This is a genomic window from Serratia sp. ID 25-353 (assembly GCF_054792795.1).
Genome location: NZ_CM139236.1, coordinates 4,315,605 through 4,427,457 on the forward strand (window position 1 = coordinate 4,315,605; position 111,853 = coordinate 4,427,457).

General features: G+C 59.4%; 113 protein-coding genes, 1 tRNA gene and 1 riboswitch (2 of these 115 only partly in view). Of the genes, 39 read left to right on the forward strand and 75 right to left on the reverse strand.

From position 1 onward, the window contains the following. The 7 genes from ACYF6X_RS20710 to ACYF6X_RS20740 form a co-directional block, all read left to right on the forward strand. On the forward strand, positions 1–873 hold the 3' portion of the coding sequence (locus ACYF6X_RS20710) for a M20 family metallopeptidase (RefSeq protein ID WP_130017293.1). It extends 579 nt beyond the left edge of the window; the window shows 873 of its 1,452 coding nt (coding positions 580–1,452); the start codon falls outside the window, past its left edge; the stop codon is at positions 871–873. Positions 874–973: 100 nt separating this feature from the next. Then, on the forward strand, positions 974–2,500 hold the full coding sequence (abgT, locus tag ACYF6X_RS20715) for a p-aminobenzoyl-glutamate transporter (RefSeq protein WP_063988687.1): 1,527 nt from the start codon (positions 974–976) through the stop codon (positions 2,498–2,500). A 180-nt stretch (positions 2,501–2,680) separates the two neighbouring features. After that, entirely contained in the window at positions 2,681–3,607 is a 927-nt protein-coding gene (locus tag ACYF6X_RS20720) for an aminoimidazole riboside kinase (RefSeq protein ID WP_063988686.1), read from the forward strand. Between the two features lie 196 nt (positions 3,608–3,803). Next, on the forward strand, positions 3,804–5,213 hold the full coding sequence (locus ACYF6X_RS20725; RefSeq protein ID WP_063988759.1) for a carbohydrate porin: 1,410 nt from the start codon (positions 3,804–3,806) through the stop codon (positions 5,211–5,213). Between the two features lie 63 nt (positions 5,214–5,276). Continuing rightward, on the forward strand, positions 5,277–6,647 hold the full coding sequence (locus ACYF6X_RS20730; protein WP_060443844.1) for a sucrose-specific PTS transporter subunit IIBC: 1,371 nt from the start codon (positions 5,277–5,279) through the stop codon (positions 6,645–6,647). Beyond that, positions 6,647–8,056 (forward strand): sucrose-6-phosphate hydrolase, encoded by a 1,410-nt coding sequence (locus ACYF6X_RS20735; RefSeq protein ID WP_130017301.1) that lies wholly within the window; start codon positions 6,647–6,649, stop codon positions 8,054–8,056. Before ACYF6X_RS20730 ends, ACYF6X_RS20735 begins: the two co-directional genes overlap by 1 nt. A gap of 21 nt (positions 8,057–8,077) precedes the next feature. Then, on the forward strand, positions 8,078–9,121 hold the full coding sequence (locus tag ACYF6X_RS20740; RefSeq protein ID WP_033654839.1) for a LacI family DNA-binding transcriptional regulator: 1,044 nt from the start codon (positions 8,078–8,080) through the stop codon (positions 9,119–9,121). Positions 9,122–9,176: 55 nt separating this feature from the next. Here the strand turns inward: ACYF6X_RS20740 and exbD are convergent, their stop codons facing one another. Both exbD and exbB read right to left on the reverse strand, forming a co-directional pair. Then, complete coding sequence (gene exbD, locus ACYF6X_RS20745; protein WP_004937307.1) at positions 9,177–9,599, reverse strand: TonB system transport protein ExbD; 423 nt, start codon at positions 9,597–9,599, stop codon at positions 9,177–9,179. A gap of 3 nt (positions 9,600–9,602) precedes the next feature. Then, entirely contained in the window at positions 9,603–10,583 is a 981-nt protein-coding gene (gene exbB, locus ACYF6X_RS20750; protein ID WP_074181144.1) for a tol-pal system-associated acyl-CoA thioesterase, read from the reverse strand. A 431-nt stretch (positions 10,584–11,014) separates the two neighbouring features. Here exbB and metC point away from each other — a divergent pair, with 431 nt between their 5' ends. Continuing rightward, positions 11,015–12,211, forward strand: a complete 1,197-nt coding sequence (metC, locus tag ACYF6X_RS20755; protein ID WP_130017292.1) for a cystathionine beta-lyase — start codon at positions 11,015–11,017, stop codon at positions 12,209–12,211. A gap of 145 nt (positions 12,212–12,356) precedes the next feature. Beyond that, the gene (locus tag ACYF6X_RS20760) at positions 12,357–13,019 is read left to right on the forward strand and encodes a DedA family protein (RefSeq protein ID WP_063988684.1); all 663 of its coding nucleotides are present in this window, start codon (positions 12,357–12,359) and stop codon (positions 13,017–13,019) included. A 10-nt stretch (positions 13,020–13,029) separates the two neighbouring features. Here ACYF6X_RS20760 and ACYF6X_RS20765 read toward each other — a convergent pair whose 3' ends face one another. Further along, entirely contained in the window at positions 13,030–13,950 is a 921-nt protein-coding gene (locus ACYF6X_RS20765; protein ID WP_063988683.1) for a LysR family transcriptional regulator, read from the reverse strand. Between the two features lie 107 nt (positions 13,951–14,057). Between ACYF6X_RS20765 and ACYF6X_RS20770 the strand changes: the two genes are divergently transcribed. Beyond that, positions 14,058–15,086 (forward strand): zinc-dependent alcohol dehydrogenase family protein, encoded by a 1,029-nt coding sequence (locus ACYF6X_RS20770; protein WP_130017290.1) that lies wholly within the window; start codon positions 14,058–14,060, stop codon positions 15,084–15,086. A 7-nt stretch (positions 15,087–15,093) separates the two neighbouring features. Here the strand turns inward: ACYF6X_RS20770 and ACYF6X_RS20775 are convergent, their stop codons facing one another. Beyond that, positions 15,094–15,981: an AraC family transcriptional regulator gene (locus tag ACYF6X_RS20775; RefSeq protein WP_369919428.1), complete on the reverse strand. Its 888-nt coding sequence runs from the start codon at positions 15,979–15,981 to the stop codon at positions 15,094–15,096. A 226-nt stretch (positions 15,982–16,207) separates the two neighbouring features. On the opposite strand from ACYF6X_RS20775, the gene yqhD reads away from it, so the two are divergent. From yqhD to ACYF6X_RS20790, 3 genes are all read left to right on the forward strand, one after another. Next, complete coding sequence (gene yqhD / locus ACYF6X_RS20780) at positions 16,208–17,371, forward strand: alcohol dehydrogenase (RefSeq protein ID WP_063988680.1); 1,164 nt, start codon at positions 16,208–16,210, stop codon at positions 17,369–17,371. Between the two features lie 287 nt (positions 17,372–17,658). After that, positions 17,659–18,483, forward strand: coding sequence for a 2,5-didehydrogluconate reductase DkgA (dkgA, locus tag ACYF6X_RS20785; protein ID WP_060457211.1), 825 nt, complete (start codon positions 17,659–17,661; stop codon positions 18,481–18,483). A gap of 143 nt (positions 18,484–18,626) precedes the next feature. Further along, a complete protein-coding gene (locus tag ACYF6X_RS20790) occupies positions 18,627–19,232 on the forward strand; it encodes a transglycosylase SLT domain-containing protein (RefSeq protein ID WP_130017289.1) in 606 nt (201 codons plus the stop codon). A 63-nt stretch (positions 19,233–19,295) separates the two neighbouring features. On the opposite strand, the gene ACYF6X_RS20795 is transcribed toward ACYF6X_RS20790, so the two are convergent. Further along, complete coding sequence (locus ACYF6X_RS20795) at positions 19,296–21,464, reverse strand: YgiQ family radical SAM protein (RefSeq protein WP_130017288.1); 2,169 nt, start codon at positions 21,462–21,464, stop codon at positions 19,296–19,298. 80 nt (positions 21,465–21,544) lie between these two features. Beyond that, positions 21,545–22,279: a GntR family transcriptional regulator gene (locus ACYF6X_RS20800; protein ID WP_038879436.1), complete on the reverse strand. Its 735-nt coding sequence runs from the start codon at positions 22,277–22,279 to the stop codon at positions 21,545–21,547. 658 nt (positions 22,280–22,937) lie between these two features. Here ACYF6X_RS20800 and ACYF6X_RS20805 point away from each other — a divergent pair. Both ACYF6X_RS20805 and ACYF6X_RS20810 read left to right on the forward strand, forming a co-directional pair. After that, positions 22,938–24,335, forward strand: coding sequence for a purine-cytosine permease family protein (locus ACYF6X_RS20805; protein WP_130017287.1), 1,398 nt, complete (start codon positions 22,938–22,940; stop codon positions 24,333–24,335). Then, positions 24,332–25,264 (forward strand): PfkB family carbohydrate kinase, encoded by a 933-nt coding sequence (locus ACYF6X_RS20810; protein WP_130017286.1) that lies wholly within the window; start codon positions 24,332–24,334, stop codon positions 25,262–25,264. Before ACYF6X_RS20805 ends, ACYF6X_RS20810 begins: the two co-directional genes overlap by 4 nt. Positions 25,265–25,298: 34 nt before the next feature. Here the strand turns inward: ACYF6X_RS20810 and ACYF6X_RS20815 are convergent, their stop codons facing one another. Both ACYF6X_RS20815 and xapA read right to left on the reverse strand, forming a co-directional pair. Beyond that, positions 25,299–26,549 carry a nucleoside permease gene (locus tag ACYF6X_RS20815; protein ID WP_130017285.1) on the reverse strand — a complete coding sequence of 417 codons (1,251 nt, stop codon included), beginning with the start codon at positions 26,547–26,549 and terminating at the stop codon, positions 25,299–25,301. 81 nt (positions 26,550–26,630) lie between these two features. Further along, positions 26,631–27,452: a xanthosine phosphorylase gene (xapA, locus tag ACYF6X_RS20820; RefSeq protein ID WP_047729825.1), complete on the reverse strand. Its 822-nt coding sequence runs from the start codon at positions 27,450–27,452 to the stop codon at positions 26,631–26,633. A gap of 137 nt (positions 27,453–27,589) precedes the next feature. On the opposite strand from xapA, the gene ACYF6X_RS20825 reads away from it, so the two are divergent. Next, complete coding sequence (locus ACYF6X_RS20825) at positions 27,590–28,501, forward strand: LysR family transcriptional regulator (protein WP_130017284.1); 912 nt, start codon at positions 27,590–27,592, stop codon at positions 28,499–28,501. Between the two features lie 17 nt (positions 28,502–28,518). Here the strand turns inward: ACYF6X_RS20825 and ftsP are convergent, their stop codons facing one another. From ftsP to parC, 3 genes are all read right to left on the reverse strand, one after another. Further along, positions 28,519–29,934 (reverse strand): cell division protein FtsP, encoded by a 1,416-nt coding sequence (gene ftsP, locus ACYF6X_RS20830; RefSeq protein ID WP_130017283.1) that lies wholly within the window; start codon positions 29,932–29,934, stop codon positions 28,519–28,521. 132 nt (positions 29,935–30,066) lie between these two features. Beyond that, positions 30,067–30,801: a 1-acylglycerol-3-phosphate O-acyltransferase gene (locus ACYF6X_RS20835; protein WP_063988672.1), complete on the reverse strand. Its 735-nt coding sequence runs from the start codon at positions 30,799–30,801 to the stop codon at positions 30,067–30,069. A gap of 246 nt (positions 30,802–31,047) precedes the next feature. Beyond that, positions 31,048–33,321, reverse strand: a complete 2,274-nt coding sequence (parC, locus tag ACYF6X_RS20840; protein ID WP_107227055.1) for a DNA topoisomerase IV subunit A — start codon at positions 33,319–33,321, stop codon at positions 31,048–31,050. Between the two features lie 315 nt (positions 33,322–33,636). On the opposite strand from parC, the gene ACYF6X_RS20845 reads away from it, so the two are divergent. Both ACYF6X_RS20845 and ACYF6X_RS20850 read left to right on the forward strand, forming a co-directional pair. Continuing rightward, on the forward strand, positions 33,637–34,218 hold the full coding sequence (locus ACYF6X_RS20845) for an NAD(P)H-dependent oxidoreductase (protein WP_130017282.1): 582 nt from the start codon (positions 33,637–33,639) through the stop codon (positions 34,216–34,218). Positions 34,219–34,251: 33 nt separating this feature from the next. After that, positions 34,252–34,560, forward strand: a complete 309-nt coding sequence (locus ACYF6X_RS20850; RefSeq protein WP_063988757.1) for a putative quinol monooxygenase — start codon at positions 34,252–34,254, stop codon at positions 34,558–34,560. A 5-nt stretch (positions 34,561–34,565) separates the two neighbouring features. Here ACYF6X_RS20850 and ACYF6X_RS20855 read toward each other — a convergent pair whose 3' ends face one another. The 6 genes from ACYF6X_RS20855 to nudF form a co-directional block, all read right to left on the reverse strand. Then, positions 34,566–35,480 (reverse strand): LysR substrate-binding domain-containing protein, encoded by a 915-nt coding sequence (locus ACYF6X_RS20855; protein WP_130017281.1) that lies wholly within the window; start codon positions 35,478–35,480, stop codon positions 34,566–34,568. A gap of 83 nt (positions 35,481–35,563) precedes the next feature. Next, on the reverse strand, positions 35,564–37,459 hold the full coding sequence (gene parE, locus ACYF6X_RS20860; RefSeq protein WP_025304305.1) for a DNA topoisomerase IV subunit B: 1,896 nt from the start codon (positions 37,457–37,459) through the stop codon (positions 35,564–35,566). A gap of 46 nt (positions 37,460–37,505) precedes the next feature. After that, a complete protein-coding gene (gene yqiA, locus ACYF6X_RS20865; protein ID WP_025304306.1) occupies positions 37,506–38,090 on the reverse strand; it encodes an esterase YqiA in 585 nt (194 codons plus the stop codon). Then, a complete protein-coding gene (gene cpdA / locus ACYF6X_RS20870) occupies positions 38,090–38,917 on the reverse strand; it encodes a 3',5'-cyclic-AMP phosphodiesterase (protein WP_033636061.1) in 828 nt (275 codons plus the stop codon). The genes yqiA and cpdA overlap by 1 nt, the downstream gene beginning before the upstream one ends. 27 nt (positions 38,918–38,944) lie before the next feature. After that, positions 38,945–39,370: a DUF1249 family protein gene (locus tag ACYF6X_RS20875; RefSeq protein ID WP_004937244.1), complete on the reverse strand. Its 426-nt coding sequence runs from the start codon at positions 39,368–39,370 to the stop codon at positions 38,945–38,947. Continuing rightward, a complete protein-coding gene (gene nudF, locus ACYF6X_RS20880) occupies positions 39,370–40,002 on the reverse strand; it encodes an ADP-ribose diphosphatase (RefSeq protein ID WP_004937242.1) in 633 nt (210 codons plus the stop codon). Before nudF ends, ACYF6X_RS20875 begins: the two co-directional genes overlap by 1 nt. A 347-nt stretch (positions 40,003–40,349) precedes the next feature. Here nudF and hasF point away from each other — a divergent pair, with 347 nt between their 5' ends. Further along, positions 40,350–41,867, forward strand: coding sequence for a multidrug efflux transporter outer membrane subunit HasF (gene hasF / locus ACYF6X_RS20885; protein ID WP_033654823.1), 1,518 nt, complete (start codon positions 40,350–40,352; stop codon positions 41,865–41,867). 151 nt (positions 41,868–42,018) lie between these two features. Further along, the gene (dhaR, locus tag ACYF6X_RS20890) at positions 42,019–43,968 is read left to right on the forward strand and encodes a dihydroxyacetone kinase operon transcriptional regulator DhaR (RefSeq protein WP_130017279.1); all 1,950 of its coding nucleotides are present in this window, start codon (positions 42,019–42,021) and stop codon (positions 43,966–43,968) included. Here the strand turns inward: dhaR and dhaM are convergent. From dhaM to ACYF6X_RS20910, 4 genes are read right to left on the reverse strand one after another with little or no spacing between them, the layout of a single operon-like run. Beyond that, positions 43,965–45,395 carry a dihydroxyacetone kinase phosphoryl donor subunit DhaM gene (gene dhaM / locus ACYF6X_RS20895; protein ID WP_063988667.1) on the reverse strand — a complete coding sequence of 477 codons (1,431 nt, stop codon included), beginning with the start codon at positions 45,393–45,395 and terminating at the stop codon, positions 43,965–43,967. The two genes, dhaR and dhaM, sit on opposite strands and share 4 nt — an antisense overlap. Positions 45,396–45,412: 17 nt before the next feature. Continuing rightward, the gene (gene dhaL / locus ACYF6X_RS20900) at positions 45,413–46,045 is read right to left on the reverse strand and encodes a dihydroxyacetone kinase subunit DhaL (RefSeq protein WP_063988666.1); all 633 of its coding nucleotides are present in this window, start codon (positions 46,043–46,045) and stop codon (positions 45,413–45,415) included. A gap of 9 nt (positions 46,046–46,054) precedes the next feature. Then, positions 46,055–47,125 carry a dihydroxyacetone kinase subunit DhaK gene (dhaK, locus tag ACYF6X_RS20905; protein WP_060422900.1) on the reverse strand — a complete coding sequence of 357 codons (1,071 nt, stop codon included), beginning with the start codon at positions 47,123–47,125 and terminating at the stop codon, positions 46,055–46,057. Positions 47,126–47,176: 51 nt separating this feature from the next. Further along, positions 47,177–48,277 carry a glycerol dehydrogenase gene (locus ACYF6X_RS20910; protein ID WP_060424753.1) on the reverse strand — a complete coding sequence of 367 codons (1,101 nt, stop codon included), beginning with the start codon at positions 48,275–48,277 and terminating at the stop codon, positions 47,177–47,179. A gap of 353 nt (positions 48,278–48,630) precedes the next feature. Here ACYF6X_RS20910 and ACYF6X_RS20915 point away from each other — a divergent pair, with 353 nt between their 5' ends. Together ACYF6X_RS20915 and ACYF6X_RS20920 are read left to right on the forward strand one after the other, a co-directional pair. Next, entirely contained in the window at positions 48,631–49,299 is a 669-nt protein-coding gene (locus ACYF6X_RS20915; RefSeq protein ID WP_063988664.1) for a DUF1190 family protein, read from the forward strand. Positions 49,300–49,302: 3 nt separating this feature from the next. Then, complete coding sequence (locus ACYF6X_RS20920) at positions 49,303–50,463, forward strand: glutathionylspermidine synthase family protein (protein ID WP_063988663.1); 1,161 nt, start codon at positions 49,303–49,305, stop codon at positions 50,461–50,463. Positions 50,464–50,510: 47 nt separating this feature from the next. On the opposite strand, the gene ygiD is transcribed toward ACYF6X_RS20920, so the two are convergent. Then, the gene (ygiD, locus tag ACYF6X_RS20925; RefSeq protein WP_033654819.1) at positions 50,511–51,293 is read right to left on the reverse strand and encodes a 4,5-DOPA-extradiol-dioxygenase; all 783 of its coding nucleotides are present in this window, start codon (positions 51,291–51,293) and stop codon (positions 50,511–50,513) included. A gap of 322 nt (positions 51,294–51,615) precedes the next feature. Between ygiD and ACYF6X_RS20930 the strand changes: the two genes are divergently transcribed. After that, positions 51,616–53,172: an alkaline phosphatase gene (locus tag ACYF6X_RS20930; protein ID WP_130017278.1), complete on the forward strand. Its 1,557-nt coding sequence runs from the start codon at positions 51,616–51,618 to the stop codon at positions 53,170–53,172. 54 nt (positions 53,173–53,226) lie between these two features. On the opposite strand, the gene ribB is transcribed toward ACYF6X_RS20930, so the two are convergent. Further along, the gene (gene ribB, locus ACYF6X_RS20935) at positions 53,227–53,880 is read right to left on the reverse strand and encodes a 3,4-dihydroxy-2-butanone-4-phosphate synthase (RefSeq protein WP_004937218.1); all 654 of its coding nucleotides are present in this window, start codon (positions 53,878–53,880) and stop codon (positions 53,227–53,229) included. A 110-nt stretch (positions 53,881–53,990) separates the two neighbouring features. After that, positions 53,991–54,151, reverse strand: a riboswitch (FMN riboswitch). A gap of 145 nt (positions 54,152–54,296) precedes the next feature. Here ribB and ubiK point away from each other — a divergent pair. Further along, positions 54,297–54,572, forward strand: a complete 276-nt coding sequence (gene ubiK, locus ACYF6X_RS20940; protein WP_004937216.1) for a ubiquinone biosynthesis accessory factor UbiK — start codon at positions 54,297–54,299, stop codon at positions 54,570–54,572. A gap of 58 nt (positions 54,573–54,630) precedes the next feature. Here ubiK and hldE read toward each other — a convergent pair whose 3' ends face one another. From hldE to ACYF6X_RS20955, 3 genes are all read right to left on the reverse strand, one after another. Further along, positions 54,631–56,061 carry a bifunctional D-glycero-beta-D-manno-heptose-7-phosphate kinase/D-glycero-beta-D-manno-heptose 1-phosphate adenylyltransferase HldE gene (gene hldE, locus ACYF6X_RS20945; RefSeq protein ID WP_130017277.1) on the reverse strand — a complete coding sequence of 477 codons (1,431 nt, stop codon included), beginning with the start codon at positions 56,059–56,061 and terminating at the stop codon, positions 54,631–54,633. A gap of 77 nt (positions 56,062–56,138) precedes the next feature. Beyond that, positions 56,139–58,976: a bifunctional [glutamate--ammonia ligase]-adenylyl-L-tyrosine phosphorylase/[glutamate--ammonia-ligase] adenylyltransferase gene (glnE, locus tag ACYF6X_RS20950; RefSeq protein ID WP_107227061.1), complete on the reverse strand. Its 2,838-nt coding sequence runs from the start codon at positions 58,974–58,976 to the stop codon at positions 56,139–56,141. Between the two features lie 45 nt (positions 58,977–59,021). After that, positions 59,022–60,329 carry a CYTH domain-containing protein gene (locus ACYF6X_RS20955; protein WP_063988659.1) on the reverse strand — a complete coding sequence of 436 codons (1,308 nt, stop codon included), beginning with the start codon at positions 60,327–60,329 and terminating at the stop codon, positions 59,022–59,024. 278 nt (positions 60,330–60,607) lie between these two features. Between ACYF6X_RS20955 and ACYF6X_RS20960 the strand changes: the two genes are divergently transcribed. Further along, a complete protein-coding gene (locus ACYF6X_RS20960) occupies positions 60,608–61,228 on the forward strand; it encodes a TIGR04211 family SH3 domain-containing protein (RefSeq protein ID WP_019453078.1) in 621 nt (206 codons plus the stop codon). A gap of 122 nt (positions 61,229–61,350) precedes the next feature. Then, positions 61,351–62,595, forward strand: coding sequence for a multifunctional CCA addition/repair protein (locus tag ACYF6X_RS20965; RefSeq protein ID WP_130017276.1), 1,245 nt, complete (start codon positions 61,351–61,353; stop codon positions 62,593–62,595). 39 nt (positions 62,596–62,634) lie between these two features. Here ACYF6X_RS20965 and bacA read toward each other — a convergent pair whose 3' ends face one another. Next, positions 62,635–63,459 (reverse strand): undecaprenyl-diphosphate phosphatase, encoded by an 825-nt coding sequence (gene bacA / locus ACYF6X_RS20970; protein ID WP_004937204.1) that lies wholly within the window; start codon positions 63,457–63,459, stop codon positions 62,635–62,637. Positions 63,460–63,591: 132 nt separating this feature from the next. Continuing rightward, positions 63,592–63,951, reverse strand: a complete 360-nt coding sequence (gene folB / locus ACYF6X_RS20975) for a bifunctional dihydroneopterin aldolase/7,8-dihydroneopterin epimerase (RefSeq protein ID WP_130017300.1) — start codon at positions 63,949–63,951, stop codon at positions 63,592–63,594. A gap of 107 nt (positions 63,952–64,058) precedes the next feature. Between folB and plsY the strand changes: the two genes are divergently transcribed. Then, on the forward strand, positions 64,059–64,703 hold the full coding sequence (gene plsY / locus ACYF6X_RS20980) for a glycerol-3-phosphate 1-O-acyltransferase PlsY (RefSeq protein WP_063988657.1): 645 nt from the start codon (positions 64,059–64,061) through the stop codon (positions 64,701–64,703). A gap of 30 nt (positions 64,704–64,733) precedes the next feature. On the opposite strand, the gene tsaD is transcribed toward plsY, so the two are convergent. Then, positions 64,734–65,747 (reverse strand): tRNA (adenosine(37)-N6)-threonylcarbamoyltransferase complex transferase subunit TsaD, encoded by a 1,014-nt coding sequence (tsaD, locus tag ACYF6X_RS20985; protein ID WP_004937199.1) that lies wholly within the window; start codon positions 65,745–65,747, stop codon positions 64,734–64,736. Positions 65,748–66,072: 325 nt separating this feature from the next. Between tsaD and rpsU the strand changes: the two genes are divergently transcribed. From rpsU to rpoD, 3 genes are all read left to right on the forward strand, one after another. Further along, complete coding sequence (gene rpsU / locus ACYF6X_RS20990; protein ID WP_001144069.1) at positions 66,073–66,288, forward strand: 30S ribosomal protein S21; 216 nt, start codon at positions 66,073–66,075, stop codon at positions 66,286–66,288. A gap of 136 nt (positions 66,289–66,424) precedes the next feature. Continuing rightward, on the forward strand, positions 66,425–68,176 hold the full coding sequence (dnaG, locus tag ACYF6X_RS20995) for a DNA primase (protein ID WP_063988655.1): 1,752 nt from the start codon (positions 66,425–66,427) through the stop codon (positions 68,174–68,176). A gap of 157 nt (positions 68,177–68,333) precedes the next feature. After that, a complete protein-coding gene (gene rpoD / locus ACYF6X_RS21000; protein WP_063988654.1) occupies positions 68,334–70,175 on the forward strand; it encodes an RNA polymerase sigma factor RpoD in 1,842 nt (613 codons plus the stop codon). A 56-nt stretch (positions 70,176–70,231) separates the two neighbouring features. On the opposite strand, the gene ACYF6X_RS21005 is transcribed toward rpoD, so the two are convergent. Further along, positions 70,232–70,684: a nuclear transport factor 2 family protein gene (locus ACYF6X_RS21005; RefSeq protein ID WP_080473362.1), complete on the reverse strand. Its 453-nt coding sequence runs from the start codon at positions 70,682–70,684 to the stop codon at positions 70,232–70,234. 16 nt (positions 70,685–70,700) lie between these two features. After that, positions 70,701–71,189: a G/U mismatch-specific DNA glycosylase gene (mug, locus tag ACYF6X_RS21010; RefSeq protein WP_063988653.1), complete on the reverse strand. Its 489-nt coding sequence runs from the start codon at positions 71,187–71,189 to the stop codon at positions 70,701–70,703. Between the two features lie 146 nt (positions 71,190–71,335). Here mug and ACYF6X_RS21015 point away from each other — a divergent pair. Then, positions 71,336–71,411: transfer RNA gene (locus ACYF6X_RS21015), tRNA-Ile, on the forward strand. A 180-nt stretch (positions 71,412–71,591) separates the two neighbouring features. Here ACYF6X_RS21015 and ACYF6X_RS21020 read toward each other — a convergent pair. From ACYF6X_RS21020 to ACYF6X_RS21145, 26 genes are all read right to left on the reverse strand, one after another. Next, positions 71,592–71,822, reverse strand: a complete 231-nt coding sequence (locus tag ACYF6X_RS21020; protein ID WP_072055861.1) for a DNA-binding transcriptional regulator — start codon at positions 71,820–71,822, stop codon at positions 71,592–71,594. Positions 71,823–71,911: 89 nt separating this feature from the next. Then, complete coding sequence (locus ACYF6X_RS21025; RefSeq protein WP_197800687.1) at positions 71,912–73,060, reverse strand: contractile injection system protein, VgrG/Pvc8 family; 1,149 nt, start codon at positions 73,058–73,060, stop codon at positions 71,912–71,914. After that, positions 73,057–73,542: a phage tail protein gene (locus tag ACYF6X_RS21030; RefSeq protein WP_015379102.1), complete on the reverse strand. Its 486-nt coding sequence runs from the start codon at positions 73,540–73,542 to the stop codon at positions 73,057–73,059. Before ACYF6X_RS21030 ends, ACYF6X_RS21025 begins: the two co-directional genes overlap by 4 nt. 4 nt (positions 73,543–73,546) lie before the next feature. Further along, a complete protein-coding gene (locus ACYF6X_RS21035) occupies positions 73,547–76,393 on the reverse strand; it encodes a phage tail tape measure protein (RefSeq protein ID WP_460924568.1) in 2,847 nt (948 codons plus the stop codon). Continuing rightward, the gene (locus tag ACYF6X_RS21040; RefSeq protein ID WP_026142543.1) at positions 76,386–76,508 is read right to left on the reverse strand and encodes a GpE family phage tail protein; all 123 of its coding nucleotides are present in this window, start codon (positions 76,506–76,508) and stop codon (positions 76,386–76,388) included. The genes ACYF6X_RS21035 and ACYF6X_RS21040 overlap by 8 nt, the downstream gene beginning before the upstream one ends. 32 nt (positions 76,509–76,540) lie before the next feature. After that, on the reverse strand, positions 76,541–76,822 hold the full coding sequence (locus ACYF6X_RS21045; protein ID WP_060418393.1) for a phage tail assembly protein: 282 nt from the start codon (positions 76,820–76,822) through the stop codon (positions 76,541–76,543). 54 nt (positions 76,823–76,876) lie between these two features. Beyond that, positions 76,877–77,386, reverse strand: a complete 510-nt coding sequence (locus ACYF6X_RS21050; protein ID WP_023447563.1) for a phage major tail tube protein — start codon at positions 77,384–77,386, stop codon at positions 76,877–76,879. A 15-nt stretch (positions 77,387–77,401) separates the two neighbouring features. Continuing rightward, positions 77,402–78,571: a phage tail sheath protein gene (locus ACYF6X_RS21055; protein WP_460924571.1), complete on the reverse strand. Its 1,170-nt coding sequence runs from the start codon at positions 78,569–78,571 to the stop codon at positions 77,402–77,404. A 275-nt stretch (positions 78,572–78,846) separates the two neighbouring features. Continuing rightward, the gene (locus ACYF6X_RS21060; protein ID WP_197800832.1) at positions 78,847–79,368 is read right to left on the reverse strand and encodes a tail fiber assembly protein; all 522 of its coding nucleotides are present in this window, start codon (positions 79,366–79,368) and stop codon (positions 78,847–78,849) included. 1 nt (position 79,369) lies between these two features. Then, complete coding sequence (locus tag ACYF6X_RS21065) at positions 79,370–81,895, reverse strand: phage tail protein (RefSeq protein WP_460924573.1); 2,526 nt, start codon at positions 81,893–81,895, stop codon at positions 79,370–79,372. 9 nt (positions 81,896–81,904) lie between these two features. Then, complete coding sequence (locus tag ACYF6X_RS21070) at positions 81,905–82,438, reverse strand: phage tail protein I (RefSeq protein ID WP_015379109.1); 534 nt, start codon at positions 82,436–82,438, stop codon at positions 81,905–81,907. Continuing rightward, a complete protein-coding gene (locus tag ACYF6X_RS21075) occupies positions 82,431–83,339 on the reverse strand; it encodes a baseplate assembly protein (RefSeq protein WP_342184497.1) in 909 nt (302 codons plus the stop codon). Before ACYF6X_RS21075 ends, ACYF6X_RS21070 begins: the two co-directional genes overlap by 8 nt. A 4-nt stretch (positions 83,340–83,343) precedes the next feature. Continuing rightward, complete coding sequence (locus ACYF6X_RS21080) at positions 83,344–83,694, reverse strand: GPW/gp25 family protein (protein ID WP_048321956.1); 351 nt, start codon at positions 83,692–83,694, stop codon at positions 83,344–83,346. Next, positions 83,691–84,320: a phage baseplate assembly protein V gene (locus ACYF6X_RS21085; RefSeq protein WP_197800822.1), complete on the reverse strand. Its 630-nt coding sequence runs from the start codon at positions 84,318–84,320 to the stop codon at positions 83,691–83,693. The genes ACYF6X_RS21080 and ACYF6X_RS21085 overlap by 4 nt, the downstream gene beginning before the upstream one ends. An 88-nt stretch (positions 84,321–84,408) precedes the next feature. Then, the gene (locus ACYF6X_RS21090) at positions 84,409–85,731 is read right to left on the reverse strand and encodes a DUF4062 domain-containing protein (protein ID WP_197800823.1); all 1,323 of its coding nucleotides are present in this window, start codon (positions 85,729–85,731) and stop codon (positions 84,409–84,411) included. A 34-nt stretch (positions 85,732–85,765) separates the two neighbouring features. Next, the gene (locus ACYF6X_RS21095; protein WP_197800824.1) at positions 85,766–86,221 is read right to left on the reverse strand and encodes a phage virion morphogenesis protein; all 456 of its coding nucleotides are present in this window, start codon (positions 86,219–86,221) and stop codon (positions 85,766–85,768) included. Further along, entirely contained in the window at positions 86,208–86,681 is a 474-nt protein-coding gene (locus ACYF6X_RS21100; protein WP_197800825.1) for a phage tail protein, read from the reverse strand. The genes ACYF6X_RS21095 and ACYF6X_RS21100 overlap by 14 nt, the downstream gene beginning before the upstream one ends. Further along, positions 86,653–86,883: an Rz1-like lysis system protein LysC gene (lysC, locus tag ACYF6X_RS21105; protein WP_230199994.1), complete on the reverse strand. Its 231-nt coding sequence runs from the start codon at positions 86,881–86,883 to the stop codon at positions 86,653–86,655. The genes ACYF6X_RS21100 and lysC overlap by 29 nt, the downstream gene beginning before the upstream one ends. Continuing rightward, complete coding sequence (gene lysB / locus ACYF6X_RS21110) at positions 86,777–87,205, reverse strand: Rz-like lysis system protein LysB (protein WP_086556869.1); 429 nt, start codon at positions 87,203–87,205, stop codon at positions 86,777–86,779. Before lysB ends, lysC begins: the two co-directional genes overlap by 107 nt. Then, complete coding sequence (locus ACYF6X_RS21115; protein WP_460924578.1) at positions 87,202–87,714, reverse strand: lysozyme; 513 nt, start codon at positions 87,712–87,714, stop codon at positions 87,202–87,204. Before ACYF6X_RS21115 ends, lysB begins: the two co-directional genes overlap by 4 nt. Continuing rightward, positions 87,698–87,907, reverse strand: a complete 210-nt coding sequence (locus ACYF6X_RS21120; protein WP_031231709.1) for an HP1 family phage holin — start codon at positions 87,905–87,907, stop codon at positions 87,698–87,700. The genes ACYF6X_RS21115 and ACYF6X_RS21120 overlap by 17 nt, the downstream gene beginning before the upstream one ends. A gap of 4 nt (positions 87,908–87,911) precedes the next feature. Beyond that, positions 87,912–88,115 carry a tail protein X gene (locus ACYF6X_RS21125; protein ID WP_015379118.1) on the reverse strand — a complete coding sequence of 68 codons (204 nt, stop codon included), beginning with the start codon at positions 88,113–88,115 and terminating at the stop codon, positions 87,912–87,914. Continuing rightward, on the reverse strand, positions 88,115–88,603 hold the full coding sequence (locus ACYF6X_RS21130; protein ID WP_023447568.1) for a head completion/stabilization protein: 489 nt from the start codon (positions 88,601–88,603) through the stop codon (positions 88,115–88,117). Before ACYF6X_RS21130 ends, ACYF6X_RS21125 begins: the two co-directional genes overlap by 1 nt. A gap of 93 nt (positions 88,604–88,696) precedes the next feature. Beyond that, positions 88,697–89,356, reverse strand: coding sequence for a phage terminase small subunit (locus tag ACYF6X_RS21135; RefSeq protein ID WP_197800830.1), 660 nt, complete (start codon positions 89,354–89,356; stop codon positions 88,697–88,699). A 2-nt stretch (positions 89,357–89,358) separates the two neighbouring features. After that, positions 89,359–90,567: a phage major capsid protein, P2 family gene (locus ACYF6X_RS21140; RefSeq protein ID WP_197800829.1), complete on the reverse strand. Its 1,209-nt coding sequence runs from the start codon at positions 90,565–90,567 to the stop codon at positions 89,359–89,361. A 42-nt stretch (positions 90,568–90,609) separates the two neighbouring features. Continuing rightward, positions 90,610–91,425: a GPO family capsid scaffolding protein gene (locus tag ACYF6X_RS21145; RefSeq protein ID WP_197800828.1), complete on the reverse strand. Its 816-nt coding sequence runs from the start codon at positions 91,423–91,425 to the stop codon at positions 90,610–90,612. A 142-nt stretch (positions 91,426–91,567) separates the two neighbouring features. On the opposite strand from ACYF6X_RS21145, the gene ACYF6X_RS21150 reads away from it, so the two are divergent. Both ACYF6X_RS21150 and ACYF6X_RS21155 read left to right on the forward strand, forming a co-directional pair. Further along, positions 91,568–93,340 (forward strand): terminase ATPase subunit family protein, encoded by a 1,773-nt coding sequence (locus ACYF6X_RS21150; protein WP_442520361.1) that lies wholly within the window; start codon positions 91,568–91,570, stop codon positions 93,338–93,340. Further along, positions 93,340–94,374, forward strand: coding sequence for a phage portal protein (locus tag ACYF6X_RS21155; RefSeq protein WP_197785009.1), 1,035 nt, complete (start codon positions 93,340–93,342; stop codon positions 94,372–94,374). The genes ACYF6X_RS21150 and ACYF6X_RS21155 overlap by 1 nt, the downstream gene beginning before the upstream one ends. 44 nt (positions 94,375–94,418) lie before the next feature. Here the strand turns inward: ACYF6X_RS21155 and ACYF6X_RS21160 are convergent, their stop codons facing one another. The 12 genes from ACYF6X_RS21160 to ACYF6X_RS21215 all read right to left on the reverse strand — a co-directional run bounded on the left by ACYF6X_RS21160 (position 94,419) and on the right by ACYF6X_RS21215 (position 101,634). Then, positions 94,419–94,763: a type II toxin-antitoxin system HicB family antitoxin gene (locus tag ACYF6X_RS21160; RefSeq protein ID WP_223294898.1), complete on the reverse strand. Its 345-nt coding sequence runs from the start codon at positions 94,761–94,763 to the stop codon at positions 94,419–94,421. Next, a complete protein-coding gene (locus ACYF6X_RS21165) occupies positions 94,760–95,014 on the reverse strand; it encodes a type II toxin-antitoxin system HicA family toxin (protein ID WP_071605322.1) in 255 nt (84 codons plus the stop codon). Before ACYF6X_RS21165 ends, ACYF6X_RS21160 begins: the two co-directional genes overlap by 4 nt. 427 nt (positions 95,015–95,441) lie before the next feature. Beyond that, complete coding sequence (locus ACYF6X_RS21170; protein WP_139182595.1) at positions 95,442–96,713, reverse strand: hypothetical protein; 1,272 nt, start codon at positions 96,711–96,713, stop codon at positions 95,442–95,444. Positions 96,714–96,958: 245 nt separating this feature from the next. Continuing rightward, positions 96,959–97,141 carry a hypothetical protein gene (locus ACYF6X_RS21175; protein ID WP_238545838.1) on the reverse strand — a complete coding sequence of 61 codons (183 nt, stop codon included), beginning with the start codon at positions 97,139–97,141 and terminating at the stop codon, positions 96,959–96,961. A gap of 80 nt (positions 97,142–97,221) precedes the next feature. Further along, entirely contained in the window at positions 97,222–99,438 is a 2,217-nt protein-coding gene (locus tag ACYF6X_RS21180) for a replication endonuclease (protein WP_197800466.1), read from the reverse strand. Continuing rightward, positions 99,435–99,716: a DUF5405 family protein gene (locus tag ACYF6X_RS21185; RefSeq protein WP_197800468.1), complete on the reverse strand. Its 282-nt coding sequence runs from the start codon at positions 99,714–99,716 to the stop codon at positions 99,435–99,437. The genes ACYF6X_RS21180 and ACYF6X_RS21185 overlap by 4 nt, the downstream gene beginning before the upstream one ends. Before the next feature lie 122 nt (positions 99,717–99,838). Continuing rightward, positions 99,839–100,063, reverse strand: a complete 225-nt coding sequence (locus ACYF6X_RS21190) for a TraR/DksA C4-type zinc finger protein (protein ID WP_103773323.1) — start codon at positions 100,061–100,063, stop codon at positions 99,839–99,841. Then, positions 100,063–100,305, reverse strand: coding sequence for a DUF2732 family protein (locus ACYF6X_RS21195; RefSeq protein ID WP_197800470.1), 243 nt, complete (start codon positions 100,303–100,305; stop codon positions 100,063–100,065). Before ACYF6X_RS21195 ends, ACYF6X_RS21190 begins: the two co-directional genes overlap by 1 nt. Before the next feature lie 63 nt (positions 100,306–100,368). After that, complete coding sequence (locus ACYF6X_RS21200; protein ID WP_031221632.1) at positions 100,369–100,671, reverse strand: hypothetical protein; 303 nt, start codon at positions 100,669–100,671, stop codon at positions 100,369–100,371. A gap of 11 nt (positions 100,672–100,682) precedes the next feature. Further along, positions 100,683–100,862 (reverse strand): phage filamentation protein Fil family protein, encoded by a 180-nt coding sequence (locus ACYF6X_RS21205; protein WP_048322123.1) that lies wholly within the window; start codon positions 100,860–100,862, stop codon positions 100,683–100,685. A gap of 10 nt (positions 100,863–100,872) precedes the next feature. Further along, positions 100,873–101,382 (reverse strand): phage regulatory CII family protein, encoded by a 510-nt coding sequence (locus ACYF6X_RS21210; RefSeq protein ID WP_197800472.1) that lies wholly within the window; start codon positions 101,380–101,382, stop codon positions 100,873–100,875. Positions 101,383–101,412: 30 nt separating this feature from the next. Next, positions 101,413–101,634: a hypothetical protein gene (locus ACYF6X_RS21215; protein ID WP_046687853.1), complete on the reverse strand. Its 222-nt coding sequence runs from the start codon at positions 101,632–101,634 to the stop codon at positions 101,413–101,415. Between the two features lie 108 nt (positions 101,635–101,742). Here ACYF6X_RS21215 and ACYF6X_RS21220 point away from each other — a divergent pair, with 108 nt between their 5' ends. From ACYF6X_RS21220 to ACYF6X_RS21230, 3 genes are read left to right on the forward strand one after another with little or no spacing between them, the layout of a single operon-like run. After that, positions 101,743–102,324 (forward strand): helix-turn-helix domain-containing protein, encoded by a 582-nt coding sequence (locus ACYF6X_RS21220; protein ID WP_197800473.1) that lies wholly within the window; start codon positions 101,743–101,745, stop codon positions 102,322–102,324. Between the two features lie 3 nt (positions 102,325–102,327). Beyond that, positions 102,328–103,359: a phage integrase gene (locus ACYF6X_RS21225; RefSeq protein ID WP_197800475.1), complete on the forward strand. Its 1,032-nt coding sequence runs from the start codon at positions 102,328–102,330 to the stop codon at positions 103,357–103,359. Continuing rightward, positions 103,352–104,083, forward strand: a complete 732-nt coding sequence (locus tag ACYF6X_RS21230) for a hypothetical protein (RefSeq protein WP_197800477.1) — start codon at positions 103,352–103,354, stop codon at positions 104,081–104,083. Before ACYF6X_RS21225 ends, ACYF6X_RS21230 begins: the two co-directional genes overlap by 8 nt. 281 nt (positions 104,084–104,364) lie before the next feature. Here the strand turns inward: ACYF6X_RS21230 and ACYF6X_RS21235 are convergent, their stop codons facing one another. Together ACYF6X_RS21235 and ACYF6X_RS21240 are read right to left on the reverse strand one after the other, a co-directional pair. Then, a complete protein-coding gene (locus tag ACYF6X_RS21235; RefSeq protein WP_063988638.1) occupies positions 104,365–104,586 on the reverse strand; it encodes a hypothetical protein in 222 nt (73 codons plus the stop codon). Positions 104,587–104,851: 265 nt separating this feature from the next. After that, positions 104,852–105,079, reverse strand: coding sequence for a hypothetical protein (locus ACYF6X_RS21240; RefSeq protein ID WP_130017736.1), 228 nt, complete (start codon positions 105,077–105,079; stop codon positions 104,852–104,854). A 173-nt stretch (positions 105,080–105,252) separates the two neighbouring features. Between ACYF6X_RS21240 and aac(6') the strand changes: the two genes are divergently transcribed. After that, the gene (aac(6'), locus tag ACYF6X_RS21245) at positions 105,253–105,693 is read left to right on the forward strand and encodes an aminoglycoside 6'-N-acetyltransferase (RefSeq protein WP_063988636.1); all 441 of its coding nucleotides are present in this window, start codon (positions 105,253–105,255) and stop codon (positions 105,691–105,693) included. Here the strand turns inward: aac(6') and ACYF6X_RS21250 are convergent, their stop codons facing one another. Then, complete coding sequence (locus tag ACYF6X_RS21250) at positions 105,694–106,410, reverse strand: HPP family protein (protein WP_063988635.1); 717 nt, start codon at positions 106,408–106,410, stop codon at positions 105,694–105,696. Between the two features lie 170 nt (positions 106,411–106,580). Here ACYF6X_RS21250 and yfcF point away from each other — a divergent pair, with 170 nt between their 5' ends. Then, complete coding sequence (gene yfcF, locus ACYF6X_RS21255) at positions 106,581–107,216, forward strand: glutathione transferase (RefSeq protein ID WP_130017735.1); 636 nt, start codon at positions 106,581–106,583, stop codon at positions 107,214–107,216. 73 nt (positions 107,217–107,289) lie between these two features. On the opposite strand, the gene ACYF6X_RS21260 is transcribed toward yfcF, so the two are convergent. Genes ACYF6X_RS21260 through ACYF6X_RS21270 form a run of 3 tightly spaced genes read right to left on the reverse strand, consistent with a single transcriptional unit; the run spans position 107,290 to position 111,322 of the window. Beyond that, a complete protein-coding gene (locus ACYF6X_RS21260) occupies positions 107,290–108,531 on the reverse strand; it encodes an aromatic amino acid transport family protein (protein ID WP_130017734.1) in 1,242 nt (413 codons plus the stop codon). A 58-nt stretch (positions 108,532–108,589) separates the two neighbouring features. Next, complete coding sequence (locus tag ACYF6X_RS21265; protein ID WP_038879538.1) at positions 108,590–110,044, reverse strand: NAD-dependent succinate-semialdehyde dehydrogenase; 1,455 nt, start codon at positions 110,042–110,044, stop codon at positions 108,590–108,592. 12 nt (positions 110,045–110,056) lie between these two features. Next, the gene (locus ACYF6X_RS21270) at positions 110,057–111,322 is read right to left on the reverse strand and encodes a 4-aminobutyrate--2-oxoglutarate transaminase (RefSeq protein WP_063988632.1); all 1,266 of its coding nucleotides are present in this window, start codon (positions 111,320–111,322) and stop codon (positions 110,057–110,059) included. A 121-nt stretch (positions 111,323–111,443) separates the two neighbouring features. Here ACYF6X_RS21270 and pdxR point away from each other — a divergent pair, with 121 nt between their 5' ends. Continuing rightward, positions 111,444–111,853, forward strand: partial view of a MocR-like pyridoxine biosynthesis transcription factor PdxR gene (gene pdxR, locus ACYF6X_RS21275; protein WP_130017733.1) — the 5' portion only. It continues 1,081 nt past the right edge of the window; the window shows 410 of its 1,491 coding nt (coding positions 1–410); the start codon lies at positions 111,444–111,446; its stop codon lies beyond the right edge, outside the window.

Sequence of the window (111,853 nt, forward strand, 5' to 3'; positions counted from 1 at the left end):
CACTTCAAGGGCGTCGCCGCCCATGCCGCCAACTCGCCGCACCTGGGGCGCAGCGCGCTGGACGCGGTGACGCTGATGAATACCGGTGCCAACTTCCTGCGCGAACATATCGTACAAGAAGCGCGGCTGCACTACGCGGTCACCAACACCGGCGGCAGCTCCCCCAACGTGGTGCAGGCCGACGCCGAGGTGTTGTACCTGATCCGCGCGCCGCAGCTCGATCAGGCGCAGGACATTTACCAACGGGTGATTAACATCGCCAAGGGCGCAGCGCTGATGACTGACTCCCAGATGGAAGTGCGCTTCGACAAGGCCTGCTCCAACTATGTGCCGAACCGCAGCCTGGAACGCGCGATGTATCAAAACCTGTGTGATTTCGGTCTGCCCGAGTACAGCGACGCCGAACGCCGCTTCGCCGAGGAAATCCGTCAGACGCTGAGCCGCGACGATCTGCGCAACGCCAAACTCAACATTGCCCGCACCGGCGGCGCAGCCGGGCGCGAGTGGGTGCAGCGGCTGGGAGATAAGGTGCTGATGGATGAGGTCGCTCCTTATGTGGAGTCCGATGACCTGCTGTACGGTTCTACCGACGTTGGCGACGTGAGCTGGGTGGCGCCGACCGCCCAATGCTTTAGCCCCTGTTTCGCACTCGGCACGCCTCTGCACACCTGGCAACTGGTGGCGCAGGGCCGCACCGCTATCGCCCATAAGGGCATGTGCCTGGCCGGCAAAGTGATGGCGGCGACCGCCATCGATCTGCTGAGCGACAGTGCCCTGCTGGCGCGCTGCCGCAGCGAGTTTGATCGCCGGCGCGCCGAACAACCGTACCGCTGCCCAATCCCGCAGGGGGTGAAACCCTCCCCATTGAAATAGCATGAACAGACAGGGCCCGGCTCACCGGGTCACGAAGCATAATTATAAATAAATCAAATAATAACAATCACACAACAGAGCAAACACAGAGGGTAAAATCATGAGTGAGGCCACAACGCCAATCAATAAAAGCCCCGGACGCGTTTTTTACTGGGTGGAACGCATCGGCAATAAGATCCCCAATCCGTTTTTACTGTTCGTCTATTTGATCCTGGTGCTTATGCTGGCCACCGCGCTGTTTTCCTGGCTCGATGTAGCGGTAAAAAATCCGGCCACCGGCGAGCTTATCAAGGTGAATAACCTGATGAGCGTGGCGGGCATGCAGTGGATATTTCCCAACATCATCCATAACTTCAGCAGCTTTGCGCCGCTGGGGGCTATTTTGGCGCTGGTGATAGGCGCCGGCCTGGCGGAAAAGGTCGGCCTGCTGCAGGCGCTGATGTACAAAATGGCCTCGCGCGTCAGCGCCCGCTACGCCAGTTATATGGTGCTGTTTATCGCCTTCTTCAGCCATATATCGTCGGACGCCGCCCTGGTGGTGATGCCGCCTCTTGGCGCGCTGATGTTTGTGGCGGTGGGCCGCCACCCAATAGCCGGACTGCTGGCGGCGATCGCCGGCGTCGCCTCCGGCTTTACCGCCAACCTGTTGATCGTCACCACCGACGTATTGCTTTCCGGCATCAGCACCGAAGCCACCAAAGCAGTGGATGGCGCGATTCACGTTAGCGTGATCGACAACTGGTACTTTATGGCCACCTCCGTGATCGTGCTGACCATCGCCGGCGCACTGCTCACCGACAAGTTTATCGAGCCCCGGCTGCCGAAGTGGCAAGGCAGCGCCGAAGACAAAATCGCCGCGCTGACCCCGCTGCAGAACCGGGGACTGATGATGAGCGGCATCGCCGCGCTGGTGTTTATCGCCATCATCGCCGCTCTGGTGGTGCCGGAGGCCGCGCCGCTGCGTGACCCGAACACCGGTTCGGTGATCCCTTCCCCGTTCATCAAGGGTATAGTGCCGATCATCATCCTGTTCTTCTTCACCGTCGCCATTACCTATGGCGTAGTCACCAAACAGATCCGGCGGCCGGATGACATTCCCCACCACTTGCTCGATCCGATGAAAAGCATGGCGGGTTTTATCGTGATGGTATTTCCGCTGTCGCAGTTCGTGGCGTTCTTTAACTGGAGCAACATGGGCAAGTTTATGGCCGTCGGCCTCACCGATATGCTGGAAGCCGCCGGCATGAGTGGCGCACCGGCATTTCTCGGCCTGATGTTCCTCTCCGCCTTCCTGTGCATGTTCATCGCCAGCGGCTCGGCGATCTGGTCAATTTTGGCGCCGATCTTCGTACCGATGTTTATGCTGCTCGGTTTCCACCCGGCGTTCGCCCAGATGATCTTTCGCATCGCCGACTCCGCAGTGCTGCCGCTGGCACCGATGTCGCCGTTCCTGCCGCTGTTCCTCGGCTTCCTGCAGCGCTACCGCAAAGACGCGCAGCTCGGCACCTATTACGTGCTGATCCTGCCCTATCCTGTGGTGTTCTTCAGCGTGTGGATTTTGCTGCTGCTGGTCTGGTATGCGCTTGGGTTGCCAATCGGCCCAGGCGTGTATCCGAAACTGGGCTAAACCGCCCCGCTATCTCGCCCCGAGCCAGCTCGCGGGGCGGGTTCTCTTCCCCCCCGAGCCCAGAAGAAAAATTGATCTTCCTCACCCTCCAAACGCCCCAACGCATTATTTCATTGCCTTGCTAAACCGGTTCTTCTATTTTAGCACCCCATCTGACAAGGACAAAAACAGGGATTAAGCATGATGAATCGCGTATGGGTACTGGGCGACGCCGTGATCGACCTGGTGCCGGAAAATGCCAACGGTTATCTCAAATGCCCCGGCGGCGCGCCGGCTAACGTAGCGGTGGGCATCGCCCGGCTCGGTGGCGACAGCGCTTTTATCGGGCGAGTGGGGCAAGACGGCTTCGGCGCCTTTCTGCAGCAGGTGCTGAGCGATGAAGGGGTGGATATCGGCCATATGCGGCCAGACCCCGAACACCACACCTCCACGGTCGTGGTGGATCTCGATCTGCAGGGTGAGCGCTCATTCACGTTTATGGTGCAGCCCAGTGCCGATCTATTTTTGCAGCCCGACGATCTGCCGGCTTTCCAACGGGGTGAATGGCTGCACCTCTGCTCCATCGCGCTCTCGCAGGAGCCCAGCCGCAGTGCGGCCTTCACGGCGATGGAGCGCATTCGGGCGGCCGGTGGCCGGGTCAGTTTCGATCCCAACATCCGCGAAGAGGTCTGGCGCCAGCCGGAAGCACTGCGCCCCTGCCTACAAAAGGCGCTGCTGCTGGCGGACGTGGTGAAACTGTCGCGCGAAGAGCTGGCTTTCATCAGCCATCTTGACGATCTGGAGAACGCCATTCGCTGGATGATGCAAACCTATCCGCTGCGCCTGTTGCTGGTGACGCTGGGCGGCGACGGCGTCTATGTGCATGATGGCCAACGGCTGCGCCATTTCCGCGCGGCGCCTGTCGTGCCGGTCGATACCACCGGCGCCGGCGACGCCTTCGTCGCCGGGCTGTTAGCGGCACTGGCACGCCTTCACGAATTGCCGCAGGAAGCGCAATGGCCGGCGGTTATCGCCCAGGCGCAGGCCTGCGGCGCGCTGGCCACCACCGCCAAAGGCGCCATGACCGCCCTGCCCCACGCCGACGAGCTGGCAGCTTTCCTGCGTTGATCCTCTGCTTCCACGGCGAGCCTAAGGTTCGCCGTGGTCTTTTTGTCCACGATTTGCGCGCTCGATCACAATAGCTGAATCGGGTTAGCTAACTGAGTTGCCAGCGCGCTTCCCTCTCGTTATCTTTCGCCATGAAAAACCGGTTTAGCAATTTAGCAAACAATAATAACAACCCTTACCCGGATGATAGACGATGATGAAAAAACTCAGCTATTTAGCGATAACAACAGGGCTTTTCCTCTCTGCGTCCAGCGCAGCGGCCTCGGGCAGCGGCAGCATCGAGGCGCGTCTCAACGCGCTGGAACAACGTCTGGCGCAGGCGGAACGGCGCGCCGCACAGGCTGAAACCCGCGCGACGGCGGCGGAACGTCGGGCGCAACAGCTGGAACAACGCACCGCCAACACCGAACGGCAAACCGCGCAGATTGTGCAGCATGCCGCCACGCCGGAAACGCCGATTGCCAACGCCAGCGTGCTGCAACTGAGCGGATTCAATGACCTGAAGCTGTACGGCGACGTGGAGTTCAACCTGGACGGCGCCAGCCGCAGCGGCCAGCTGACGTCGCTGAAAGGCAGCGACCACAAAGACTGGAAGCCCGGCAACAAAGAACGTTGGGATATCAACGGCCGCATTCTGGTCGGGTTGGACGGCTACCGCCGCAATCAGGACGGCAACTTCTCCGGCTTCAGCGTGCAGCCGCTGGCGGACATGACCGGCAAAATGAACCTGGACGACGCCGCCTTCTTCTTCGGCAATGAAAAGAACTGGCAAACCAAAATCGGCCGCTTTGAAGCCTACGACATGTTCCCGCTGAATCAGGACACCTTCATTCAATACTCCGGCAATACCGCCAACGATCTGTACGCCGACGGCTTCGGCTATATCTACATGATGAAAGAAGGCCGCGGCCGCAGCAGCAGCGGCGGCAACCTGATGTTGAGCAAATACGCCGGTGATGTCTATTTCGAGCTGAACACGCTGGTGGAGGACGGCACTTCGCTGTTCCAGGACAACAGCTACCACGGCAACGCTCTGGACAATAAGAAAAACGTCGCCTATTTGCGCCCGGTGATCGCCTGGAAAAAAGACGCCTTCAGCATCGCGGCGGCAATGGAAAGCAACGTGGTGAATAACGCCTACGGCTATCAGGACGGCCAGGGCCGCTTCGTCGATCAGTCCAAACGCAACGGCTACGGCATGACGATGAGCTGGAACAACAGCGCCGCCGATCCGGATAACGGCGTGGTGGCCAACCTGAGCACCGCCTATCTGGATGCCTCAGGCGAGCAAGACTTCACCGCCGGCGTCAACGTGCTGTGGCGGCGCTTCGAACTGGGTTATATCTATGCCCATAACAATATCAAAGAGTTCAATACCGCCGGGATCGCCGCCGATATCCACAACCCGCTTAGCGAACCGGGCAACTACGACATCCACACCGTTCACGCGTCGTATCAGATACCTAACATTATGAATATGAAGAATTTCAATCTGTATTTAGGCGCCTATGTGTCGCTGCTGGAAGCCAACGCCGACAACAAGATAGCCAACGGCGACAACGATCAACGTTACGGCATGCGCGCCAGATTCAAGTATTTCTTCTGACATCGATTCACGGCGCTGCGCCGCAAACTGCGCGGCGGCATTTTTATTTAGCAAGGGGACAACATGGACATTACCGCAACCGCCAACGCGCTGTTGCCGCTGCTCGGCGGTAAAGAGAACATCGCCAGCGCCGCCCACTGCGCCACGCGCCTGCGCCTGGTGCTGGTGGACGACAGCAAGGTGGACAAAGAGGCCATCGGCAAACTGGATGGCGTCAAAGGCTGCTTCAGCAACGCCGGTCAGATCCAGGTGATCTTCGGCACCGGGCTGGTCAACAAGGTGCATGCGGAATTCATCAAGGCGGCGGGCGTCAGCGAATCCAGCAAGGCTGAAGCCGCCGATATCGCGGCGAAAAAGCTCAACCCGCTGCAGCGCATCGCCCGCCTGCTGTCGAACATCTTCGTGCCCATCATCCCGGCGATCGTCGCTTCCGGCCTGCTGATGGGGCTGCTCGGCATGGTGAAAACCTACGGCTGGGCCGATGCCAACAGCGCGCTGTTTATCATGCTGGATATGTTCAGCTCGGCGGCGTTCATTATCCTGCCGATTCTGATCGGCTTCACCGCCGCACGAGAATTCGGCGGCAATCCCTACCTGGGCGCCACGCTCGGCGGCATTTTGACGCATCCGGCGCTGACCAACGCCTGGGGCGTCGCCGGAGGGTTCCACACCATGAACTTCTTCGGTCTGGACATCGCCATGATCGGCTATCAGGGCACCGTGTTCCCGGTGCTGCTGACGGTGTGGTTCATGAGCGTGCTGGAAAAGCGGCTGCGCAAGGTGATCCCCAACGCGCTCGATCTGATCCTGACGCCGTTCCTGACGGTGGTCATCTCAGGCTTTGTCGCCCTGCTGTTTATCGGCCCCGCCGGCCGCGCGCTGGGCGACGGCATCTCCTTCGTGCTCAGCACGCTGATTGCCCATGCGGGGTGGTTCGCCGGGCTGCTGTTCGGCGGCCTCTATTCCGCTATCGTCATCACCGGCATTCACCACAGTTTCCATGCGGTAGAAGCCGGACTGCTCGGCAACCCCAATATCGGCGTCAACTTCCTGCTGCCGATCTGGTCGATGGCCAACATCGCGCAGGGCGGCGCCTGCCTGGCGGTGTATTTCAAAACCCGCGACGCCAAAATCAAAGCCATCGCGGTGCCTTCCGCCTTTTCCGCCATGCTCGGCATCACCGAGGCGGCGCTGTTCGGCATCAACCTGCGCTTCGTGAAGCCCTTCCTGGCGGCACTGGCGGGCGGCGCGCTCGGCGGCGCCTGGGTGGTGGCCAACCACGTCGGCATGAACGCGGTCGGGCTGACGGCGATCCCCGGCATGGCGATCGTGCAGGCCAGTTCGCTGGTCAGCTATATCATCGGCCTGGCGATCGCCTTTGGCAGCGCCTTCGTGCTCTCCCTGCTGCTGAAATATAAAACGGACGCGCAATGATGGAAGAACTCAGCTTAATCAAACAGGCGCTGCGGGCCGTAATGGGCGGCCAGCCACTCGCGCTGCGCGATCCGCACCGCCCGGCCTGGCATCTGGCACCCAGCGTTGGCTTGCTGAACGATCCCAACGGCTTTATCCAGCACAACGGCGTTTATCACCTGTTCTATCAGTGGAACCCGCTGGGCTGCGATCATCGTAACAAGTGCTGGGGACACTGGCAGTCGCTTGATTTAGTGCGTTGGGAACATCAGCCGATCGCCCTGGCGCCGGGCGCCTGCTACGACAGCCACGGCTGTTACTCCGGCTCGGCGGTGGTGGCGGAAAACAAAATCACGCTGATCTACACCGGCAACGTGAAATTTCCCGACGGCTCACGCACGGCTTACCAATGCCTGGCTCAGGAAAGCGATCGGGGCGAATACCGCAAACTCGGGCCGGTGCTGCCGCTGCCGGAGGGCTACAGCGGCCACGTACGCGATCCAAAAGTGTGGCGTCATCAGGATGCCTGGTACATGGTGCTCGGCGCGCGTGACTTGCAGGATCGCGGCAAGGTGCTGCTGCTGCGTTCCAGCGATCTGCGCGACTGGCAAGCGCTGGGAGAGATCGCCGGTTCCGGCCTGAACGACCTGGGTGAATTCGGCTACATGTGGGAGTGCCCGGACCTGTTCTCGCTGGACGGCGGCGACGTGTTGATCTGCTGCCCGCAGGGGCTGGCGCCGCAGGCGGAACGCTATCTCAACCGTTATCAGGCCGGCTATCTGCTCGGCAAGCTGGATTACCGGCAGGCGGCCTTCAGCCACGGCGAATTTCGCGAGCTGGACGCCGGCTTCGAGTTCTACGCGCCCCAGACGACGCTGGCGGAAGATGGCCGCCGCCTGCTGTTCGGCTGGATGGGCGTGCCCGAGCAAGATGAAGAAGCCCATCCGACGCGCCGTTACGGCTGGATCCACACCATGACCTGCCCACGCGAGCTGTCGCTGCGGCATGGCCACCTCCACCAACGCCCGGCGCGCGAGCTGCAACAGCTGCGCGGCGAGCGAGAAGACTGGCAAGGCCACGCCGATGACGCCCCCACCTATGCGCTGGGGGCCGCGGAGCTGCAAATATCGCCGCAGGGTGCGTTCAGTGCCGCCTTTGGCGATGCCATGACGCTGAACTGGGACGGCGATCGGCTGCAACTGACGCGCGCTTTCCTGGCCGACAGCCGGCCGGAGCACCGTTACTGGCGCGGCCCGGTCACGCATCTGCAGCTGCTGTTCGATCGTTCCAGCGTGGAAATCTTCATCAATCACGGCGAGGCGGTGATGAGCGCGCGCTACTTCCCGGCAGGTGAACCGCAACTGCGGCTGAACGGGAGCGCACCGCTGGCGTTGGAATACTGGCCGCTGACGCCATGCATGCTAGAATGACGCATCCTCCGATGACTTCAGATGGCGTCAGTGAAAAAAAATAAACGCATTACCATCAGTGACATCGCCACGCTGGCCGGGGTGTCGAAATCGACCGCCAGCCTGGTGCTGAACGGCCGCAGCAAGGAATACCGGGTGTCCGACGACACCCGCGATCGCATTCTGGCGCTGGCGCACGAACACCATTATCAGCCCAGCATCCACGCCCGCTCTTTGCGATCCAACCGCAGCCATACGCTGGGGCTGGTGGTGCCGGAGATGACCAACTACGGCTTTGCGGTGATCTCGCGCGAGCTGGAAACGCTGTGCCGCGAAGCCGGTCTGCAGCTGTTGATCGCCTGCACCGATGAAAACCCGGCGCAGGAGATGATGGCGGTGAACAGTCTGGTGCAGCGGCAGGTCGACGGTCTGATCGTCGCCTCCAGCCAGCTGAACGACGCGGAATACCAGAAGATCAACGCCGGGCTACCGGTGGTGCAGATGGACCGCCTGATCGCCGGTTCCGAACTGCCGCTGGTGATCACCGACTCGGTTAATGCGACCGCCGACCTGGTGGAAAAGGTCGCGCGCCAACATCCGGATGAGATCTATTTTCTCGGCGGGCAGCCGCGCATTTCACCGACCCGCGATCGGCTGGCCGGCTTCCAGCTTGGCCTGGAGCGCGCCGGCGTATCGTGCAAACCGGAATGGATCATCAACGGCAGCTACCACCCCAGCTCGGGTTACGAGATGTTCGCTCAGCTGTGCGCACAGCTGGGGCGTCCGCCCAAAGCGCTGTTTACCGCCGCCTGCGGCCTGTTGGAAGGGGTATTGCGTTATCTGACTCAGCATCAGCTGATGGAGAGCGACATCCACCTGTGCAGCTTCGACGATCACTACCTGTTCGACTGCATGACGCTGAAGATAGACACGGTCGCACAGGACTGCCGGGCGCTGGCGCAACATAGCTTCAGCCAGGTCACCGCGCTCATCGACGAGCGGCCGCTGGAACAGAATGCGCTTTATCTACCGGGCCGTATCCACTGGCGCCATGCCGGTTCCCGGGCGTTGTTGGCCGGGGAGTGATATCTCTGAATCAATAAAAAAGGGCGCCTGAGCGCCCTTTATCGTTTTGCTGCCGCTACTTGGCGGCGCCTTCCATGCCCACCAGCCCCACTTTCAGGTAGCCGGCTTTACGCAGGGTGTCCATCACGCTCATCAGCGTTTCATAGTCCACGCTCTTGTCCGCCTGGAAGAAGATGGTGGTTTCTTTGTTCGCCTGAGTGCGTTGATCCAGCACCGAAGTCAGCTGATCGGCATTCACCGGCTGATCGCCAACGTAGAGCTGCTTGTCAGCCTTCACCGACAGGAACACCGGTTTCTCCGGCCGCGGCTGCGGTTTGGCGGAAGAAGCCGGCAGATCGACGCGGATATCTACCGTTGCCAGCGGCGCGGCCACCATAAAGATGATCAACAGCACCAACATGACGTCGATAAACGGCGTCACGTTGATTTCATGCAGTTCGCCGCTGTCGTCCAGATCTTCATTTAAGCGCATCGCCATGACTCACCCCGCCCGCAGTTGGTGTGCGTGCTGTGAGCGCTTGGCTTCCGCCGTTGCGGCCAGATCCAGATCGCGGCCCTGCAGCAGCAAGACCTGCGCCGCCACGTCGCCTACCTGGGCGCGATGGCCGCTGATGACGCGGGCGAAGATGTTGTAGATAACGACCGCAGGGATCGCCGCCACCAGGCCCATCGCAGTCGCCAGCAGCGCCTCTGCGATGCCCGGCGCCACGACCGCCAGGTTGGTGGTCTGCGAATGGGCGATGCCGATAAAGCTGTTCATGATGCCCCAGACGGTACCGAACAGGCCGACGAACGGCGAGATGGCGCCGATGGTGGCCAGGAAGCCGTTGCCGCGGCCCATGTTGCGGCTGTAGGCCGCCACGCGGCGCTCGAGGCGGAAACCGGTGCGTTCCTTGATGCCGTTGTTGTCGTTGGATTCCGCAGACAGCTCCAGCTCATTTTGCGCATCGTTCAGCAGTACCGCACTGACGCTCTCCGGGGAGAAGTTTTGCGCCAGTTCGGAAGCCTCATCCAGCGAACGCGCTTCGGCCAGTGCCAACTGCTCGCGGCGCAGACGGCGCTTGGCGCGCAGCAGTTCGCTGCCTTTGGCGAACAGAATGGTCCAGGTCACGATAGACGCCAGCACCAGGCCGATCATCACCGCTTTCACCACCGCGTCGGCGTGCTGGTACATACCCCAAATGGACAGGTCCATGCCGCGGGTTTCCGGTGGCTGGATCGTTGGCGCCGGGTTTACCGGCGTGATGCTCTCCGGCGCGGCGGCTGCAGCAGGTGCAGGCGCGGTGGTCGGCGCAACGCTTTCGGTAACGGCCGGATTGGCCGCCGGCGCTGCCTGCGCGCTGCCGGCCAGCCCCACGACCAGCACCATAGAAGCCATCAGGCTACGGCCAAAGGCCTTGCCCCACTGCGCCCGGCCCTGGCCGAACGATCCTTGATTTAAATTCTTGCCAGCCGTTTTCACGCTGTGCCTCCACCCATTACCGATCAAAATTAAGGAATAATTCAGCGTGCGATCATATCAAACCAACCGGGGATTGATAGTAGTTCTCATTATTATTTACCAAATAAACGAGAAAATTTTAGCCAACCCCGCCGCAAAGCGCCAATCCGCGCCCGTTCACCGCCAAACGCCCCTTTTATAGGGTTATTTCGTTACTTTTCTTCCACAACGACGCAACAACGACACGCTGCCGAACGGCATCTTGACCGAGGAATGGGCTTCTCTCTCGCACCAGGGCAGAAGGATGAGGCGAGAAAGGCGCACCTGGCAGCCAATAATAGCCGTTTCTGTATCTGGAAGTTAAAACGTCTGGATGGCTATATTAACTCATGCTAACGTAAGGGCTATCGCAAACGGGCACGTGCAGAGCAACCAAAGGTGAGCCAGGTACCATGACGTCAAAACACATCGAAACCACGCTGATCGGCGCCGGCCGCGGCAAACGCTACACCCAGGGCTCCGTCAATCCCGTCACGCAACGCGCCTCTTCTTTGGTCTTCGACTCCGTCGCTGCCAAAAAGCACGCCACCGCGCAACGCGCCCACGGCGAGCTGTTTTACGGCCGACGCGGCACCCTGACCCACTTCGCCCTGCAGGATGCGATGGTGGAGCTGGAGGGCGGCGCCGGCTGCGTGCTGTACCCCTGCGGTGCGGCGGCGGTGGCCAATGCGATCCTGTCGTTCGTCGGCGCCGGCGATCACCTGCTGGTCACCGGTTCGGCGTACGAACCGACCCAGGATTTCTGCACCCACATCCTCGGTCGCATGAACGTCAGCACCACCTATTTCGATCCGCTGATCGGCGCTGATATCGCCACATTGATCCAACCCAATACCCGCGTGGTGTTCCTGGAATCCCCCGGCTCCATCACCCTGGAAGTGCAGGACATTCCGGCGATGGTGCAGGCCATTCGCGCCGTGGCGCCGGAGGTGGTGATCATGATCGACAACACCTGGGCGGCGGGCGTGCTGTTCAAGGCGCTGGATTTTGACATCGACATTTCTATTCAGGCCGGCACCAAATACCTGATCGGCCATTCCGATTACATGCTCGGCACCGCCGTCTCCAACGCGCGCTGTTGGGATCAACTGCGCGAGTACTCCTATCTGATGGGGCAGATGGTGGATGCCGACACCGCCTACATGGCGAGCCGCGGCCTGCGCACCCTGAGCGTGCGCCTGAAGCAGCACGAGCGCAGCAGCATTGAGGTCGCCAACTGGCTGGCCGAACGGCCGGAGGTGGCGACGGTCAATCACCCGGCCCTGCCCAGTTGCAAGGGCCACGAGTTCTACCGCCGCGACTTCAGCGGCTGCAACGGGCTGTTCTCTTTCGTGCTGAAAGAGCGGCTGGACGATGCGCAGCTGGCCGCCTACCTGGACAACTTCAGCCACTTCAGCATGGCCTACTCCTGGGGCGGCTTCGAGTCGCTGATCCTGGCCAACCAACCGGAAGAGCTGGAAGCGATCCGTCCGGCGGGCGGCGTCGATTTTTCCGGCACGCTGGTGCGCGTGCACATCGGCCTGGAGAACGTCGAAGACCTGATCGCCGATCTGGCTACCGGCTTCGATCGCCTCAACGGCGTGCGCTAAGGCGGATTCCGCTAATTTTCTTCGTCTCGTTTAATGTCGGCTTAAGCTATTAGCGGTACACTATCCGGGTAACTGTCAGATACGGTAACCGCCGCACCCTGGAGAACGTGACCCCGGGCGCAACCGGCATGCAACAGGACATAAAATGGATGTATTACGAGAGATTATTCATGCGCTTTGGCAGCAGGACTTTACCGCCCTCGCCGATCCCAGCGTAATTTGGGTGGTTTACGCCGTACTTTTCACCACTCTGTTTTTGGAAAACGGACTGCTGCCCGCCTCCTTTCTCCCCGGCGACAGCCTGCTGCTGCTGTCGGGCGCACTGATCGCCAAAGGCGTGATGGGCTTTGCCCCCACCCTGCTGATTCTGACCGCCGCCGCCGGCCTCGGTTGCTGGCTGAGCTATATCCAGGGCCGCTGGCTGGGCCACACCGGCCTGGTGAAGAGCTGGCTGCTGCAGCTGCCGGCACAGTACCACCAGCGCGCACACAACCTGTTCAACCGCCACGGGTTGACGGCGCTGCTGATCGGCCGTTTCCTCGGCTTTGTGCGCACCCTGCTGCCGACCATGGCCGGTATTTCCGGGCTCAACAGCTCACGCTTCCAGGTGTTCAACTGGCTGAGCGCGGCGATCTGGGTTTGCGCGCTGGTGGGCCTCGGCTATGCTTTCAGCCAAATCCCGCTAGTGAAGCGCTACGAAAGCCAGGTGATGACCGGCCTGATGCTGCTGCCGCTGCTGCTGCTGTTCGTCGGCCTGCTGGGCGCCATGCTGGTGATCTGGCGTAAAAAACGCGCCGCCTCCTCCTGAGCCAGGCGCACTACAGCGCCTTCTCGACCAACGCCAGGCTGGCAGGCAGTTTGCTCACCAGCGTATCTACCGCCAGCCGCACCTTCAGCGGCAGGTGAGGCGTGTGCGGCCACACCGCATGCGCGTCAAAGGCGGCACCCGGCCGGTCGCGCAGCAAGCGCACCAGCGCCCCGCTCAACAGCTGCTCACGCACCAGCCAGCACGGCAGCCAGGCAATGCCGAACCCCGCCGTCGCCGCATCCGCAATCGCCTGCAGATCGTCCATTTGCAGCCGGTTATTCGGCATCACTTCCTGCGGCTTACCGTCGCTATCCAATACCAACCAGCTGCGCCGCGCACCGGCGCGCATATAGGTCACCGCCTCATGCTGGGCCAATTGCTCGATGCTGCGCGGTTCGCCGCACCGCTGCAGATAGGCCGGCGAGGCGCACAGCGTCATGCGATGATCGCCGATACGCCGCGCCACCAGCCCGCCGCTGTTGGCCAACGTGCCGTTACGGATCGCCATATCGAAGCCGTCCTCAATCAGATCCACCACCCGATCGCTGAACGACAGCTCCAGCTCCAGGCCAGGGTGCTCGCGCGTCAGCTCAGTCAGCAGCGGCGCAATGCACATGCGGCCAAACAGCACCGGCATCGATACCCGCAGCCGGCCGCTGACCTGTCGCTTGCCCGACTCCAGCAACGTTTCCGCGCTGCGGATCTCCTCCAGCGCCCGCAGGCAGCGTTCATAGAACAACGCGCCGTCGTCCGTCAGGCTCTGGCTGCGGGTGGTGCGATGAAACAGCCGCACACCCAGCCGCTGTTCCAGCCGGGCGATGGTTTTCCCCACCGCTGAACGCGACAGGTGCAGCCGACTGGCCGCCAATGCAAAACTGCCCGCCTCCACGGCAGTGACGAATACCGAAATGCCGCTCAATCGATCGCTCATGATTTGTCGCTTTGAAAGAAACAATCTGCGGAAATCTTATCGCCACTGGCGAACCTATATCAACGATATTATCGACAGGTCGTTAATCGCTGACTTTGGAGAACATCATGACCGACACGATGCAACGCTGGACAATGGACGCCCTGGGGCGTGAACACCTGCAGTTGGCCACCGAAGCGATCCCGCAGCCGGGGCCGCACGAAATTAGAGTGAAAGTGAAGGCGGTCGCGCTCAACTACCGCGACAAACTGATGATTGAAAGCGGCATGGGGCTGACGCTGCCGCAGCCGTTCACCCCCGCCTCGGACATGGCCGGCGAGATCGACGCTATCGGCCCCGGCGTCAGCCGTTTCCAACCCGGCGCCCGGGTGATCTCCACCTTCAGCCCCGGCTGGCTCGATGGCCGGCAAAAGCCGTACGGCGATGCGCGCCAGGTGCCTTACCACACCCTCGGCGGCTTCTATCCAGGCGTGCTGGCGGAATATGTGATTTTGCATGAAGACTGGCTGGTGGCGGCGCCGGCGTCGCTGGACGACGTGCAGGCCAGCACCCTGCCGTGCGCCGGGCTGACCGCCTGGTTCGCGCTGGTGGAGCAAGGCAAACTGCATGCCGGCGAGACGGTGCTGGTGCAAGGCACCGGCGGGGTGGCGCTGTTTGCACTGCAGATCGCCAAAGCGCACGGCGCCGAGGTGTTCGTGACCTCCGGCAACGATGAAAAGCTGGTGCGCGCCCGGGCGCTGGGCGCCAGTCACGGCATCAACCGGCTGAACGGTGATTGGGTCGAAGCGGTATATGCGCTGACGCAGGATCGCGGCATCGACCATGTGATCGACACCGTCGGTGGCCCGAATCTGGGCAATTCGGTGCGCGCGGTGGCGGTGGGCGGCCGCATCTCGGTGATCGGCGTGCTGGCGGGCGCCGAGATTTCCGCGCCTGCCGGCCTGCTGCTGCTGAAATCGGCGCAGATCCAGGGCATCGGCGTCGGCCATCGTCGCGCGCTGGAAGATCTGGTGCGCGCCGTGGACGCCGTCAACCTGCAGCCGGTGATCGACCAGGTCTACCGCTTCGATCAGCTGCCGCAGGCGTTGGATCACCTCGATCGCGGACCGTTCGGCAAGATCGTCCTGACCCCGTAAACGCGGCTCAGCCCTCCAGCAGCAGCGGATTGGCGTCGCGCAGCCGGGCGACTTCATCGCTCGGCGTCATGCCGAACAGCCGCTTGAATTCACGGCTGAACTGCGACGCGCTCTCGTAACCGACGCGGATCGCCGCCGTGCTGGCCTTCAGGCCGTCATGCACCATCAGCAGGCGCGCCTTATGCAGCCGGTACGACTTCACGTACTGCAGCGGCGAGGTGTTGGTTACCGCCTTGAAGTTATGGTGAAACGCCGAGACGCTCATGTTGACCTCGCTGGCCAACTGCTCGACGTTGAGGTTATCGGCATACTGATGTTCGATACGCCGCAGTGCCTTGGCGATCTGGCTGAAGTGGGTATGGCGGTTGACCAACTCCTGCAGCGACGCGCCGCAGGTGCCGCGCAGCACGTAGTAGAGGATCTCGCGCACGATCTGCGGCCCCAGCACCCGGGCATCGAGCGGCTTGGCCATCACGTCCAGCAGGCGTTCGGTGGCACACAGCAGCGCTTCCGTCAGCTCGGCCAGGTTCACCCCGTTGCTCTCCGCCCGCGGCTGCATCAGGTAGTCGTCGTCGCCGATGTCGATCAGCAAATCCTGCAGCATTTGGGTATCGATATTGACCGCCAACCCAACCAGCGGCAGTTCCGGGCTGGCGAAGGTTTCGCACTCGAACGGCAGCGGCACCGTCATCAGCAGGTAGTTGCGCGGATCGTACTGGAACACCTTGTTGCCGCAATAGCCGACCTTGTGCCCCTGAAAGATGATGACGATCCCCGGTTCGTACATCACCGGTTGACGTGGGCAGTGGCGATCGACATACAGGATCTTCACCCGCGGCACCGGTGACGGCGTGTAGCCGTTGCCGGTGGCGATAGCCATCGCCTGGCGCGCCATGCGGCTGCGCAGCGCATCGATTTCAGTCACGGAAACACCCTCTTACAGTCAGAACGATTCGGCATAAATCATAATTTATAACTCGCCATTTCTACAGCCAGTTGTAGAAATAGGCAAGAACCAAACAGGAATGTGCATTGTGCGTTGCCGCCAGGTTCCTGACAATACGGGCCAGAAACCTTTGCGCCACGTTGGCGCCCGCCTGACAGAAAGAGAGAAATCATCCATGCAAAACTTCATTCTGCATACCCCAACCAAAATCCTGTTCGGCAAGGACCAAATTGCCGAAGTAGCCGGCCAGATCCCGGCGGACGCACGCATCCTGATCACCTACGGTGGCGGCAGCGTGAAGAAAAATGGCGTGCTTGACCAGGTGTATAGCGCGCTGGCCGGCCGCGATGTGCGGGAGTTCTCCGGCATCGAGCCGAACCCGACTTACGAAACGCTGATGAAAGCGGTCGAGGTGGTTAAGGCGGAAAACATCGATTTCCTGCTGGCGGTCGGCGGCGGTTCGGTGGTTGACGGCACCAAATTCATCGCCGCCGCGGCCCGTTATACCGCCAACGGCGACGCCTGGCATATCCTGCAGACCGTCGGCAGCCACATCGCCGACGCGGTGCCGATGGGCTGCGTGCTGACGCTGCCGGCCACCGGCTCCGAATCCAACAGCGGCGCGGTGATCACCCGTAAAAGCAGCGGCGACAAGCAGCACTTCTTCTCGCCGCTGGTGCAGCCGCGCTTCGCCGTGCTGGATCCGGTGGTGACCTACTCGCTGCCGCCACGCCAGATCGCCAATGGCGTGGTCGACGCCTTCGTACACACCCTGGAGCAGTATCTGACCTACCCGGTCGACGCCAAGGTGCAAGATCGCTTCGCCGAAGGCCTGCTGCTGACCCTGCTGGAGGACGGCCCACGCGCACTGGCCGAACCGGAAAACTATGCGGTGCGCGCCAACGTGATGTGGAGCGCCACCATGGCGCTGAACGGCCTGATCGGCGCCGGGGTGCCGCAGGACTGGGCGACCCACATGCTGGGCCACGAGCTGACCGCCATGCACGATCTCGACCACGCGCAAACGCTGGCCATCGTACTGCCGGCGCTGCTGCACGAGAAGAAAGCGCAGAAGCGCGAAAAACTGCTGCAGTATGCTGACCGCGTTTGGGGCCTGCGCGAAGGCAGCGAAGACAGCCGTATCGACGGGGCCATCGCCGCCACTCGCGCCTTCTTCGAGCAGATGGGCGTACCGACCCGCATGGCGGATTATCAGCTCGACGGCAGCAGCATTCCGGCGCTGCTCGACAAGCTGCATCAGCACGGCATGACCGCCCTGGGCGAGCATCAGGACATTACCCTGGACGTCAGCCGCCGCATTTATGAAGCGGCGCGTTAATCGCAAAACGGCGATTTTTTGCTAGGCTTTAGTCTCCGTCAGCCATTTTTCACCGCAGCCGGCGCCCGGCCGATCACCGGGCGCCGTCAGGCGCCTTAGCGCGCCGCCGATCGTTTCGCACCACCCGTCCGACCGCTCATTCGCAGGGAGAGCGGGGAGAAAGTCGCCCTCCCGCCACCGCTGAAATTAGGCTGGCAAACCCGGCAACCGCCCATTTTGCCAACTAGAATTTATCTATAGCCGTTTCGGTGCCGCAGGCGCCGCAATCCGTACACAAGGAGATGCGCATGACAACGCAACAACCCATCATCAAACTCCACGATGGTAATCTGATGCCGCAGTTGGGTCTCGGCGTTTGGCAGGCGAGTATTGAAGAGACCACCCGCGCGGTGAGCAAAGCGCTGGAGATCGGTTACCGCTCCATCGACACCGCCGCGATCTACAAGAACGAGGAAGGCGTCGGCGCCGCGCTGCAGTCCAGCTCGCTGCCGCGCAGCGAGCTGTTCATCACCACCAAGCTGTGGAACGACGATCAGGGCGATCCGCTGGCGGCGCTGGAAACCAGCCTGGAGAAGCTAAAACTGGACTATGTGGATCTGTACCTGATCCACTGGCCGCGCCCGCAGCAGGATCAATACGTCTCCGCCTGGCGCGAGCTGATCAAACTGCGCGAGCAAGGCCTGGTGAAAAGCATCGGCGTATGCAACTTCCATACGCCGCACCTGCAGCGCCTGCTGGATGAAACCAACGTGGCGCCGGTCGTCAACCAGATAGAGCTGCATCCGCTGCTGCAACAGCGCCAGTTGCGTGCCTGGAACGCCACGCACCACATCGCCACCGAATCCTGGAGCCCGCTGGCGCAGGGCGGTGAAGGGGTGTTCGACCAGCCGCTGATCAAGGCGCTGGCCGAGAAATACGAGAAAACCCCGGCGCAGATCGTGGTGCGCTGGCACCTGGACAGCGGCCTTATCGTGATCCCGAAATCGGTCACGCCGTCGCGCATCCGCGAAAACTTCGAGGTGTTTGACTTCAAACTCGATAAGGACGAACTGGGCGAGATCGCCAAGCTGGACGTCGGCAACCGCCTCGGGCCGGATCCGGATACCCTGTAATTCCTCCCCAAGCCCTCTCCCGCCGGAGGGGGCTTTTCCTTCCCGCACATTGCTCCCTTGCGCCGCCTGACGTTATGATGACCACGCCGGAGGCCTCGCCCGCCGGTTAACGCCGTTAAAAAAACAGACAAGCACGGAGCACCATGAAATTCTCTTTCTCACACGGGTTAAGGCTGGGCATGCTTTGCGTCATGCTGGTGCTGGCGGGTTGCGCCGGCAAGAAACAGCGCGTCAGCTACGATCGCCACGCTTTCGACAGCGCCATTAAAGACGCCGCCAGCGAATACGGCGTGGACGCCAAGCTGATCACCGCCATGATCCAGGTGGAGTCCGGCTTCAACCCCGCTGCGGTGAGCAGGTCCAACGCTATCGGCCTGATGCAGCTGAAAGCCGATACCGCCGGCTGCGATGCCTATCGCTACAAAGGCAAACGCGGCTGCCCGGACGATGACGATCTGCTGGATCCCGACACCAATATCGATCTCGGCGCCGCCTACCTGGCCACCTTGCAAAAACAGCAGCTTAAAGGGATCGCGAATCCTGTTACACTGCGCTACGCCACCATCATCGCCTACGTCAACGGCACCGGCGCGCTGCTGCGCACCTTCTCCAGCAACCGTCAGCAGGCCATCGCGATGATCAACAACCTGTCGCCGGAAGCCTTTAACTGGCACGTGCGCAAATACCACCCCGCTCCGCAGGCGCCGCGTCATTTAATGAAAGTGGAAGCCGCCTACGAGCAGCTGTGATGATCAAAAGTGAAAAGGAGAACCCGGGGGTTCTCCTTTTTGTTTGCGCATGCGGCGTGGCCGTTACGGCTTGGCTTTGCGAATCGGTTTGCGCGGCGGCCGGTTGGACGGCGTGCGCTGCCGATTGATATCGGTATGTTTGGTCAGCGCCGGCCGGGTATGGCGCTGCAGGCGTTTCGCTTCGCGCTGCTCGTCGATGCTCGGCGCCGGCACCAGACACTCGCGGCGGCTGCCGATCAGGTGCTTCAGCCCCATCTCTTCCAGCGCGGTGCGGATCAGCGCCCAGTTGGCCGGATCGTGGTAACGCAGCAGCGCCTTATGCAGGCGGCGCTGGCGATCGCCGCGCGGCACCACCACGTCTTCGCTCTTGTACCCCACCTTGCTCAGCGGGTTTTTGCCGCTGTAATACATGGTGGTGGAGTTGGCCATCGGCGAAGGATAGAAGTTCTGTACCTGATCGAGGCGGAAACGGTTCTTCTTCAGCCACAGTGCCAGGTTCACCATATCTTCATCGCGGGTGCCCGGGTGCGACGAGATGAAGTACGGGATCAGATACTGCTCTTTGCCCGCCTGCTTCGAATAGTGATCAAACAGCTGCTTGAAGCGATCGTAGCTGCCCATGCCCGGCTTCATCATCTTCGACAGCGGGCCTTCTTCGGTGTGTTCCGGCGCGATCTTCAGATAGCCGCCGACGTGGTGGGTCGCCAGCTCCTTGATATAGCGCGGATCCTCCACCGCCAGATCGTAACGAACCCCGGAGGCGATCAGGATCTTCTTGATGCCCTCCAGCGAACGCGCGCGGCGATACAGTTTGATGGTCGGCTCGTGGTTGGTGTCCATGTAGGTGCAGATCTCCGGATACACGCACGAGGCGCGGCGGCAAGTCTGCTCGGCGCGCGGGTTGGTGCAGCGCAGCATATACATGTTGGCGGTCGGGCCGCCCAGATCGGAGATCACGCCGGTAAAGCCCGGCACCTTGTCGCGGATCTCTTCGATTTCGCGAACGATCGAATCTTCCGAACGGCTCTGGATGATGCGCCCTTCGTGCTCGGTAATCGAACAGAACGAACAGCCACCGTAGCAACCGCGCATGATGTTCACCGAAAAACGGATCATGTCATAGGCCGGAATGCGATCCTGCCCATAGGACGGATGCGGCACCCGCTGATAAGGCAGCGCGAAGACGCTGTCCATTTCTGGCGTGGTCAGCGGGATCGCCGGCGGGTTGATCCACACGTAACGGTCACCGTGTTTCTGCATCAGCGCGCGGGCGCAGCCCGGGTTGGTTTCATGGTGCAAAATGCGCGAGGTGTGCGCATACAGCACCTTGTCGCCCTTCACTTTCTCGAAGGACGGCAGCAACACGTAGGTCTTCTCCCACGGCTTCGGCTTGGCGGCGCGCACGGTGACAGGCTTGGCTTCCGGCTCTTTCGGCTTGGCGCCGTCGGCGCACGGCAGATCGTCGCCGTACGGGTTCGGGATAACTTCGATGCGGCCCGGCTTGTCGAGACGGGTGGAATCCACGCCGCTCCAGCCCGGCAGCGCTTCTTTACGCATCACCGCGGTATTACGAATATCGTGGATGTCGCCGATCTTCTCACCGGCGGCCAGGCGATGCGCCACTTCCACCAGCGGGCGTTCGCCGTTGCCGTAGATCAGCATGTCGGCTTTGGAATCCACCAGCACCGAGCGGCGCACGGTATCTGACCAGTAATCGTAGTGGGCGATGCGACGCAGGCTGGCTTCGATGCCGCCCAGCACGATCGGCACGTCTTTGTAGGCTTCTTTACAACGCTGGCTGTAGACCAGGGTGGCGCGATCCGGGCGCTTGCCGCCGACGTTGCCGGCGGTGTAAGCATCGTCGTGGCGCAGTTTGCGATCGGCGGTATAACGGTTGATCATCGAGTCCATGTTGCCGGCGGTGATGCCGAAGAACAGGTTCGGTTTCCCCAACCGCATGAAATCTTCTTTGTTGCTCCAGTCCGGCTGCGCGATGATGCCGACGCGGAAGCCCTGCGCTTCCAGCATGCGGCCGATGATCGCCATGCCAAAGCTCGGGTGATCGACATAGGCGTCGCCGCTGATGATGATCACATCGCAGCTGTCCCAGCCCAGTTGATCCATCTCTGCTCGCGACATCGGTAAAAACGGCGCGGTGCCAAAACATTCCGCCCAATAAGGCTTATAGGAAAACAGTTCACGATCGGGTTGGATCAGGCTGGTGGTGCTCATTCTGCTGCTCTTTTTACAGGTTAATTAATCGCCGGGCGGCGATTATACGCACTAGCTGCAAAAAGAGCATGGTTATTTCGCTAACCGTTCACTTCGAATTCATAAACGTCGCTGCGGCACAAGATATCGCTGAACTCCAGCGCCTCACCCTGGGCGTTGCGGCTGGTTTGGGTGATGTGCAACAGCGGCGCGCCGCACGGCACGTTGAGCAGCTCGGCGACCTCGTCGCTGCAGGATACCGCCTTCAACAGAAAGTGTTTATCTTCGGGCACGATGCCGCGCGATTGCCATAACGCATACAGCGAATGCTCCAGCTGCCCCGGTTCGGGCAGGAAGCGCGGCGGAATATAGGTGGTTTCCAGCGAGACCGGGCTGCCGTTCAGCAAGCGCAAACGCCGCAGTTTGATCACCTCATCCCCCTCCGCCAGCCCCAGCGCCGCCGCGGCCTTGGCCGGCGCGCCGACCCGGGTGCGCAGCAGCCATCGGTTGCTGACGCTGCTGCCGTGGCGCAGCGCCTGAGCGGTGAAACCGCTGTCCTTATCGAGGGAATAGCCGATGCGCATCGCCACGCGGGTGCCAACGCCCTGCTGCCGCGAAATCAGCCCCTTCTCCTCCAGCAGCTTCATCGCCTTGCTGACGGTGACGCGCGACAGCGCCAGGCCTTCCGCCATCTGCCGTTCGGGCGGCAAGAACGCCTCGGCCGCCAACACCTGCTGCCTGATTGCGGTTTCTATCGCCGTCGCCAACTGAATATAACGCGGCGCTACCGCCCCCTGCGCCAGATGGCCACGCAGCCAGGCCATAAAATCCGTCATTCGCCCGCCCTCTTACCTATGCCATTTGTCTGGATTTCGTTTTTTATCCTATCGCCGCTCCGGCAATAAGCTCCTCACCTTAACTAAAATATCGCTAATGTTTTCAGAGTGGCATCACAATTTTTGCCTAATGGACTTTCATTGGATCTAGATCGCGCGTAATCTGTGCTTATTGATGTTGATACATCAATCGCACCAACACCAGGGACCCACTTTAAAAACAATAAAAAACCCGCTGCCAGCCCTAAAGGATGCTCTTGAAGGCCGGCAGCGGGCATATACTGCCAGCAAAACCGGCCGATAATAAGCAACGTAGCTAATGGATAGCTTGCTCACTGCTCATAGCCACATCACAGGATCCCATCGCGGTGGGCGAAACAGATCGATGTCGGCAAATAGAAACGTTCCCGCTTCGCCTAACCCCGCTGCAGACCCACTCTTTGACTACACTCATTGGCGCCGTGCGGCCGACGTGCCTCACTCGATAAGGCGGATACCGCCCTTACTTTGACAGACCCGGCGGGATCAGCCGCTACACACTGCGCGGAATTGGCGTCTTCACCGACAACGGAATAGCCGGCGTCAACCGCGCCAACGGAATCGATTTTCAGTCAACTGCGGCGGCCCTCGCGGCCCTGCGCAACAGGGATCATTTGCTATGACCGATATCAATCGCAATGAAGCATGGAAGGTAGAAAGCACCGGTATCGATCGGGTGCCGGACGCGGAACAGACCGGCAAGCCCATCGAGCTGTTTTGGATCTGGTCGGCGGCCAATATCGGCATTCTCGGCGTGGTGTACGGCGCCATTATCGTCGGCTTCGGCTTATCCTTCCTGCAATCGGTGCTCGCCGCGCTGGTCGGCGTCGCCAGCTTCGTGCTGGTCGGCCTCACCAGCTTCGCCGGCAAGCGCGGGCGCACCTCTACGCTGACGCTCTCGCGGGTGATTTTCGGCCTGAAGGGCAACGTGGCACCCACCCTGTTCAGTTGGATCAACCTGATGGGCTGGGAAGCGGTCAACGTGATCACCGGCACCCTGACGCTGGCGGCGCTGTTCGAGGCCTTCGGACTGGGAACCAGCCACCTGCTGACCGCGCTCAGCCTGCTACTGTTCGGCGGGCTCACTGTCGTCGTCAGCCTGCTGGGGCAGAATACCGTGGTCTGGATGCAAAGCTGGTTCAGCCGCATCTTCGGCACCATGACGCTGATCGTGGTGCTCTATATCCTGTTCAACACCGAGTGGAGCCAGGTGCTGGCGCTGCCTTCCGGCAGTTGGTTGACCGGCTTCCTGCCTGCGGTATCGGTGATCGCCGCCGGCACCGGCATCAGTTGGGCGATCGCCGGCGCCGATTACAGCCGCTATCAAAGCCCGAGCTCATCGAGCAAAAGCATTTTCGCCGCGGTGATGGGCGGCGCCTGTTTGCCGCTGATGCTGCTGATGCTGGCCGGTATTCTGCTTTCCGTGCAGCTGCCCGATCTGGCCAGCGCCGCCAACCCCATCGCGCTGATAGGCTCGGTGCTGCCCGCCTGGATGGCGATCCCTTATCTGCTGGCCGCCACCGCCGGCATCGTCACCATCGCGGTGCTCAGCCTGTATTCCGCCAGCCTTAACCTGTTGACCATCGGCGTGCAGGTCAAACAGTGGCTGGCGGTGTCGTTCGACGCGGTGGTGGTGCTGGGCATCGCCCTGTATGTGCTGTTCATCTCCGGCGATTTCATGGGGCCGTTCATCTCCTTCCTGGTGTTCTGCGGCGTATTCCTGGCGGCCTGGGAGGCGATTTTCCTGCTCGATTACCTGTGCCTGCGCCGCCACCACGGGTATGATGGCAACGCTTTGTACGGCCTGCATGGCCAGAACCGCGGCGTGCGCAAAGCCCCGCTGTTCTGCTGGTTCCTCGGCGCCCTGTGCGGCCTGCTGGTCACCAAAACCGGTTTTATCGACGGCCCGCTGGCCAAAGGCTTGTTCGCCGATTCCAGCCTGGGGCTGTTTGTGTCGTTCGCGGTGAGTCTGATCGCTTACGGTCTGTACCTGACCCAACGCAGAGAACATCAATGAGTGAGTGGGAAGCTGTAACACCTGTCCTGGTTATTGGGGGCGCGGTCGGCGATCTGGTGATGACGCTGCCGCGCCTGCCGACCAGCGGCGAAGATATCGAAGCCCAGCCGCAGGCGCGGCAAATCGGCGGCTGCGCGTTCAACGTGGCGCGCGCGCTGGTGCGCCTGGAAACGCCGGTGATTAACGGCATGCCGGTTGGCAACGGCGAATGGGGCGCGGCTGCCGAAGCCGCCATGGGCGAGCTGGGGCTGGAGGTACTGTTGCGCCACGGCCAGATGGACAACGGCTGGTGCCTGGCGCTGGTGGAGCCGAACGGCGAACGCACCTTCATCACGGTTTCCGGCTGCGAAAGCCAATGGAATAAAGCGCAGCTGGCGACGCTGCCGCTGACGGAGCACACCCTGATCTACGCCAGCGGCTACGAGCTGGCGGGCGAAAGCGGCGAAGCGCTGCGCGAGTGGCTGACGCGCATGCCGTTCGACCAACCGCGCCTGATCGATCCCGGCCCGCGCATCGCTCAGCTCAGCGAAAATTTCTTCGCCATGCTCAGCGACAGCCACACCCTATTGACGCTCAACCGCGACGAAGTGGCCGCGCTGTGTGGCGCCGGTGACGCCGTAGAGGCCGCGCAGCGCTATGCCGCCGCCCGTAACCTGACGCTGATCTGCCGCCTGGATCGCGACGGCGCGTGGATCTGCGACGGCCGTACGCCGCCGCTGCACGTTCCCGCCTATCCGGTAGACGTGGTCGACACCATCGGCGCGGGCGATGCCCACTGCGCCGGTTTACTGGCGGGCCTGTCTGCCGGCTGGCCGCTGCCGCAGGCGGTCGATCTGGCCAACCGGGTCGCCGCTTGCGTGGTGGCCAGCCTCGGCGCCGCCAATCCGCCCGACCGGCAGCAGCTGCAACAGCGCTTCCCGCAGGCCTGACGTTTCAAGGCGCCGTCACGCGGCGCCTTCTGCCTTACTGCGCCGCCGCCGCGCTCTCCTGCGGCGGGTGGCGATAGTTGAAGCTCAACGCGAACACGATCCCCAGCACCAGCGTATACAGCGCAAACACCAGCCAGATGCTCTGCCAGTCTTTCACGCCGTCATGGCTGAAGAAGTCCACCACCTCGCCGCTGGCAAGCGCCCCCAGATAGGCGCCCAACCCGTTCACCATGGTCATGAACAGCCCCTGCGCGCTGGCGCGGATGCGGTGATCGGCCTCTTTCTCGACGAAGATGGCACCGGAGATATTAAAGAAGTCGAACGCACAGCCGTAGACGATCATCGACAACAGCAGCAGAACGAAACCAAAGCCAACCGGCGTGCCGTAAGCCAGGAACAGGAAACGCAGCGTCCAGGCCGCCATGCTGATCAGCATCACCTGCTTGATGCCGTAACGGCGCAGGAAGAAGGGAATGGTGAGGATAAAGAACACTTCGGAGATCTGCGACAGCGACAGCAGCACCGCCGGATACCGGACGCTGAGGCTGTCCTGATACAGCGGATTGAGCGACAGATCGTGCAGGAACGGGTTGCCGAAGGTATTGGTTATCTGCAGCGCCGCGCCAAGCAACATGGCGAACAGGAAAAACAGCGCCATGCGCCGCTGGCGGAACAGCACCAGCGCATCCAGCCCCAGCACGCTCACCCAGCTCTTCGACTCGGCCGCGCGGTTGGTCGGGCAGCGCGGCAGCGTCAGCGAATAAGCGGACAGCAGCAGCGACGCCGCAGAAGCCAGGTACAGCTGCAGATTGCTGAGCTCGATTTGGCTGAAACCGACCAGCCACATCGCCAGAATGAACCCCACCGTGCCGTACACCCGCACCGGCGGAAAGTCCTTCACCGTGTCAAAGCCGTGCTTCTCGAGGCAAAAATAGGAAATGGCGTTGGAGAGCGCGATGGTCGGCATGTAGACCATGGCGTTGAACAGCATCACCCAGAACATCAGCATCGGTTGCTCGACCTGCGCCGCGCAGTACAGCGCCAGCGCCCCGAGCAGGTGGCAAAGCGCATACAGAGAGTTGGCCTTCATCCACCGATCGGCAATGATGCCCGCCAGCCCCGGCATGATCAGCGCAGCGATGCCTTTGGCGCTGTAAACCATCCCCACCTGCATGCCGCTGAAATGCAGCGTGTTGATCATGTAGGAGCCCAGCGTGACCAGCCAGGCACCCCAGATAAAGAACTGCAGGAAAATCATGACTTTCAATCGTGTTTTTATCGCCATCGCCATCACCTTGTTATTATGCTTTCAACGATGATTGATGCGGCAGGCCCCCTGCAGCCCGCCGCCGGTTTGCTTGCGCTATTACAGCGTTTTGAACAGCTCGCGGATCAGGCGCATGAAATCGTCCGCCGCCAGTGCCGCGCAGCTGAGCGTTTGTTCATGGGAAAGCGGCGTATCCGACAGCCCTTCGGCGTAGTTGGTCATCGCGGATACCACCAGCACCTTGAGGCCGCAGTGGCGCGCCGTCAGGACTTCCGGCACGATCGACATGCCCACCACGTCGCAGCCCAGAGTTTGCATCATGCGGATCTCCGCCGGCGTTTCGAAATTCGGCCCGGTGTAGGCGGCGAATACCCCTTCCGCCAGCGGGATGCCCGCGCTTTCGGCCACCGCCGCCAGCTGGGCGCGCAGATCGCGATCGTAGGCGTTTGCCAGGCTGAAGAAGCGCGGCCCGAAGCGCTCGTCGTTGGCGCCGACCAGCGGCGATTCCGGCATGAAGTTGATGTGATCGGTAATGGCCACCAGGCTGCCCGGCGCCACCGAGCGGCGCAGCGAACCGGCGGCGTTGGTCGCCAGCAGGAATTCGCAGCCCAGCAGTTTGAAGGTGCGCACCGCGGTGGTCATCACCTGCATGCCGCGCCCTTCATAGAAATGACCGCGCCCTTTCATGCACAATACCGGCACGCCTTCCAGCTTGCCGGCGACCAGTTGCCCGGCATGGCCGGCGACGCCGCTCACCGGAAAGCCCGGCAGCTCCGCGTAGTCGATGGTGACGGTTTCAGTCATCACCTCCGCCAGGGCGCCAAGCCCGGAGCCGAGAATCAAGGCCGCTTTCGGCTGGAAACCCGGCAGGCGTGCGCGGACAACATCGGCGCAGGTAAAAGCATCTTCTTGATTAAACATCGTATTCTCTCTTTCAGCAGGGGACAATAATCCCCATAGTAGAGAGCGAGGCGCGGCCGAGACCAATACATTCTTGGCGGCCGATTTATTCCATTTACCTATAAGTTGAGCTGCGTCACAAGGAGACAATACCCCGGATGAACCCGCCCCATGCCCTGCCCGATCCCGGCCGGATTAACTTCCGTCTGCTGCACTATTTCCGCGTGGTAGCGGAAGAGATGAACTTCACCCAGGCCGCTCGGCGGCTGAATATGTCACAGCCGCCGCTCAGCAAGCACATCAAGGAGCTGGAGAGCCAGCTCGGGGTGGTGCTGTTCAAACGTACCACCCGCTCCATGACGCTGACGCCGGCCGGCCGCACGCTGCTGCGCAACGTCGAGCGGCTGCTGGATCAGGCCGACAGCGCGCTGCATCAGGTGCAACAGATGGGGCGCGGCCAAGGCGGCCACATGGTGGTCGGCATGGTCGGCACGTCGGCCTGGGGCGGCCTGATCGCGGCGCTGCGGCGGTTCAGCGAGCAAAACGCCGGCGTCACCTGGTCGTTGAACGAGCTGACGCCCAGCCAGCAAATCGCCGCGCTGCAAAAGCGGCATATCGATATCGGGGTTTGGCGAGAGGCGCAGCAACAGACGCTGCCGGGGTTGACCTGCCAACGGTTGGCGTGCGAAAGCATCGCCGTGGTGCTGCCGATCACTCATCCGCTGGCGCAGCAGGAAAACATCCCGCTGGCGGCGCTGCAGAACGACAGCTTCATCGTATTGCCGCCGCACGAGGCCAGCCTGGGGCTGTATCTGCACAATCTGTGTCTGCAGCAGGGATTTTTGCCGGACGTCGCTTATCAGGTCAACGAGCCGCAAACCCTGCTGGCGCTGGTGGCGGAAGGCTGCGGCATTACGCTGCTGCCGGACAGCTACGGCCGCATCCCGTGGCCCGGCGTGCGCTTTTGCTCGCTGCAACAGGCGCCGCCGGCGGATCTGTACGCGGTTTACCGCGCCGACAGCGTGACGCCGGTGGTGCAGGCCTTCCTGGAGAGACTGCGGGCGCCGTAAGCGGCCCGCAGCGCAGATTACATCGTCGGCTGCACCATCAGCTGGCCGGCGGTGCCGCGATCGGCCATCTCCAGCGTCTGGCTGTAATACAGGAACGGGAAGTGTTCGGAGGTAGGTTGGTTGAAATACACCAGCAGCTCGACGTCGCCATCGACCCAGACGGTGTCCTTCCAGCCGCGATCTTCCGCCATCGGCTGCGCGCCGTTGACGCGTTTGATCAGGAACTGCACGCCCTGAATATGGAACGACTGCGGCGTATCCGCATGAATGTTCCAGCGTTCCCAGGTGCCTTGCTGCGCCTGCACGTCGATGCGGTTCATGTCCCAAATCGCGCCGTTGATGCCGACGCCGCCGTCGCCCAGGCGGAAATCTCGGGTGCGGCTGGCACTGCCGTCCAACAGCTGATCCGCCAGCAGACGCATCGGCAGGTTGTCGGTCACCAGCGGCAGCAGGCCGGTCGGGCGCAGCGTCAGCACCTGGGTGGACACCAAAATGCTCGACGGCTCGAACAGGCCGCGCAGGCGATCCATGATGCCCGCCGCTTCACCGGCGGTGATGGTCACCTCCTCGCCCTTCGACATGTCGATCAGCACTTCCCGGCGTTCGCCCGGCGCCAGCGACAGCTGCTGCACCGCGACCGGCGCAGGCAGGAAGCCCTGATCGCTGGCGATCACGTTGAACGGTCGTCCGTCGCTGAGCTGCAAGGTATAGCGGCGCGCGTTGGAGGCGTTGAGCAGACGCAAACGCACCCAGCCGCGCGACACCTCGACATACGGGTTTTGCACACCGTTGACCAACAGCGTATCGCCGACGAAACCGCCCTGCGACGGCGCATCGTATTGCGGCGTGCCGAAGTTATCGAAGCGCTTGTCCTGAATGATCAGCGGGAAATCGTCGACACCATAGTGGTTGGGCAGCGGCAGCGCTTTGCTGACGGCATCCTCCACCAGCCACAGCCCGGCCAGCCCGTTGTATACGTGCGGCGCCATGCGGTTCGGCGTGTTGGCGTGGTACCAACAGGTGGCCGCCGCCTGGCGAATAGGCAGCACCGGCGACCAGTCGACGTTGGGCGACATCATGCGCGGCGCACCGCCCATCAATGTGCCCGGCACCTGCAGACCGCTGATGGTCATCGCCACCGGCTCCTGCAGGCGGTTGCTGTAGATCAGTTTGACGTCGTCACCGCTGTAAACCCGCACCGTCGGCCCCAAATACATGCCGTTGATGCCCCACACCGCCGCTTTGCGGTTATCCATAAACGCCCAGTGGGCGCGCTGCAGGGTCAGGAACAGCGGCTGACCGCGGCGCGACTCCAGCAGTGGAGGGATGGGTAATAGGGTCTGCGTTCCGCTCGCCTCTGCCCTCAGCGGCACGGCGCTCGCGCACAGCGCCAGGCCCGATGCCTGTAAAAACTGACGTCGACTGAGTGACATATTTTCTCCATGAAAAGCAATAACTAAACCGTGTGCAAAACCCAAACGCCCGCCAATCAAGATTAGCAGGCGCTCAGGCGTTAACGGCGCTGAACGCCAATTAAAAACGTATTCTTTGAAGCCGGTAGACTCTTATTTTTTGGCGGCGTTGCGCTGGGCGACTTCGGCGTCCAATTCGGCGATCTTCGCCTCCATCAGCTCGCGGCAATGGGCCGCCAGCTCGCGCACGTTTTCTTTGCCGTATTTGCTGGTATCCACCGGCGCCAACATCTCGACGATCACATGACCGTTATTCCAGCGATTAAGATTTATATTACCGCTGGTGGTCGATACGCAGATCGGCACAATCGGCACGCCGGCGGCGATGGCCGCGTGGAAGGCACCAGTTTTAAACGGCATCAGTCCGCGACCGCGGCTGCGGGTCCCTTCCGGGAACATCCAGATCGAAATGTCTTTCTTTTTGAACTGCTCCGCCACCTGGGCGATGGTGCCGTGCGCCTTGGCGCGATTATCACGATCTATCAGCAGATTACCGGTCAGCCAATACAGCGGGCCGAAAAACGGGATCCACACCAGACTTTTTTTACCGACGGTCACGGTGCGCGGCTGCACGATATTGGCGGCCGTCACCATGTCGTAGTTATTTTGGTGGTTAGCGATATAGATGCAGTTGCCGTTGTTGGCCGCATCGGCCGGCACGCGGGTTTCAACCTTGATGCCGAACAGCGTCGACAGGCGGCCGAAAAGATGGCCGAAGGTCGCCACATGGCGGGGATTGCGCGGGCTGAACAAGCAATAAACAGAACCGAAAATACACACCAGAATACAGAAAAGAGTGGCGAGAACGGCACGCAAAATCAATAACATAACAACCTCATTAGCACACTGCCAACGCAGTTCACTTCGCTGCGCAGATTCCTTTACTCATTATTTGCCGGCCAGGCGATAAGCACGCCGATGTCGCCTGCCTTTCTCGCTATTTTCCCGCCAGCCGGCAGTACGCACAATAATTTTATGCGCAGAAATGTTAACTATTTGGAAAATAAACGCCAGCAAAAATAAATAAGGCGGCCACAGCATGCTGCGACCGCCCGTTAACGCTAACGCCAACGCTTACTCTTCGCTGTCGCCGCCCAACGCCCGCACCGGCGCATCCACTTCGACGCGATCGATGCGCTGCAGGCCACGCGGCAGTTGGGTGCCCTTGCGACCGCGCTCCGCACGGAACTTCTGCAGATCCTCCGGCCGCAGCGTCAGCTTGCGTTTGCCGACGTGCAGCGTGACGGACGCCTGCGGCGGCAGCACGAACAGCCAGGCCAGCTTGTCTTCACCGGCCGCCGCCTGGGCTGCCGGAATCGAGACGATCTTGTTGCCTTTGCCCTTCGACAGCTGCGGCAGATCGGCAACCGGGAACATCAGCATGCGCCCGGCGGCGGTGATCGACAGCAGCATGTCGTCTGCGCCGTGGATCTCCATCGGCGGCAGCGCCCTGGCGTTATCCGGCAGCGTGATCATCACCTTGCCGGCGCGGTTGCGCGCTACCAAATCGTTGAACGTGCAAACGAAGCCGTAACCGGCATCGGACGCCATCAGCAGCTTCTGATCGTCGGCCGCCATCAGCACCTGCTCAATGGTGGCGCCCGGCGGCGGCGTCAGCTTGCCGGTCAGCGGCTCGCCCTGCCCGCGCGCCGAAGGCAGCGTCATCGGATCGAGCGCATAGCTGCGCCCGGTGGAGTCGATGAACACCACCGGTTGGTTGCTCTTGCCGCGCGCCGCGCCACGGAAGCTGTCGCCGGCCTTGTAGCTCAGGCCGGCCGGATCGATGTCGTGGCCCTTGGCGCTGCGCACCCAGCCCATTTCCGACAGCACGATGGTCACCGGCTCGGACGGCACGAAGTCGTGCTCGCTCATCGCTTTGGCTTCCGCGCGCTCGGTCAGCGGCGAACGGCGATCGTCGCCGTAGGTCTGCGCATCGGCCTGGATCTCTTTCTTAATCAGCGTGTTCAGCTTGCGTTCGGACGCCAGCAGCGCCTGCAGCTGATCGCGCTCTTTCGCCAGCTCATCCTGCTCACCGCGGATCTTGACCTCTTCCAGCTTGGCCAGGTGACGCAGTTTCAGCTCGAGGATCGCTTCCGCCTGGGTATCGGAGATGCCGAAACGCTCCATCAGCACCGGCTTCGGCTCATCCTCGCTGCGGATGATGTGGATCACCTCGTCGATATTGAGGAACGCCACCAGCAAACCTTCGAGGATATGCAGGCGTTTCAGCACTTTCTCGAGGCGATAGTTCAGGCGGCGGCGCACCGTGTCGCGACGATAGGCCAGCCATTCGGTGAGGATCTCCACCAGCCCTTTGACCTGCGGGCGGTTATCCAGACCGATCATATTCATGTTGATGCGGTAGCTGCGTTCCAGATCGGTGGTGGCAAACAGGTGGTTCATCACCTGTTCCAGATCGATGCGGTTGGAGCGCGGCACGATCACCAGACGCGTCGGGTTTTCGTGGTCGGATTCATCGCGCAGATCTTCGACCATCGGCAGCTTCTTGGCGCGCATCTGGCTGGCGATCTGCTCCAGTACTTTGGCGCCGGACACCTGATGCGGCAAGGCGGTGATCACCGCGCTGCCGTCTTCTTTCTTCCACACGGCGCGCATGCGCACCGAGCCGCGGCCGCTCTGGTAAATTTTGCGGATTTCGTCGCGCGGGGTAATGATCTCGGCTTCGGTCGGGAAGTCCGGCCCCTGCACGAATTCGAGCAGGTCATCGAGCGAGGCGCCCGGCTTGTCGAGCAGCGCCACCGCAGCGGCGGCGACTTCGCGCACGTTGTGCGGCGGAATGTCGGTCGCCATGCCGACGGCGATGCCGGTGGTGCCGTTCAGCAGGATGTTCGGCAGACGCGCCGGCAACATCTTCGGCTCTTGCAGCGTGCCGTCAAAGTTCGGGATCCAGTCGACGGTGCCTTGCCCCAGCTCGGCCAGCAGCACTTCGGCGTATTTGGAGAGGCGCGATTCGGTATAACGCATCGCCGCAAACGACTTGGGATCGTCCGGCGCCCCCCAGTTCCCCTGGCCGTCCACCAGCGGATAGCGGTACGAGAACGGCTGCGCCATCAGCACCATGGCCTCATAACACGCGCTGTCGCCGTGCGGGTGGTATTTACCCAGCACGTCGCCCACGGTACGGGCGGATTTCTTGAATTTGGCGCTGTTATTCAGCCCCAGCTCAGACATGGCGTAGATGATGCGGCGTTGTACCGGCTTCAAACCGTCGCCAATGTACGGCAACGCCCGATCCATGATGACGTACATGGAATAGTTCAGATAGGCGTTTTCAGTGAATGTGTGCAGCGGTAAACGCTCTACACCGTCATGAGTCAGATCACTCATTACTCAATTATCCTCAGACCGTGGCTTGGCAATCCCTGGACGACAATAAGGCATCGCTTGTCGATTCTGCCCGCGATAGTAACCCATCTGCGGGGTGGCTGTCACAGTTGGCGCAAGGATCGCCGGCCGAAGGCGCTGTCGCCGGGGCGTTTAGGCAAAACTCCACCGTTATTGTTGATTAAGAATCAAGACTGTTGTGCCTGCCGTCACGTTTTTACTTGCCTGGCCAACGATTACACTCTCGTTCAGCAAGCTGTTTTTGCGCACCGCAGCGGAAAACGGCATCTATCTTAACTCTGACGGGAGCCGCAAAAGATGAGCAATATCCTGATTATCAACGCTAAAAAGCAATTCGGCCATTCCAACGGCGAACTCAACCAAACCCTGAGCGACGTGGCGGAAAGCTTCCTGCGCGATCTGCAGCACGATGTGCAGGTCACGGTGGTCGACGACGGCTATGACATCGAAGCCGAAGTACAGAAATACCTGTGGGCCGATGCGGTCATCTATCAGATGCCGGGTTGGTGGATGGGCGAACCCTGGATCCTGAAAAAATACATCGACGAAGTGTTCACCGCCGGCCACGGCAGCCTGTACGCCAGCGATGGCCGTACCCGCTCCGACGCCGGCAAGAAGTACGGCTCCGGCGGCCTGATTCAGGGCAAAAAATACCTGCTGAGCCTGACCTGGAACGCCCCGCTCGAGGCCTTCACCGATCCGAACCAGTTCTTCCACGGCGTCGGCGTCGACGGCGTCTACCTGCACTTCCACAAGGCCAACCAGTTCCTGGGGATGGAAGCCTTGCCGACCTTTATCTGCAATGACGTGATAAAACAACCGGATATCGAAACGGACATCGCACATTATCGCGAGCATCTGGCGGAAATTTTTGCTTAACTGGCAGCGAACGGCTTAACCAACGAGGTAATGATGATCACCGTAATCGCAGAAATCAAAGTCAAACCCGGCCACCGCGCCACCGTGTTACAAGCCATTGAAAAGCTGGTGCCGCTGGTGCTGGCAGAAGAAGGCTGCGGCGAATACACGCCGATGATAGACAGCCACACGCAGGCCCCCTGGCAGAAACTGTCACCGGATTCGGTGTTTATGCTGGAAAAATGGCAAAGCCAGGCGCATCTGGAAAAGCACCTGCAGATAGACCATATGCTCAAGCACCGCGAAACCATCAAGGACTACGTGCTGGGCACCGAGATCTACGTGCTGGAAAACGCGCTGTAATCCCTTCAGAGGCCCTCTGCGGCCTCTGGCGGTTCTCCCTCAAGGCGAGCGCTGACGTAGTCGAGAAAACAGGTGAGGCGCGCCGCCAGCTGGGCGTCGTGGTAATACACCGCGTTGATCGGCTGACGCACGTCCAGCGTCTCCCGCACCAGCAGCGGTACCAGCCTGCCCGCTTCCCGATCGCGTCGGGTCATGAAATCCGCCAGTTGGACAATGCCCGTCCCGCGCAACGCCAACTCACGCAACGTCTCCCCGCTGGAGGCCGAGATCGTCGGTTCGATGGCAAAATGCCGCGCCTGCCGGTGACGCAGCGGCCACTGGTTCAGCGACTCCGGGTAGGTGAATCCCAACAGGCAATGGCGGTGCAGATCTTCCACGCCGCGCGGTTCGCCATGCCGTTGCAGGTAATCCGGGCTGGCGAGGATGCGCAACCGGCTATGCCCCAGCAGGCGCGCATGGAGCGTGGAGTCGCGTAGCGCGCCGATGCGGATCGCGATATCGGCGCGTTTCTCCAACAGGTCGATATTGCGATCGTCGGTGTCCAGCTCCAGCTCAATCTGCGGATAACGGCGGCGGAACTCCGCCACCATCGGCACCAGCACGTGCGCCATAAAAGGGGCGGCGGCGTTGACCCGCAGCCGGCCGGCGGGCAGTTGGCGCCGTAGCGCCATCAGCGCTTCGGCCTGATCCACCGAACGCAGGATTTCGCGCGCAGGCACCAGGAAGCTCTGCCCTTCTTCGGTCAGGCTCAGGCGACGCGTGGTGCGGCGCAAGAGCGTAGCGTCGAGTTTCGTTTCCAGGCGGCTGAGTGCGCGGCTGACGCCGGAGGTGGTTTGGCCGAGCCGATCGGCGGCGGCGGTGACCGAACCGCTGTCGACCACCGCCGTGAACGCCAGCAGCTCTTCGAGGGTGATCTTCACGCGGTTCGCCCCAGGTTGACGGGCGCCGCATGCAACGCCCTGCGGGAAAGCAGGCCCGGCGTTTCACCGGGCCAGGGTCAAGCTCAGACCGCCAGTTCGGCCATGTCGCCCTTGTCTTGTAGCCAGTTGCGGCGATCTTCCGAACGCTTCTTGGCCAACAGCATGTCCATCACCGCCAGCGTCTGATCGACGTCATCCTCTGCCACCGTCAGTTGCACCAGACGGCGAGTGTTCGGATCGAGGGTGGTTTCGCGCAGCTGCAGCGGGTTCATCTCGCCCAGCCCTTTAAAGCGCTGCACGTTCGGCTTGCCCTTCTTGCGCTTCAGCTGTTCCAGCACGCCGGCTTTCTCTTCTTCATCCAGCGCGTAGAACACCTCTTTACCGAGATCGATACGGTACAGCGGCGGCATGGCGACATAGACGTGGCCGCCTTTCACCAGTGAACGGAAGTGGCGCACGAACAGCGCGCACAGCAGCGTGGCGATGTGCAGGCCGTCGGAGTCCGCATCCGCCAGGATGCAGATTTTACCGTAGCGCAGCTGGCTGAGATCTTCGCTGTCCGGATCGATGCCGATCGCCACGGAAATGTCGTGCACTTCCTGCGAGGCCAGCACTTCGTCCGAGGAAACTTCCCAGGTATTCAGGATCTTGCCCTTCAGCGGCATGATCGCCTGATATTCGCGATCGCGCGCCTGTTTGGCCGATCCGCCCGCCGAGTCCCCTTCCACCAGGAACAGTTCGGTCATGGCCAGATCCTGCGAGGTGCAGTCCGCCAGCTTGCCCGGCAGCGCCGGCCCGCTGGTCAGCTTCTTGCGCACCACTTTCTTGGCGGCGCGCAGGCGGCGCTGGGCGCTGGAGATCGCCAGCTCGGCCAGCTGTTCCGCCGCCTGAACGTTCTGGTTCAGCCACAGGCTGAAGGCGTCTTTCACCACGCCGGAAACGAAGGCCGCGCACTGGCGCGAGGAGAGACGCTCTTTGGTCTGCCCGGCGAACTGCGGATCCTGCATCTTCACCGACAGCACGTAGGCGCAGCGATCCCAGATATCCTCCGCCGACAGCTTCACGCCGCGCGGCAGAATATTGCGGAATTCGCAGAACTCGCGCATCGCGTCCAGCAGCCCCTGACGCAGGCCGTTGACGTGGGTGCCGCCCTGCATGGTCGGGATCAGGTTGACGTAGCTTTCGGTCAGCAGTTCACCGCCTTCCGGCAGCCACAGCAGCGCCCAGTCCACCGCTTCGGTATCACCGGCGAAATTGCCGACGAACGGCGCTTCCGGCAGGGTAATCAGGCCGTTGACCGCTTCCATCAGATAGTCGGTCAGGCCGTCCTGATAGCACCAGCGCTGTTCGGTGTTGTTCACCTTGTCGATGAAATAGATCTCGACGCCAGGGCACAGCACCGCTTTGGCTTTCAGCAGGTGAGTCAGGCGCGATACCGAGAAACGCGGGCTGTCGAAGAACTGTTCGTCCGGCCAGAAGTGCACGCTGGTGCCGGTGTTGCGTTTGCCGCAGGTGCCGGTCACGGTCAGATCTTGCACCTTGTCGCCGTTTTCGAAGGCGATGCCGTAGACGTTACCGTCGCGGCGCACGTTGACTTCCACCCGCTTCGACAGGGCGTTGACCACCGAGATCCCAACGCCGTGCAGGCCGCCGGAGAACTGGTAGTTTTTATTCGAGAATTTACCGCCGGCGTGCAGCCGGCACAGGATCAACTCAACCGCCGGCACGCCCTCTTCCGGGTGGATGTCCACCGGCATGCCGCGGCCGTCGTCGATCACTTCCAGCGACTGATCGGCGTGCAGAATCACGTCGATACGCTTGGCGTGACCGGCCAACGCTTCGTCGACGCTGTTATCGATCACCTCTTGGCCGAGGTGGTTTGGGCGCGTCGTGTCGGTATACATGCCGGGACGACGGCGCACTGGTTCTAGACCGCTGAGTACTTCAATGGCATCAGCGTTATAGCTGGATTGAGTCATCGTTGATTATTTTTTCGTGGTTAAAGGGAGGTGCCGGAACGGTCCGTCAGACCGCGTTTAGCCCTAAAAAATCCACAATCTGGGGGAAGTAGTGCTCGAAACCGACGAAGGCGTGGTTTCCACCCGACTCCACCGTTTGCCGACACGCGGTGTAATACGCCACTGCCTGGCCGTAATCGAGAATTTCATCGCCCGTTTGCTGCAGCAGCCAGATTAAATCCGGCGACTCCAAGGGATCGATCTGCATCACTTTCAGATCGTAAACGTGCCGAGACTCTAACACATATTGCTGGCCGGTGTAGGGGTTCTCGTTGGCGCCGAGATAGTCCACCAGCAACTCAAACGGCTTGACCGCCGGGTTGACCACCACCGCCGGCAGGGAAAAACACTGCGACAACCAGGTGGCGTAATAGCCGCCCAGCGATGAGCCGACCAGCCCGAGCGTTTGGCCGGCGCGCTCCAACACCATATTTTCCAGCATCTCGGCGGCCTCCGCCGGAAAGGCCGGCAGCTGCGGCACCAGCATCTCGATGTCGGGATGGTGCTCGGCCAGCCAGGCCTTGAAGGCCACCGCCTTGGCCGACTGCGGCGAACTATTGAAACCGTGCAGGTAGAGCAGTGTCGAAGGCATCAGTATCCATCCGAGTCCATATCGGGGCGGAAATCGTCGTTTTCCAGGCGGAACACCTGCGTCTCGACGCGGCCGTCCGGCAGCAGATCGAGGTAGCGCCAGCCGGGGGAGACGTCGTCGATGGTGAAGTTCGTGCAGTGCGGCTTGAATTGCACGCAGGTGGACGGCGTCGCCAACAGGCGCCGGCCCTGCCATTCCAGATCCAGATCCTGGTGAATGTGCCCGCACACCACGGTATTCACTTTCGGATAACGCAGCAGGATCGCGCCCAGCATATGCGGGTTGCGCAGGCTGTGCTGATCGAGCCAGGTGCAACCGGACGGCAGCGGATGATGGTGCAGCAGCAACAGCGTATAGCGCTCGGGGTGAGCCTGCAGGCAGCGCTCCATCCACTCGAGCTGGTATTCGCTCAATTCGCCGTGCGGTACGCCGAACACCTGGCTGTCCAACATCAGCACCTGCCAGCTGTCGCCCAGCAGCACCTGTTTGGAAGGCGCAATGCCGGCGGCGGCCAACGCGTCGACCATCGCCGGTTGAAAATCATGGTTGCCCGGCAGCCACACGCAGGGTGCCGGCAGTTGCGCGATGCCGGCGGCGAAGTGGCGGTACGCCTCTTGCGAATGATCCTGCGCCAAATCTCCCGTGGCGACGATCAAATCGACGTCGCGGCGCTGCGCCTGGATGGCGTCCAGCACCGCGTGATAGCTGCGATAGGTATTGATGCCGAGCAGCGTCTCGTGTTCGCCGGCAAAAAGGTGGGTATCTGTTATTTGTAGAATCCTGACCGCAGCCCCACTCGCCACGGGCAGTTTAAACAGGCTTTCCAAATGGTGTCCTTTGTTATTTCAGTCTGTCTAACAAACCGGAACCGCCATCGCTCCATGCGCCAAACAGTAGCGCAGCCAATCAGCAAGAAACTGGTTAATTTGATGCTTTTCGTCGCGTTGATGCAACTTTTTATTAGGATAATCATAACGCGCTTTAAAGCGGTAGATCTGCTGACTGGAACACACTTCCGCAACCATGGCGTCATGGTACAACCGCACCGTCATCGCGGGCAGGCTCCAGTAGCTGACCGCCGGAAAGATCTGCTCGATCTCCACCAGCGACGTGTAACGCGTGGACTCAACGATGGTCAGACGATAGCCGGCGCCGTTCACCTGATAAGTCACCGTTTCGCCCGCTTCGTCGTTGCGCGGCAGCAAGCGGCGCAATTGCGCGAAGTTGGTTTCGCACAATCTCATCATTTCGGGGAAATCAGGGGTATAGCGCTGTTTCATTAGTTGGCCCACTCTTTTCTCAACGATTCATGGTGCAACGCCAGCCATTGCAATGCAATCACTGATGCGGCGTTATCGATCGCGCCCTCCTCCACCCAGCGGTAAGCCTGCTCGCGGCTGACCACGTGGACGCGGATATCTTCATGTTCTTCCGCCAGGCCGTGAATGCCCTCGGCGGTGCCGGCGTCCACTTCGCCGACCATGATCGACAAACGTTCGCTGGTGCCGCCGGGGCTGGCCAGGTAGCTCAGCACCGGTTTGCAGCGCCCGACCACCACGCCGGCCTCTTCCTGCGCTTCGCGGCGGCACACGTCCTCGACGCTTTCGCCGGTTTCGATCATACCCGCCACCATTTCGAGCAGCCAGGGCGAATTACTGGTATCGACCGCGGCGATGCGCAGTTGTTCAATCAGCACAACCTCGTCGCGCACCGGATCGTAGGGCAGCAGCACCGCCGCATGGCCGCGTTCGAAAATTTCACGCGTGATTTCAGGGCTCATTTCGCCATTGAACAACCGATGGCGAAACCGGTATAAATTGAGTGAAAAAAAACCACGGTACAGCGTCTCGCGTGCAATAATTTCTACATCTTTTTTATCGAAAGTAACGGGCGATGGCTGCGAACGGTTCATGCGCGAATTCTCCTGCTTGAGTATGCCGATAAAATAAACGGTTTTGATGACAGAAACAGCGGGACTCTCCGCCGCGGCTTTATGTTAGGCTGTTTTTCGCCGCCGGATGCGGCACGTTTGTGCGCTCGCAGGTAATAGCGGGAAACAATCCGGATTGTCAGCCATAATATCAGCTGCAGTCGGCCCGGGCAGTACGCCAAGGTAAATGGGCGGCCTGAAAGGTAAAACTTACGTGAGATGGCACATTCAGCCACCTGATGCGTACCGCAGACTCTGCTAGAATCGGCAACTATTTCGTCTATCGTCAGCGCTAACATAGCAATATTGCTGCACAACAAGGAATGCAAATGAAGAAACTGCTCCCCCTTCTTATCGGACTGAGCCTGGGCGGCTTCAGTGCAATGAGCCAGGCAGAGAACCTGCTGCAGGTCTACAAACAGGCCAGGGAAAGTAACCCGGATCTGCGCAAAAGTGCAGCTGACCGCGATGCCGCATTCGAAAAGATCAATGAAGCGCGCAGCCCGCTGTTGCCGCAGCTCGGTTTAACCGCAGGTTACGATTACACCAACGGTTATCGTGACAGCAATGGCGTTAACAGCAACGTGACCAGCGGTTCGTTGGCGCTGACGCAAACTATTTTCGACATGTCGAAATGGCGCCAGCTGACGCTGCAGGAAAAGACCGCCGGCATCTCCGACGTCACCTTCCAAACCGCCGAGCAGTCGCTGATTCTCAACACCGCCACCGCCTACTTCAACGTGCTGAAAGCGATCGACACGCTGTCCTATACCCAGGCGCAGAAAGATGCGGTATACCGCACGCTGGATCAAACCACCCAGCGCTTCAACGTGGGCCTGGTGGCGATCACTGACGTGCAGAACGCCCGCTCGAACTATGACACCGTGCTGGCGGCGGAAGTCTCCGCCCGCAACGATCTGGATAATGCGCTGGAAACGCTGCGCCAGGTGACCGGGGCCTTCTACCCGGAGCTGGCCTCTCTGAATACCGATCGCTTCAGTACCCAGCGCCCGGAAGCGGTGAACAATCTGCTGAAAGAAGCGGAAGCGCGCAACCTGAGCCTGCTGTCCGCCCGTCTGAGTCAGGATCTGGCGCGCGAGCAAATCCGCGCAGCCCAAACCGGCTATATGCCGACGATTGACGTCAGCGCGTCAACCGGCATCAGCAATACCAAATACAACGGATCCAACACCGGCGGCGCGAATGCCGCGCGCTACAGCGACTCCGATGCGGGCCAAAATAAGGTCGGCATCAGCTTCAACCTGCCGCTGTACAGCGGCGGCGCGACCAATTCCCAGGTGAAACAAGCGCAGTATGGCTTCGTCGGCGCCAGCGAGCAGTTGGAAAGCTCACACCGCAGCGTGGTGCAGACCGTGCGTTCGTCGTTCAACAACGTCAATGCCTCGATCAGCAGCATCAACGCCTACAAACAGGCGGTGATTTCCGCGCAGAGCTCTCTGGATGCGATGGAAGCCGGTTATCAGGTTGGTACCCGCACCATCGTCGATGTGCTGGACGCCACCACCACCCTGTATAACGCCAAACGTCAGCTGTCCGACGCGCGTTACACCTATCTGATCAACCAGCTGAACATCAAGTCGGCGCTCGGCACGCTGAACCAGAACGATCTGCTGCTGTTGAATGGCGCGTTGGGTAAACCGGTGTCGACCGCACCTGACGCCGTGGCGCCGCAGAACCGTGCGCAGGACGCCTATGCGGACGGTTATCAGGACAATGCGCCAATGCAGCAAACCGCAGCGCCGGTACCGGCGGCCACTCGCGCATCCGCGCCGGCCGTCACCACCAGCCAACCGGCTCGCAACAGCGGCAACCCATTCCGCAACTGATGCGCACGCGTTGATAAATACGGGGTCCGGCCTGCGCCGCACCCCGTTTTTTTTTGCCCCGATTTCCCCCGCTTCTGCCCGCCGCCTCACAGCCGCCGCTGTGCCAGGTGGTATCATCGTCACTCTCATTTTCGCAGTCTGGTGAGGTTCGATGGACAACGATTCACGCTGGCAGCGCTTGATTAACGACGGCGAACTGCCGCCGCCACTGCGCCCGACACAGGCGGTTTACGCCTCCTGGCTGCGCTGCCGCAGCCTGATGCAGCCCGACGTCTGGCAAGCACCGCACCGCGCCCAGGGCGCCACCTTCGAATCGATTTGCCGCCGCAAGAACGACCTGCTGACGCTCGGCCAGGCGGCGCTGGAGGACGCCTGCGAATACATGGAGCCGCGTCGTTGCCTGTTGATGATCCTCGACGAGAGCGGCTGCATGCTGTGGCGCTGCGGCGACACCCAAACCTGGGAGCTTTTGCAGCCATTGGGGTTCGCCCCCGGCGCTTACTGGGCCGAGGGGCAGATCGGCACCAACGCCCCGGCGCTGGCGGCGGCAGAAGGCCACCCGGTGCGGGTGAGCGGCGAGGAGCACGTGCGCCGGGCGCTGCACGGCTGGTCATTCTGCGCGACGCCGGTCTACGACAACAGCGGCCGCCAACGCGGCTCGATCGCGCTGGGCTGCCTGCTGGCCGACTGCGCCGCCGGCGATCTGTCGCTGACGCTGGCCATCGCTCGCGAAATCGGCAATTCGCTGAACGCCGACGGCCTGCTGGCGGAATCCAACCGCCATCTTAACCAGCTTTACGGCCTGCTGGACGGCGTAGACGACGGCGTCATGGCCTGGGATCACCGTGGCTACCTGCAATATATCAACCAGCGCGCCGCCGCCCTGTTGAAGCTGGACGAGCAGCAGAGCCAGGGCAAACCGCTGGCGCAGCTGCTGACGCTGCCCGCCCTGCTCAAGCGCGCCATCGCCGACCGGCAGCCGCTGCAACACGTCGAAGTCACCTTCGAAAGCCAGCGGCAGTTTATTGCCGCCTTGCTGACGCTCAAGCCGATTTTCGACGGCGATCGCTGCAGTTTCATCGCCCTGCTGCACCCACTCGAGCGGCTGCGCCAATATGTCAGCAGCCAGTTGGGGCGCGTCAGCCACAGCTTCGAACAGATGCCCTCCGCCTCGCTGGAAATGCGGCGACTGATCCGTTACGGGCAGCAGGCGGCCAAGGGCCAGCATCCGATCCTGCTGCGCGGGGAGGAAGGGGTTGGCAAAGAGCGGCTCAGCCAGGCTATCCACAACGCCGGCGAACGTGCCGCCGGGCCGTATATCGCCCTCAACTGCCAACTGCTGCCGCAGGCGCAGGGGCTGCGTGAACTGCTGGGCAGCGATGCCAGCGAAGAAGAGGCGGGCCAGCTCAGCAAATTCGAATTGGCCAACGGCGGCACGTTGTATCTCGAACAGATCGAATACCTGCCGGCGGAGATGCAGTCGGCGTTGCTGCAGGTGCTGAAAACCGGCGTGGTGATCCGCCTCAATTCCAGCCGAGTGATCCCGGTCGATGTGCGGGTGATCGCCGGCAGCGCCGCCGATCTGCCGCTGCTGGTGCAACAAAACCGCTTCCGCCGCCAGCTGTTTTACAGCCTGCAAGCCTTCGAGATCCAGATCCCGCCGCTGCGCCAGCGGCTGAGCGATATTCCGCTGCTGGTCAAACACCATCTGCGCGCGCTGGAGCAACACTTTCAGTGTCGCTTTCGGGTGGATGACGAAGTGATGTCCCAACTGGCGCTCTACCTGTGGCCGGGCAACGATTTGGAACTGAAAGGGGTGGTGGAGCGCGCGGCGATGATTTGCCACGGCCACCACATCCAGTTAGCAGATTTGCCGGCACACCTGCTCGGCCAGCCGTCGCTGCTGGAGAGCGATCCGCAGCCCGGCGCGCCGCTGTTGACGCTGACGGACATGGAGCGCCAGGCGATCCTCCGCGCGGCGACCGTCAGCCGTGGTCAGTTGACGGAGATGGCGCAGCTGCTGGGCATCGGCCGCACCACGCTGTGGCGGAAGATCAAACAGCACGGGATCGACATTCGCCAGTTCAAGCTGCGCGCCTAGTGGCTGAGCTGCAACACCCCGCGCGCGGCGTCCAGCATCGCCTTCTGCCCGCTGCGGGTTTTGCTCAGGCAATCCTGCATACCGACCACCATCGGAATGCCCATCGCCTTCGCCAGAATGGCGCTGTGCGACAGGGCATTGCCACCGCTCAGGCAGATGCCGAGCACCAGCCGCCTGTCGAGCATCACCACCTCCGAAGGCATCAGCTCGTCCATCACCAGTATCGACGGCTCTGCCAGCGCGATGGCCGGCAGCGGCAGCCCCTGTAGATGGCACAGCGTGCGGCGCAGCATGTCGCGCACGTCCAGTTCACGCGCCCGCATGTAGTCGTCATCCAGCTCGCGGTACTCTTCGGCGATCGCCTCCAGCACCTGCCGCCAGGCCTGTTCGGCGCTGCACAACTGCTGCGCGATGCGGGTGTACGCCGCCTGCTGCAGATCCGGATCGTCCAGCAGCATGCTGTGGGCGCCGAAGATCGCCGCCTGCGGCTTGCCGATCAGCGTGCCGGTGCGTTCCGCCAGCCGGTTCAGATCGCTCAGCGTGTGCTGTAGAGCCTCACGCAGGCGTTGCTGTTCGCCCAACACCTCGTCCGCGCCAATCCGTCGATCGGCGGTTGGCGGCCAGAAGCTGTGGGCCTGAAACACCGGCCCGCTGGTGACGCTTTCCGCCACCGGGATACCGTGCAGCGAAGGCTGCTGCCTCTCGGAGACCGTCTCGCCGAAATGTTGCTTCGCCAGCGCGTTGAACGCCGCCAGCGCCTCGTCCGCCTGCGCGCCGTCGGCGATCAGGCGAATAGTATCGCCGTGGCGCACCTGCAGCAGCGCCAGCTGATTGAGGCTGCGTGGATCGACGCACTGCCCCTGCTTTTCCAGCACCAGCTCGGCCTTGAACGGCGCCAGCGTCTCGACCAGCCGCGCCGCCGGGCGCGCGTGCAGCCCGTGCGGGTTCTGCACCGTCCAGGTTGCGCTTTTGCCCTGCGCCAGCGGCAAAGCCGCGCTTTTCGCGGCCGGCGAGCCTTCGCCCAGCTGCGCCTGTTTGGCCTGCAGCGCGCCCTGCGCCTCCGCCACCACCTGCTCCAGCGAGGCACCGGAGTTGGCGGCCACCACCGCCGCCAGCGTGCCTTCGACCAGCGGCGCCGCACACAGCCGCACTTTGACAGCCACGTCCGGGTCCAGCAGATCGAGCGCGGTTTCGGCACTGAGCAGCGCGCTGCCCAAATCCATCAGCACCAGAACGCCGTCACCGTCGGCGACCGCTTCGATCGCCTCCATCACTTTGACCGCGTCGGTGCCGATCGGGTGTTCCTCGTCATCTACGCCCGCCGCCAGCGCCAGCTTGCAGCCATCGCCGCGCATCATCTGCCGCGCCAACTGCTCAACGCCGCGCGCCAGCAACGCGCTGTGCGAAACCACCACGATATTAATCATCTCGCCTCCTGCTACGGCTAACTACCGGCGACCTCAGCCAGCGTTTTCATCATCAGCATCACCGAAGTGGCGCCGGGATCCTGGTGGCCGATGCTGCGCTCGCCCAGATAACTGGCCCGCCCCTTGCGCGCCTGCATGGTAATGGTGCTCTCCACCGCCCGCTCGGCGCTGTCGGCGGCGCGCTGCAGCGCTTCCGCCACGCTCAGGTTCTGCTGCGCGGACTGGCCGAGGCTTTCCACCACCGGCCACCAGACGTCGCACATGGTTTTATCGCCCGGCTCCGCCTTACCGCGCATCACCACGCCTTCCACCCCCTCTTGCATCATCTGATGCAGCTCCGGCAGATCCAGGCTTTGCTTGGCGTTCGCCGCCTGTGCCGCGCGGATGAAGAAGGTGCCGAACAGCGGGCCGCTGGCGCCGCCCACGCTCGACAGCAGCGTCATGCCGGTGTTTTTCAGGATAAAGCCGATATCCTTGTCCGCCACCGACGGCAGCTTTTCCACCACCTTGTTGAAACCGCGATTCATGTTCAAACCGTGGTCGGCATCACCGATCTCGGTGTCCAGCCGGGTCAGAAAATCGCGCTCCCGGCTGAACACCTCGCCGCAACGCATCAGCCAATCGACAACCTGTTGTTTGGTCAACGCCATGATTCCTCCTCAGCAACCCCAACGCAGCGCAGGTGTTTTCACCGGCGCATCCCACAAGGACAACAGCTCGTCGTCCACGTTCAACAGCGTGATAGACACGCCCTGCATATCGAGCGAGGTGCAATAAGACCCCACCAGGTTGCGTTCAATGATGATGCCCGCTTCGGCGCAGCGCTCCGCCAGCCGATGGTACACGCCGTATAGCTCCGACAGTGGCGTAGCGCCCAGGTTGTTGACCAGCGCGATCGCACGATCGCCGCGCGTCAGCGGCTGTTTGGTCTGCATCTCGTCGCGCCACTCGCCCTGCTGACGATCCCAGACGCGGATCGTGCGCTGATAGTGGCCGTGGTCGATCAGCGTATGGAACATATCGTCCACCGCCGCGTTGAGCGTGGTGAACGGGCGGCGCGCAATGCCCGGCTCGCCGTGAATGCCGACGCCGAACTCCATTTCGTTTTCCGCCAGGGTGAACGACGGCTTGCCGGCGGCCGGTACGGTGCAAGCCCCCAGCGCGATGCCGATTGAGTGCCCGTGGTTGTTGATGCGATGCCCTAACGTCACCACGCTGTCCAGATCGTCGCCGCGCGCAGCAGCGGCGCCCAGCAGCTTCTCCATCAGCACGGTGTTGGCCACCCCGCGCCGCCCGGCGGTAAACAGGCTGTCTTTGACCGCCACGTCGTCATCCACCAGCACCGTCGCCACCGCGACGCCGCTGTCGTGCAGCAGCTCGGTGGCGGTTTCGAAGTTGAGCACGTCGCCGGTGTAGTTCTTGATCAGCATCAGCACCCCGGCGCCGCCGTCGATCGCCTGGCCGCACTCGTACATTTTATCCGGCGTCGGCGAGGTGAAAATCTCGCCCGGACAGGCGCCATCGAGCATCCCTTCGCCGACGAAACCGCAGTGCATCGGCTCATGGCCGCTGCCGCCGCCGGACAGGATCGCCACCTTGCCCGCCACCGGCGCATCGGCGCGGGTCACGAACACAGGATCCGCGTGCACCAGCAGCTCGGGATGGGCCTCCGCCAGCCCCTGCAACTGCTCTTCCAACACCGACTCGACCTGATTAATCAGTTTTTTCACGATGGTTTCCTCTGTAAGAACAAGGGCGCGGCGCACCGCGCCCCAAGGGTATCAATGACGCTGCAGCCAGGCGGCGCCCAGCCTATCCGCCGTCAGGATCGCCGCCTGCACGCCCGCTGGGGTGACCTTGAACGGCATGTTGTGAATGGTTTCGCCGGCGGCGCAGCTGGCCTCGGCCACCGCCATGATCTTCGCCGTCGCATCACCGGTGACGCCCATCTGCGCCAGCGTGATCGGCAGGCCGATGCCATGGCAAAACGCCAGCACGGTTTCAATCTGCGCCATCGGGCTGTTCTGCAGCACCAGCTGTGCCAGGGTGCCGAACGCCACTTTCTCGCCGTGATACAGGTGGTGGCACTCTTCGAGCACGGTAAAACCGTTGTGAATGGCATGCGCCGCCGCCAGACCGCTGCTCTCGAAGCCGATGCCGCTCAGATAGGTATTGGCCTCAATGATGCGCTCCACCGCTTCCGTCACCACGCCGGCCTCGACCGCCAGTTTGGCTTTCACCCCTTCCGCCAGCAGCGTGTCATAACACAGCCGCGCCAGGCTGAGCGCCGCCAGCGTCGATTTGCCGCCGGCCATGCTGGTGGCCTGGGCGTCGAAACAGGCCTGGGCTTCGAAATAGGTGGAGAGCGCGTCGCCCATGCCGGCCACCAGCAGGCGCACCGGCGCTTTGGCGATGATGGCGCTGTCCATCACCACCATGTCCGGGTTGCGCGGGTAAATCAGGTATTCGGCGAATTCGCCCTGTTCAGTGTAGAGGACCGACAGCGCGCTGGTCGGCGCATCGGTGGAGGCGATGGTGGGAATAAGCACCACCGGCAGCTGTTGGTAGTGCGCCACGGCCTTGGCGGTGTCGAGCGTCTTGCCGCCGCCGACGCCGATCACGCCGCGGCAACCGTGAGCCTGCAGCTCATGCCCGAGCCGGTCTATCTCTTTGCGGCAGCACTCGCCGTTGAAGCGGGCCGCGTGATGTTTCACGCCGTGCTGCTGCAGGCTGCCCATCAAGGTGTCGCCCGCCAGCTGCATCACGAAGTCGTCTGCGATCACCAGGTAGTGATCGGCGAGGGATTTGGCATATTCGCCGACGGCGGCCAGCGCATTGGCGCCCTGAATATATTTGCCTGGTGACTGGATGATTCTCAACATAACCGGATCCTTGTAGGGAGTTGGCGATGGTAACGTTCAGATATCAGGTGATGACGCGCCGACTTCGCCGCCGGCTTGTTGTTGTGCTTCGACTATGAGCGCCCGCCGCCCGCCTGGCGAGCCTCGCGATTTTTGTTCCATTATGGAACATCAGCATAGCGACAACGTTTCATGATGAAACGCCAATGCGCGTTTTTTCGCCGCGAAAGCGAACTGGCGCACACCCCAACGTATAACTGCGTAAAGAGTCGATTCTGCGGGCGTTTCAGCTTTAATTTTGACCATGTTTCCCCTATCCTTAGCGCCACTACTGGGAAAGGGCGAAAACAGCCCGCATGATGGGATTGATAACGATGAAACGGACAAAAAACATCAACCAAGAGACGTTCCGCAAATCCTGGCGCAGCTACCGTGTCGCGCCCGTGGCTTTGGCGATCAGCGCTGTCTTTATGCTGGCCGGCTGCGAGAAGAGCGATGAAACGGTCTCCCTGTATCAGAATGCCGATGACTGTTCGCGCGCCAATCCTTCGATGAGCGAGCAGTGCACCACCTCCTACAACAACGCCCTGAAAGAAGCGGCGAAAACCGCGCCGAAATACGCTACCCGCGAAGACTGCGTCGCCGAGTTCGGCGAAGCGCAGTGCACCCAGGCGCCGGCTCCGGCGCAGGCCGGCATGGCGGCGGAATCGCAAAGCAGCGGCAGCTTCTGGATGCCGCTGATGGCGGGCTACATGATGGGCCGCCTGATGGGCGGTTCCGGCTTCGCGCAGCAGCCGCTCTTCACCTCCAAGAACGCCGCCAGCCCGGCGAACGGCAAGTTTGTCGACGCCAGCGGCAAGAGCTACGGCCCGGCCACCGCCGGCGGCCGCACCATGACGGTGCCGAAAACCGCCATGGCGCCGAAGCCTGCAGTCACCAACACCGTGACCCGCGGCGGCTTCGGCGAGAGCGTGGCCAAGCAGACCAGCATGCAGCGCAGCAGCGCCACCTCAAACTCCGGCTCTCGCAGCATGGGCGGTTGATGCATGAAACGTATTGCTATTACCGAGCGCCCGGACTGGCGTGAAAAAGCGACCGAGTTCGGTTTCCGTTTCCACACCATGTACGGCGAGCCGTACTGGTGTGAAGACGCCTATTACCAGTTCACGCTGGCGCAGATTGAAGAGATCGAAAACGCCACCGCCGAGCTGCACCAGATGTGCCTGCAGGTGGTGGAAAAAGTGGTCGGCAGTGACGAGCTGATGACCAAGTTCTGCATCCCGAAACACACCTGGGAGTTCGTACGCAGCTCCTGGCGCACCAACCAGCCGTCGCTGTACTCGCGTCTCGATTTGGCCTACGACGGCGTCAACCCGCCGAAGCTGCTGGAGAACAACGCCGATACGCCAACCTCGCTGTATGAGGCGGCCTTCTTCCAGTGGCTGTGGCTGGAAGACCAGATCAACGCCGGCAAACTGGATCCGGAGTCGGATCAGTACAACAGCCTGCAGGAAAAGCTGATCGAGCGTTTCGCCGAGCTGAAAGCGCATCACGGCTTCGGCCTGTTGCACCTGGCCTGCTGCCAGGACAGCGAAGAAGATCGCGGCACGGTGCAATATCTGCAGGACTGCGCGCAGGAAGCCGGTCTGCCGACCGAGTTCCTGTTCATGGAAGAGATTGGTCTCGGCGAGAAAGGCCAGTTTACCGATCTGCAGGATCAGGTGATTGGCAACCTGTTCAAGCTCTACCCGTGGGAATTCATGCTGCGCGAGATGTTCTCCACCAAGCTCGAAGACGCCGGCGTGCGCTGGCTGGAGCCGGCCTGGAAGAGCATCATCTCCAACAAAGCGCTGCTGCCGCTGCTGTGGGAAATGTTCCCGAACCACCCGAATCTGTTGCCGGCTTATTTCGCGCAAGACGATCATCCGCCGATGGATCATTACGTCACCAAGCCGCTGTTCTCACGCGAAGGCGCCAATATCCAGATCGTCGAAAACGGTCAGGAAGTGGCGCGTGTGGACGGACCTTATGGTGAAGAAGGCATGATCGTGCAGCAGTTCCACCCGCTGCCGAAGTTTGAAGACAGCTACACGTTGATCGGCAGCTGGCTGGTGAACGATCAGCCTTGCGGTATCGGCCTGCGCGAAGATCGCGAACTGATCACGCAGGATCTGTCGCGCTTCTATCCGCACACCATCCTCGGCTGATCGCCCCGCCGAAGACAAAAACGCCAGTCTCTGACTGGCGTTTTTCTTTAGCCCACCTGCACCGACAGCATGCTCAGCGCTCCCATTTCGATACCGTCGATCGGCACGCTGATGGCCTCTTTGCCATCCCAGCCGCCAAGCACGTACAGCAACGGCAGATAGTGTTCCGGCGTCGGATTCGACAGCGCCGCCCCCTCATGGCGCATGAAATCCACCAGCGGATGGTTTTCGCCCCGATAACGCAGGTTATCCCGGACAAAGTTATTGAACGATTCCGCCCACGGGTAGGCGCTGGTATCGCCCTGCCATTTCACCATGCGCAGGTTGTGCACCACGTTGCCGCTGGCGACAATCATCACGCCCTCATCACGCAGCGCAGCGAGTTTGCGACCCAGCTCATAGTGATAGGCCGCCGGCTGCGTACCGTCGACGCTGAGCTGCACCACCGGAATGTCGGCATTGGGATACATCTTGATCAACACGCCCCAGGTGCCGTGATCCAACCCCCACTCACCGAGATCGGCCGTCACCGGCACCGGTGCCAGCATTTGCTGCAGCTGCGCAGCCAGCGCGGGAGAGCCCGGCGCCGGATAACGGGTATCGAACAGCGCCTGCGGGAACCCGCCGAAGTCGTGAATGGTTTTGGGTTTTTCCATCGCGGTAACCGCAGTGCCGCGGGTATACCAATGTGCGGAAACCGCCACGATCGCCTTCGGGCGCGGCAATGACTCACCCAACGCACGCCATGCCCGGGTGTAACGGTTGTCTTCCAGCACGTTCATCGGGCTACCGTGGCCAAGAAACAGTGCAGGCATACGAGAGGTGTTCATAGGGAGATCCTTAGTTCAAATTGTGCTATGCCGCTACATTACGCGCTTTGCCACACCAACACAGCCGGATAACCGTGATGAAGATATTCAATAAATTTGAATTAAAAACGGAGGAATACGCCGGTAAACAGAAAGATAAAAAATTTATATATTTCAATAGATTAATAACAAGCATGAATGTCATGGCATTACTGCCACACAGATCCAATTTGTGAACAATTTATGTATTTTTTGTTAACGTAATCTATACACTCCTCCTCTGCCGACGGGTGCCGACAGCCCCGCCGCGCAATGGGAACTACGTCTCACCAAGGAGGAATTCATGTTCAGACTCACACTGGCAACCCGCCTGGCGCTTTCCATGTCCTTATTCGCCGGCTGGACGGCAACCGCATTCGCCGGCTGGACGGCAACCGCCGGCGCGGCGGACAACGCGCAGCTGACGCAGCGCGAAGACCCTTACTTCCTTCAGGCGCAAGCTCAGCTGCAACAGCGACTGAAACAGACGCCAAACACCAACCGCGCCAAAAACGTCATTCTGGTGGTCGGTGACGGCATGGGATTTTCCACCGTGACCGCCGCCCGCATTTTTGAAGGGCAGCAGCGCGGCGTGGACGGCGAATCCAACGTGCTGGCCTGGGAGGCCTTCCCCTATCTGGCGGCGGCCAAAACCTACTCCGCCGACGCCCAAATCACCGACTCCGCGCCCAGCGCAGTGGCGATGACCACCGGCGTCAAAACCATCAACGATCTGATGGGCCTCAACCATACGGCGACCCTCAACAATTGCGAGGACCAGCAAACCAAGGCCGTCACCACACTGTGGGAGATGGCCGCAACGCTTGGCATGGCCACCGGTGCCGTGACGACCGCGACCATCACCCACGCCACGCCGGGCGCCACCTATGCCCATATCGCCAACCGCGATTGGGAATCCGACGCAAAAATGCCGGCAGCGGCCCTGGCCGCAGGCTGCCGCGACATCGCGCGCCAGCTGGTGGAAATGAAGTACGGTAACGGCCTCAACGTGGCGATGGGCGGTGGGCGCGCCAACTTCCTGCCCGACAGCGTGAGTGATCCGGAATACCCCGGTAAAAAAGGCGCCAGAAAGGATGGCCGCGATCTGACGCAGGCCTGGCTACAACGCTATGGCGAGCGTGGGCAATATGTCTGGAATCAGGCGCAGTTCGCCAAAATCGAACCGGCCAAAGTCGACCACCTGTTGGCCCTGTTCGAGCCATCGCACATGAACTTCGAGCACGATCGGCGGCAAGACGCAGCGGGAGAGCCTTCGCTGGCGGAAATGACCGGCAAGGCCATCGATATTCTGGCCAGGAATCCCGAAGGCTACCTGCTGTTGGTGGAGGGGGGACGCATCGATCACGGTAGCCACAACGGTAACGCCTACCGCACGCTGAGCGACGCGGTCGCGCTGAACGAGGCGGTGAAAACCATCGTCAACAAGGTCAATCTGGACGAAACCCTGGTGATCGTGACCGGCGATCACAGCCACACGTTGACCATCGCCGGCTATGCCAAGCGAGGTAATCCTATCCTCGGCATTTCCGTCGGCGTCGACGGCAAACCGCGACTGGGCAGCGACGGCAAGCCTTACACCACCGTCGGCTTCGCCAATGGCCCCGGCGGCACGATCCCGCTGACCGAACGCCCGGCATTGACCATGGAACAGGCCACCGCGCCCGACTTTATTCAGCCGGCGCTGGTGCCGCTGAAAAGCGAGACCCACGGAGGGGAAGATCTCGGCATCTACGCCATCGGCCCCTGGGCGCATCTGTTCCAGGGCACGGTGGAGGAAAACTACACCTTCCACGTGATGAATTACGCCAGCCGCATCGGCGAACGCCTGTCAGAACGGTAGATAAAAAAAAAGCCGCGTAACGCGGCTTTTTTATCGTTGAAAAGCGGCCGGCTATCAGCTGGCTTTTTTCTCGTGCGCCTGGCGGTAGGCCACCAGATCTTCGATGGTCAGCACCACCATGTCGTGCTGTTTGGCGAAGGTAATCACTTCCGGCGCATGCGCCATGCTGCCATCGTCGTTGGTCAGCTCACACAGCACGCCGGCAGGTTTGAAACCGGCCATGGAAACCAGATCGATAGTCGCTTCGGTGTGGCCGCGACGGCTCAGCACGCCGCCTGGCTGCGCACGCAGCGGGAACACGTGGCCCGGACGGTTCAGGTCGCTCGGCTTGGCGCTGTCTGCCACCGCCGCACGGATGGTGGTCAGGCGATCGGAAGCGGAAACCCCGGTGGTCACGCCCTGCGCCGCTTCAATGGTCACGGTGAAGGCGGTCTGGAACTGACTGGAATTGTTGGTCACCATCATCGGCAGCTCAAGCTGCTGACGGCGTTCTTCGGTGATGCACAGGCACACGATACCGCTGCCGTGGCGAATGGTCAGCGCCATCTGCTCAACGGTCATGGTTTCCGCGGCGAAGATCATGTCACCTTCGTTTTCACGGTTTTCATCATCGAGCACCATTACGCCGCGCCCGTTGCGCAGTGCGTCGATCGCGCGTTCAACGCGTTCTGTCGGCGTGCCGAAGTCTGAAAGTAGCGTCTGATTCATGGTAAAAAACCTCATTAAAAAATTATGGATTACCAGAACCAGGGCGATCTTGAGGAGTAGCTAGCAATAGCTAAAAAAATAACGCAAGCGGGCACAAGCCCGGCAGATACCGTTACTCTCTCCCATCCGGACTATAACCGTCGGCCCCGGAATTACACCGGATCTGCTGACCTCTAACCGGCCCTGACAGGCTGGCTGAGCGCTCGCGGGCTTTCACCGTAGAAGGTGATTTACCGCCGGTGGGGACTTTCACCCCGCCCTGAGAATAAGCAGGTTGACTATAGCGCTAATGGGTAGGCAGGGCAATTGGCAAAAGCACAATTCGGCCACGCACGGCGAATGCGCTTAATGGTTTATCCGGCGGGCAACTCGCATTACACTAAGCGGCAGCTATTAAACTCTGAAAGGGATACGCCATGATTGACCCGAAAAAAATCGAACAAATCGCACGCCAGGTTCATGAGTCCATGCCTAAAGGCGTTCGTGAATTCGGGGAAGACGTTGAGAAAAAAATCCGTCAGGTCCTGCAGTCGCAGCTGACCCGCCTGGATTTGGTTAACCGCGAAGAGTTCGACGTACAGACTCAGGTGCTGTTGCGCACCCGCGAGAAACTGGCGCTGTTGGAACAGCGCATGGCCGAGCTGGAAAGCAAACTGAGCGCGGCACCGGCCGCCAAGCAGGAAGACGAATAAATTCCCGCCAAGGGCGCGCACCAGAACCGCGCGCCCTTGTTCTTTAGATTGCCCGGCGTTAGCCGCGACCGTCTTTGATCGCGTTGATGATGTTGGTGGTCGACAGCCCGTCTTCAAAGTTCAGCACTTTGACATCCCCGCCGTTGGCCCACACTTCCGCACTGCCGGCAATCTCTTCCGGTTTGTAATCACCGCCTTTCACCAGCAGATCCGGCAGAATGTCGGCGATCAAGCGCTGCGGCGTATCCTCTTCGAACGGCACCACCCAATCCACCGCTTCCAGCGCGCCCAGCACGATCATCCGATTCTCCAGCGCGTTGACCGGGCGTGTTTCCCCTTTCAGGCGTTTGGTCGACGCATCGCTGTTCACCGCCACGATCAGGCGGTCGCCCAGCTTGCGGGCGTTGGCCAGATAAGAGACGTGGCCGGCATGCAAAATGTCGAAGATGCCGTTGGTCATCACCACTTTTTCGCCGCGCTGACGCGCCTGCGCGACAGCATGCTTCAACTGCGCTTCGGTCATCACGCCAAAACCGGTTTCGGCACGGCCGCGCACCGCGTTTTCCAGCTCGATGGGCGACACGGTAGAGGTACCAAGCTTGCCCACCACCACGCCGGCGGCGGCGTTAGCCAGGAAACAGGACTCTTCCAGCGAATTACCGGCGGCCAGCGAGGCGGCCAGCACGCCGATCACAGTGTCGCCCGCGCCGGTCACATCGAACACTTCCTGCGCCTGGGTCGGCAAATGCAGCGGTTCAACGCCCGGCTGCAGCAGCGTCATGCCGTGTTCGGAACGGGTAACCAGCAGCGCCGACAGCTCAAAATCCGCCACCAGCTTCATGCCGCGTTCCACCAGCTCCGCCTCATCCTTGCAGTGGCCCACCACCGCTTCGAACTCGGACAGGTTCGGCGTCAGCAGCGTCGCGCCGCGATAGCGCTCGAAGTCAGAGCCTTTCGGATCGATCAGTACCGGCACTTTGGCGGCGCGCGCCAGTTGGATCATGCCCTGCACCTGGCTGAGCGCGCCCTTGGCGTAATCGGACAGCACCAGCGCGCCGATCTGCGGCAGCGCCTGCTGAATACGCTCCAGCATCGGCTGCGGATCGACGTTGGAGAAACCTTCTTCGAAGTCGAGACGGATCAGCTGCTGGTTGCGCGACAGCACGCGCAGCTTGGTGATGGTCGGATGGGTCGGCACCGAGACGAAGTCGCAGCACACGTTGACTTCATTCAGCTTGGCGCTTAGTGCCCGCGCCGCATCGTCGATGCCGGTCAGGCCCACCAGGCGGGAAGTGGCTCCCAGCGAAGCGATGTTCATCGCCACGTTAGCCGCGCCGCCGGGACGCTCTTCGATGGTATCGACCTTGACCACCGGCACCGGGGCTTCCGGTGAAATGCGGCTGGTCGGCCCATACCAATAGCGATCCAACATGACGTCACCGACCACCAGCACACCGGCGCGGCGAAAATCAGGCAGCGTAACTTTCATCCGATAACTCCAAAAAAGTACAAAATTTTAGTGGCGCAGATATTACCACAGACCGCCGGAATACCCGCAAAAAGGTATTAATCCAGCCATTTGGCCCAGCTGGCACGCACCTGCTCGCGCTCGGCGGCGAACAGCTCGCTGCCGACCTTGCCGGAATGCTCCTGCAGCGCCAGATGGTGGATCTCGTCGCGCATGGTGACATAGGCCTGGGTCAACGCGCGCGCCTCCTCTTCCGGCATGATGTCGTAATTGGCCATCAGCTCGAAGATGCGCACGTTGTCCGACCAACGCGTCAGCCGCGGTTCACCCGGCGCATAGCGTAAGACCAGATATTGGGCGATAAATTCGATGTCGGTAATGCCGCCCTCATCGGTTTTGATATCAAACAGATCGCGCTGCTTGTTGCCGAGATGGTTGCGCATCTTTTCGCGCATCTCGCGCACTTCGCGCTTCAGGATCTCCGCATCGCGCGTTTTGCACAGGATCTCGCGCCGGATCGCGTCGAACTGCTGATGCAGCGCCGGATCGCCATGCACGATGCGCGCACGCACCAGGGCCTGATGTTCCCAGGTCCAGGCTTCATTTTGCTGGTAGTCGGCGAACGCCTCGACGGTGCTGACCAGCATCCCCGCGGCGCCGGAAGGCCGCAGGCGCGCGTCCACCTCATACAGAATGCCGGAGGAGGTGCGGGTACTGAACAGATGCATCACCCGCTGCGCCAGCCGCAGGTAGAACTGACGGCCGTCGATGCAGCGATCGCCGTCGGTCATCACCTCCGGCGGGCAATCCAGCAGGAACACCAGATCGAGATCGGAACTGTAACCCAGCTCCCAGCCACCCAGCTTGCCGTAGCCGATCACCGCAAAGCCGCGCCCTTCACGCTCCTGCAGATGGGTCGGCTGGCCGTAGCGCGCCACCATGTCGCTCCAGGCCTGTTGCACCACCGCGTCGATGATCGCTTCCGCCAGATAAGTCAGGTGGTCGCTCACTTTCATCACCGGCAGCGCGCCGGCGATATCCGCCGCGGCGATGCGCAGTTGCTGCGCCTGTTTGAACTGGCGCAGCGCCTCCAGCTTTTGCTCTTCGTCGTCTTCCGGCACCCGCAGCAGGTACTGGCGCAGCTCGCTGCGGTAGGCATCCAGCGCCACCGGCTGATACAGCGTGGCCGGATCCAGCAGTTCGTCCAGCAACAGCGGATAGCGCGACAGCTGGTTGGCAACCATCGGCGACGCGGCGCACAGGCGGATCAGATGGCTGAGCGCCGCGTGGTACTCCACCAGCAGCTCGAGGTAGGTCGTACGGGTGACGATGCTGAGCAGCAGCTGCGCCAGTCGCACCAGCGCGGTCGGCGCGTCCTGGCGCGGGCACACTTCCGCCAACAGGCGCGGCATCAACTGATCGAGCACGTCGCGGCCGCGCGGGCCGATGGTGCGTTTGTCGACGTCATGGCGGAAATCGGCGATGGTGCGCAACATCTGTCGGCGCCCCTCTTCGTCCAGGTGCGGCGTCAACGGCGCCAGCTCATTTTCCTCCAGCGCGTCCTGCCATAGGCTGTGGTAGTGTTGGTAGTCGGGATCTTCGCCGACATCCGGGCTATCGTCGCCGATCAGGTCGTCGAACACCGCCCGCACCGCCTGCATGTGCAACTCCAGCGTCGCCATCAGCGCCGGCCAATCCGCCAGCCCCATGCCGTAGGCCAGCCGTGCCTGATCGAGCGCATCCTGCGGCAGCGTCTGGGTTTGCTGATCGCCGATCGCCTGCAGCAGATTCTCCAGCCGCCGCAGGAACAGATAGGCGGCGCTCAGCGCCCGCACTTGCTCGGCCTCCAGCAGCCCCAGCTCACCCACCGCCTGCAGCGTCGGCAACAGTGAACGCCCCTGCAGCGCCGGCTCGCGGCCGCCGCGGATCAGCTGGAATACCTGGGTGATGAATTCGATTTCCCGAATGCCGCCGGCACCCAGCTTGATGTTGTCCTTCAGGCCGCGACGCCGCACTTCACGGGCGATCATGCCCTTCATGTTGCGCAATGATTGAATGACGCTGAAATCGATATAGCGGCGGAACACGAACGGCCGCAGCGTTTTGCGCAGCTCCTGGCTGTAGGCGTCTTCTGCGCCGCCCATCAGGCGCGCCTTCACCATCGCATAACGTTCCCAGTCGCGCCCCTGCTCCTGATAGTAATCTTCCAGCGCCGCGAAGCTCATCACCAACGGGCCGCTGTCGCCGAACGGCCGCAGCCGCATGTCGACGCGATAAACGAAGCCGTCGATGGTCTGCTGATCCAGCGCCTTGATCAGCCGCTGGCCGAGGCGGGTGAAGAACTGGGCATTGTCCAGCTCGCGCCGCCCGCCCTGGGTCTGGCCGTTTTCCGGGTAGGCGAAGATCAGATCGATATCCGACGAGAAATTCAGCTCGCCGCCGCCCAGCTTGCCCATGCCGAGGATCAGCAGCGGCTGCGGTTCACCGGCGGCGTTGCACGGCGTGCCCCACTCGCGGCAGCAGGTTTGGTACAGCCAGTCGCGCGCGCTGACGATCAGCGTTTCCGCCAATCCGCTCAGCTGCAGCAGCGTTTCTTCGGTCGAACACAGCCCCTGAGCCTGCGCCCAGGCAATGCGCACCAGCGTTTCACGGCGAAACAGACGCAGCGTGCGCATCAGCTGGGCCTCATCGCGCACCTCTTCCAGCTCGTCCTGCAACCAGGCGGCATAGTGTTGCCACTCGCCGGGCGCCGGCGGCTGTTCGCGCAGCGTCGCCAGCCAGGCCGGCTGGGCGAACAGCGCGTCGCTGACGAAATCGCTCGACGCCAGCACCCACTGCTCCTGTTCGCTAAAGGCGCAGTCCGCGCCGTGAACTTCCTGAAAACGCTGCACAACCTGCTGTGCCTGAGCCTGTAACGCGGCTGAAAGTGGCGACATAGTGTATGACCCGTTCTGCGGCCCACGGCTGGCGGGCCGGCTGGATTAACGAAGCGCGCCGTTTAACCAGAATGGCGCATGCGATAAGGCCTGTTTGCGGCTGGCTTCATACCAGCCTTGGCGGCGCTCGCTCAGCGCTGCCTGCAGCTCGCGCCAGGCCTCGATATAAGGCCCGGTCTGCTCGTCGGGGTAGGCGCCCGACAGCAGGACCAGCGCCGAAATCTGACGCGTCAGACGCGGCAATTGTTCCTGATATTCATCTTCGTTCAGCATACGGCTGAAGGCTTCTTTCAGCTCCGCGCCGCTGCGCCCCAGCATGATGTCGCTGAAGCGCTTGAAAGAACCGTCCAGCTTGGCCTGCCCTTTGGCATCGATAAACGGCCGCCAGGCGCCGCTCACCAGCCATGATGTGAGCGCCAACTTACATTGCAGATAGGCCGTGCTGTAGCACAGGGTCTCTGGCTGTGCGGCTTTGTCCGCCAACAGCGGTTCGAGCTCGGTCAGGCGGGCGCGCAGATCGGCGCTGGCCTTGCGCGGCACCAGGCCACCGAAGATCACCAGCGCCTGGCGGATCGTTCCGACCGCCTCAATCACCGAAGCGCGCGCCTGCGCGTCGCCGCGCAGCCACAGCTCCTCGTGGTACTGCCAGTGGCTCAGCGCCTGCTCGAAGGCGGCGATCATCCCCTGCTCCACGGTCGCCTTGGCCGCCGGCTTCAGCACCTGCAGTGGGCGCACCTCGCGCGGAGGATTGCCCTGCGCCAGGTGGTAACCGCGCGCCGCCTTGCTCAGGCTGCCCTGACGCAACCCGTCGTGCGCCGCCAGCTCACCGGCCAACGCCAGCAGATCGGCGGTATCGCCTTTCAACAGCTCCAGCTCGATCTCGCTCAGGGCTTCGCTGAGGTCACCGGCACGCACCTCGCCCTGGTCCAGGCCAATCTCTATCTCGCTTTTGCCGTAAGTAACCACCCACTTCTCACGCACGAAATCGGTACGGAACAGCGGTTGCAACGCCTGCTGCAGCGCCGCGATATCGCAATCCTGCGGCCAGATGTCGGCAGGAAACTGCGCCAGCGCCAGCTGCGGCTCGGCGATAGCGACATTGTATTCCGGGCGCTGGTGCAGGCCGCCCACCACTTTACCGGCGGTTTTGATGGTCATCTCATAGCGATCGTCGAAACCGCGAATGCGCAGCCCCATGTCGTGACGGCGCAGGACGTTGTCGGCCGTTTCGAAGTAAATGTTGGTCAGCTTTTGCGGCGCGGAATGCTGATGCGGCCAGGCGGCGAGCCATTGCGGAAGAGCGGCCACCGCTTGCGGCGCGGCGATGAATTTCAGTTCAATTTCAACGGTCATAATTCTTTAACACCAATAAGTTATGCATTCACGTCGGTTTCAGCGCGGCGCGTTCGGCCCGCCGTATGCTGCCCACTGACGCACAGTTGCCGTTATCTTACCGCGATTCCCGGCGCCTTAACCCTGCTAACTGTAGAAAAAACCTGTTACGTTATAAAACGCTGCGCAACTCACAGAATCAGCCACAGTAAGATAGTTCTCATTCCGGTTTTGGCGTTGCGTCGTCAGACTGAACCCTCTACTATCGTTCCATAAATTCACCCAGAAACGATGAACTAATGCAGAAATTACGCCTGATTTGCCTTGCCGCGCTGAGCTTCAGCATCACTTGGGCCGCACATGCCGAAGATAAACGCTATATCTCCGATGAGTTAAGCACTTACGTCCATAGCGGCCCAGGTAATCAGTACCGTATTGTCGGCACTCTGAACGCCGGTGAAGAAGTCACCCTATTGAGCGTCAACGACAGCACCAACTACGGCCAGATCCGCGATCCGAAAGGCCGCACCACCTGGATCCCGCTCGACCAGCTCAGCCAGACGCCAAGCCTGCGCACTCGCGTGCCCGAGCTGGAACAGCAGGTGAAAACCCTGACCGACAAGCTGGCCAACATCGACAACACCTGGAACCAGCGCACCTCGGAAATGCAGGAGAAAGTCGCGGGCAGCGACAGCACCATCAGCAGCCTGCAGAAGGAAAACCAGGATCTGAAAAACCAGCTGGTGGTCGCGCAGAAGAAGGTCAACGCCGTTAACCTGCAGCTCGACGACAAGCAGCGCACCATTATCCTGCAGTGGTTCATGTACGGCGGCGGCGTCGCCGGCGTCGGTTTGCTGCTGGGCCTGCTGTTGCCGCACCTGATCCCGCGCCGCAAGAACAACAACCGCTGGATGAACTGATCTCAGTATCGTTCAGTTTGAGTATGGGCGCCTGCGGGCGCCCTTTTCATTGGTGCCGACATCCCGCGGCCAATTCATGTAATCTGATAGACAGAGCCTTACACGATATTCAGGAGTCAACAGTGCAGATTTATCTGGTCGGCGGCGCCGTTCGCGACAGCCTGCTCAACATCCCGGTAGTCGATCATGATTGGGTGGTGGTGGGCGCCACGCCGGCGGAGCTGCTGGCATTGGGCTACCAACAGGTCGGCAAAGATTTCCCGGTGTTCCTCAACCCCGATTCTCATGAGGAGTACGCGCTGGCGCGCACCGAGCGCAAATCCGGCCAGGGGTACACCGGTTTTACCTGCTATGCCGCGCCGGACGTCACGCTGGAAGAAGATCTGCTGCGGCGCGATCTGACCATCAACGCCATCGCCCGCTCCGCCGAAGGGGAACTGATTGACCCTTACGGCGGCGTGGCCGATCTGCAGGCGCGCGTGCTGCGCCACGTTTCCGACGCGTTCGGCGAAGATCCGCTGCGCGTACTGCGCGTGGCCCGCTTCAATGCCCGCTTCGCCCACCTGGGTTTTCACATTGCCGACGAAACGCTCGCCCTGATGCGCCAAATGGCGCACGGCGGTGAACTGGCTGCGCTGACCGCCGAACGCGTCTGGAAGGAAACCGAAAAGGCGCTGCAAAGCCAGAGCCCGCAGGTCTATTTTCAGGTGCTGCGCGACTGTGATGCACTGGCGGTGCTGTTCCCGGAAATCGACGCGCTGTTCGGCGTTCCGGCCCCCGCCAAGTGGCACCCGGAGATCGACACCGGCGTGCACACGCTGATGGCGCTGGCGATTGCCGCCCGCCTCACGCCGGAGGTGGACGTGCGCTTCGCCACCCTGTGCCATGACCTCGGCAAGGGGTTGACGCCGAAAGAGTTCTGGCCGCATCACCACGGCCACGGCCCGGCGGGCGTGCGGCTGGTCGAAGCGCTGTGCCAGCGACTGCGGGTGCCCAACCCGGTGCGCGATCTGAGCAAGCTGGTGGCCGAGTACCATGATCTGATCCACACCGTGAACAAGCTGCGGCCGGAAACCCTGCTGAAGCTGTTCGACGCCATCGACGTCTGGCGCAAGCCCCAAAGGCTGGAGCAGATGATCCTGACCAGCGAAGCGGACGCGCGTGGCCGCACCGGCTTTGAGGAGAACCCTTATCCGCAGGGAGACTATCTGCGCCAGGCGTATCAGGTGGCGAACGCGGTATCTATTAAAGAAGTGGTCGCCAGCGGGCTGCAGGGCACCGCGATCCGCGATGAGCTCAAACGCCGCCGCCAGCAGGCGCTGGCCGACTGGAAGCTCAATCAAACTATCCTCAACGATCAGGCATAAAAAAACCCCGCAGAGCGGGGTTTTTTCTTGGCGTCGGGCTTACAGGAATACCATGTAAACCACGGCCGCCACGATAAAGCGGTAGATGGCGAACGGCACGAACGAGATGCGCTTGATCAGCGACAGGAAGGTCTTGATCGCAATCAGCGCCACCACGAAGGCCGTAACGAAACCGACGGCGAACATCGGCAGATCGCCCCAGGTCAGGAAGTGCAGGCTCTTGTACAGATCCAGGCCGCTGGCGCCAATCATCATCGGCACCGCCAAAATGAAGGAGAACTCGGACGCCGCATAGCGATTCACGCCCACCAGCATACCGCCGGCGATAGTGGAACCCGAACGGGAGAAGCCCGGCCACAGCGCCAGGCACTGGAAGCAGCCGATCATGAACGCCTGGCGATAGGTGATGTCATCCAGCCCTTCCGCGCTCGGTTTCTTCGGCTTCAGCCATTCCGCTGCCAGCAGCAGCAGGCCGCCGACCACCAACGCGTACATCACGTTTTTCGGCGCGAACAGCGACTTGATGAAATCATGGAAGGCCAGACCCAGCACCACCGCCGGGATCATCGCCAACAGGATGTGCCCCAGCTTCAGCTGGCCGCTGGTTTTGCCCTCGTGCTCCACCGGCTTGCCGCCGAAATGGATGCCGATCAGGCCGAACAGCCGGCGCCAGAACATCACCACCACGGCCAGGATCGACCCCAGTTGGATGATGACTTCAAAGGTTTTGGCTTTGTCGCCGGTAAAGCCCAGCCACTCGCCAACGATAATCATATGCCCGGTGGAAGACACCGGCAGAAATTCGGTTAACCCCTCAACAACCCCAAGAACAAACGCAATAAACAGTGAATGCATGTCAGCCATGTGCTTCGATCACCCCATAAAATAACGGCTATCACATAAAAAAGCGGCAATGCTTAAAGACAATGCCGCTAAAACAATTCTCAGGATTAAGACCAGGTTAACGGTCTTTCGTTGCAAGCAGATGACATAAAATTATGCGGGACGAGTGCCGCGCTCAATGATCACGCCGACCCGACTGGCATGTGCTACAGCGCCCGGTTTGCTGACCTTAATACGGACCCAGGGGGAATTGAAGCGCTGAAGCAAAATTTCGGATATTTCCTCCGCCACGCGTTCCACCAGCGCGAAGCGGTTCGACTCCAAGTGCTGGATCACGGCGTCGCTGACGTCGGCATAGCTCAGACAGTCGGTTACGTCATCGCTGGCGGCGGCCGGCCGGTTATCCCAGCCCATTTCGATATCGAACACCAGCTTCTGACGAATGCCCTGTTCCCACTCATAAACGCCAATGGTGGTAATTACGGTAAGCTCTTCAATAAATACGATATCCATCACGTCATTCTCTGTTTTTGGCCTTGCCGGATACCACTTCCAGCGGAATGTGCGTATTATCCATAGATGTTGCGAGTAAAACGACCATTATTAAACGGAACCGCGTTATGAGTGCTACCGCGCTTGGCATGATTATCTTCGCGTATCTGTGCGGCTCGATTTCGAGCGCGATCCTGGTTTGCCGGATCGCCAGGCTGCCGGACCCGCGTGAGCATGGCTCAGGAAACCCCGGGGCGACCAACGTCCTGCGCATCGGCGGCCGGCTGGCGGCGGCGGCGGTGTTGGTGTTCGATATTCTGAAAGGGATGTTGCCGGTCTGGCTGGCCTACAAACTCGATGTGCCGCCGCTGTACCTCGGCCTGACGGCGATCGCCGCCTGCCTGGGGCACATCTATCCGGTATTCTTCCACTTTCGCGGCGGTAAAGGCGTGGCGACGGCGTTTGGCGCCATCGCGCCTATCGGTTGGGATCTGACCGGCCTGATGACCGGCACCTGGCTGCTGACGGTGTTGCTCAGCGGCTACTCTTCGCTCGGCGCTATCGTCAGCGCGCTGATCGCCCCGTTCTACGTCTGGTGGTTCAAACCGCAGTTCACCTTCCCGGTGGCGATGCTCTCCTGCCTGATCCTGATGCGGCATCACGACAATATCCAGCGCCTGTGGCGCGGCCAGGAAGGCAAGATTTGGGGCAAGTTCCGCAAGAAGAAAAACGACGCGGATGCGGATAACGGCGACCAGCCGAAAGACGAATAACAGAAGGGCCGGATTATCCGGCCCTTTGCTTTATACCGCAGGCAGTTCCGCCAGCGGCCAGCGCGGCCGCACCGAAACGCTCAGCTCCGGGTTGGCGCCGCTCTTCAGGCGCACCATGCCGGCATAGGCGATCATCGCGCCGTTGTCGGTGCAAAATTCCGGGCGAGCATAGAACACTTCCCCGCCGCGTTTCTGCATCATCTCTGCCAGCTTGGCGCGCAACGTGCGGTTGGCGCTCACGCCGCCGGCCATCACCAGGCGTTTGAAGCCGGTTTGCTCCAGCGCACGTTTGCATTTGATCGCCAACGTATCTACCACCGCATCCTCGAAAGCGCGGGCGATGTCGGCACGCGTCTGATCGTCGTTGCCGTTGGAGCGAATGGTGTTGGCGGCGAAGGTTTTCAACCCGGAGAAGCTGAAGTCCAGCCCCGGACGATCGGTCATCGGCCGCGGGAAGGTGAAGCGCCCCGCCGTGCCCTGCTGCGCCATCTTCGACAGCATCGGCCCGCCGGGATAATCCAGGCCGAGCAGCTTGGCAGTTTTGTCGAACGCTTCGCCGGCGGCATCGTCGATCGACTCGCCCAGCAGTTCATACTCACCGATGCCGGTGACGCTGATCAGCTGAGTGTGGCCGCCGGAGACCAGCAGCGCGACGAACGGGAACGCCGGCGGATTGTCTTCCAGCATCGGTGCCAGCAGGTGGCCTTCCATATGATGCACCGGCACTGCCGGCACGTTCCAGGCGAACGCCAGCGCGCGCCCCACGGTAGCACCGACCAGCAGCGCGCCCACCAGGCCAGGCCCGGCGGTATAGGCCACGCCGTCGATGTCGGCCGGGGTCAGGTTGGCCTCTTTCAGCGCCGCCTGAATCAGCGGCACGGTTTTGCGCACGTGATCGCGGGAGGCCAGTTCCGGCACCACGCCGCCGTAGTCGGCGTGCAGCTTCACCTGACTGTATAATTGGTTGGCCAACAAACCGGTTTGATCGTCATACACTGCAATTCCGGTTTCATCGCAGGACGTTTCTATACCCAGTACTCGCATTACATTTCCCATCATTCACGTGCGGCCGCCAGTCTACCACATTCCGCCGCATTTACCGCCAGCGCGGCGCATCTTGTCACCGGCTCGCACCTATGTCGATGATTCATCCAGAAAAGGCCCTGGCGATTAAAGACGAGCATTTTTTTCTGATTAGTCTATAATCAGCGCCCGGTGCAAAATTGCGCACGTTGCGGCAGAGCGACGCGGGTTTCAATTTGCTGTGGTGCTTTACAAAGCAGCATCCATTGGAGTAAAATTCCGCACCATTTTGAAAAGGCTGGCGCTTGGCCAGCAACAAACCGAATTTTATTGAGGTGAGAGGCACATGCCGGTAATTAAAGTACGTGAAAACGAGCCATTTGACGTTGCTCTGCGTCGTTTCAAACGCTCTTGCGAAAAAGCGGGTGTTTTAGCTGAAGTTCGTCGTCGTGAGTTTTATGAAAAACCAACTACCGAACGTAAACGCGCTAAAGCTTCTGCTGTGAAACGTCACGCGAAGAAACTGGCTCGCGAAAACGCACGCCGCACTCGTCTGTATTAATTCTTCGGGGGCAACCCCACCGCGTGAATTTCTGATTTTCAAAATCGCGCAGACCGAGTAGTTGCATACGAAGGCCGTGCTTTCCGAAAGGAATGCGCGGCTTGTTCTCGTTTATAGGCTAATGAAGTAAGGGCTTATGGCTGGACGAATTCCGCGCGTATTTATCAATGACTTGCTGGCTCGCACCGACATCGTCGATCTGATCGACGCCCGCGTGAAGCTCAAGAAGCAAGGCAAGAACTACCACGCGTGCTGTCCGTTCCACCACGAAAAGACGCCTTCCTTTACCGTTAATGGCGAAAAGCAGTTTTATCACTGTTTTGGGTGTGGTGCGCACGGCAACGCCGTCGATTTTTTGATGAATTACGACCGACTCGAGTTTGTCGAAACCATCGAAGAGCTGGCGACCATGCACGGGCTGGAAGTGCCTTACGAAGCGGGCACCGGGCCAACCCAGATCGAACGCCATCAGCGCCAGAGCCTGTACCAACTGATGGAGCAGCTCAGCGCGTTCTATCAACAGTCACTGCAGCAGTCCTCCGGGGCACCGGCGCGCAGCTATTTGCAGCAGCGCGGATTAAGTGACGACGTTATTCGCCATTTCGCCATTGGCTTCGCGCCGGCGGGATGGGACAACGCCCTGAAGCGCTTCGGCCGCGACGCCGACTCGCGCCGCGCATTGAACGATGCCGGCATGCTGGTGACTAACGATCAGGGGCGTTCGTACGACCGTTTCCGCGAACGGGTGATGTTCCCCATCCGCGACAAACGCGGGCGCGTGATTGCCTTCGGCGGCCGCGTATTGGGCGACGGTATGCCGAAGTACCTGAACTCGCCGGAAACCGAAGTTTTCCATAAGGGCCGCCAGCTGTATGGCCTGTATGAAGCACAGCAGAACCACCCTACCCTCCAGCGGCTGCTGGTGGTGGAAGGGTATATGGACGTGGTGGCGTTGGCGCAATTCGGCATCGATTATGCCGTCGCCTCGCTCGGAACCTCGACGACGGCTGAACACATTCAGCTACTGTTCCGCGCCACCGACAACGTCGTCTGCTGTTACGACGGCGACCGCGCCGGCCGCGAGGCGGCCTGGCGGGCGCTGGAAACCGCGCTGCCCTACCTGAACGACGGGCGCCAGCTGCGGTTCATGTTTTTGCCCGACGGCGAAGATCCGGACACCCTGGTGCGCCAGGAAGGCAAAGAAGCCTTCGAACAGCGAATGGAGCAGGCACAGCCGCTGTCCACGTTCCTGTTCGAAAGCCTGCTGCCGCAGGTGGATCTGAGCAGCCCGGACGGGCGCGCCAAGCTGAGCACGCTGGCGCTGCCGCTGATTACTCAGGTGCCGGGCGAAACGTTGCGCTTGTACCTGCGCCAGGAGCTCGGCAACAAGCTGGGGCTGCTGGACGACAGCCAGCTCGACAAGCTGATGCCCAAGCAGGCGGAAAATGCGCATCCTTATCAGGCGCCCCAGCTAAAACGCACAACCATGCGTATACTGATAGGGTTACTGGTGCAAAATCCGCAGTTGGCTACACTTGTACCTTCTCTTGAAGGGTTGCAACACGCCAAACTACCAGGCCTGCCGCTGTTCAGCGAGCTGGTGAGCCTTTGCCTGGCTCAACCTGGAATAAAAACGGGCCAGATTCTGGAAGAATATCGGGATACAAAGTTCAGCGCTAACCTTGAAACTTTGTCTGCCTGGAACGATATATCAGATACAGAGATTGCAGAAAGAACCTTTCTGGACTCCCTGAATCATATGTTCGACTCTGTGCTCGAACAACGGTTAGAAGAGTTACTGGCACTCTCCCGTACGCAGGGCTTGAGCCCCTCAGAGCGAGAAGAAGTTCGTATGATCAACGAGTCAAGAGCTGGAAAGAAAAACTGAATACCAAACGGCTTAAGTGCCGATAATTGCGAGGGCAGAGCCCTGCACAGTGCCGCCATAGTGGGCCGCGGCGATAACGAAAACGCCCCAAATGCTATTGTTGGCGGTTTCGCCGACCGACACCAACCTAAATACTCTGAAGTGTGGATACCGTCTTATGGAGCAAAACCCGCAGTCACAGCTGAAGCTACTTGTCACCCGTGGTAAGGAGCAAGGCTATCTGACCTATGCTGAGGTCAATGACCATCTGCCGGAAGATATCGTCGACTCCGATCAGATCGAAGACATCATCCAGATGATTAACGACATGGGCATCCAGGTGATGGAAGAAGCACCGGACGCCGATGACCTGCTGCTCGCCGAAAACTCGAACAGCACGGACGAAGATGCGGAAGAAGCCGCCGCACAGGTTCTGTCCAGCGTGGAATCCGAAATCGGCCGCACCACCGACCCGGTGCGCATGTACATGCGCGAAATGGGTACCGTCGAACTGCTGACGCGCGAAGGCGAAATCGACATCGCCAAGCGCATCGAAGACGGCATCAACCAGGTGCAGTGCTCGGTTGCCGAATACCCGGAAGCCATTACCTACCTGCTTGAGCAGTACGATCGCGTCGAAGCGGGCGAAGCGCGCCTGTCCGATCTGATCACCGGCTTCGTCGATCCTAACGCGGAAGAGGACATCGCCCCTACCGCGACCCACATCGGTTCTGAGCTGTCGAGCGAAGAGCAAGACGACGACGAAGAAGATGAAGACGACGAAGACGACGACACCGAAGACGACAACAGCATCGATCCTGAGCTGGCGCGTCAGAAGTTCGCCGATCTGCGCGATCAGTACGAAACGACCCGTCTGGTGATCAAGAAGAACGGCCGCAGCCATGCCAGCGCCGCGGAAGAGATCCTGAAGCTGTCTGAAGTGTTCAAGCAGTTCCGCCTGGTACCGAAGCAGTTCGACTTCCTGGTCAACAGCATGCGCACCATGATGGATCGCGTTCGCACCCAGGAACGCATCATCATGAAGCTGTGCGTTGAACAGTGCAAAATGCCGAAGAAGAACTTCGTCACCCTGTTCGCCGGCAACGAAACCAGCGATTCCTGGTTCGAAGCCGCACTGGCGATGGCCAAGCCATGGTCGGAAAAACTGAAAGACGTGGCTGAAGACGTGCAGCGCAGCCTGCAGAAACTGCGTCAGATCGAAGAAGAAACCGGCCTGACCATCGAGCAGGTCAAAGACATCAACCGTCGCATGTCGATCGGTGAAGCGAAAGCCCGCCGCGCGAAGAAAGAGATGGTTGAGGCCAACCTGCGTCTGGTTATTTCCATCGCCAAGAAATACACCAACCGCGGCCTGCAGTTCCTGGATCTGATCCAGGAAGGCAACATCGGCCTGATGAAAGCGGTAGACAAGTTCGAATACCGCCGCGGCTACAAATTCTCGACGTACGCCACCTGGTGGATCCGTCAGGCTATCACCCGCTCCATCGCCGATCAGGCGCGCACCATCCGTATTCCGGTGCATATGATTGAGACCATCAACAAGCTCAACCGTATTTCGCGCCAGATGCTGCAAGAGATGGGCCGCGAGCCGACGCCGGAAGAGCTGGCCGAGCGCATGCTGATGCCGGAAGACAAGATCCGCAAGGTGCTGAAGATCGCCAAAGAGCCAATCTCGATGGAGACGCCGATCGGCGACGACGAAGATTCGCATCTGGGCGACTTCATCGAGGACACCACCCTCGAGCTGCCGCTGGATTCCGCGACGTCGGAAAGCCTGCGTTCCGCCACCCACGACGTGCTGGCCGGCCTGACCGCGCGCGAAGCGAAAGTGCTGCGCATGCGTTTCGGTATCGACATGAACACCGACCACACGCTGGAAGAGGTCGGCAAGCAGTTTGACGTAACCCGTGAGCGTATTCGTCAGATCGAAGCCAAGGCGCTGCGCAAGCTGCGTCACCCAAGCCGCTCCGAAGTGCTGCGCAGCTTCCTGGACGACTAAGTCCGGCTGCCGCCCCAAAAAACAAAAACCCCGGCCTGCCGGGGTTTTTTTATGCCTCAGAACATGCTGTTGCCGCTGGCGGTCTTCTCCGGCACCGGCTGCGTCACGTCCCAGTGTTCAACGATTTTTCCGGCGGCGTCGAGACGGAAGATATCGACGATCGCCGCGGTCTTGCCGGCCTCGCGCCCGCTGACCTCGACATGCAGGATCACATAGTCGCCGTCGACAAACGCCTGTTTAACCTCACTGTGCGAGTTGGGGTAACGCGTTTTCAGCAGCTCGACAAATTGACGAAAGCCCGCCACGCCGTCTTTGGCATTGGGGTTATGCTGCTTGTACTGCTCGCCTAAAAATGGTCGCGCCGCCGCAAAATCCTTGTTGTTCAGCCCCTGCCGATAAAACTCCAGCACGTTCTGCTTGTTGCGCGCTTCCTGCGGCGAATGCCCCGCCTGTGCAGCGCCGGTCACCAATAACAGCGCCATCACACAACCTTTCATCATCGATGTCATCGCATACTCCTTTATGTCATTGCAGCGCCAGGAACAGCTCGCGATAGCTGGCGGTCAGTTGCTCCAGCGTGGCGCGGTTCAATCCGCTGGGGTTGGGCAATACCCATACCTCGGTTTCCCCCAGCATCAGCGTCTGCTTGCCCCAGGGCGCGTTTTTCACCCCGAAGGCGGTGGTGAACGCCTGCTTGCCCAAAATCGCCAGCGCGCGCGGCTGATAGCGCAGGATCTTCTCTTGCAGCGCCTCACCGCCGCTGCGCAACTCGTCGCGCGACAGCTCGCTGGCCGCCACCGTCGGGCGCGCCACCAGCGCGGTAATGCCACAGCCGTTGTCCTTCAACTGCTGCCACTGTTCCGGCGCCAGCTGGCGCTCGGTAAAGCCGGCCTGATGGATCACCTTCCAGAAGCGATTGCTGCCGTTGGCGAAAGGATAGCCCTGATGGGCGGAAGAAAGGCCGGGGTTGATGCCGCAAAACACCACCCGCAGATTGGGCGCCAGAAGTTCCATGAGTGTCGTGAGTCCATTGCAGGGATTTACTGCGGTTATCGCAAAATCCGCCAGCAATTACAACAGGCTAGAACTGTGCAGAAAAGCAACATACGGGCGGGTAACAGTAGACCGCCGCTTAAGGATTCCCTATAATCTCGCGGCTTGGCCCCTTAGCTCAGTGGTTAGAGCAGGCGACTCATAATCGCTTGGTCGTTGGTTCAAACCCAACAGGGGCCACCAAATTTTAGCTTTAAAATCATATAATTAAGCCACCTAACAGGGTGGCTTTTTTATTTATCGCTTGTTCGATGTCCCCTTTTTGTCCCCCCAAGAAAACAACTCGCCCCCTTTATCTATTTGGCACGACATAATTCAGGCATAAAAAAACCCGCATTTTGCGGGCTTGTATCTCTGAGTTTGTCACATCCACATAACCTGTTGCTGTCCTTCCACACTGGCTCCGACCGGATGCGGCGGCACTGCATCAACCCGGCCCGGCGTCATGATCGCGCATTGGTAAGTCTCCATCGTTTTAAACGTGTGGCCACAGTTGATATTTTGGCACTGGTGATAACGTTCTTTCGTTTGTTGACTCAAATAGCGGCTGGTGCGGGCATGGGCCGCTGTTCTGCAAAGCGGGCAATGAAACATGATTAATTCCTCGTCACTGGCTCAATTGCCGCGATAATACCGCTCGCGATCCAAAAAAGAAGTTTCTTTAAGTGAATTTACAATTCCCACTAAGAAACGTCATAAGTAACCTCCGACAGCAAAACCTCAAACTCCAGCGCCGTCGTAAAGCCGCCATTGCTGAGATTGTGCGTGACTTTGCTCACTATCCAGTCTTGCGCATCGATCGCCGCTTTAAACCCGCTGACGCGTACCGGCGTTTCCGGGGTGATGTTGGCCCGGCCCATCGCCAGCGACAGTGAGAACTCAGCCACACCGCGCTGAAGCTTTTCCCACTTAGCCTGTGCGGCGCGCATTGCGGCGGCCTTGGTGGCGTAAATTTTGGTGATCGCAAACACGTTATCGTCAGCCCCCACCAGATAATCGCCTTTCGCCGCCTCCGCCGGTTTCCCCGTTTTTTTGCTGCTGCCCGGTTTCGCCTTCGGGTGTTGCAGCGCGCGCAAATGCTGCTCTTTTGGCTTGCGCTGCAGCTTCACTTTCTTCGGCTTCGGCTGTTTTGTATTGAGCCAGCTCGCCGTCACGCCGGTGTAGGCATCCCGATCGGCAATGCTGAAACTGTGCTGATCGCCATCCTGCCGGGTGATGGTATACACGGGCAACGCCTTTCCGCCTACCGTGGCGCCATTCCCCGGTCGCAACAACAGCAGAGCGCCATTTTTCACCGCCGCCACCGCGCCGTTGAGCGTTGCAAGTCGGGTAATAAATGCCGCGTCCGTCTCCTGCGTCTGGTCGATATGGCTGATTTTGATGGTGCCCAGACCAGCGGCCAGCGAGGCTTTCAGCTTATTGCGCGCAGCCACCTTCTGCACAATGTCGCCCAGGGTGGTCTCGTGGTAGGACTCATCGCGCCGGGTGTTCAGCGAGCCGCGAAAATCCGCACTACGCGCGCGAATAGTCAGCGTGTCCGGCGCGCCCCGGTGTTCGACCTCATCGACCGTAAACTGGCCCTTTGGCGTCAATGGCGAGCCTTTCCAGCCGAGCGCCAGCGACAGCACCGCATTGCGCTGAGGCATCGCCATCAGTCCGTCGCTGTCGTCCAGCTCGATGTCGAGCTGGTCGGCCTCAAAGCCCCGGTTATCCGTCAGTGACAGCGAAATCAGCCTCTGGCGGATGTTCTGCGTGATGTCGTTATCCTGCAGCAACAGCGAAAAATCCGGCGCAACTCGCGCCCCGGCTGGCAGGCTTACGCCGGTGATCATGATAACAATCCTCCCATAGCACCGGCGGCCTTCCCGGCCATCTCTCCGGCTTTATCGTACAGTTCCCCGGCCTGCTGGCGCAGATCGCCAAACATCGCCGACAGGGATTCATCGACCCGCTTCAGGTTGAGCGTAAACTCTGTGCGGCGCGGGCTGCCGTCGGCGAAAAACTCGGAATGCGTTTCAGAAATCGACTCGATCACAAACATGCCGTAAATCGTGCCAGTGCCTTCAATGAGCGGCCACGCCCGGCCCTGCTCTGCCATCAGTTGCAGCGTCAGCAGTGACCAGCGGCCGCCGGTGATCTCCGGCAGCAGCACCCCGGAGAGCGTGATTTTTTCCTCATCCATCCCCAGAAATTGCGCCGCCGGGCGCAGGCCAACGCGGGCGTTGCTCGGCCAGCGATATTCCGCGTTGCGGCTCATGGATTGATACGGCAGCGTCTGCAGCATAAAAACAAACAGGCCCAGCGTTAACATCATGGTTTTACCCTTCGTAGTTCATGCGGCTGCGCGCGGCGGCCGCTTGTTTGCGTCGTTCGGTCTCAAGCTGGCGCGAGACTTCGCGCGCAATGGAGGCCGCATCTTGACCGGGGGCGCCGTACACCTGAATCGTGATCGGGGCTGGCGCCATGGCAGGTGCCGCAGCCGGGGCCGACGCCATCACCGGCGTTGACAGCGATAACATCGCCGCCGACAGCGCCGCCGTTTTCCGGCGCCCGGTGACATTGGCCGGGCCGTTGACGATCTCCGGGCCACGCTCGCCGACGATGCCGAATTGGCCGCGCGGGATAATGCCGCCCTTGTCGAATGCCCCCGCATAGCCCGGCCCCGGCATCAGCTCAGGCGCCGGGCGATTGTATGAAATCGCCGGGTTAACCTCCGCCTCATCGTCGCCAAACTTCATCCAGTCCGGCAGCATATCCGTGAGGCCGGAAAACTTGTCTTTCAGCGCCTGCCAGCGCTCGCTAATGCCGTCAATGACCCCGTTAATCATGTTCATCCCGGCTTCTTTGAACTGCCCCGGCAGCGCTTTAGCCCCGTTTACCAGCCCCTCCCATTTGCCATTAAGCCAGCCAGTCAGCCGATCCCATGCCTGAACCGTGGCGGCGCTCAGCGCCAGCCATGCCGCGTTAACACGCTCGCCGATGGTGTCCCAGACGGCGGCGGCACGCTCTGCAATGCCGCTCGCAACGCCCCAGATGCCGGTCAGCAGACCGGGCAATCCGCCCAACAGCTGCAGCGGCAGGCTCAATCCGGCCGCGATCCATTCACCGAACATGCGCCCATAGCGCGCGGCCGTCTGGAGTTCGGCCTGTGAAGATTTCACCGGCTCGATCAGCTTGCCGAACCACTGCCAGACGTTGCGCACCATGTTCAGCAGCAGCGTAAATGCGCCAGCCAGCGGGACAAGCGCGGCGCGCATCGGCGCGAAAGCGGCGCTGAAGCCTTCGCCGATACCCGTTAAAAAGGCGCTGATAGGTTCCCAATATTTACGGATAGTCAACGCCACACCGGCAATTACCGCCGCCGCCGCGACCACCGGCAGGGTGATCACACTGAATGCGGCCGCAATCCCGGCGCCAACGGTGGTAAAGACCGTTCCCAGCAGCCCGGCCCCGGCGATCAACATATTGACCCCGGCCATCACCGGCCATGCGATAAGGCCCAACGCAGCGAGGCCGCCGATCAGGGCCGTGACGCCCGCCGTGACTTTCACCAGCGTGCCGACCAGCTCAGGATTGGCCTTCACCCATGCCCCGGCCTTGGTCAGCCATTCGGTGGCGGAAACCGTGAGTTTGCGCAGCGCTGAGTTCTGGCCGTCGAACACCTCAATGCGAACATCTTCCCACGCCGAAAACAGGTTTTTCAGGTCGCCGTCGAGGTTGTCCACCTTCACTCGGGCAATCTGGGCCGTAGCCCCTTTTGACTGGGTGACGGTGCTGTGTTTTTCGCTCAGCTTACCGTTACCGGCGGCGTCAATCAGCTTGATAGCGCCTTTCATCGCCTCTTCGCCGAAAATGACTTTCAGGTATTCGGCCTGCTGCGCGGTGCCGAGCTTGTTGGTTTTAAACGAGCCGTTAATTTTCTTGAGGATGTTCGCGATCGGCAGCATGTTCCCTTTGCCGTCCTTGGTTTTTACGCCCAATTCTGACAGCGCATCCTGCGCCTGACCGACCGGCGCTTGCAGACGGGTAAACATGGCGCTGGCCGATGTCCCGGCCATGCTGCCCTTGATGCCGTTATCTGCCAGCACGCCCAACAGCGCGGTGGTGTCCTCTATGCTGGCCCCGGCCGCCTCGGCGATCGGCGCGACGTACTTCATCGCCTCGCCAAAATCCATCAGGTTGCTGTTCGAGCTGGTGAAACCTTTGGTCATCACGTCCGCGACGCGCTGGATCTCGTCTATCGGCATGTTAAACGCCGATTGCATGTTGGTGATGATGTCGGCCGCGTCGGCGATGTCCAGATCGGAGGCCAGCGCCAGATTTACCGTTGACTCGGTCGATTTCAGAATGGCATCGCCGTTAAAGCCGGACTTGGCGAGCACCGATTGCGTGCGGGCGACGTCCGTCGGCGAAAACGCGGTCGTGGCGCCAATATCCCGCGCCTGCTGGCGAATGGCGGCCAGCTGCTGGTCATTCTTCGCCAGCCCTAACGTGGCTTGCGTGTCTGACATCTGCCTGTCGAACTGCACCCCCGGCGCAATAAACGCTCCTTCAGCGACCAGCCCGGCGGTAGCGATACCCAGCCCGGCCGCGCTGGTATTACGGACAGCCGCGGTTGCCGATTGCCCGGCCCGGTAACGCGCGCCGACGCGGTTAACCTGTTCTTGCCTCTTGCTCAGGCGTTCCAGCTCGCCGCGCTGGCGGCCCAGCGCTGTCGTGGCTTCGCTGGCGCTGGCCTTCAACCGGCGCTGTTCTGCGCTCAGGTTCCGGGTAGCGATGCCGTCAGCGTTGAGCGCGTCACGCTGGCGCTGCACCGACTGGCGCAGGCCGTTGTATTTCGTCTGCAGCTCGGCGGCGGCGCGCTTTGATGCCGCCAGCAAGCGCGCTTGCTGCGCCGTGGGCTTTTCCGTCGCCTTGAACTGGACGGCCAACGCGGCCGCCTCTTCCTTGGCTTTCTTCAGTGCCTTGCCGGTAACGGCAAGCTGCCCCTGCGCCTTGCGAAACCCCTCAATCCGGGCGCTTTGCGCGTCCAGTGCCTTGAGGGTTTGTTGCGTGGTTTTGATGTCACCGGCAAGCTGTTTGCTTGCCTGTTGGATACTCTTTAGCGGGCGGGTGGCTTGGTCTACGGCCTTCAGCAAGACCTGAAGCTGCAGGCTTTTACTCATCGTGATTAACTCCGCTGCGTTGCAGTGCCTTGTGGCGCCAGTTCAACAGCTCCGTGAGCGTCATTCCGGCCATTTCAGACGGCGGCCAGTGGAAGATCACCGCGATGTCCGCCATCAGGTCATCAACGCCCAGCCGGGCGTCAGGGATTACGCCGCCGAGTTCGGCGACAAAAAACCGACCACTTTCCCGGCCAGCGCCACCAAATCCGGCAGCTCAAGGCGCGCGCATTCTTCTTTGGTCAGGTTAGGCACGGTCACGCGCGGCAGCACAACCAGCAGCGCGTCAACATCGGCGTTGGCGATCGCCGCCAGCCCGACGCCGCGCAGCGCGCCCGCGTTCGGTTTAATCACCTGCACCTCGGTGATGGTGGTTTCACCGCGCTGGATCGGGGTGTCGAGGGTAACGGTATTTTCTTTTGCGTCTTTCATGGTGTTCTCTCAAATCAGGGGGAAAAGGGCCAGCCCGGCGGGCTGGCGCCAAAATTACAGGCCGATCGCCTTGCGATGCTCGGCCAGCCGGTCAACGCCGTTGACCTTTTCGACCATATTCACCGTGTCGACTTCGATCAGCTCTTTGCCGTCCACGGTCAGCTTGAAGTAAGTACACTCGGTGGAAACCTTGGTTTCGGTATCCTCGCCCTGCTTGTACTCGCCAAAGTCGATTTCTTTGTGGCGGCCGCGCATCACCACTTCCACAGCGGACACCTCGCCGGTGTCGTCACGCTGGAAGGAACCGGCAAAGCGCAGCGGCACAGCATCGACGGCGCCCCACTGCTTCAGCACCAGCTCATCAATGCCGCCCATCGACCACTCAACGGCCAGTGCGTCATCGTCCAGCCCCATATCGATGGAGGCCGCGCCGTTCATGCCGCCGCCCCGGTATTTCTCCAGCTTGCGGGTGAGCTTCGGCAGCGTCAGCGAGGACACCACGCCCATGTAGCTGTAGCCGTCGTTGAACAGGTTCAGGTATTTCAGTTTTTTCGGCAGTGCCATGTTCTAACGTCTCCTTTAGCGGTTCACGGATGCCGCAAACGTCGCCAGATAGCGATCGGTGATACGCTGGCGCAGGGTTAAATCTTCGAGCGGTGGCACCGGCGTGTAGTCGTAATCGATAAACAGCTTGCCCGCCTTCAACGTTTCTTTGGTGTTGGCGCTTACGTCGTACCAACAAGTGCCGTCGATAATCAGCCCGGCGGATTTCAGCTCGCGGAATTTCGCGTTGATACCGTCAATCATGTCGCGCACCAGCGTAGGCGTTACCGGGCGGTCAACGGCCCATAGGTGCGCCTCGGCCATGGTATCGGCCAGCACCTGCGCGGTGCGGGTGTAGTTCTCGAACAGGAACAACGGATCATCGGAACAGGTGCGGGAACCCCAGAATTTAAAGCCGTCTTTGCGGATCAACGTGGTGACGCACGCTTGGTTTAACAGGTCAGCATCGGTGCCGGGCGCCTGCAAATCCCAGAACACGCTGGCGGTGATGCCGGTCACGCCGTTAACGCCAACGTTTGAAAGCGTCTTATGCCAGCCGGTTTCCGTGTCGATTTTTGCACGCAGGCCCAGCGCGCGGGCAGTGGCGTAGGCGATGTCGCTCTGGTTGGCGGTGGTGTTCCAGCTGACAAAATCCGGCCAGATCAGCATCAGCTCGCGCTGGCTGAAATTGTCGCGGTACTTGGTAGCCTCCTGCACGGTTTTGCAGCCGTGGGCGCTGATATAGCCGAACGCGCGCAACTGCTGGCAAATCCCGGCCAGCGCCGTCGCGACCTCCTGATTATCCAGCCCCGGCACGCCGAGGATGCGCGGCTTAACGCCCAGCTCAGCCTGTGCAGATAACAGCGCTTTCATGCCGGTATAGCGGCCTTCCGCATTCGCGCCGCCGATGATGTTGGAGGTGGTTTCCGCCGCGTCTTTGCCGGTGGCAACGCGGACAACTACCGTGACCGGCTTCGCCTGTTCAGCGATCGCCCGCAGCGACGCCGCCAGCGTGCCTTTTTTACCGGCCTTGCCGGAGGCGGCCAGTACGTCGGTGATCAGTACCGGGATATCGAGCGGGAAAACCGATGCGTCGGCATCCTCCGCCGTGCAGACCATGCCGACGATAGCCGTCGATACGGTGGAAATAACGCGGGTGCCGTCGTTGATTTCGACGACGCGCACGCCGTGATGATAATCGCCCATTAATTTGCTCCGGGTGGTGAGTAGGTGCAGGCATGATGACGCCCGGCGCGCCGGGCCGCACGCGGTGGGTGCTGGAAGGCCGACCAGACAACAGGCCGGGCCGGATTGGGAGATTTTGAGGAAATAACGATCGCTCGCGCCGATCAATAACGCCGTATTGATCTATGCAATCAATTGGACGGATTTTAGCCGGGCGGGGTAATGTCGAAAGGTAGATGCGGCAACATCAGGGAATACCGCAAATACAAAAGCCCGCATCGCTGCGGGCTTTTTTCTTAGGCGGCGGGCGCCACCGGCCAGTCAATTTCCGGGGCTGACATATCAAGACGATTCAGCGTCACGCGGTATTTTTTCCAGTCCGCCAACAGCGCTTTTTCTGCCTCGGTCGCCATATCCAAATCAACAGCATCCTGAAGCGGCGCAACAGCCTTACCCGCGATCGCCAGTAATTCATTTTTTCTGGCTTCAGCCCTCGCCATCATTTCTTCGGCAGAATAGGCGCGCTGGCTCACCTTCTTACCGTCAAACACCCACTCACCATTAGCCAGACAGCGCTTTGGTAGTTTCGTTGGGTTCAGCTCAACAACCGATAAGCCTATCGGCCACAGCATCGACACATCGCTGTTAATCGCGCAGATAATGCCGCTTTCGTCATAAGCCAGTTTTACGGTGTCCGGCGAAAACAATTTTTGCGCGGCGTACCAGTCAATACCGTTATCATCCTGAAGATAAATCACGCTCTCGCCGAGGAATAATTCTTCCGGCGTGTATCGCTTCAAATTCTTAATGTGTTGCATTTTACACCGTTCCAATTGTTGCCCATGTGCCGTTAATCAGCACCTGAACCGCTGAATAAGCGCCCCAGATTGAGGGGTTGTAGTTTGAGCCGGACATACCCGTATAAACACAGCCCGACGGTAAATCGATGCGCCCGCCGGTATCCGCGATAACCGTGCGCCCGGCCATGCGCACACCCTGAACCAAATTCTGATAGGCCCAGTTCTGCGCATTATTCTGCGCAGCCGAGATATTTTGATTAAGCCAGTTGCTGAGGTAGCCGCCCCATGCTGACCCCTGTACGTTTCCGTCTGGGTGCCACGTTGTCCCGCTGGAGGTGGTGATCGCAGGCCATTTACCGCCGATATGCATACCCGACTCAAAAGCGGCGGCGCCGGTTCTGACATCCACAGAGAACGGACGCAGGGTGTTGAATGTGCCGTACTGGTCGTTTTCGTTTGTCAGCAGCAGGTAAAGCCGGTTGCCGTCATTGCGCCAGAAGGAACCAAACCCGCCGCCGACCATGCGATAATTATCAATATGGGTAGATTGGATCTCCGCGCTGGTCTTTAGCGTCCCGGTTAACTGCCCGCCAGTCTTCGCCAGATAGCGGCCATCTGCTTCGGTTTTATTCCACGCGTTAACGTCAGCGGCCAACAAATTGACATCGGCGGACAGCGGCTTACCGTTCACTTTGATAGAGCGCAGCGCGTATTTCTGGGCGGCCTGCGCGTCGGTCAGCGCGCCGACATCCGCCGCCGTCGGTTTGTAGTCCGTCGTATAAACTCGCGCCCAGCGGAGCGAAGCCGCGCTGTCTTTTCGCATCGAGCGCAAGTAAAACGCCAAATCGCCGGAGCCTACGGCAAATTGCACATTGCGGAACTCATTCACTTTCCCGGTAAACAACACCCCCATGCCGCCCGGCACAGGATAGCCCTTATTGGTAGTGGCAACCAATGACTCAACGGTAAAGCCATTTTCGCGATTTAAGTCATCGTCTGCATTGGCGGTATTTTCGTTCGGGAATACGATACGCGGCAGAGTTAACGCCCCTTTCATCGTGTCGCCGGTCTGTTTTACATAGCGGCCATCCGCTTCGGTTTTGTTCCATGCGTTGACATCCCCCGCCAATAGATTGACATCCCCGCTCAACGGTTTGCCGTTCACCTTGATGGATCGGAGCGCATATTTCTGCATAGCCTGCGCATCCGTCAGCGCACCGGTTTCTTGCGCGGTAGGCGGTTTCGCCGTCGTATAAATACGCGGGTTTGCTCCCTGATTAGCTTCAGCGCCCCAATGCAGCTCGTCATCGATCCCCATACCAAGACGCATCAGTGCCTTCCCGGCGACTTGGAAACCGATTGATAAATTACTCTGTGCTGAAGGGCGGCTCATGACCAACGGCGTATGCTGGTTTCCCTCAATACTCAGTGAATCCCCATCCGTTTCAGCGCTACCGGGCTTAATAGCCAGTTTTTTCACCGTGCCGCCGGACAGCATCAGAAAACGGCCGTCAGCTTCGGTTTTACTCCATGCGCCGACATCGGCGGCCGTTGGTTTGTAATCGGTGGTGTAAATCCGTGACCACACCACCCCATTTTCAGGACGGTTAGAACGGCCAATAAAACCATGTCCCAGCCCCGACACGCTGACATAGCCCGTTGAGGGTGCGGCATCGCAAGGCAGGCTCAGCACCCCGGCGGCAATATTTCCAGCGATCGGCGGCTTGTTCTCAGAGGTCGCATTCAGCCGGTAAATTTGCGCAGTGTTGCAATAAGCGTTATCGAAAGCCCGCGCGCCCGCCCCCAGACCAAACGCGCCGACCTCCATCAGTTGCCCGCCCTCTACCCCAACGTTTTTCGTCGCGGCCGTACCTAACGCCAAATTGCCGCGCGCGGCGGCCCTGTCGGTCAGGTCTGAGAGGTTCGCGGCCTTCTTCATGCTGGCATCGCTGACCGTTTTAAGCGCCTTCGGCGTGCTGGCTTTCGTTTCGTCGGTGCTGGTCGTTGCGCTGCTCAGCTGTACCAGCCCTTTCGCCGTGGTGCTGGCGTCCGGGTGGTTTCGGGTTTTCTCATGCGCGGCGATCGCGTCGGCCACAAAATCCTTGGTCGCCAGCACGGTGTCGCCACCGGCGATCACCTGAATCGCCTCGATGCTGCTGACAATCAGGATCATGCGCAGCGTCTGCGTGCGGCCGCTGCCCTCTTCCAGCTTCGGCTTGTAGCTCTCCGCCATGTTGCTGACGGCAATCAGCGTCCCGGCCTCGTCATAGAGGCCCATTTCACGCAACCACCACCCGCCGACGTTCGCCGGAATAATCATCTCGGCCAGAATGTGATTTTTCAGCGCCTTATCGATAGTCAGCCCGTTGAGCGCCGCGCGGTATTTCTCGTTGACGAGTTTTGTTTGCGCCGGATTAGGCGTCGGCAGCGTGCCGTTCCCGTCGCCGACGGCCATAGAGACGATTTTCAACTGCGTGCCGCCCGCGCTGGCGGCGGCAATCTTGGCCGCCCCGGCGGTGGTAATAATCGCTTTGTATTTATTCATGATTTTCTCTTATCCGGGGTAAACGGTAATGACATCGCCATCAATGGCGGCCGCGCCGGTGTAAATCCGGCCGGGGATGTCTTGCAAAATGTTGAGGCCGATCAGGTGGCGGCTCAGGGGCTTGGCGTCGGCGATCAGGCGCTCCATTTCCTGATACATTTCCTCGGTGATGCCGGTTTCCAGCACGCCAATATCCAGCCGGAAGGTGCCGGGCGGATCGGCGCCGTCGGTGTGGAACCATTCGATAACGTTAATCAGGTAGCCGAGCGGCTCCACCACGCGGCGCACGGCGCCGATGGTGCCCTTGTGCCGGTGAATGTAGAACGCAGCCGAAACCACGCCCCGCTTCACGTCCTCCGGCCACGCCTCATCCCAGCGATCGACAGAGAACGCCCACGCCAGATAGGGCAGCAGATGCACCGGGCAGGTTTTCGGGTTCCACAGATCACGCAGGGGAACCGGCACGCGCTCCAGCTCGGCACACGCGGCGGCGGCGGCAACTTCCAGCGGTGAGGAGCCGACAGGCAATAGACGGTTAGTCATCGGCTCGCCCTGGGGTAATGTTCACGCCGGTGCAGTAACCCGCCTGCGTTTTATCCAGCACGATGTCAGCAGCAGGCTTGATGATTTCCACATGTTCGACACCTTCAACGGTCAATGCCGCATTCATGCTTGAGCGCCGGATACTGCGCCCGAGGCGCCGCATATTTTGCACATAGGCGCGTAGCCGTTTGTTTGCGGTGTCAAGGATGGGCGCCACTTCCGGGCCGGGATACAGATATAGAACGGCCTCGATAACATACGGGGCAATTTTGGCTGATTGCACGATGACGCGATCGGCGACCGGGCGAACGTCCTCATCATTCAGCGCATCGCGGACAACCTGCAGCAGTTCGGGGCTGGCGGTGCCGTCGCCGTCTCGTGACAACACGGTGACGGTCACGTTAGCCGGTGATGGGCTGATTGCCGTCACATCGGCCACCCGGCCATCGGCCGAGCGGGCGTGAAAACGATAGGAACCGGCCGATCCCGCTGTGCTCATGCCTTCGAAAGCATCCTGCAGGCGCAGGCGGTAATCTTCATCCGTTTCCATGACTACCGGTGTCGGCGGGATAGTGCTTTCATCCGCCGGGGTGATCACCAGTCGCGGCGTGTTGAAGTTGGCGCCGAGCTGGTCGAGATCTTCGCCGGTGGCGTGCGCCAGCATCACCGCTTTCGCAGCATCGTTGACGCGCTGGCGTAGAATCACCTCGCGGTAGGCGTTTTCCTGCAACAGCTTAACGATCGGCTCCGACTCCAGCGCCAGCGTGCGCGCGACGGCCTCCCGCTGTTCCTCCGGGTAAAGCGAAATCAGCGTCGCCTTACGCTCCGCCAAAATATCTTCATAATCCAGCACCTCAACGACGATCGGCGCGGGCAGCTGTGAAAGGTCAATCGTTGCCATGGTTTCAGCTCACAGGAACAGACAGCGACAGCGCGCCGGGGGCATCGGTGCGGGTGCCGGTGATGTCGATCACCATCTTGCCGTCATAGGTGGTATTAAAAGCGATGCCGGTCAGCTTGACGCGCGGCTCCCACGCCAAAATCGCGCTGTAGCAGGCGGCCATAATCTGCAGGCGCAGCGCATCGTTTTGCGGCTGGTCGAGCAGCTCAGAGAGCAACGAGCCATAGGCCCGGCGCATCGGGCGCGAGCCCTGCGGCGTGATCAGGATGTCCGCCACGGACTGGCGAATATGCTCGATGTCCGTCAGCGTGCGGCCATTGCCTCGGTTCATGCCGATATATTTGGCGCTGTTCATGTTGGTTTCCCCGTTTGTCCGCCACCGGTCTGGACGCCGCCGTGGGCGTGCGTATCAACAACGACGCCATTCGACGAGAACGAGCCGCCGCTGTGCTCAATGTTCCCGCGCATCGCCCCGCCTTTTTGCACTTCCAGCGTGCCGGTGGTGAGTTTGTTGGTGCAGACCACCTCTGGTGCATCGAGCATGATTTTGTCAGCCGTAACGATCACCACTTTGGTGCTGGCGGTGATGGACTCCGAGGCCTGCACGTTGGCAGTTTTAATGCCGGACACGCTCAGCTCGCCGGTTTCCGGTTCATACTCGATGACCGCACCATCCGGGAACGCGATGTGCAGCGCATCCGCCGACGCAGACGGGGCCGGGAAGTCATCGGAGAAAATGCCGCACAGCACAAACGCGGTATCGAGTTCGCCACCCAGTGCAAAGATCAGCACCTGCTCACCGACAGAAGGCGCCGACCAGCTGCGAGTACGCCCGGCGCGACAAGTTAGCCAGTTGAGCCAGTCGGTAAGATTGCCGCCGGTTTCGACACGGCACAGGCCGTTATCGAGGTCAACGGCGCTCACGGTGCCGATGCGGATCAGGTTGCGCAGCAGGCGCAAAATGTCGTGTTGATTGTTCATGCTGGAAGGATGCCGCCCGGCGCGGGCGGCGACAACGCGATGAGGTTGGAAGATCGGAGGCACAACAGAGTTTGTTCGATAAGCCTATCTATTTCACTGAGATAGGCACATAGATGGTTGCCTGCTCTTTATACTCCTCACAAATAATATTGACTTCAATACGCCCTTCACCTTTATCTAAAGGAATCAAAATAAAAGAATCACACTCAGCACTTTTTGTATGCATTACTTTATTTCTATAAACCTCAACCACTGAACCGTTCACATCAACCCAAGAGTTTGGTGATGCCACTGGAATATTAAGAGCTGCAGAAATAATTGATTGAGACCCACTATTAACATCGATAGGCTTATAGCTTAATGGCGTTCCTTTCCCGAGGAAATTCCTGATATCTGTCAACGACCTTTTTATCACCATTGGGTTCGCCGGAAAGATGTTTTTCGGCTCTGGTATACGCTTAACATCATAAAACTCCATAGGTTTAACGAAGTCGGGAAAAACCATTTCCACTCTAATATTTGACGCACTCACCCTGCCTATATTCTTTATTTTTGGAGTTACTTCCAATATATCATTATTTACTCTAGAATAAAAAATGACAGCCTTTTTATATCGTTCAAACTCATCAGCAGATGGTAATTTCTCATTGTAACGGTCTATATCCGCATGGCTAACAGACCCAACATACTCCGCAGTGATGTCCGAATAGCTTAACCTTTCAGGCATTTTTATTTGTTCAAGATCAGATGATATTTTTAAACTCAATGTATCTTCATCCGACAAACTAACTATTAAATTAGGTACATCCTGATTTCTATCCATTTCCAAAGCCAATAGTTTCTCTCTCAGCCTTCTGTTTTCATTACTCAGTTCAGCGAGCTCTTGAGATATTTCTTTAGAAATAGCCTCACTCCCCCTAACCCAGCCTACTCTAGGGGTTCTTTTAAATATTTTAGGAAGTGCAATTGCCACTTTGGTTACCAAATCATCTGGGGTTTCCCAGAAATCGCACATTTTACTCCCCTGAGCCAGTGAAATAAAATCATTGAGTTTTTTCTGTGCCTCTGGATTACTTTCCCTTTCATCATCAGTTAAGGCTATATTTCTCGAACGAATAAAAGCCAGAACAGGTATTCCTATCTCTTTAGCATATCTATATTCTCTTTCAGTATAACTATATTCATCATTAGTCATCACGCCATAACGATGACCAATAATCACTATATAATAATCACTCGCATCTATAGTTTCCCTTATTATTTCCCATTGTTCGGAATCATCAGCACTAAACATTTCCATACCAACAGGGAAGTGATAAATACTCAATATAGCTTCAATTACCTTTTTTCTCGCCTTATACAGGTCTTTATACGTTGAACTGACAAAGATTTGGTATTTTTTATCATCCATAAGATCACTCTAACATTTAGCTTAATTTATATAATTAATAGCTGCCATCAATTATGAATGCAACAATTTCTTTCTCAATGTTTGAGAGATCATTTGACGAAAAACCTAACAATGGCCTCGCATCATATTTTACCGCCTCGCTGTGCGGCGTCGGCCGATCGCGCAGGCCAAAATGATGCACATTGACCATACGCTGAACCCGCCCGACAAACTCAACCACGGCCGCATCGCTGTTGCCCTGGGCTTTCAGGTAACGGGCCGTGCGCAGCTTGGAGAACATTGCCCGATCGCGCAGGCGCTTTTTGTTTCGAAGCCGAGTTTTGCGCGGCGCGTAGGGTGTGCCGTCCGGCGCCTGCTGGCGTTTGATGTGTTGCTGTTGACCGGCGCGCAGGCGCTTTGAAACGGCAACGGCCAGCGACTTACGCGACTGCGGCGACAGCTTGGCAATCAGCCCGGCAAGCCGGGTGTCAAAGGGATTAAGCTCGCTCATACCATTCACTCACTAATTCACCGTGAACAAAGAGCTGCATCGGCCGCGTGATGTGCTCCGGTAACGGCGGCTCCGGCAGGTGCTTAACGTGTAGTGCGCCGTTCTCTTCGCTGACCACTACACGCTCGGTCAGCTGCAGCGATACGCTGAAATCGTAAGAGCCGTTGTTGTTGAAGTCACTCGCGAAGGTGATCCCGGTGCGGCGCTTTTCCTCAGTTGCCATGATGTCCGGCTGGTTCTCCCGTAGCCATGCCTGAATCGGCACCATGATTAAATCCAGATCGCCGGTGTAGTCCAAAAACAGCAGGTTAAGCGTATAGCGGTACTCATGGGACAGCGAGGCGGCAAGCGTGGCGGCCACATTGCCGCGTTCTACCCGCACTTGCAGATTTTCAGGGTTGCGCTGTAGCCACTGCAGGCAGCTTGTCAGCTCAGCGCGGAGCTGTTGCGGTTTTAACATCGTGTTGTTCCTGACAGTGTTTTATCGTTTCGACCTGCACCGCGCAGGCCGCCAAGGCGTTTTCAAGCTGGCGAATATCGGCGCTCAGATCGCCGTTAGTCGCCGGGCGGCTGGCCGGGATTTGGCACAGACTCACTTTCGGACAGCCAACGTAGATAATCCGCGGCGCCGGTGAAGCCGGGGCGCTGGTGCAGCCGGGCAACGTCAGCAGGCAAAGCAGTGTTAAACCAGTCCCGTAATTGCTGATTTTCATTGAGTAACCTCTGTATTTTCTGCTCGCGCGTCAGCGCCAGCCGGTGCGCGGCGTTTAGGTCGCCCCTTAACTTTTCCTCTTCCTGCGCCAGCCGACCGGCCGCCGCCTGCAACGTGTCGATCGCCGCGCGGGTATCGGTCAGCGCCGCCGCTATCCGGCCGTTCTCCTGCCGGGCGCTTTCCAGCCGTTCCCCCAACGTGACAACCTGCCATTTCATCCAACCGGCGACGACCAGCGCCAGCACCAGAAACCAGCCGATCGCGCGGCTCATTGCGCGGCCCCGATCAGGCAGTGGGCCAGCTCCGCCGCCCGGCGCCGTTCCAGTCCCGGCGATTTGACGCCGTTGACGAACACCCAGCGCGGCAACTGCTGGCAGGCGCTGCGCCAGTCCTGCCGCTTGATGAAACCGGCCAGCGTAGAGCCGCAGGCGGCCGTGACGCCGACGTTAAAGGCAAAGGACACCACCGCGTCATAAACCGGCGGCGGCATCGTGACAGGCATACAGCGGCCTATGCCGCGCTCCACACGATATACGTCGGCAACGAGGTTAACGGCAGCTTGGCGCTCGCTGATAACCGTGCCGGGCTTTACCCCGGCAGTGTGGCCAATGCCGCTTGTCCAGACGCCCGCTTGGCATTGGTAAGGCGATAAGCGGCAACCTTCAAAATCGGCCAGCAGGCGCAACCCGGTCTCAGAGATCTGCAGCGCGCTGAATTGCGGCAACAGCACCGCCAGCGCCAGCACGGCGGCCACGCTGCAGCGTTTAGCGATTGAGTTCATCGTAAACCCTCCGGCTGACGCCTAACTTGTTCAACAACTGATAGCTTTTGCGGCGGTAGTACCAGTTAACGAGAAATGTGCCGACACCGACGGCGGCGCCAACCATAAAAGCGATGTCCTGCGGCGAATACTTGCCGATCCACGCGAGGAACATCGCCACCGCGTAGGCTAAAAATGAGGTGATGCGCTCCATGTTTTTAATCCCATAGATTGACGGTTTCACGCTGCGGCGCGGCGGTCACGTCCGGCAGCTCGACCGGGTGGCCGTGCGGCAAGATTGCCCCGGCAGCGGCCAGCCCTTCATTTAGCGAATAGACCTGCTCAACTACGCCCTGCGTGCGCCCGTAGTAGCGCCAGCAAATCGCATCAACGGTGTCGCCCTGCAGGGCGTAGACTCTCATCAGAGCAGCCCGATGATGCAGTGGCTACGCTCGGCCACGTTACTGATCGCGTTGCGGGCGTTTCGCCACAGCTCGCCGATCGAGGCTTCAACCACATCAGCCTTGCGGCCGCCGGTGGCGGTGGTGTCGAAACTGCGGTATTGCTCCGAGAGCGTCGCCATGGTCATCGCGCTGACGGCGTTGCGGTACTCGCTCACCCGCACGCTTTCGCCGTCGAGCTGTTCACCCGGCACATCCTCAAGCCGCTGATAGCCGTCGGCCATCTGGTCGCGGCGGAAGGTGAACAATTCGGCGTTCACCTCCGCGATCGCGCTTTTAATTGCCAGCCGCAGGCGCGGGGCGGTGATGGTGCCTTCAATGCGCATCACGTCGCGCACGTCTGCCGGGTCGATGTCCGGCCAGAAAAAGACGTTTTTAACGATCGGCTCATCCTCCGGGCGCGGTGCTGGCGCGTCCGGGCGTGGCCGCTTAATCACAACGGTGCTCATATGACCTCAGAAAGTTAGGGGGCGGTGGACGACGGCGTTGACGAGGTGAAACCTGTCGCGGCCGTCGTGCCGCCCGGCGCGGGGCGCGTTCTGTCAGCGGCTGGCGGCGGTGCGTATCGCCCGCTCCAGCCGTTCAATGTCCTTTTTCACGCCGCAGCCGTTATGCAACTGCAGTGCACGCTTAAGGTGGTTCAATGCCAGTTCAGCCCGGCAAGCCGCGCGCAAGACGTACCCGGTGATTTTATGCAGCTTGGCGCGCACTTGGTCGGGCATGTCTTCTGCGTCGGTGAGTTCCATCGTCTGCATGAGGTGGTCAATGTTGACCGGCTCCCCGGCCTCAAAGGCGCGGGTGGCAGACTCGGCGACCTCTTCCGCGATGAGGTATGGCGTGGAGCGCGCGAATTTGCCCGGTGGTGCCAGCTGATAGCGCAGCGCATAGCGGGCGATGTCCAGCGCGCCGGGAATGTCCCCGGCATCCAGACGCCAGATCATGACCGTCATCAGAATGGCGTCCTGCGCGCCGCGACCTTCGGCCAGCACACCGGCAACCCAGGGGGCATACTCCGGCAGCAGTTGGCGCTTGAGTTCGGCTTTACGCTCGTTTGAGCGCACCTGTTTGAGCTTTCGCTTATCTTCATAGAGTTTAAGCATCATCAGTTCATAGCCGTTAGCGTGGCGCAGCGGGTCATTCTCCCGCTGCGCGGCCTCGACCGCTGACTGGCGCATAAGGTGACGGCGGGCAGGGCTGGTCATGGTTATTTACCGCCTTTCGCTTTGTCGTCTGCCAGTGCTTCCTCCGGGTCTTTCACTTCGGCGACTGGCTCCGCTGGGGCGGTGGCAACTTTCACTGCTTCAACAATGGCACCGGCCAGCGCCTTAATGTCATCGCCGGAGGTCGGCAGTGCGGCCTTGGTTTTTGGCTCGCTCGGCTTGACGGCTAACAGCTCGATGTTCTCCACCAGACAGCCGCAGGCGTAATCCTCCACCACATAGTCCTCGTTGATGGACTCATAGTTTTCGATGCGGTCGCGCTTGGCGTTCTCCACCATATGGCGGCGGTGTGTGTCTTCCTGCCAGTAGATCGACAGGTTATCCATGCGGGTGATCAGCAGCGCATCCGCCGGGAAGTACGGCACGCGCACGGCGGGCAGGTTGCCGATGCGCTTCTGGCTGATAATCAGATCGGCGGCCATCGCTTCGGTGTTGGGCTGTTCCTGATTGACCAGCGGGAAATACTTGTCGGCCAGCAGCTGGCGCCCGCAGATCACCACCAGTTCAGGGTCTTCCTGATACCACGGCGCAATCAGGGTGTTGGTGGCATCCATCACCAGCGCGTCGAGGTTGGCGTAATCGCCACCGGCGCCCACGCGGATGTTTTCAGACAGCTCGCCGTCCATACCCACGACTTTATCCATCACGCGGCTCGGCGCGTTCTCGCGGTACTTCTGCAACCAGCCCGGCGCGATGTCCTGCAGCAACGGGAACTTGACGCGGTTGGAGGTTTTGGCGCGGTGCGTACCATTAAAGCCGATCATGATGCGGTCGAGCGCTTGACGTTTCACAATCGCATCGCGTAAGCGGGTCTGGAAATCCTGATAGCGCGCCCACAGGTCGAGGGTGTTGTAGCGGATGTGGAAATCGTAGTTCACCTGCTGGCAGAAATAGTCATCGGTGTCCAGCGTGGCAAAGTCGGCCGTTTCGCGCTCATCGCCGCCGGCGGTGTCGGTGGTGCTGGCGATGGTGCCGCTCACACCTAAACCAACTTTCTCACCCTTCATTTCCTTAACCGGCAGGATATTGATGCGGGTCAGGAACGTGGAGGAATCCTGTACGCGGGTCATGATGGTTTGCGTAACGGACGGCTCAACGCTGAATTTTTTATCCAGATCGCCGGTAGCGACGCCGTTCAGTTCGGCGAGGCGGGACATAAACGCATTAAATTTAAAACGAGTTTGCTTGCGCATTTTTCTTCCTGTTTTTGTTCGGTTTTATCGGGTGTGGCTGCCTTAGCAATCGGTCAGCACGTCTTGCGCGCTATTGCTGCCGGTGGCCTCCGGGCGGGCCTGCTGGCTGAAATCTTCCGAGGTGGAAAGCTGGGCTTTCAGCGCGCTGAACGCATCGCTACCGGTTTTTACCTGTTGCTTGAGGTCGGCAACCTGCTCGCTCAATACGGCTAACGTCTCGGTAAAGCGGGTGTCCGCTTCCTGCAACTGCTCGGCCACGGTCATGACCGCGCCTTCCATCTCGCCAAAGCGCACATCGTCGGTGGATTGTTTGCGGCTAAACATCGCCTTGATGCGGGCAGAGAATGAGGTTTCCGGGTCAGCGACCGGCTCAAAATCGAAATGGACTTCCAGCGGCGCGGAGAACTCGACGTTCTCGTGGCGGCGGCTGAACTCCAGCATGTCAGTGCCGAGGCTCGCCGGATCATCGGTGACGGCCAGCCCGACCAGATACGACTTGCCGGTCTTGGCGAAATCTCGCCTCACCTCCATCGAGGTAAACACTTTTTGGCCCGCGCCGACCATCGACACCAGATCGGCGGTCGGGGCCAGACTGGCATACAGCGCCCATTTGCCGTGCAACAGCGGTTCGTCCGGCTCGTCGATTTTCTCGGCCTTCAGCTCAACCACGCCGCCGTAACGACGAAAATAACCGTCCGGCAAAATCCCCTTGATGTGTTCCATGTTGATGCGGGCGCCGTACACCTTCGGGCTGTAGGTCGCGGCCATCTGCTGAATATCCGCAGCGCCGATCTCGCGGCCGTCAACGGTGTCGCCTTCAACGCCGATGCGGAAAAACTTAGTAACTTTCTTTGCCATGTAAACGGCTCCGGTTGTGGTGATTGGGTTCGGGGCTAGTTTCGGGGGAATGGCGCCGCGTCTCAACGCGTTGCGGTTGGAAGATCTGAGGCACAACAAGGGCTTAATGCGAGTCGCCCGGCGCTTTCGTAGCCTTGGCGGCATGAATACGACACCGGCAACAACCATCATCAGCGATCCGCGCCGCCAAGCTGCCTTGCTCTACTGGCAGGGCTTTTCTGTGCGCCAAATTGCGGAAACGCTGAACCTCAAGGGGCCGACCGTGCAGAGCTGGAAACTGCGCGATAAATGGGACGACATCGCGCCCATTTCCCGCGTTGAGCAAAGCATGGAAGCACGGTTGATTCAGCTCATCATGAAAGACGTCAAGGAGGGGAAAGACTTCAAAGAAATCGACCTGTTAGGCCGTCAGATTGAACGGCTGGCGCGGGTCAATCGCTATTCGGCGACCGGCAACGAGGCGGACTTAAACCCGAACGTCGCCAACCGCAACAAAGGCGAGCGCAAGCCCGCCGAGCGCAACGTGTTCAGCGAGGCCGCCGTGGAGAAACTGCAAAGCATCTTCACAGAAACCACCTTCGAGTATCAGATGGGATGGTATCGCGCCGGGCTGCAACACCGTATCCGCAACATCCTGAAATCGCGCCAGATCGGCGCCACGTTCTTCTTTGCCCGCGAAGCATTACTTGATGCGCTGACCACCGGCCGCAATCAGATTTTCTTGTCGGCCAGTAAGGCGCAGGCGCATGTGTTCCGCAATTACATCATTGATTTTGCGCGGCTGGTCGAGGTTGACCTGAAAGGCGATCCGATGGTGCTGCCGAACGGCGCCCGCCTGATGTTCCTCGGCACCAACGTGCGCACTGCGCAGAGCTACACCGGCAATCTGTATCTTGATGAGTATTTCTGGATACCGAAGTTTCAGGAGCTGCGCAAAGTCGCCAGCGGGATGTCGCTGCACAAGCGGTGGCGCACCACCTACTTTTCCACTCCGTCGAGTCTGGCGCACTCCGCTTATCCATTCTGGTCGGGGGAACTCTTTAACAAAGGCCGCCGCAGTAAAGCCGATCACGTTCAACTCGACCTCAGCCACAGCCACCTGTCAAAAGGCGTGCTGTGCGGTGATGGGCAATGGCGCCAGATTGTCACGGTTGAGGATGCGCTGACCGGCGGCTGTAACCTGTTCGACCTCGATCAGCTGTCGCTCGAATACAGCCCGGCAGAGTATCAGAACCTGCTGATGTGTGAGTTTGTGGACGATACCGCGTCGGTATTCCCGTTCGCCGAGCTGCAAGGCTGCATGGTCGATACGCTGGAAGAGTGGGAAGACTTCAACCCTTACGCCGTGCGGCCGTTCGGCTATCGTCCGGTGTGGATCGGTTACGACCCATCGGAAGCCAACGGCGGCGACAGCGCCGGGTGCGCGGTGATCGCGCCGCCAATGGTGGCCGGGGGCAAGTTCCGCGTGCTCGAGCGCCACCAGTGGCAGGGCATGAACTTTGCCGCTCAGGCCCAGAAGATTAAAGACCTGACCGAAAAATATTGCGTGGAGTACATCGGCATCGATGCGACCACCGTCGGCCAAGGCGTTTTCCAGCTGGTGCGCGAGTTCTTCCCGGCCGCGCGGGAAATCAAATACACTCCGGAAATCAAAACCGCCATGGTGCTGAAGGCAAAAGACACCATCGGGCGCGGCTGTCTGGAATACGACACCAGCCACACCGACATCACCGCCGCCTTTATGGCGATCCGCAAAACCATGACCGCCAGCGGCGCGCGTTCAACCTACACCGCCAGCCGCAGCGAAGAAGCCAGCCACGCCGATGTTGCATGGTCAATCATGCACGCCCTCTTAAACGAACCGCTGACCGCAGGCAGCGGCCACAGCAGCCCGAACATTTTGGAGTTTTACTGATGAGCAAGCGCAAAGGCCGCAAGGCATTTACCACCCCGGCGCCAGCCCCGGCAACAGAGCAGAAGCAGGATTTTGAGGCGTTCACCTTTGGCGAGCCGTCTGCTGTGCTGGATAAGCGGGAAATTCTGGATTACATCGAGTGCACAACCAATGGCAAGTGGTACGAGCCGCCGATCAGCTTCGATGGGCTGGCACGCAGCGTGCGCGCCGCCGTGCATCACAGCTCGCCGATGTACGTTAAGCGCAATATTTTAGCGTCAACGTTTATCCCCCACCGGCTGTTAAGTCAGCAGGAGTTTAGCCGCTATGCGCTGGATTATCTGGTGTTCGGCAACGCCTATTTAGAAGAGCGCCAAAACCGGCTCGGCGCGCCGCTGCAGCTAAAATCCTCCCCGGCCAAGTACACGCGGCGCGGCGTGGATCGCGGCGCTTACTGGTTCGTGCAGGACTGGAAAGAGGCGCACCGCTTCAAGACCGACAGCGTTTTCCACCTGATTGAGCCAGACATCAATCAGGAACTTTACGGCCTGCCGGAGTACCTCAGCGCGCTTAACTCCGCCTGGCTGAACGAGGCGGCGACGCTGTTCCGCCGTAAGTATTACCAGAACGGGGCGCACGCCGGTTACATCCTGTATATGACCGACGCCGCGCAAAGTACAAGCGACGTTGACAGAATGCGCCAAGCCATGCGTGACACCAAGGGCTTGGGGAACTTCCGCAATCTGTTCATGTACGCCCCGAACGGCAAGCCGGACGGCATTAAGATTTTGCCGCTATCCGAGGTCGCCACCAAGGACGACTTTTTCAACATCAAGAATGCCAGCCGCGACGATTTGCTAAGTGCGCACCGTGTACCACCGCAGATGATGGGGATTATCCCGAACAATACCGGCGGCTTCGGGGACGTGAAAAAAGCCGCTCAGGTGTTTGTACGCAACGAGCTAACACCGCTGCAAGAGCGCATGAAGGAGGTGAACGACTGGATCGGGGAAGAGGTGATTAGATTCGCGCCGTATGAGTTGCCGACCGAATAAGCAGAAAGCCGCCAGTGATTGGCGGCTTTTTTGTTGGCGCTGGATCAGGAGTGCTTTTCGATAACCAAATCAACACCTTCATTCAGCAGTTCATTAATCGACTGCCCGGTGGCCTGTGCGGCAATGGCTAACGCCTGATGGCGTTCCGGCGACAGGCGGGTGGTTACTTTGCCGCTGTACGACTTGTAAGGCTCGATGCCGTCTTTATGGCACTCATCAAGAAAGACCGCGAGTGAGATCGCGCCTTCTTTCTTCAGCTCGTCCACGCTGTAGGCGTAGAAGTCGGCGCCGCCATTCAGCCCGACAAACTCGCCCCGGAACATTTCAATTTCAGGGTCGAAGTTGATGACGGCCGTATGGCCGTCAATTTTCAGTGTGTTATTCATCATGGTTTTATTCCTAAGCTATCCAACCAGATCCGAATGGAGTTAACCGCCCCCTTGTCAGTGGTAGGTCTGGGGTGTGGCCGGTGAAAGACTCTTTTTTCACCTTTCAACAGCACCGCGATCCTAGAACCTTCCCTTTCGTGAATCTCCGCCCCTAATGCGGTAAAAAGCGCCTCAATATCAGACCACTTTATAGAACCGTTGACAGGCCGGGCAAACACATCTGACAGCGTTTTTTGGTGTCGTTTGTTCATGGGGCTTATAGTATCACTTTATGACACCATTGCAAGAATATTATGGTGTCATTTTTTGGTGTCATTGATTGGCGATGTTATGCAGTGCGCTGTAAGCGCCTGAGAGCGCCATCATGGCGCCACGACATCAAACCCCATTCTCATACTAGTATTGCGATAAATCGCCGTGACGGGACGCTGGCGGCTCTTTTGGGAGGGGTTCAACACGGCTTGCGCGCAATGCTATCCCCGCCTCGCCTGCGCGCTTTATATGTCGCTTTTAATGCAGTTGCATGATCCGGCGCGATCCGCGCCAGTCCTGGCGCTGCGGGGGTAAAAAGAACACCGGATCATCATGCAAATTCATGCATTCAGTGCATGCACACAAGGTGCTAGCCTAGGGTCGTTACACCTTATTTGCAGAAAGCAGTGGATACATTCGGAGTGATTATTTAGGTAAACCTAAATCGCCTTTTAACTCTTCAATATCTTGATGTTGTAACCAAATCAAAAAGCCTTTATCAACAACATTCAGCTTTTTATTCGTTTGATCATAGTCCAAAATTATTGGCATGATGCTTTTCTTTATTTGCAAAGATGCGGAAGATTGTAGCGACTGTGTCACGTTACCCAAGTTCAGTTTATCTTGTCGTGGATGCACAGTCTGCAAAGCAACTTTAATATCTCTATATTTTAACCCTGCTTCTAACTCCTCAATTGAGGAGTTTAAAACTGGATATAGCAACCACTTATGCATTTCAAGTTCAGTATCTTGGAATCCTTCAGAAAAATTAACGAGGAATGAACTATATCTAGCGGATTGTTCCCCAACAATCTCAGCAACCAAATCTTGAGCACTACATCTATTACCAACCTCTACTGATGACGATTGCCCATTAGAAACCCCTTCTAGTACACAAGCTCTTCTACATGCCTCCTGAACAAGATATATGCTCTTAAGACAATATTTAACCAAGTCATTTTTGAACCCTTGACTGAAGGATATCCCTAATAATCGAGCACCCTCATCTATAGCTTTCACCAAATCACCATCTGACCACTTATCTGCATTTACAGATATAACTCGTCCAGTGAGATCTCCATTATAAACGATCAACCTATTGTCTTCGAGCCAAACACCAACAATAATAAATGTTATGCTCGATGTTTCATGAAATGCTTTTAATGCTATCGAGAAGTCTTTCTGTGTTTCAAATGGCATATAGTGAAAGTCTTCAAGCACGATAATTTTATCAAAATTTATTGATTTCAGAGCGGCTATAACATCGTTCACATCATCTACATCAATTTCTAGTGGAGTTGTCGTTTTTTCTGTAGATGTAGTATCCTCCGTTTCCCCTCCTGCAGAAGCGCTAAAAGTCCCAAATAAGCCACCTTTAATAGATGCTAGGATTTTATTCTTACCGGTCATGCCTTTCTTTGTCGATTGCGTTATTTCAAATCCAGCTCGCTTCAAAATACTACTATTCAACTCTGAAATATCAGATTTGTTTGAACATTGAACTAGAATATACTGCTGAGGGTCTAAACAATGCTTTCGCACACATGTTTTTCCCTGTTTTGAACTTCCGTAGATAACTATATGCTTTTTTGCACTCAACTCGGTCTTAAGTTTCACGTCAACATCATTACGCTCGATATAATTAAGAGGCAAGTCCCTCGTCAATCCAAATACTTCACTTACATCATATTTTATCATTTCAACCCTCTATCCTTATGTAATAAAAAATGTAACGCTCAATATAAAAACCATGACAATCATAACACTAAGGTGGAGATAACTTAATGTCAAATACTTAACTTAAGAAACAGAATACACCACTTAACCAATTGATAAGAAAATGAAAAAATCACCCATAGCATTCAACATAAGCTTAAAGCCGCTCTTTGCAGCGCAAACATAGATGCCATTAATGAATGCAAAAATATTAAGTCGCCTATAAATTACGAAATAGCAGCTAGTTTTTTAATCATTGAAGTACTATCAGGAGTAATGTTGGTTCTCATCTCCCCGGCCAGTTCCGAGATCCATATCAATGCAATGTCTTTGTCTTTCGCTTGGCTCTCATAACAAACCCCCAGACGGGCGATGAGTTCAATTCTTTCTAAAACAACCACTTCATCCACTGCTTGCACCCTTTCCCTCCGATGCTTAATTACTGTATGCATATACAGTATATGCCTATCAGATTTAATTGCGCAAGAAATTATTGGAAGCCCGCCCAATCGTTAACCGCTGGATAGTGCATTGAAATATCACCAAATTTGACTTTAGCGCCGCGCGCCAGTGCCTCAAGTTCCCAGCGCGTCGGCTCGATGCCGTGTAGTGCCAGCTCTGAGTAAATTTTGGTTACGCGATCGCGCTCGGCGGAGGTCAATCTGGCCGATGCAGCAGGCTCTATACGCTTATATGGGTCAAGGCCTCTCTGTTGCCTGTTTATCGGCGGGGCATTTGCCCGTAAACGCGTCATAACAGACCGTGCAACGGTCATGTCATCCCAGTCAATCTGGGTTTCCGGTGCATGTTCCATCACCGCCACGGCCTCTACAGGCTCCCCATCCTGCGTATTTTCGGCGCCACCGCTGCCGACCAATCCACAGTTATTGACAGGACTCCGAGGCGCGCCGGAGGCGCTTTTCAAAGTCAAAGGCTCAACGGCAACAGCTTTCGCTACGATGCGCCATTGCGTGGTGCGGGTTTCATAAACGCGATCGGCGCCGATATGCGGGGCAAAAATCCCCGCGATTTTCTGCACCTCTTCATCATAGGCGTTGCGCTCGTCGGCAACCCGGCGGGCCAAACGCACAGTCTGATCGTCGCGGGCAACGTTGGGGCCACCCTGCGCCAAAATATAATCGGCAAAAAGACCAGCGTCGGCGGCAGCACGCACCGCTTCCACCCTTTCGTCAAACTCCTCGGCCAGACTGACAAAGCGGATCTTGCGACACTCACGCCATGCCCCGCGCGACGGCAGGCCGAGAAAGTGGAATTGAGGGATACGCCATGTTGACGCCCACGCGGTGACGGCGGCGGCCGTATCAGTCAACAGCTCGCCGGTTTCGTGATCGCGTTCGCCTTCCAGCGCGTAGCCGTCGATGTTTTTTGCAATGTATTTAGCGATATAGCCCGCTGCACCGCCTCTGTTCAGGTGCTTACAGTCAAAACGATTTTTAGCAGCGCCGCGCTCGTCGCCATCTTCAGCCATGGCATAACGGCGCATGATGTCGATCACCTGCTGGCGCTGTTTTTTGGAGGTAAACAGCATCATATGCCAGTGCGGCGTCGCATCATGGTGCGGTTCGACAACGCGCACGCCGTAGACCTGCAGGCCCGCATCTTTAAACGACGTGCGGATCTTGCTAAACAGCTTCACAAGATAGCGCTGGCCGTCTTTTGGCGTGTAGGCTTCATCGTCCCACTTGTGGTTAAAGTGCACCTTCGGGCTGTTCTTGCCGACGGCGCGCGTCGGGTGATATTTGGATGGGGTGGTGAGGGTGATAAACATCCCTTTATCGCCACGGATAGCGGCGGCCTGCTCAACACCGGCAATCATCGTCATTAACTCCTTACGACGGATTTCCGGGTTAGAGATGCTTGCCATCACCTTGTCGATGAGGCTGAAGCGTTCGCCGGTTTCGACGTTCTCAAGCTCGCGGCTGTTCAGATAATCAAAATTTGACTGTCGGCGCGCTTTCACATCGCGGATTGCCTGCCGACTGGCGTAGGACGACGCCCCACGGTTCACATTGCCGACGGCGATCAACAACGCCTCCCGCCATTGCGTGCGCTGGGCTTTCAACTGGCGCTCCCACCACTCGGAATTAACTAACCGTGACAGACTGGCAATCGCTGACCGGGCATCCAGTTTGCCTTTGCGGTATTTGCGCCAGTGCATCGGGGTGATGTTGAAGGCGCGCGCCATACCGGCAATGCGGCTATAAAACTCTGATTGGGTGGCATCTTCGAACAGACCGGCATTGTCGCCATCGTTCTCCGCCACAAACTCATCGCAGTAATCTTCATAGTTCTGCAGAAGTTGACCGGCCACCCGATCGGCAAGGCGGCGTAACTCTTTGTCGTCCATACCGGGCAGGGCTGCGTAGTTATCGACTTCAGCAGAAAACCGCATTGACGCGGCGAGGTTCATCGCGTTCTTGGCTCTCACCGTTTGCAGGCGCGGCCAAATGCGGCGATCGAACTGGAATACCAGCCATTTGTTGGCGTCGTGCAGCCCTTTGCTCTTGAGCAAGTTGGTGTAACGCGTCAGGAACATGGCGCTGAGGAAGCGCGGCAGGCGGCGGATATTGGTTAAAACAGCTTGCCCCTGAGCGAGTTCCTCACGGGTTAGCGGTCTTACCGGCCCGGCAACAGCCGGGCGCGGTTCGTTCCATGGGTAAGCGTAGGCGGTAGCCGCTTGGCTCATTGAACTTTCGCTGCCTCACATGCAGCAAAAGCCTCTTGGCACAAATTGCCAATGCGGCCTATCTCCGCGCCCAGTGATGCAATGCTATTAACACTGGAATTACGGACGCTGTGATGAATAAGGCCGTTCACAAGCTGGTTAATCGCAGGGTAATAGCCGATAGCCTCGTAACGCTCTTGGCCTTCACTTTTACCTGTTTTACCAACCTTCACCGTATTAAGAATGAATTGCAGGTTATCGCTGGTGATTACAAACTCATTGCCGATTTTAATTTCCATGTTATTTCCTTAATCGTAATTTTGGTTTTCTGGTCTGCGTGCAAATTCTGAGTCACTCAAATCGGCCGCAATAAAATGACCTGCCAGCAAGGCCAGCAGGCCGAACAAAATAGAGAACTCTGTCATGCCTTCCCCGTGTAAAGGTGACTTTGCGTCTCGCGGATCTGCTGACAGCTTACGCAGGTATCAACGCCGGGAACGGCAGCGCGACGCGCGGCAGGAATCGGAGCATCACATTCTTCGCAAACAAAGGCAGAAGGCAGCGCGGAGGATTTGCGAGCATTGGTAATCTGCGCTTCCAATACCAGCGCTTGCCGCTCCTGTTCGTAGTCCATCAAGTCGGCCATTAGTGCAGCTCCTGCGCTTGATGCTCGATGGCTTCAGCCTCTTGGCGGAGCAGCTCAACAGCTTCAATAGCCGTTAAACCGTTCTTAGAGATATGTGCAGCCAAACGCACCAGACGAGCAGCGGCGAGATCGGCTTGGTTCTTACGTTCATCAAGGCGGGCGTTATCAAGCAACACAGCCACCTGTGAAATATCGCTACCTTCCTTTGCCGGGTCTAAACCCATAAAAATCACATTCGACATATTTAATCCTTATTTCAGACAAAGCGATGCCCGGCGGGTTAACGCCAGAATTACGCAATGCGGTTAATTAACGTTTAATTCGCAATCATCATCACTGATAAATCGCGGTAAGGTTTTTGATAAATCAATCAGGTCATTCAGCGCCCACACGATTTGTTTACGCTCTGAATAACTCATTTCTGCAAACTTCATTTTTATATGCCGCTCTTTCAGCCCGGCATGAAAACAAACAGTTCTGCGGATATGTTCCGGCGACTTATCAAAAGCCTCTTGCGCCTGATTCCGCTTATGCGGGAACAGCTCACGCTTAATCTGTGAAATGCGCTTAATGCCGATCGCTTTTTGTGTTTCAGTAGCCAACAACATGACAGCCCCAATCAACGGCAAAACAAACGGCGCAGCGGTGAAACAGGCTTAGCCGTTGACAGGCCACGCAGTAAGGCCGCCTGATCGTGACGTGGGCGCCAGCGCTTGCCGCCCGGCAGTTCAATAAAACCGTGTTCAAAATGCCGCGATGGGCTTTGTTGTTTCAGCAGCGGAGCGATAGAAATAACCACGGTGATCACCTCAGCTTAAACCAGCAACAGCACTCAGCCCGCTGATCACGTCAACGGTGGAGGCCAGAGCCGGGGTGGATTGGATGCGGTTCTGAACGGTCAAGCCGATCAGCGACAAATGGCGGATCGCCGTGTTGACGCTTTCAAGCAGTGCGCTTTTGCGTACCGGCGTTTTGTGGTCACCCTGCACAGCGGCGGCGGCAATGTTTCCGACTGCGGCCGTGGCCTGCAGTGCATACGTTGGGATATTCCCGGCACAAGCCTCATTGACAGGCACGGACGGCATGCAGTTGATTTGTGCCAGCAAGGCATCGAGCAAGCCAGCGTCTTCAGTAGCATCAGTAAGCGCCAATAGCTCCGCACAAGTGAGCTGGTGCGGTTGCTCTGGGTTTAGCTTGTTGCGCAATGCCTGTGGCTTAATGCCTGTAACCTCACCCAGCTTTACGAGGTTGTGACGAACGGCAAACTGCCGACAGGCGATGTCAAAATGTGGATGTTTGGAAACGTCATAATCAAACATGATTCACCCCAATCTAATAATTAAGATGAATTACGCCTGAAGCGAAATCTTACATTCACTCAATGCCTGCACAGTTAATGCAGCCATGTTGATTTCAACCCTTGCTTTTGGCTTATCACCCTTGCCACGGATAGGCAAGCGGCCGTCACGCACCATGTCGCGAGCCGTTCCTATAGGGGTTCCAGTGATACGGCAATACTCATCGATAGGCAGATATGGGGTTGTAATGGCAATTGTAATGTTAGGGCGCATCGGGCAAACTCCTTTTTCACTTTGAGTGCAGCAACACTCAATAACTTTCATAAACCTACAAACCAGATGTTAATCTTCCAAATAGGGAGATTGCAAGGGAAAGTTTTCATGAGCCTACACATTGACTTCTCCAAGGGGAGTGTTGAGACGCTGGATAGGATCCTTGAAGCGTATGGTTTCAAGACCAAATTAGCTTTAGCCGATCACCTTGGCATTGCCAGCAGTAGCTTGGCCAATCGCTATAGGAGAGGTTTTTTCCCCGCTGACATCGTCGTGCGCTGCATGGCCGAGACAGGCGCCACATTGGAATGGCTCGCAACTGGCCAAGGCCGCAAGTTCTACGACGAAGAACTGGATATGATGCACTTGCATCGCCAAAAGCTGGCCGATGGACAGTTGATTGACGCTGGAATGGCAAGATTAGACAAAGTCTTTTTCAAGTCTGGGTCAGTTCTACCTACTGATCCGGTTTGCATCCAAGATGATAAAGCTCAATACATTGTCGACCGCTCTTTTACTGAAGTTTTCGACGGTGAATGGCTGGTCAGTATTGAAGGAAAAATAAGCATTCGAACGCTGGTTCGTATACCTACAAATCGCGTGAGGGTTGGTGGTGTTGGTATGTCCTTTGACTGCAGCCTAGATGAAATCAGCGTGTTAGGCCGAGTAGTAATGACAATCTCAAACTAAGCTATGTCGATAAAAAAACAGCCAGACGGCAAGTGGCTTTTAGACTTTTACCCCGAAGGTAAACCCAAAGGTAAGAGCAGCAAGCGTATACGCAAGACATTCTCTACCAAGGGAGAGGCCACAGCCTATCAAAACCATATATTAGAAAATGTTCACGTCAAGCCCTGGCTTGATGGAAAAGAAGATCGCCGAAAGCTGAAAGACCTTGTAGTACAGTGGTTTGATGAACATGGTGTTACGTTAGACGATGGCGAAAAGCGCAAGGGGGCTATGGAATTTGCTTGCGCAAGCATGGGGGAACCTACAGCTCACGAATTTAACGCAACAATGTTTTCTAACTACAGGAAAAAACGACTTTCTGGGGAGATCGTGCGCACAGCTCGCGTGAAGCAAGTTTCTCCACGCACAATGAATTTAGAGCTGGCCTATTTCAGGGCAGTGTTCAATGAACTGAAACGCCTAGGTCATTGGAAACTTGATAACCCACTTTCTGACCTCAGACCATTTAAATCAGAAGAAGCGGAGCTATCGTATCTGGAAGATGACGAGATCACCCGTTTGCTGGATGAATGCAAAAGTAGCAGAAACGAAAGTACATTCTGGGTAGCTTGCACATGTCTTATTACTGGCGCTCGATGGGATGAAGCAGAATCATTAACAACCAAACAGATCAGAAACCTCAAAGTAAGTTTCTTTAAAACTAAAGGGAACCGTAATCGGACTGTACCAATCAGCCAAGAGTTCTTTGATTTATTGCCAAAACCTGAAAAGGCAGGGCGATTCTTCAAGCCCTGTTATTCAGCATTTCGCAAGGCCGTAGAACGTGCCAATATAGATCTTCCTGCTGGACAACTATCTCACGTTTTGCGTCACACCTTTGCATCACATTTTATGATGAATGGCGGAAACATACTGGTTCTTCAACGCATTCTAGGACACACAGACATAAAGATGACTATGCGCTATGCGCATTTTGCGCCAGATCATTTAGAGGAAGCTGTTAAATTCAATCCGCTAAGGAAAGTATATGAGTAAAAATAAAAAAATTTTTATAACGGTAACTTTATCCATTACTGCTATTTTTATATTGTTCATACCATCTCTTGCTTTCATAGCCAAGTTTCATTCACTACCTTTTTCAGAAAAAACTCAAGACTGGTCAAGCTTCGGCTCTTATATTGGTGGGGTTTATAGTTCACTATTTGGTTTCTTAACTACTATAGTTATATGTACAACTCTTTACTTTACTATCAAATTTAACCAACAGCAAATAAACCATTTAAGAAGACAACATCACTCATCACTGATGAATATTTACGCCAGCAATTTAAATGAAAAGCTAAATAATAAAAAATACAAAATATACCATCCGGACAGTGGGAAACTTATTGAAATAGAAGAGAGTGTTTTTTTAGCATATGCTAAAAAAAGATTTAATCAAAATTTTGACATTGATTCTATAAACAATAAAAAAGAACCCCACATGCTCAGTTCTGGTGAAAAAACCGCAAATGAATTAAAGCTAAGCTATCATAATGAAATCGCAAATTTAAATATGATCCTAGAGTTAATAGATACATGTCCCGATAAAGAGTCACGACAACAATTAATAAATCAATTACACGCAGTCACACATAGAGACAGAATGTTCTGGCTAATGATTTATGCTTACTTTAATGTACCTCGAGCCAGAGAGTGCATAGCCTTTAACGGTGAGATATTAGTACTAAGTGAAGGTCTAAAATCATCCAATGGATGATTTTTTTGGGGGGTAAGTGCCCCCTTTCTGTCCCCTCAGGACTCAAACAACCAATAACAACCATCAACATTCGTTTCGTAACCCTTTGTTTTTAATGTAACTCATTGTTTTTAAAAGATGGTGCATCGTTCTCATAATCGCTTGGTCGTTGGTTCAAACCCAACAGGGGCCACCAAATTTTAGCTTTAAAATCATATAAAAAAGCCACTTTTCTCGAAGTGGCTTTTTTATTTCGTGCTCACAGTGGCGGCAAAATGGCGGCAGTATGCCGGCACTATCAGTTATCTTTCCCCTCTTAACCAGCCTATAGCCAGACTCACCAGAAAGCCGGCAAAGAAAATCACGATAGCCGCAGCGATAGATTTCCACCACTCGTCAAACCAGAACAAGGCAACAAAGGCCGCAATGGAGAAAAGGCCAATGATAACGGACTCGGCCAGATCGGCCGTTTGGTGACCAACAAACTTAGTGAACTTCACAAGAAAGGATTTTAGCCAGTTCATTGATTTTCTTACTTAACGATAGGAAGTCATCATCACTTGATCATTAGTTAAAATCCAACCGCTGGCTTTTGATTGATCAATCCGCTATCGCTCGCTTCTCACAAGGCTACACAAAGCAATAGTGACAAACACCAGCAACAGGAATATTGCCGCGCTCAGAATTCGTTGCCACCCTTCGTCGAACCAGAACAGTGAGCCAAACGCAGCGACAGAAAATACCCCGCCCAAAATCACTTCCACAAGGTGCGACAATCCTTTACCGAGCTTACTGCCCCAAGACTTTAGATAGCCCATGATTCATACCTTCACAGAACATTTTCGATTTGCTGGTATAGGCAACAAAGGGTTCAAGATACTCCTCCGCCAGAAAGTAGATCATGTCCAGATTTCGTGGGGTGAGCTTATGGTACGTTGAGGGAGACAGTTCCCGCAAACGACGCGAAGAAACGGCGGCCTGTTCAATAATTCCTTGAGCTACGGCTTTCGCATCCATAGCAATCCCTTATCAGTGAGCTGGCCGTACCCTATAGCAACTTCGCTTAAAATATTAACACATCTCTTTCATCCTCTTAGAGAGCCCCGCCATAATGGCTTTTTTGTTTCCCGCCGCCGTGCCACACTTCTCTTTCGGCATTCCTGATTTATTCTGACTCATAAGGCCCCTGCATGATCGTCAACTGCGACCACGACAACCTCGACGCCTGGCTGGCGCTGCGCTCGGCGCTGTGGCCCACCTGCCCTCAGGAAGTGCACCGCGCGGAGATGCGCGAAATATTGGCTTCGCCACACCACACCGCGTTTATGGCGCGGGGGCTGGACGGCGCTTTCGTTGGCTTTGCCGAGGTCGCGCTGCGCTACGATTACGTCAACGGCTGCGAATCGTCGCCGGTGGCATTTCTGGAAGGGATTTATACCGTCGAGTGCGCTCGCCGCCAGGGTTGGGCGGCGCGTTTGATCGCGCAGGTGCAGGAGTGGGCCAAGCAACAGGGGTGCAGCGAGCTGGCGTCGGATACCGACATCGCTAATCTGGACTCCCAGCGCCTGCACGCGGCGCTGGGCTTTGCCGAAACGGAGCGGGTGGTGTTTTACCGCAAAACGCTGGGCTGATCAGGCGATTTTGCTTTGCCGCTGATGCGCCAATTGCTCGGCGCGCAGCAGGATCTCCTGCAGATCGTCCTCGTCGATATCGAACAGATCCCCCTCCATCAGCGCCTCATGCAAATCGGCGCGGGTGATGGAAACGGCATCGATCGGCAAATTGGCCGGCTTGGCCTCCGCCGGCGCCAGCGCGTGCGGGTAGCGTCGCCCGGCCAGGTTATTGAACAGAATGGCCAGCGCCGCCAACAGCACCGAGTTCAGCAGCACCGGATACAGTACGAAGTCATAGCCCATCTGGTGAATGCCGGGGCCGCCGAGGATGGCGGTCAACGCCACCGCGCCGCCGGGTGGATGCAGGCAACGCAGCTTGAACATCAGGCCGATGGCCACCGCCGCCGCGACGCCGCAGGCCAGGCCCGGATCGGGGATCAGCAGACCGGCGCTGACGCCCACCGTCGCCGCCAGCGCATTGCCGCCGACGATCGACCAGGGCTGCGCCAACGGGCTGTTGGGCACGCCGAACAGCAGCACCGCCGAAGCGCCCATCGGCGCGATAAACCACAGGTTCACCTCGCCCAAAATAAAGTGGCTGATCCAGCCGGCGAGCATCAGCCCCAAACCGGCGCCGACGCTGGAAATCAGCATCTCTCGCTTGCCCACCGCCAGCGGGTGCGGCCACAGGCGCGCGCATCCCACTTTCACTCTTTCTATCCACTGCGTCTTCATGTTACCCAATACGGCTCAATTCACGTGTTGGCAACAAATATATCACATCATCCTGAAGGAACTCACGGCGCCGTAAACCACGCCGCCCAATAACTTTTAGCTAACAGATTGATTTTTAGCCTCCCCTCGACAATGATGAATGTTCCCCCTTTAACCCCGAGGAACCGCCGATGTCTCAACCGATCATCGAGCTTTACACCGACAGTGAATTTTTCAGCCCGTACGCCATGTCCGCTTTTGTCGTGCTGACGGAAAAAGGCATTCCGTTCACCGTGAAGACGGTGGACCTGGCGAAGGAAGAGAACAAAGAGGCGGCCTACGCGGCGCTGTCGCTCACCCGCCGGGTGCCGACGCTGGCGATCGGCGAATTCCAGCTCTCAGAGTCTTCGGCGATCGCCGAATACCTGGAAGACATCCACCCGGCCCACGCCGTATACCCGCGCGACGTGAAGCTGCGCGCCAAAGCGCGCGAGATCCAGGCCTGGCTGCGCAGCGATCTGCTGCCGATCCGCGCCGAGCGTTCGACCGAGGTGGTGTTCAACAACGGCAAGTTCCCGCCGCTGTCCGAAGCCGCGCAAGAGGCCGCGCGCAAGCTGATCGCCGCCGTGGAAAAACTGCTGAGCCACGGGCAAGACAATCTGTTCAGGGAGTGGTGCATCGCCGACACCGATCTGGCGCTGATGCTCAACCGGCTGGTGATGCACGGTGATGCGGTGCCGGAGCGCGTGCGCCACTATGCGCACAAGCAGTGGCAGCGCCCGTCGGTGCAGGCCTGGCTGGCGTTGTCGGAAAAACGGCGCGCCTGAGAAAAAAATCGGCGGCCACGACGCCGCCGTTCTCAATGCCGAGAAACAACATCACTGCTTGAGGGAAGGCAAATCACCATCCAGAGGGCAGATAGCCTAACAATGAAGCGATGGCGTACACCGCGCTGGCCAGGTACAGCAACACAATGCTGACCTGCAGCAACGGGTGCGTGATCCAGTTGCACTGCCAGCGCGGGGTCTGGTCGCCCTGTTTGCGCGCGCCGCGCAGGATCAGCATCGGCATGATCGACAGGATCACCCCGCTGAACACCCCGGCGAAGTAGAGCGCGTTGACGAACGACACCAGGCCGCTGTAGGCCAGCGCGAACGGCGGCACCACCACCAGCAGCAGTACGCCGAAGCGGCGCAGCGGCAGCTCGTCGTTGCCCAGCCGGAACTTGTCGAAAATATTGGTCAGGAAGCTGCCGCCCAATCCCCAGTACGAGGTCAGCATCGCGCACAGCGCGAAGATGTTGGCGGAGAAGAACGCCCACTGCCCCAGCGCCTGGCCCCAGGAGATGGTGGCTACGTCGGAAATGCCATCCAGCCCGCTGAGCGCGATCACCGACATCGGCACCGCCGCCAGCAAAATGAAGGTCACGACCATGCCGACGATGATCGCCTTCGGCAGTTGCTCCGGCTTGTCGGCAAAGCCGCGCGCCATCTCCGGCACGATATACTGCGCCGAGAAGCAGAACACCACCACGTTGAACACCGGCACCATATAGCGCCAGTCGCCGTCCAGCAGGTTGCGCATCTGGGTGGTGTCTTTCAGCAGCGTCGCCGCCACCAGCGCGGTCAACATCACCACCATGCCGATGCTGATGAACTTCTCGCCGCGGCCGATCGCTTTCAAACCAAGGTACAGCACGCCGGCGGCGGGCACGAAGAACAGCAAGCTGCCCAGCGCCGGCGAGATGCCGAACAGCGATTGCAGTAGCTTGCCACTGCCGGTCATATAAGCGGTAAGCGCCCCGACGCTGTTGACGCACACCGAAGCGAACATCAGCCAGGCGCCCAGGCCACCGACGTAGCGCTTCGCCAGACCGCTCAGCTGCAGATGCGCGCGGGTGCGCAGCGTGGATTCGGCGACGTACAGCATGGTGATGGTGGTCAGGCTCCCCACCAGCACCAGCCAGAACAGCAGCGGCAGGAAACCGGCCTTGCTGGAAGCGTAGGCGATGGAGAGCACGCCGGCGCCGATGTTGGTGCCGACGATCATCGCCACCCCTTCGAGGAAACTTAACGATTTGGCGGGTGCAGGTGCTCGCACCCCGGCGGCAAGCGCCGGAGAAACAGAGATATTATCAGACATGCATCATCCTTTATCGCCCGGCGACGCTGGCCGCCGGGATGGGTTAACGTCCTGACGCTCAACAGCTCACATCGATACACAGGTATTTCAGCTCCAGATATTCTTCTATCCCGTAGCGCGATCCTTCACGCCCGAGCCCTGACTGTTTCACGCCGCCGAACGGCGCCACTTCGTTGGAAATCAACCCGGTGTTGATGCCGACCATGCCGTACTCCAGCGCTTCCGGCACCCGCCACTGGCGCGCAGCGTTCTGCGTGAACAGGTAGGCGGCCAGGCCGAATTCGGTGTCGTTGGCCATGGCGATGGCTTCCGCCTCGTCATGGAAACGGAACAGCGGCGCCACCGGCCCGAAGGTCTCTTCTTTGGCGAAGCGCATTTTCTGCGTCACGCCGGTCACCACCGTCGGCTGGAAGAAGGTGCCGCCGAGCGCGTGCGGCTGGCCGCCGGTGGCGATCTGTGCCCCTTTGATCAGCGCGTCATCGATGTGGCTCTGCACCTTCGCCACCGCATCGCTGTCGATCAGCGGCCCCTGGGTCGTGCCTTCCTGGCTGCCGTCGCCGACTTTCAGCTGCTCGACCGCCGCCACCAGTTTCTCCGCCAGTCGTTCGTAGATGCCGTCCTGCACGTAGATGCGGTTGGCGCAGACGCAGGTCTGGCCGCTGTTGCGGAACTTGGAGGCCATGATGCCCGCCACTGCCGCGTCCAGATTGGCGTCGTCGAACACGATGACCGGCGCGTTACCGCCCAGCTCCAGCGACAGTTTCTTGATGCTCGGCGCGCACTGCGCCATCAGGATACGGCCGACCTCGGTCGAGCCGGTAAAGCTCAGCTTGCGCACCACCGGGCTGTCGCACAGCACCTTGCCCACTTGCGCTGCTTCGCCGGTCACCACCTGCAACACGCCGGCGGGAATGCCGGCGTCCTGCGCCAGCTTGGCCAACGCCAACGCGGTCAACGGCGTTTGCTCAGCCGGTTTGACGATGATGGCGCAACCGGCCGCCAGCGCCGGCGCCACCTTGCGGGTGATCATCGCCGCCGGGAAATTCCACGGGGTGATGGCCGCACACACGCCGATCGGCTGCTTCACCACCACCAGGCGCTGCGAAGCTTGCGGCGCCTGCAATACCGCGCCGTCCACCCGCTTGGCCTCTTCGGCGAACCAGGTGATGAACGACGCGGCGTACGCCACTTCGCCGCGCGCTTCCGCCAGCGATTTGCCCTGCTCGGCGGTCATCAGCTGTGCCAGATCTTCCTGTGCGGCCAGCACCTTGTCGGCCCAGGCCAGCAGCAGCGCGGAACGCTGCTTGGCGGTCAGCTGTTTCCACTCGTTTTGCGCCCGCTGCGCCGCCGCGATCGCCTGCTGGGTTTCCTCTTCGCTGACCAGCGGAATGCTGGCCAGTTCGGCGCCGGTGGCCGGATTGATCACCGCTTCGCGCTTGCCGCTCAGGGCATCGCACCATTCGCCGTTGATCAGACACTGGCTGCGCAACAGCTCGGGATTATTCAATTTCATGCCGTTCACTCCTTAGTGGGCCAGCGCGCGGGACAGGATGCCCATCGCCTTGGTGAACTGATCGTCCGGGATGGTCAGCGGGTACAGGAAGCGAATCACGTTGCCGTTCACGCCGCAGCTCAGTAGCAGCAGCCCTTCTTCCATCGCTTTCTGCTGCACCTGACGGGTGATATCGGCAGATGGTTTGCCGGTGGCCGGATCGTTGAATTCCACCGCCACCATCGAACCTTGCGCACGCACATCGGCGATCGCCGGGCTGGTTTTGCGCGCCTGCTGCAGCACTTCCACCAGGTGCTGCCCCAAGCGCTGGGCGCGCTGGCACAGCTGCTCTTCTTCGATCACGTCCAGCACCGCATGCGCCGCGGCCACCGCCAGCGGGTTACCGGCGTAGGTGCCGCCCAGCCCGCCCGGCGCCGGCGCGTCCATCACCTCGGCGCGGCCCGCCACCGCCGACAGCGGCATGCCGCCCGCCAGGCTTTTCGCCATGGTGATCAGATCCGGTTTAACGCTGTAGTGCTCCATGGCGAACAGCTTGCCGGTACGGGCGAAGCCGGTCTGCACTTCGTCGGCGATCAGCAGGATGCCATGCTGGTCGCACAGCGCGCGCAGCGCCTGCATGAATTCGGCCGGCGCCACGTTGAAGCCGCCTTCGCCCTGCACCGGCTCCAGCACGATCGCCGCCACCTGCTTGGGATCGATATCCGCTTTAAACAGGCGGTCCAGGCTGCTCATCGCGTCTTCGGTGGTCACGCCGTACAGCGCGTTCGGGTACTGGCCGTGGAACACCGAGCCGGGGAATGGGCCAAAGCCCAGTTTGTAAGGCGCCACTTTGCCGGTCAGCGCCATGGTCATGTAGGTGCGGCCGTGGAAACCGCCGCCGAAGGTGATCAAGCCCGGGCGGCCGGTGTAAGCGCGGGCGATCTTCACCGCGTTTTCCACCGCTTCCGCGCCGGTGGTGAAGAAGGCGGTTTTACACGGGCCGGCGATCGGCGCGCGCTGATTGATGCGCTCTGCCAACGAGACATAGCTTTCGTAAGGAACGATCTGATAGGCGGTGTGGGTGAAGGCCTGCAGCTGCTTTTCAATCGCGGCGATCACCTTCGGGTGGCGATGGCCGGTGTTCAGCACGGCGATCCCCGAGGCGAAATCGATCACTTCTTTGCCTTCCACATCCCACAGCGTAGCGTTCTCTGCGCGCTCGGCGTAAAAACCACACATCACGCCCACTCCGCGCGGGGTGGCGTCCTGACGGCGTTGGTTCAATTCTGCGTTTTTCATGCTGTTCTCTCCGGTCGGTGCCAGTTACACGTTTCGTTCACATTCGTGAAACAATGACGTTTATTTACACAGGATGTGGCCCTATAATCGAGTGCCAGTTACGAATAATTGAGGGATCCAATTGCGCTCATTGAGTGGTGACCTGTTGCTGCAGCGCCTTGGCGAACAGCCCGATGACAAGCTGCACAAGCGGCTTTACAACGCGATCCGCACCAGCATTCTCGACGGCAGCCTGCCGCCCTCCAGCCGCCTGCCCGCCTCGCGCGATCTGGCGCAGGAGCTCAGTCTATCCCGCAACACTGTATTAACCGTTTATGAACAACTGCTGGCGGAAGGTTACGTGTCGGCGCGCGCCGGCAGCGGCACCTTCGTCGCCGACACGGTGCCGGACAGCTGCCTCTCCACCGGCGGCGCCCCGGCGAACGGCAGCGGGCAACCGCGCCGCGTCGAACTGTCGGAGCGCGGCGCCACGCTGCTGCACCACGCCAGCGCCAGCCCCAAACAGTGGGGGGCGTTCATTCCCGGCGTGCC

Excerpts from the sequence above, each read along its gene's own strand:
- plsY (WP_063988657.1), top strand. The coding sequence starts at position 64,059 with ATGAGTGCTACCGCGCTTGGCATGATTATCTTCGCGTATCTGTGCGGC.
- ACYF6X_RS20740 (WP_033654839.1), top strand. The coding sequence starts at position 8,078 with ATGGCGTCAGTGAAAAAAAATAAACGCATTACCATCAGTGACATCGCC.
- ACYF6X_RS20790 (WP_130017289.1), top strand. The coding sequence starts at position 18,627 with ATGAAATTCTCTTTCTCACACGGGTTAAGGCTGGGCATGCTTTGCGTC.
- ACYF6X_RS20805 (WP_130017287.1), top strand. The coding sequence starts at position 22,938 with ATGACCGATATCAATCGCAATGAAGCATGGAAGGTAGAAAGCACCGGT.
- bacA (WP_004937204.1), bottom strand. The coding sequence starts at position 63,459 with ATGGCTGACATGCATTCACTGTTTATTGCGTTTGTTCTTGGGGTTGTT.
- xapA (WP_047729825.1), bottom strand. The coding sequence starts at position 27,452 with ATGTTTAATCAAGAAGATGCTTTTACCTGCGCCGATGTTGTCCGCGCA.
- ACYF6X_RS21080 (WP_048321956.1), bottom strand. The coding sequence starts at position 83,694 with ATGAACAGCGCCAAATATATCGGCATGAACCGAGGCAATGGCCGCACG.
- yfcF (WP_130017735.1), top strand. The coding sequence starts at position 106,581 with ATGTCTCAACCGATCATCGAGCTTTACACCGACAGTGAATTTTTCAGC.
- ACYF6X_RS21200 (WP_031221632.1), bottom strand. The coding sequence starts at position 100,671 with ATGTTGTTGGCTACTGAAACACAAAAAGCGATCGGCATTAAGCGCATT.
- hldE (WP_130017277.1), bottom strand. The coding sequence starts at position 56,061 with ATGAAAGTTACGCTGCCTGATTTTCGCCGCGCCGGTGTGCTGGTGGTC.
- exbD (WP_004937307.1), bottom strand. The coding sequence starts at position 9,599 with ATGGCGATGCGCTTAAATGAAGATCTGGACGACAGCGGCGAACTGCAT.
- ACYF6X_RS21135 (WP_197800830.1), bottom strand. The coding sequence starts at position 89,356 with ATGACCAGCCCTGCCCGCCGTCACCTTATGCGCCAGTCAGCGGTCGAG.
- metC (WP_130017292.1), top strand. The coding sequence starts at position 11,015 with ATGACGTCAAAACACATCGAAACCACGCTGATCGGCGCCGGCCGCGGC.
- ACYF6X_RS20835 (WP_063988672.1), bottom strand. The coding sequence starts at position 30,801 with ATGTTATTGATTTTGCGTGCCGTTCTCGCCACTCTTTTCTGTATTCTG.
- ACYF6X_RS21235 (WP_063988638.1), bottom strand. The coding sequence starts at position 104,586 with ATGAACTGGCTAAAATCCTTTCTTGTGAAGTTCACTAAGTTTGTTGGT.
- ACYF6X_RS20955 (WP_063988659.1), bottom strand. The coding sequence starts at position 60,329 with ATGACCGTTGAAATTGAACTGAAATTCATCGCCGCGCCGCAAGCGGTG.
- ACYF6X_RS21270 (WP_063988632.1), bottom strand. The coding sequence starts at position 111,322 with ATGAAAAACGCAGAATTGAACCAACGCCGTCAGGACGCCACCCCGCGC.
- ACYF6X_RS21045 (WP_060418393.1), bottom strand. The coding sequence starts at position 76,822 with ATGAAAGACGCAAAAGAAAATACCGTTACCCTCGACACCCCGATCCAG.
- ACYF6X_RS20730 (WP_060443844.1), top strand. The coding sequence starts at position 5,277 with ATGGACATTACCGCAACCGCCAACGCGCTGTTGCCGCTGCTCGGCGGT.
- ACYF6X_RS20800 (WP_038879436.1), bottom strand. The coding sequence starts at position 22,279 with ATGACGGATTTTATGGCCTGGCTGCGTGGCCATCTGGCGCAGGGGGCG.
- ACYF6X_RS21170 (WP_139182595.1), bottom strand. The coding sequence starts at position 96,713 with ATGATAAAATATGATGTAAGTGAAGTATTTGGATTGACGAGGGACTTG.
- ACYF6X_RS21190 (WP_103773323.1), bottom strand. The coding sequence starts at position 100,063 with ATGGCCGACTTGATGGACTACGAACAGGAGCGGCAAGCGCTGGTATTG.
- ACYF6X_RS20765 (WP_063988683.1), bottom strand. The coding sequence starts at position 13,950 with ATGAGCGATCGATTGAGCGGCATTTCGGTATTCGTCACTGCCGTGGAG.
- dhaM (WP_063988667.1), bottom strand. The coding sequence starts at position 45,395 with ATGATTAATATCGTGGTGGTTTCGCACAGCGCGTTGCTGGCGCGCGGC.
- ACYF6X_RS20930 (WP_130017278.1), top strand. The coding sequence starts at position 51,616 with ATGTTCAGACTCACACTGGCAACCCGCCTGGCGCTTTCCATGTCCTTA.
- ACYF6X_RS21050 (WP_023447563.1), bottom strand. The coding sequence starts at position 77,386 with ATGGCACTGCCGAAAAAACTGAAATACCTGAACCTGTTCAACGACGGC.
- ACYF6X_RS20845 (WP_130017282.1), top strand. The coding sequence starts at position 33,637 with ATGAGCAATATCCTGATTATCAACGCTAAAAAGCAATTCGGCCATTCC.
- ACYF6X_RS20720 (WP_063988686.1), top strand. The coding sequence starts at position 2,681 with ATGATGAATCGCGTATGGGTACTGGGCGACGCCGTGATCGACCTGGTG.
- ACYF6X_RS21065 (WP_460924573.1), bottom strand. The coding sequence starts at position 81,895 with ATGAATAAATACAAAGCGATTATTACCACCGCCGGGGCGGCCAAGATT.
- ftsP (WP_130017283.1), bottom strand. The coding sequence starts at position 29,934 with ATGTCACTCAGTCGACGTCAGTTTTTACAGGCATCGGGCCTGGCGCTG.
- ACYF6X_RS21215 (WP_046687853.1), bottom strand. The coding sequence starts at position 101,634 with ATGCGCCCTAACATTACAATTGCCATTACAACCCCATATCTGCCTATC.
- mug (WP_063988653.1), bottom strand. The coding sequence starts at position 71,189 with ATGGAACTTCTGGCGCCCAATCTGCGGGTGGTGTTTTGCGGCATCAAC.
- dnaG (WP_063988655.1), top strand. The coding sequence starts at position 66,425 with ATGGCTGGACGAATTCCGCGCGTATTTATCAATGACTTGCTGGCTCGC.
- ACYF6X_RS21220 (WP_197800473.1), top strand. The coding sequence starts at position 101,743 with ATGAGCCTACACATTGACTTCTCCAAGGGGAGTGTTGAGACGCTGGAT.
- ACYF6X_RS20960 (WP_019453078.1), top strand. The coding sequence starts at position 60,608 with ATGCAGAAATTACGCCTGATTTGCCTTGCCGCGCTGAGCTTCAGCATC.
- yqiA (WP_025304306.1), bottom strand. The coding sequence starts at position 38,090 with ATGCCTTCGACACTGCTCTACCTGCACGGTTTCAATAGTTCGCCGCAG.
- dkgA (WP_060457211.1), top strand. The coding sequence starts at position 17,659 with ATGACAACGCAACAACCCATCATCAAACTCCACGATGGTAATCTGATG.
- ACYF6X_RS21060 (WP_197800832.1), bottom strand. The coding sequence starts at position 79,368 with ATGCAACACATTAAGAATTTGAAGCGATACACGCCGGAAGAATTATTC.
- ACYF6X_RS21035 (WP_460924568.1), bottom strand. The coding sequence starts at position 76,393 with ATGAGTAAAAGCCTGCAGCTTCAGGTCTTGCTGAAGGCCGTAGACCAA.
- abgT (WP_063988687.1), top strand. The coding sequence starts at position 974 with ATGAGTGAGGCCACAACGCCAATCAATAAAAGCCCCGGACGCGTTTTT.
- ACYF6X_RS21230 (WP_197800477.1), top strand. The coding sequence starts at position 103,352 with ATGAGTAAAAATAAAAAAATTTTTATAACGGTAACTTTATCCATTACT.
- ACYF6X_RS21075 (WP_342184497.1), bottom strand. The coding sequence starts at position 83,339 with ATGGCAACGATTGACCTTTCACAGCTGCCCGCGCCGATCGTCGTTGAG.
- ACYF6X_RS20725 (WP_063988759.1), top strand. The coding sequence starts at position 3,804 with ATGAAAAAACTCAGCTATTTAGCGATAACAACAGGGCTTTTCCTCTCT.
- ACYF6X_RS21125 (WP_015379118.1), bottom strand. The coding sequence starts at position 88,115 with ATGAGAGTCTACGCCCTGCAGGGCGACACCGTTGATGCGATTTGCTGG.
- nudF (WP_004937242.1), bottom strand. The coding sequence starts at position 40,002 with ATGAACCGTTCGCAGCCATCGCCCGTTACTTTCGATAAAAAAGATGTA.
- ACYF6X_RS21145 (WP_197800828.1), bottom strand. The coding sequence starts at position 91,425 with ATGGCAAAGAAAGTTACTAAGTTTTTCCGCATCGGCGTTGAAGGCGAC.
- ACYF6X_RS21120 (WP_031231709.1), bottom strand. The coding sequence starts at position 87,907 with ATGGAGCGCATCACCTCATTTTTAGCCTACGCGGTGGCGATGTTCCTC.
- ACYF6X_RS20815 (WP_130017285.1), bottom strand. The coding sequence starts at position 26,549 with ATGGCGATAAAAACACGATTGAAAGTCATGATTTTCCTGCAGTTCTTT.
- ACYF6X_RS21115 (WP_460924578.1), bottom strand. The coding sequence starts at position 87,714 with ATGAACTCAATCGCTAAACGCTGCAGCGTGGCCGCCGTGCTGGCGCTG.
- ACYF6X_RS21185 (WP_197800468.1), bottom strand. The coding sequence starts at position 99,716 with ATGGAAATTAAAATCGGCAATGAGTTTGTAATCACCAGCGATAACCTG.
- ACYF6X_RS21070 (WP_015379109.1), bottom strand. The coding sequence starts at position 82,438 with ATGACTAACCGTCTATTGCCTGTCGGCTCCTCACCGCTGGAAGTTGCC.
- ACYF6X_RS21225 (WP_197800475.1), top strand. The coding sequence starts at position 102,328 with ATGTCGATAAAAAAACAGCCAGACGGCAAGTGGCTTTTAGACTTTTAC.
- ACYF6X_RS21195 (WP_197800470.1), bottom strand. The coding sequence starts at position 100,305 with ATGTCGAATGTGATTTTTATGGGTTTAGACCCGGCAAAGGAAGGTAGC.
- ACYF6X_RS20920 (WP_063988663.1), top strand. The coding sequence starts at position 49,303 with ATGAAACGTATTGCTATTACCGAGCGCCCGGACTGGCGTGAAAAAGCG.
- dhaR (WP_130017279.1), top strand. The coding sequence starts at position 42,019 with ATGGACAACGATTCACGCTGGCAGCGCTTGATTAACGACGGCGAACTG.
- ACYF6X_RS21085 (WP_197800822.1), bottom strand. The coding sequence starts at position 84,320 with ATGAACAATCAACACGACATTTTGCGCCTGCTGCGCAACCTGATCCGC.
- ACYF6X_RS21265 (WP_038879538.1), bottom strand. The coding sequence starts at position 110,044 with ATGAAATTGAATAATCCCGAGCTGTTGCGCAGCCAGTGTCTGATCAAC.
- ACYF6X_RS21240 (WP_130017736.1), bottom strand. The coding sequence starts at position 105,079 with ATGGATGCGAAAGCCGTAGCTCAAGGAATTATTGAACAGGCCGCCGTT.
- ACYF6X_RS21005 (WP_080473362.1), bottom strand. The coding sequence starts at position 70,684 with ATGACATCGATGATGAAAGGTTGTGTGATGGCGCTGTTATTGGTGACC.
- ACYF6X_RS21100 (WP_197800825.1), bottom strand. The coding sequence starts at position 86,681 with ATGTTAAAACCGCAACAGCTCCGCGCTGAGCTGACAAGCTGCCTGCAG.
- ACYF6X_RS21150 (WP_442520361.1), top strand. The coding sequence starts at position 91,568 with ATGAATACGACACCGGCAACAACCATCATCAGCGATCCGCGCCGCCAA.
- rpsU (WP_001144069.1), top strand. The coding sequence starts at position 66,073 with ATGCCGGTAATTAAAGTACGTGAAAACGAGCCATTTGACGTTGCTCTG.
- ACYF6X_RS21180 (WP_197800466.1), bottom strand. The coding sequence starts at position 99,438 with ATGAGCCAAGCGGCTACCGCCTACGCTTACCCATGGAACGAACCGCGC.
- rpoD (WP_063988654.1), top strand. The coding sequence starts at position 68,334 with ATGGAGCAAAACCCGCAGTCACAGCTGAAGCTACTTGTCACCCGTGGT.
- ribB (WP_004937218.1), bottom strand. The coding sequence starts at position 53,880 with ATGAATCAGACGCTACTTTCAGACTTCGGCACGCCGACAGAACGCGTT.
- parE (WP_025304305.1), bottom strand. The coding sequence starts at position 37,459 with ATGACTCAATCCAGCTATAACGCTGATGCCATTGAAGTACTCAGCGGT.
- ACYF6X_RS21210 (WP_197800472.1), bottom strand. The coding sequence starts at position 101,382 with ATGTTTGATTATGACGTTTCCAAACATCCACATTTTGACATCGCCTGT.
- ACYF6X_RS20760 (WP_063988684.1), top strand. The coding sequence starts at position 12,357 with ATGGATGTATTACGAGAGATTATTCATGCGCTTTGGCAGCAGGACTTT.
- ACYF6X_RS21040 (WP_026142543.1), bottom strand. The coding sequence starts at position 76,508 with ATGGCGGACATCGCGGTGATCTTCCACTGGCCGCCGTCTGAAATGGCC.
- ACYF6X_RS21095 (WP_197800824.1), bottom strand. The coding sequence starts at position 86,221 with ATGAGCGAGCTTAATCCCTTTGACACCCGGCTTGCCGGGCTGATTGCC.
- ACYF6X_RS20910 (WP_060424753.1), bottom strand. The coding sequence starts at position 48,277 with ATGTTGAGAATCATCCAGTCACCAGGCAAATATATTCAGGGCGCCAAT.
- ACYF6X_RS20850 (WP_063988757.1), top strand. The coding sequence starts at position 34,252 with ATGATCACCGTAATCGCAGAAATCAAAGTCAAACCCGGCCACCGCGCC.
- ACYF6X_RS20775 (WP_369919428.1), bottom strand. The coding sequence starts at position 15,981 with ATGGCGCGCCAGGCGATGGCTATCGCCACCGGCAACGGCTACACGCCG.
- ACYF6X_RS21160 (WP_223294898.1), bottom strand. The coding sequence starts at position 94,763 with ATGATGAATAACACACTGAAAATTGACGGCCATACGGCCGTCATCAAC.
- ACYF6X_RS21030 (WP_015379102.1), bottom strand. The coding sequence starts at position 73,542 with ATGATGTTAACGCTGGGCCTGTTTGTTTTTATGCTGCAGACGCTGCCG.
- tsaD (WP_004937199.1), bottom strand. The coding sequence starts at position 65,747 with ATGCGAGTACTGGGTATAGAAACGTCCTGCGATGAAACCGGAATTGCA.
- ACYF6X_RS21055 (WP_460924571.1), bottom strand. The coding sequence starts at position 78,571 with ATGGGCGATTATCATCACGGCGTGCGCGTCGTCGAAATCAACGACGGC.
- ACYF6X_RS21260 (WP_130017734.1), bottom strand. The coding sequence starts at position 108,531 with ATGTCTGATAATATCTCTGTTTCTCCGGCGCTTGCCGCCGGGGTGCGA.
- folB (WP_130017300.1), bottom strand. The coding sequence starts at position 63,951 with ATGGATATCGTATTTATTGAAGAGCTTACCGTAATTACCACCATTGGC.
- ubiK (WP_004937216.1), top strand. The coding sequence starts at position 54,297 with ATGATTGACCCGAAAAAAATCGAACAAATCGCACGCCAGGTTCATGAG.
- ACYF6X_RS20810 (WP_130017286.1), top strand. The coding sequence starts at position 24,332 with ATGAGTGAGTGGGAAGCTGTAACACCTGTCCTGGTTATTGGGGGCGCG.
- ACYF6X_RS21130 (WP_023447568.1), bottom strand. The coding sequence starts at position 88,603 with ATGAGCACCGTTGTGATTAAGCGGCCACGCCCGGACGCGCCAGCACCG.
- ACYF6X_RS21025 (WP_197800687.1), bottom strand. The coding sequence starts at position 73,060 with ATGATCACCGGCGTAAGCCTGCCAGCCGGGGCGCGAGTTGCGCCGGAT.
- yqhD (WP_063988680.1), top strand. The coding sequence starts at position 16,208 with ATGCAAAACTTCATTCTGCATACCCCAACCAAAATCCTGTTCGGCAAG.
- ACYF6X_RS21165 (WP_071605322.1), bottom strand. The coding sequence starts at position 95,014 with ATGAACAAACGACACCAAAAAACGCTGTCAGATGTGTTTGCCCGGCCT.
- ACYF6X_RS20915 (WP_063988664.1), top strand. The coding sequence starts at position 48,631 with ATGAAACGGACAAAAAACATCAACCAAGAGACGTTCCGCAAATCCTGG.
- ACYF6X_RS21020 (WP_072055861.1), bottom strand. The coding sequence starts at position 71,822 with ATGTTTCATTGCCCGCTTTGCAGAACAGCGGCCCATGCCCGCACCAGC.
- ACYF6X_RS20770 (WP_130017290.1), top strand. The coding sequence starts at position 14,058 with ATGACCGACACGATGCAACGCTGGACAATGGACGCCCTGGGGCGTGAA.
- lysB (WP_086556869.1), bottom strand. The coding sequence starts at position 87,205 with ATGAGCCGCGCGATCGGCTGGTTTCTGGTGCTGGCGCTGGTCGTCGCC.
- ACYF6X_RS21090 (WP_197800823.1), bottom strand. The coding sequence starts at position 85,731 with ATGGATGATAAAAAATACCAAATCTTTGTCAGTTCAACGTATAAAGAC.
- ACYF6X_RS21155 (WP_197785009.1), top strand. The coding sequence starts at position 93,340 with ATGAGCAAGCGCAAAGGCCGCAAGGCATTTACCACCCCGGCGCCAGCC.
- ACYF6X_RS20735 (WP_130017301.1), top strand. The coding sequence starts at position 6,647 with ATGGAAGAACTCAGCTTAATCAAACAGGCGCTGCGGGCCGTAATGGGC.
- parC (WP_107227055.1), bottom strand. The coding sequence starts at position 33,321 with ATGAGTGATCTGACTCATGACGGTGTAGAGCGTTTACCGCTGCACACA.
- ACYF6X_RS20875 (WP_004937244.1), bottom strand. The coding sequence starts at position 39,370 with ATGAAACAGCGCTATACCCCTGATTTCCCCGAAATGATGAGATTGTGC.
- ACYF6X_RS21140 (WP_197800829.1), bottom strand. The coding sequence starts at position 90,567 with ATGCGCAAGCAAACTCGTTTTAAATTTAATGCGTTTATGTCCCGCCTC.
- dhaL (WP_063988666.1), bottom strand. The coding sequence starts at position 46,045 with ATGGCGTTGACCAAACAACAGGTTGTCGATTGGCTGATGCGTTGCGGC.
- ygiD (WP_033654819.1), bottom strand. The coding sequence starts at position 51,293 with ATGAACACCTCTCGTATGCCTGCACTGTTTCTTGGCCACGGTAGCCCG.
- hasF (WP_033654823.1), top strand. The coding sequence starts at position 40,350 with ATGAAGAAACTGCTCCCCCTTCTTATCGGACTGAGCCTGGGCGGCTTC.
- ACYF6X_RS21250 (WP_063988635.1), bottom strand. The coding sequence starts at position 106,410 with ATGAAGACGCAGTGGATAGAAAGAGTGAAAGTGGGATGCGCGCGCCTG.
- ACYF6X_RS20825 (WP_130017284.1), top strand. The coding sequence starts at position 27,590 with ATGAACCCGCCCCATGCCCTGCCCGATCCCGGCCGGATTAACTTCCGT.
- ACYF6X_RS20795 (WP_130017288.1), bottom strand. The coding sequence starts at position 21,464 with ATGAGCACCACCAGCCTGATCCAACCCGATCGTGAACTGTTTTCCTAT.
- glnE (WP_107227061.1), bottom strand. The coding sequence starts at position 58,976 with ATGTCGCCACTTTCAGCCGCGTTACAGGCTCAGGCACAGCAGGTTGTG.